This window comes from Pseudomonas sp. P4_C1 (assembly GCF_056402155.1).
This window is the reverse complement of the sequence record NZ_JBFUHY010000016.1, coordinates 1-92,037: the sequence shown is the minus strand read 5'-3', so window position 1 is coordinate 92,037 and position 92,037 is coordinate 1. Positions and strand designations below refer to the sequence as shown.

General features: G+C 60.4%; 89 protein-coding genes and 2 pseudogenes. 52 read left to right on the top strand and 39 right to left on the bottom strand.

Going from position 1 to position 92,037, the window contains the following annotated elements:
• Positions 1–379 precede the first annotated feature (379 nt).
• Genes AC1DU9_RS13115 through AC1DU9_RS13095 form a run of 5 tightly spaced genes read right to left on the bottom strand, consistent with a single transcriptional unit; the run spans position 380 to position 5,074 of the window.
• Positions 380–1,420 carry an ABC transporter substrate-binding protein gene (locus tag AC1DU9_RS13115; protein WP_116264687.1) on the bottom strand — a complete coding sequence of 347 codons (1,041 nt, stop codon included), beginning with the start codon at positions 1,418–1,420 and terminating at the stop codon, positions 380–382.
• Positions 1,421–1,455: 35 nt separating this feature from the next.
• Complete coding sequence (gene argE / locus AC1DU9_RS13110) at positions 1,456–2,625, bottom strand: acetylornithine deacetylase (protein ID WP_223457401.1); 1,170 nt, start codon at positions 2,623–2,625, stop codon at positions 1,456–1,458.
• The gene (locus AC1DU9_RS13105; protein ID WP_223457400.1) at positions 2,618–3,292 is read right to left on the bottom strand and encodes a DUF1028 domain-containing protein; all 675 of its coding nucleotides are present in this window, start codon (positions 3,290–3,292) and stop codon (positions 2,618–2,620) included. Before AC1DU9_RS13105 ends, argE begins: the two co-directional genes overlap by 8 nt.
• A 10-nt stretch (positions 3,293–3,302) precedes the next feature.
• Positions 3,303–3,713 carry a RidA family protein gene (locus tag AC1DU9_RS13100; RefSeq protein ID WP_045185416.1) on the bottom strand — a complete coding sequence of 137 codons (411 nt, stop codon included), beginning with the start codon at positions 3,711–3,713 and terminating at the stop codon, positions 3,303–3,305.
• Positions 3,713–5,074, bottom strand: a complete 1,362-nt coding sequence (locus tag AC1DU9_RS13095; protein ID WP_223457399.1) for a flavin-containing monooxygenase — start codon at positions 5,072–5,074, stop codon at positions 3,713–3,715. Before AC1DU9_RS13095 ends, AC1DU9_RS13100 begins: the two co-directional genes overlap by 1 nt.
• Before the next feature lie 274 nt (positions 5,075–5,348).
• Between AC1DU9_RS13095 and AC1DU9_RS13090 the strand changes: the two genes are divergently transcribed.
• The 6 genes from AC1DU9_RS13090 (at position 5,349) to phnE (ending at position 11,442) form a co-directional block, all read left to right on the top strand.
• A complete protein-coding gene (locus tag AC1DU9_RS13090; RefSeq protein ID WP_223457398.1) occupies positions 5,349–6,725 on the top strand; it encodes a pyridoxal-phosphate dependent enzyme in 1,377 nt (458 codons plus the stop codon).
• The gene (locus AC1DU9_RS13085) at positions 6,722–7,900 is read left to right on the top strand and encodes a trans-sulfuration enzyme family protein (RefSeq protein ID WP_223457397.1); all 1,179 of its coding nucleotides are present in this window, start codon (positions 6,722–6,724) and stop codon (positions 7,898–7,900) included. The genes AC1DU9_RS13090 and AC1DU9_RS13085 overlap by 4 nt, the downstream gene beginning before the upstream one ends.
• 311 nt (positions 7,901–8,211) lie before the next feature.
• The gene (locus AC1DU9_RS13080) at positions 8,212–9,063 is read left to right on the top strand and encodes a putative selenate ABC transporter substrate-binding protein (protein ID WP_223457396.1); all 852 of its coding nucleotides are present in this window, start codon (positions 8,212–8,214) and stop codon (positions 9,061–9,063) included.
• Complete coding sequence (locus AC1DU9_RS13075; RefSeq protein WP_223457395.1) at positions 9,060–9,857, top strand: phosphonate ABC transporter ATP-binding protein; 798 nt, start codon at positions 9,060–9,062, stop codon at positions 9,855–9,857. The genes AC1DU9_RS13080 and AC1DU9_RS13075 overlap by 4 nt, the downstream gene beginning before the upstream one ends.
• Positions 9,851–10,678 carry a PhnE/PtxC family ABC transporter permease gene (locus tag AC1DU9_RS13070; RefSeq protein ID WP_223457394.1) on the top strand — a complete coding sequence of 276 codons (828 nt, stop codon included), beginning with the start codon at positions 9,851–9,853 and terminating at the stop codon, positions 10,676–10,678. The genes AC1DU9_RS13075 and AC1DU9_RS13070 overlap by 7 nt, the downstream gene beginning before the upstream one ends.
• On the top strand, positions 10,675–11,442 hold the full coding sequence (phnE, locus tag AC1DU9_RS13065) for a phosphonate ABC transporter, permease protein PhnE (RefSeq protein WP_223457393.1): 768 nt from the start codon (positions 10,675–10,677) through the stop codon (positions 11,440–11,442). The genes AC1DU9_RS13070 and phnE overlap by 4 nt, the downstream gene beginning before the upstream one ends.
• A 396-nt stretch (positions 11,443–11,838) precedes the next feature.
• Here phnE and AC1DU9_RS13060 read toward each other — a convergent pair whose 3' ends face one another.
• The gene (locus AC1DU9_RS13060; protein ID WP_223457392.1) at positions 11,839–12,153 is read right to left on the bottom strand and encodes a hypothetical protein; all 315 of its coding nucleotides are present in this window, start codon (positions 12,151–12,153) and stop codon (positions 11,839–11,841) included.
• 148 nt (positions 12,154–12,301) lie between these two features.
• Positions 12,302–12,694, bottom strand: a complete 393-nt coding sequence (locus AC1DU9_RS13055; RefSeq protein ID WP_457266059.1) for an IS110 family transposase — start codon at positions 12,692–12,694, stop codon at positions 12,302–12,304.
• A gap of 146 nt (positions 12,695–12,840) precedes the next feature.
• Between AC1DU9_RS13055 and AC1DU9_RS13050 the strand changes: the two are divergent.
• Positions 12,841–12,996: pseudogene (locus AC1DU9_RS13050) on the top strand (phosphonate ABC transporter, permease protein PhnE); the annotation flags it as partial.
• A 109-nt stretch (positions 12,997–13,105) separates the two neighbouring features.
• On the opposite strand, the gene AC1DU9_RS13045 reads toward AC1DU9_RS13050, so the two are convergent.
• Together AC1DU9_RS13045 and AC1DU9_RS13040 are read right to left on the bottom strand one after the other, a co-directional pair.
• A complete protein-coding gene (locus AC1DU9_RS13045) occupies positions 13,106–16,165 on the bottom strand; it encodes an Ig-like domain-containing protein (RefSeq protein WP_477810265.1) in 3,060 nt (1,019 codons plus the stop codon).
• A gap of 557 nt (positions 16,166–16,722) precedes the next feature.
• Positions 16,723–17,181 (bottom strand): HvfA family oxazolone/thioamide-modified RiPP metallophore, encoded by a 459-nt coding sequence (locus tag AC1DU9_RS13040; RefSeq protein ID WP_223457390.1) that lies wholly within the window; start codon positions 17,179–17,181, stop codon positions 16,723–16,725.
• 263 nt (positions 17,182–17,444) lie between these two features.
• Between AC1DU9_RS13040 and AC1DU9_RS13035 the strand changes: the two genes are divergently transcribed.
• The 3 genes from AC1DU9_RS13035 to AC1DU9_RS13025 all read left to right on the top strand — a co-directional run bounded on the left by AC1DU9_RS13035 (position 17,445) and on the right by AC1DU9_RS13025 (position 20,120).
• Complete coding sequence (locus AC1DU9_RS13035) at positions 17,445–17,813, top strand: type 1 fimbrial protein (RefSeq protein ID WP_223457389.1); 369 nt, start codon at positions 17,445–17,447, stop codon at positions 17,811–17,813.
• A gap of 382 nt (positions 17,814–18,195) precedes the next feature.
• Positions 18,196–18,555 carry a DUF6124 family protein gene (locus AC1DU9_RS13030; RefSeq protein WP_477810263.1) on the top strand — a complete coding sequence of 120 codons (360 nt, stop codon included), beginning with the start codon at positions 18,196–18,198 and terminating at the stop codon, positions 18,553–18,555.
• Between the two features lie 299 nt (positions 18,556–18,854).
• Entirely contained in the window at positions 18,855–20,120 is a 1,266-nt protein-coding gene (locus AC1DU9_RS13025; protein WP_223457387.1) for an epoxide hydrolase family protein, read from the top strand.
• A gap of 12 nt (positions 20,121–20,132) precedes the next feature.
• On the opposite strand, the gene AC1DU9_RS13020 is transcribed toward AC1DU9_RS13025, so the two are convergent.
• Positions 20,133–21,149 carry a M14 family zinc carboxypeptidase gene (locus AC1DU9_RS13020; protein WP_477810262.1) on the bottom strand — a complete coding sequence of 339 codons (1,017 nt, stop codon included), beginning with the start codon at positions 21,147–21,149 and terminating at the stop codon, positions 20,133–20,135.
• Positions 21,150–21,266: 117 nt separating this feature from the next.
• On the opposite strand from AC1DU9_RS13020, the gene AC1DU9_RS13015 reads away from it, so the two are divergent.
• Entirely contained in the window at positions 21,267–21,902 is a 636-nt protein-coding gene (locus AC1DU9_RS13015; RefSeq protein WP_477810261.1) for a TetR/AcrR family transcriptional regulator, read from the top strand.
• A 63-nt stretch (positions 21,903–21,965) separates the two neighbouring features.
• Here the strand turns inward: AC1DU9_RS13015 and AC1DU9_RS13010 are convergent, their stop codons facing one another.
• The 5 genes from AC1DU9_RS13010 to AC1DU9_RS12990 form a co-directional block, all read right to left on the bottom strand.
• Complete coding sequence (locus AC1DU9_RS13010) at positions 21,966–22,664, bottom strand: ABC transporter permease (protein WP_477810260.1); 699 nt, start codon at positions 22,662–22,664, stop codon at positions 21,966–21,968.
• A 5-nt stretch (positions 22,665–22,669) separates the two neighbouring features.
• Positions 22,670–23,383 (bottom strand): ABC transporter permease, encoded by a 714-nt coding sequence (locus AC1DU9_RS13005; RefSeq protein ID WP_477810259.1) that lies wholly within the window; start codon positions 23,381–23,383, stop codon positions 22,670–22,672.
• A 150-nt stretch (positions 23,384–23,533) separates the two neighbouring features.
• On the bottom strand, positions 23,534–24,316 hold the full coding sequence (locus AC1DU9_RS13000; protein ID WP_223457382.1) for a transporter substrate-binding domain-containing protein: 783 nt from the start codon (positions 24,314–24,316) through the stop codon (positions 23,534–23,536).
• A 27-nt stretch (positions 24,317–24,343) separates the two neighbouring features.
• Complete coding sequence (locus AC1DU9_RS12995) at positions 24,344–26,347, bottom strand: aminotransferase class I/II-fold pyridoxal phosphate-dependent enzyme (RefSeq protein WP_457266064.1); 2,004 nt, start codon at positions 26,345–26,347, stop codon at positions 24,344–24,346.
• A gap of 157 nt (positions 26,348–26,504) precedes the next feature.
• Positions 26,505–27,905 (bottom strand): MFS transporter, encoded by a 1,401-nt coding sequence (locus AC1DU9_RS12990; protein WP_477810264.1) that lies wholly within the window; start codon positions 27,903–27,905, stop codon positions 26,505–26,507.
• 126 nt (positions 27,906–28,031) lie between these two features.
• Between AC1DU9_RS12990 and AC1DU9_RS12985 the strand changes: the two genes are divergently transcribed.
• A complete protein-coding gene (locus tag AC1DU9_RS12985) occupies positions 28,032–28,919 on the top strand; it encodes a LysR family transcriptional regulator (protein ID WP_477810258.1) in 888 nt (295 codons plus the stop codon).
• Positions 28,920–28,934: 15 nt separating this feature from the next.
• Here AC1DU9_RS12985 and AC1DU9_RS12980 read toward each other — a convergent pair whose 3' ends face one another.
• Positions 28,935–29,387, bottom strand: coding sequence for a cupin domain-containing protein (locus AC1DU9_RS12980; RefSeq protein ID WP_457266066.1), 453 nt, complete (start codon positions 29,385–29,387; stop codon positions 28,935–28,937).
• A 179-nt stretch (positions 29,388–29,566) separates the two neighbouring features.
• Here AC1DU9_RS12980 and AC1DU9_RS12975 point away from each other — a divergent pair, with 179 nt between their 5' ends.
• The 3 genes from AC1DU9_RS12975 (at position 29,567) to AC1DU9_RS12965 (ending at position 30,869) form a co-directional block, all read left to right on the top strand.
• On the top strand, positions 29,567–29,782 hold the full coding sequence (locus AC1DU9_RS12975) for a hypothetical protein (RefSeq protein WP_457266067.1): 216 nt from the start codon (positions 29,567–29,569) through the stop codon (positions 29,780–29,782).
• Positions 29,783–30,042: 260 nt separating this feature from the next.
• Complete coding sequence (locus AC1DU9_RS12970; RefSeq protein ID WP_457266068.1) at positions 30,043–30,480, top strand: glycine zipper domain-containing protein; 438 nt, start codon at positions 30,043–30,045, stop codon at positions 30,478–30,480.
• A 200-nt stretch (positions 30,481–30,680) separates the two neighbouring features.
• On the top strand, positions 30,681–30,869 hold the full coding sequence (locus AC1DU9_RS12965) for a hypothetical protein (RefSeq protein WP_477810257.1): 189 nt from the start codon (positions 30,681–30,683) through the stop codon (positions 30,867–30,869).
• Positions 30,870–31,200: 331 nt separating this feature from the next.
• Here the strand turns inward: AC1DU9_RS12965 and AC1DU9_RS12960 are convergent, their stop codons facing one another.
• The 4 genes from AC1DU9_RS12960 to AC1DU9_RS12945 all read right to left on the bottom strand — a co-directional run bounded on the left by AC1DU9_RS12960 (position 31,201) and on the right by AC1DU9_RS12945 (position 37,513).
• Positions 31,201–32,622, bottom strand: coding sequence for an efflux transporter outer membrane subunit (locus AC1DU9_RS12960; protein ID WP_477810256.1), 1,422 nt, complete (start codon positions 32,620–32,622; stop codon positions 31,201–31,203).
• Positions 32,622–35,813: an efflux RND transporter permease subunit gene (locus AC1DU9_RS12955; protein ID WP_477810255.1), complete on the bottom strand. Its 3,192-nt coding sequence runs from the start codon at positions 35,811–35,813 to the stop codon at positions 32,622–32,624. The genes AC1DU9_RS12960 and AC1DU9_RS12955 overlap by 1 nt, the downstream gene beginning before the upstream one ends.
• A 12-nt stretch (positions 35,814–35,825) precedes the next feature.
• Entirely contained in the window at positions 35,826–37,067 is a 1,242-nt protein-coding gene (gene mexE / locus AC1DU9_RS12950) for a multidrug efflux RND transporter periplasmic adaptor subunit MexE (RefSeq protein ID WP_457266070.1), read from the bottom strand.
• 146 nt (positions 37,068–37,213) lie between these two features.
• Positions 37,214–37,513, bottom strand: a complete 300-nt coding sequence (locus AC1DU9_RS12945) for a LysR family transcriptional regulator (protein ID WP_457266071.1) — start codon at positions 37,511–37,513, stop codon at positions 37,214–37,216.
• Positions 37,514–37,660: 147 nt separating this feature from the next.
• Here AC1DU9_RS12945 and AC1DU9_RS12940 point away from each other — a divergent pair, with 147 nt between their 5' ends.
• The 5 genes and pseudogenes from AC1DU9_RS12940 to AC1DU9_RS12920 all read left to right on the top strand — a co-directional run.
• On the top strand, positions 37,661–38,248 hold the full coding sequence (locus AC1DU9_RS12940; protein ID WP_477810254.1) for a TetR/AcrR family transcriptional regulator: 588 nt from the start codon (positions 37,661–37,663) through the stop codon (positions 38,246–38,248).
• 411 nt (positions 38,249–38,659) lie between these two features.
• Entirely contained in the window at positions 38,660–39,916 is a 1,257-nt protein-coding gene (locus tag AC1DU9_RS12935; RefSeq protein ID WP_223457367.1) for a hypothetical protein, read from the top strand.
• 40 nt (positions 39,917–39,956) lie between these two features.
• Positions 39,957–40,970, top strand: coding sequence for a glycosyltransferase family 2 protein (locus AC1DU9_RS12930; protein ID WP_457266073.1), 1,014 nt, complete (start codon positions 39,957–39,959; stop codon positions 40,968–40,970).
• Between the two features lie 8 nt (positions 40,971–40,978).
• Positions 40,979–41,374, top strand: coding sequence for a GtrA family protein (locus AC1DU9_RS12925; protein ID WP_223457363.1), 396 nt, complete (start codon positions 40,979–40,981; stop codon positions 41,372–41,374).
• Between the two features lie 112 nt (positions 41,375–41,486).
• Positions 41,487–41,729 (top strand): annotated as a pseudogene (locus AC1DU9_RS12920) (site-specific integrase); the annotation flags it as partial.
• On the opposite strand, the gene katG reads toward AC1DU9_RS12920, so the two are convergent.
• Positions 41,712–43,919, bottom strand: a complete 2,208-nt coding sequence (gene katG, locus AC1DU9_RS12915) for a catalase/peroxidase HPI (RefSeq protein ID WP_477810253.1) — start codon at positions 43,917–43,919, stop codon at positions 41,712–41,714. The pseudogene AC1DU9_RS12920 and the gene katG overlap by 18 nt on opposite strands.
• Positions 43,920–44,228: 309 nt before the next feature.
• On the opposite strand from katG, the gene AC1DU9_RS12910 reads away from it, so the two are divergent.
• The 5 genes from AC1DU9_RS12910 (at position 44,229) to AC1DU9_RS12890 (ending at position 47,891) form a co-directional block, all read left to right on the top strand.
• The gene (locus tag AC1DU9_RS12910; protein WP_223457359.1) at positions 44,229–44,435 is read left to right on the top strand and encodes a hypothetical protein; all 207 of its coding nucleotides are present in this window, start codon (positions 44,229–44,231) and stop codon (positions 44,433–44,435) included.
• A 373-nt stretch (positions 44,436–44,808) separates the two neighbouring features.
• Positions 44,809–45,306, top strand: a complete 498-nt coding sequence (locus tag AC1DU9_RS12905; RefSeq protein WP_223457357.1) for a hypothetical protein — start codon at positions 44,809–44,811, stop codon at positions 45,304–45,306.
• Positions 45,303–46,715 carry a PAAR domain-containing protein gene (locus AC1DU9_RS12900; protein WP_477810252.1) on the top strand — a complete coding sequence of 471 codons (1,413 nt, stop codon included), beginning with the start codon at positions 45,303–45,305 and terminating at the stop codon, positions 46,713–46,715. The genes AC1DU9_RS12905 and AC1DU9_RS12900 overlap by 4 nt, the downstream gene beginning before the upstream one ends.
• Entirely contained in the window at positions 46,712–47,101 is a 390-nt protein-coding gene (locus tag AC1DU9_RS12895) for a hypothetical protein (protein WP_477810251.1), read from the top strand. Before AC1DU9_RS12900 ends, AC1DU9_RS12895 begins: the two co-directional genes overlap by 4 nt.
• 409 nt (positions 47,102–47,510) lie before the next feature.
• Positions 47,511–47,891, top strand: coding sequence for a hypothetical protein (locus AC1DU9_RS12890; protein ID WP_223463119.1), 381 nt, complete (start codon positions 47,511–47,513; stop codon positions 47,889–47,891).
• Positions 47,892–48,143: 252 nt separating this feature from the next.
• On the opposite strand, the gene AC1DU9_RS12885 is transcribed toward AC1DU9_RS12890, so the two are convergent.
• Together AC1DU9_RS12885 and AC1DU9_RS12880 are read right to left on the bottom strand one after the other, a co-directional pair.
• Positions 48,144–48,341, bottom strand: coding sequence for a YbdD/YjiX family protein (locus tag AC1DU9_RS12885; protein ID WP_008051268.1), 198 nt, complete (start codon positions 48,339–48,341; stop codon positions 48,144–48,146).
• A 2-nt stretch (positions 48,342–48,343) separates the two neighbouring features.
• Positions 48,344–50,401 (bottom strand): carbon starvation CstA family protein, encoded by a 2,058-nt coding sequence (locus AC1DU9_RS12880; RefSeq protein WP_457266078.1) that lies wholly within the window; start codon positions 50,399–50,401, stop codon positions 48,344–48,346.
• Between the two features lie 412 nt (positions 50,402–50,813).
• Between AC1DU9_RS12880 and AC1DU9_RS12875 the strand changes: the two genes are divergently transcribed.
• The 11 genes from AC1DU9_RS12875 to AC1DU9_RS12825 all read left to right on the top strand — a co-directional run bounded on the left by AC1DU9_RS12875 (position 50,814) and on the right by AC1DU9_RS12825 (position 60,365).
• Positions 50,814–52,178 carry a cache domain-containing protein gene (locus AC1DU9_RS12875; protein ID WP_477810250.1) on the top strand — a complete coding sequence of 455 codons (1,365 nt, stop codon included), beginning with the start codon at positions 50,814–50,816 and terminating at the stop codon, positions 52,176–52,178.
• A 35-nt stretch (positions 52,179–52,213) separates the two neighbouring features.
• The gene (locus tag AC1DU9_RS12870) at positions 52,214–52,846 is read left to right on the top strand and encodes a response regulator (protein ID WP_057396633.1); all 633 of its coding nucleotides are present in this window, start codon (positions 52,214–52,216) and stop codon (positions 52,844–52,846) included.
• A 136-nt stretch (positions 52,847–52,982) separates the two neighbouring features.
• Positions 52,983–53,306, top strand: a complete 324-nt coding sequence (locus AC1DU9_RS12865) for a hypothetical protein (RefSeq protein ID WP_477810249.1) — start codon at positions 52,983–52,985, stop codon at positions 53,304–53,306.
• Between the two features lie 213 nt (positions 53,307–53,519).
• Positions 53,520–54,110: an amino acid synthesis family protein gene (locus AC1DU9_RS12860; protein WP_007978708.1), complete on the top strand. Its 591-nt coding sequence runs from the start codon at positions 53,520–53,522 to the stop codon at positions 54,108–54,110.
• A 44-nt stretch (positions 54,111–54,154) separates the two neighbouring features.
• On the top strand, positions 54,155–54,988 hold the full coding sequence (locus AC1DU9_RS12855; protein ID WP_477810248.1) for an alpha/beta fold hydrolase: 834 nt from the start codon (positions 54,155–54,157) through the stop codon (positions 54,986–54,988).
• Entirely contained in the window at positions 54,985–56,466 is a 1,482-nt protein-coding gene (locus AC1DU9_RS12850) for an aldehyde dehydrogenase (protein ID WP_223463124.1), read from the top strand. The genes AC1DU9_RS12855 and AC1DU9_RS12850 overlap by 4 nt, the downstream gene beginning before the upstream one ends.
• Before the next feature lie 12 nt (positions 56,467–56,478).
• The gene (locus tag AC1DU9_RS12845; protein ID WP_223463125.1) at positions 56,479–56,964 is read left to right on the top strand and encodes a flavin reductase family protein; all 486 of its coding nucleotides are present in this window, start codon (positions 56,479–56,481) and stop codon (positions 56,962–56,964) included.
• Positions 56,965–57,100: 136 nt separating this feature from the next.
• Complete coding sequence (locus AC1DU9_RS12840) at positions 57,101–58,552, top strand: NAD-dependent succinate-semialdehyde dehydrogenase (protein ID WP_223463126.1); 1,452 nt, start codon at positions 57,101–57,103, stop codon at positions 58,550–58,552.
• A 19-nt stretch (positions 58,553–58,571) separates the two neighbouring features.
• Positions 58,572–58,961, top strand: a complete 390-nt coding sequence (locus AC1DU9_RS12835; protein ID WP_007991919.1) for a carboxymuconolactone decarboxylase family protein — start codon at positions 58,572–58,574, stop codon at positions 58,959–58,961.
• A gap of 86 nt (positions 58,962–59,047) precedes the next feature.
• Positions 59,048–59,800: a GntR family transcriptional regulator gene (locus tag AC1DU9_RS12830; protein ID WP_223463127.1), complete on the top strand. Its 753-nt coding sequence runs from the start codon at positions 59,048–59,050 to the stop codon at positions 59,798–59,800.
• Between the two features lies 1 nt (position 59,801).
• Positions 59,802–60,365 (top strand): NUDIX hydrolase, encoded by a 564-nt coding sequence (locus tag AC1DU9_RS12825; protein ID WP_477810247.1) that lies wholly within the window; start codon positions 59,802–59,804, stop codon positions 60,363–60,365.
• Positions 60,366–60,499: 134 nt separating this feature from the next.
• Here the strand turns inward: AC1DU9_RS12825 and AC1DU9_RS12820 are convergent, their stop codons facing one another.
• Complete coding sequence (locus AC1DU9_RS12820; RefSeq protein WP_477810246.1) at positions 60,500–60,796, bottom strand: DUF1330 domain-containing protein; 297 nt, start codon at positions 60,794–60,796, stop codon at positions 60,500–60,502.
• Between the two features lie 70 nt (positions 60,797–60,866).
• Here AC1DU9_RS12820 and ribBA point away from each other — a divergent pair, with 70 nt between their 5' ends.
• The 6 genes from ribBA to AC1DU9_RS12790 all read left to right on the top strand — a co-directional run bounded on the left by ribBA (position 60,867) and on the right by AC1DU9_RS12790 (position 68,227).
• The gene (gene ribBA, locus AC1DU9_RS12815; RefSeq protein WP_477810245.1) at positions 60,867–61,976 is read left to right on the top strand and encodes a bifunctional 3,4-dihydroxy-2-butanone-4-phosphate synthase/GTP cyclohydrolase II; all 1,110 of its coding nucleotides are present in this window, start codon (positions 60,867–60,869) and stop codon (positions 61,974–61,976) included.
• Positions 61,977–62,305: 329 nt separating this feature from the next.
• Positions 62,306–63,331 (top strand): ABC transporter substrate-binding protein, encoded by a 1,026-nt coding sequence (locus tag AC1DU9_RS12810; RefSeq protein WP_223463130.1) that lies wholly within the window; start codon positions 62,306–62,308, stop codon positions 63,329–63,331.
• On the top strand, positions 63,328–64,260 hold the full coding sequence (locus AC1DU9_RS12805; protein WP_223463131.1) for an ABC transporter permease: 933 nt from the start codon (positions 63,328–63,330) through the stop codon (positions 64,258–64,260). Before AC1DU9_RS12810 ends, AC1DU9_RS12805 begins: the two co-directional genes overlap by 4 nt.
• Before the next feature lie 6 nt (positions 64,261–64,266).
• Positions 64,267–65,076 carry an ABC transporter permease gene (locus AC1DU9_RS12800; RefSeq protein ID WP_477810244.1) on the top strand — a complete coding sequence of 270 codons (810 nt, stop codon included), beginning with the start codon at positions 64,267–64,269 and terminating at the stop codon, positions 65,074–65,076.
• 16 nt (positions 65,077–65,092) lie between these two features.
• Positions 65,093–66,247 carry an ABC transporter ATP-binding protein gene (locus AC1DU9_RS12795; RefSeq protein ID WP_477810243.1) on the top strand — a complete coding sequence of 385 codons (1,155 nt, stop codon included), beginning with the start codon at positions 65,093–65,095 and terminating at the stop codon, positions 66,245–66,247.
• Between the two features lie 264 nt (positions 66,248–66,511).
• Entirely contained in the window at positions 66,512–68,227 is a 1,716-nt protein-coding gene (locus tag AC1DU9_RS12790; protein WP_477810242.1) for an amidase, read from the top strand.
• Between the two features lie 43 nt (positions 68,228–68,270).
• Here AC1DU9_RS12790 and AC1DU9_RS12785 read toward each other — a convergent pair whose 3' ends face one another.
• Complete coding sequence (locus tag AC1DU9_RS12785; protein ID WP_477810241.1) at positions 68,271–69,269, bottom strand: bile acid:sodium symporter family protein; 999 nt, start codon at positions 69,267–69,269, stop codon at positions 68,271–68,273.
• 86 nt (positions 69,270–69,355) lie between these two features.
• On the opposite strand from AC1DU9_RS12785, the gene AC1DU9_RS12780 reads away from it, so the two are divergent.
• Positions 69,356–70,144 (top strand): AraC family transcriptional regulator, encoded by a 789-nt coding sequence (locus AC1DU9_RS12780; RefSeq protein ID WP_223463135.1) that lies wholly within the window; start codon positions 69,356–69,358, stop codon positions 70,142–70,144.
• A gap of 219 nt (positions 70,145–70,363) precedes the next feature.
• On the opposite strand, the gene AC1DU9_RS12775 is transcribed toward AC1DU9_RS12780, so the two are convergent.
• Positions 70,364–71,464 carry a polyamine ABC transporter substrate-binding protein gene (locus tag AC1DU9_RS12775; RefSeq protein WP_223463136.1) on the bottom strand — a complete coding sequence of 367 codons (1,101 nt, stop codon included), beginning with the start codon at positions 71,462–71,464 and terminating at the stop codon, positions 70,364–70,366.
• Between the two features lie 536 nt (positions 71,465–72,000).
• On the opposite strand from AC1DU9_RS12775, the gene AC1DU9_RS12770 reads away from it, so the two are divergent.
• On the top strand, positions 72,001–72,621 hold the full coding sequence (locus AC1DU9_RS12770; protein WP_223463137.1) for a glutathione S-transferase family protein: 621 nt from the start codon (positions 72,001–72,003) through the stop codon (positions 72,619–72,621).
• Positions 72,622–72,763: 142 nt separating this feature from the next.
• On the opposite strand, the gene AC1DU9_RS12765 is transcribed toward AC1DU9_RS12770, so the two are convergent.
• On the bottom strand, positions 72,764–74,170 hold the full coding sequence (locus tag AC1DU9_RS12765; RefSeq protein WP_223463138.1) for a purine-cytosine permease family protein: 1,407 nt from the start codon (positions 74,168–74,170) through the stop codon (positions 72,764–72,766).
• A gap of 322 nt (positions 74,171–74,492) precedes the next feature.
• On the opposite strand from AC1DU9_RS12765, the gene AC1DU9_RS12760 reads away from it, so the two are divergent.
• The 5 genes from AC1DU9_RS12760 to AC1DU9_RS12740 all read left to right on the top strand — a co-directional run bounded on the left by AC1DU9_RS12760 (position 74,493) and on the right by AC1DU9_RS12740 (position 78,754).
• Positions 74,493–74,978, top strand: a complete 486-nt coding sequence (locus AC1DU9_RS12760) for a flavin reductase family protein (protein ID WP_008000480.1) — start codon at positions 74,493–74,495, stop codon at positions 74,976–74,978.
• A 147-nt stretch (positions 74,979–75,125) separates the two neighbouring features.
• The gene (locus AC1DU9_RS12755; protein WP_477810240.1) at positions 75,126–76,169 is read left to right on the top strand and encodes an LLM class flavin-dependent oxidoreductase; all 1,044 of its coding nucleotides are present in this window, start codon (positions 75,126–75,128) and stop codon (positions 76,167–76,169) included.
• Between the two features lie 297 nt (positions 76,170–76,466).
• Entirely contained in the window at positions 76,467–76,616 is a 150-nt protein-coding gene (locus AC1DU9_RS12750; RefSeq protein ID WP_223463169.1) for a hypothetical protein, read from the top strand.
• A 90-nt stretch (positions 76,617–76,706) separates the two neighbouring features.
• Positions 76,707–77,384 (top strand): cysteine hydrolase family protein, encoded by a 678-nt coding sequence (locus AC1DU9_RS12745; protein ID WP_477810239.1) that lies wholly within the window; start codon positions 76,707–76,709, stop codon positions 77,382–77,384.
• 5 nt (positions 77,385–77,389) lie between these two features.
• Positions 77,390–78,754, top strand: coding sequence for a purine-cytosine permease family protein (locus AC1DU9_RS12740; RefSeq protein WP_477810238.1), 1,365 nt, complete (start codon positions 77,390–77,392; stop codon positions 78,752–78,754).
• Positions 78,755–78,937: 183 nt separating this feature from the next.
• Here AC1DU9_RS12740 and AC1DU9_RS12735 read toward each other — a convergent pair whose 3' ends face one another.
• From AC1DU9_RS12735 to AC1DU9_RS12720, 4 genes are all read right to left on the bottom strand, one after another.
• Complete coding sequence (locus AC1DU9_RS12735) at positions 78,938–80,284, bottom strand: glutamine synthetase family protein (protein ID WP_477810237.1); 1,347 nt, start codon at positions 80,282–80,284, stop codon at positions 78,938–78,940.
• A gap of 20 nt (positions 80,285–80,304) precedes the next feature.
• The gene (locus AC1DU9_RS12730) at positions 80,305–80,859 is read right to left on the bottom strand and encodes a helix-turn-helix domain-containing protein (RefSeq protein WP_223463143.1); all 555 of its coding nucleotides are present in this window, start codon (positions 80,857–80,859) and stop codon (positions 80,305–80,307) included.
• Positions 80,860–80,884: 25 nt separating this feature from the next.
• Positions 80,885–82,174 carry an NAD(P)/FAD-dependent oxidoreductase gene (locus AC1DU9_RS12725; protein WP_477810236.1) on the bottom strand — a complete coding sequence of 430 codons (1,290 nt, stop codon included), beginning with the start codon at positions 82,172–82,174 and terminating at the stop codon, positions 80,885–80,887.
• Between the two features lie 138 nt (positions 82,175–82,312).
• Positions 82,313–83,515, bottom strand: a complete 1,203-nt coding sequence (locus AC1DU9_RS12720; protein ID WP_477810235.1) for an NAD(P)/FAD-dependent oxidoreductase — start codon at positions 83,513–83,515, stop codon at positions 82,313–82,315.
• 312 nt (positions 83,516–83,827) lie between these two features.
• Between AC1DU9_RS12720 and AC1DU9_RS12715 the strand changes: the two genes are divergently transcribed.
• Positions 83,828–84,388 carry an RrF2 family transcriptional regulator gene (locus AC1DU9_RS12715; RefSeq protein ID WP_477810234.1) on the top strand — a complete coding sequence of 187 codons (561 nt, stop codon included), beginning with the start codon at positions 83,828–83,830 and terminating at the stop codon, positions 84,386–84,388.
• 95 nt (positions 84,389–84,483) lie between these two features.
• On the opposite strand, the gene AC1DU9_RS12710 is transcribed toward AC1DU9_RS12715, so the two are convergent.
• Complete coding sequence (locus AC1DU9_RS12710; protein WP_223463147.1) at positions 84,484–84,819, bottom strand: hypothetical protein; 336 nt, start codon at positions 84,817–84,819, stop codon at positions 84,484–84,486.
• 268 nt (positions 84,820–85,087) lie between these two features.
• Here AC1DU9_RS12710 and AC1DU9_RS12705 point away from each other — a divergent pair, with 268 nt between their 5' ends.
• Together AC1DU9_RS12705 and osmE are read left to right on the top strand one after the other, a co-directional pair.
• Positions 85,088–85,327 carry a hypothetical protein gene (locus tag AC1DU9_RS12705; RefSeq protein WP_108218034.1) on the top strand — a complete coding sequence of 80 codons (240 nt, stop codon included), beginning with the start codon at positions 85,088–85,090 and terminating at the stop codon, positions 85,325–85,327.
• Between the two features lie 13 nt (positions 85,328–85,340).
• Positions 85,341–85,691 (top strand): osmotically-inducible lipoprotein OsmE, encoded by a 351-nt coding sequence (gene osmE, locus AC1DU9_RS12700; protein WP_223463148.1) that lies wholly within the window; start codon positions 85,341–85,343, stop codon positions 85,689–85,691.
• 50 nt (positions 85,692–85,741) lie between these two features.
• On the opposite strand, the gene AC1DU9_RS12695 is transcribed toward osmE, so the two are convergent.
• The 7 genes from AC1DU9_RS12695 to AC1DU9_RS12665 all read right to left on the bottom strand — a co-directional run bounded on the left by AC1DU9_RS12695 (position 85,742) and on the right by AC1DU9_RS12665 (position 91,887).
• Positions 85,742–85,942 carry a DUF2188 domain-containing protein gene (locus tag AC1DU9_RS12695; RefSeq protein ID WP_223463149.1) on the bottom strand — a complete coding sequence of 67 codons (201 nt, stop codon included), beginning with the start codon at positions 85,940–85,942 and terminating at the stop codon, positions 85,742–85,744.
• Between the two features lie 117 nt (positions 85,943–86,059).
• The gene (locus AC1DU9_RS12690) at positions 86,060–86,758 is read right to left on the bottom strand and encodes an alpha/beta hydrolase (protein WP_477810233.1); all 699 of its coding nucleotides are present in this window, start codon (positions 86,756–86,758) and stop codon (positions 86,060–86,062) included.
• A gap of 45 nt (positions 86,759–86,803) precedes the next feature.
• Complete coding sequence (locus tag AC1DU9_RS12685; RefSeq protein ID WP_477810232.1) at positions 86,804–87,577, bottom strand: 1,6-dihydroxycyclohexa-2,4-diene-1-carboxylate dehydrogenase; 774 nt, start codon at positions 87,575–87,577, stop codon at positions 86,804–86,806.
• A 205-nt stretch (positions 87,578–87,782) separates the two neighbouring features.
• On the bottom strand, positions 87,783–88,796 hold the full coding sequence (gene benC, locus AC1DU9_RS12680) for a benzoate 1,2-dioxygenase electron transfer component BenC (RefSeq protein ID WP_223463152.1): 1,014 nt from the start codon (positions 88,794–88,796) through the stop codon (positions 87,783–87,785).
• A gap of 10 nt (positions 88,797–88,806) precedes the next feature.
• On the bottom strand, positions 88,807–89,295 hold the full coding sequence (benB, locus tag AC1DU9_RS12675; RefSeq protein WP_108218028.1) for a benzoate 1,2-dioxygenase small subunit: 489 nt from the start codon (positions 89,293–89,295) through the stop codon (positions 88,807–88,809).
• Positions 89,292–90,656 carry a benzoate 1,2-dioxygenase large subunit gene (benA, locus tag AC1DU9_RS12670; protein WP_223463153.1) on the bottom strand — a complete coding sequence of 455 codons (1,365 nt, stop codon included), beginning with the start codon at positions 90,654–90,656 and terminating at the stop codon, positions 89,292–89,294. The genes benB and benA overlap by 4 nt, the downstream gene beginning before the upstream one ends.
• A 271-nt stretch (positions 90,657–90,927) precedes the next feature.
• Positions 90,928–91,887, bottom strand: a complete 960-nt coding sequence (locus AC1DU9_RS12665; RefSeq protein ID WP_477810231.1) for an AraC family transcriptional regulator — start codon at positions 91,885–91,887, stop codon at positions 90,928–90,930.
• Positions 91,888–92,037 lie beyond the last annotated feature (150 nt).

Genomic DNA, 92,037 nt, shown 5'->3' with positions numbered 1-92,037 from the left:
AGCTCGCTCCCACAGGGGGCCTGCGTTTTAACTGACTACCATCACCACTGCACGAGGGCGGCAAAGCTTGCACCCGAGGTAATGCACCATGCTTTTTTGTGGGAGCGAGCTTGCTCGCGATGGCGGTGTATCAGTCAACGAAGATGTTGRAKCTGATGGCCTCATCGCGGGCAAGCCCGCTCCCACAGGGGGCCTGCGTTTTAACTGACTACCATCACCACTGCACGAGGGCGGCAAAGCTTGCACCCGAGGTAATGCACCATGCTTTTTTGTGGGAGCGAGCTTGCTCGCGATGGCGGTGTATCAGTCAACGAAGATGTTGAAGCTGATGGCCTCATCGCGAGCAGGCTCGCTCCTACAGGGTTATGCGGTGCCTGTATCAGCGCGCAGCCCAGGCATTGAAGCGCTGTTCAAGCTCCTCGCCATGGTCGACCCAGAACTCCGCGTCCACGGCCCGCGCGCCGGCCAGGTTGGCCTCGGCTGTCGGCAGTTGCTCCTGCACGTCCTTGGGCAGCAATGGCAGGGTCTGGCGATGCACCGGCCCGTAAGGGATGGTTTCCGAGAACACCTTTTGCGTCTGCGGCTGGCTGGCGAACGCGATGAAGTTTTCCGCCAACGCCTTGTTCGGCGTGCCTTTGACCACCGCCCAGTATTCCGGGTCGTACAGGCTCTGCGGCCAGACGATGCTCAGCTTCATGCCTTCCTTTTGCGCCGAGGCAATCCGCCCGTTGTAGGCCGCGCTCATTACCACGTCCCCGGCCACCAGCCATTGCGCCGGTTGCGCGCCCGCCTCCCACCACTGGATGTTCGGCTTGATCTGGTCGAGCTTGGCAAATGCCCGCGTCACGCCTTGCGGGGTGTTCAAGACCTTGTACACATCGTCTGCCTTGACACCGTCGGCCAGCAGCGCGATTTCCAGGGTGTACTTGGCGCTCTTGCGCAGGCCGCGCTTGCCCGGGAAGTCGGCGACATTCCAGAAGTCGGCCCAGGACTGCGGCGCCTTGGCCTGCTTGCTCTGGTCATAGGCCATGACCATCGACCAGACGTAAGTGGCCACCCCGCACTCGGTCAGCGCACCGGGCACAAAGTTCGCCGAATCACCGAAGCGTCCCGCATCGAGTTTCTCGAACAGGCCTTCCTCGCAGCCACGCAACAACTCGGGGCTTTCGACTTCGACCACGTCCCAACTGGTGTGACCGGCCGATACCATGGCCTTGATCTTCGACAGCTCGCCGTTGTACTCACCGGCGATGATGTTGCCCGCGCCGCTGGCGTTAAAGGGCTGGAAATAGGCTTTATCCTGAGCCTGTTTGGTGGCACCACCGAAGGAAATCACGGTGAGGTCCTGGGGGGCCGCCCACACACTGGCACTCAGCAACGCCAGGGCAAACGGAACACTGCAACGCAAGGATCTGGACATGGATCGCTTCCTCGGGTCTTGTCGACCCATTGTTGTCATGGGTGTTCGGATTCACTCAAGTACGCCGCCAGGCGATCCATCAGGCGGTCGCAGGCCGCCATCTGTTCGACGCTGACAAATTCATCGGGCTTGTGCCCCTGGTCCATGCTGCCGGGACCGCAGACCACCGAAGGAATGCCGGCCTGATCGAACAGCCCGCCTTCGGTGCCAAAAGCCACGGTGCTGAAATCGTCACTGCCGCATAGCCGGGCAATCAGCCGGGCCGCCGCGCTGTCGGCGGGTGTCGCAAGGCCCGGATAGGCCGAGATTTTTTCAAAGCGGATACCGGTATCGGTGTCCACGGCCTGCATGGCCGGCAGCAACGTCTGCTCGGCGTAGTCCTGCAGTTCATCGACGACCACTTGCGGGGCGAAGTCCGGCAAGGCGCGGATCTCGAAATCGAAACGGCAATCCGCTGGCACGATGTTCAGCGCCGTCCCGCCCTGGATCACTCCGACCTGCACGGTCGAGAACGCCGGATCGAAGCGTTTGTCGTGCAATGGCGGCCGGGCCAGGGTGGCGCCGATGTCGCCCAACCGACCGATCAGGCGCGCGGCCTGCTCGATGGCATTGACCCCATAAGGTGCGTAGGCCGAATGACAGGCGGCGCCGCGCACGTGGCACCGCATCGCCAGTTTGCCTTTGTGGCCGAGCACCGGTTTGAGTTCGGTCGGCTCGCCGATCAGACACAACGCCGGTGCCGGGATGCGTTGCGGTAGCACCTCCAGCAAGCCGCGCACGCCGAGGCAACCGACCTCTTCGTCATAGGAAAACGCCAAATGCACCGGGCGCTTTAAAGGGCTGGCCAGAAACATCGGCACAGCGGCCAGCACCGAGGCCAGATAGCCTTTCATGTCCGCGGTGCCGCGACCGTAAAGCTTGCCGTCCGCCTCGCTCAGGCAGTACGGCTCGACCGTCCAGGCCTGGCCGTCCACCGGTACCACATCGGTGTGCCCGGACAGCACGATGCCGCCGGCCACACGCGGGCCGACCATAGCCAACAGATTGGCCTTGGTGCGCTCGGCGTTGTAGATCAATTCGCAATCCACGCCGAGTCCGTGCAAGTAATCACGCACGAACTCGATCAGCGCAAGGTTCGAATCGCGGCTGACCGTGGCGAACCCGATCAACCGCGCGAGCATGGCGCGGCTGCGCAACTCACTCATCGCCGGGCACTCCATACGTGGGGGCCAGGGTCGGATTGAGGGCGCGGGTCAGGTAGTCCTGCAATTGCGGCTCGTAGGCCGTCCACAGTTTGCCCAGCTCGCCGATCGGGTTTTCATCGGCCCAATCCACCCGCAGGTCGACAATCGGCCAGGTCAGGTCACCGACCACCGACAGCGCCGCCGAGTGCACCGCGCCGGCTTCACCACCGGCATTCTGCCCGGCCTGCAAGGCGTTCATCAGCCGGGTGGCGAGGCAGCCTTCGCTGTTTTCGAACGCCGCGACCATCGCCTCGATCACCCCGCTGTTGGCCAGCAGGTTGCCGGCCGCCACGCATTGGTCACCGGCCAGGGCATGGTTGATGCCCAGCGCATGGTTGCCGCTGAACACCGCCGTGCGCCCGTGGGCATCGACCACCGCCACCTGGCGGTATTGGCTGTAGCCATTGCGGGTCAATGAGTGGTCCAGCGCCTGGGGCGGCGCCGAGCCGCCCGCCAGTTCATCGAGGATCTGCGGGCCGAGGGCCGGCAGCGTGATGTTCTGGCTCGACACCGCGCCGACACCGGCACGCAGCCACGGGCAGCGCGCGCCGACGGCAATGCTCGAAGAGCTGATGGCAATACCCAGCTGGCCGGTCTCGGCGCAGCGACCCACGATGGAAAAAGTCATGGCGAATTCCTTATTCAGGGATGACAGCGATCACGTCGATTTCCATCAGCCACTGCGGCTGACCGAGGGCGCTGACCACAAGGCCGGTGGAAATCGGGAACACGCCCTTGAGCCACTTGCCGACTTCCTGGTAGACCGGCTCGCGGTAGCGCGGGTCGGTCAGGTAGGTGGTGGTCTTGACGATATGGCTCAGGTCGCTGCCCGCCTCTTCCAGCAGTTGCTTGACGTTGCGCATGGCCTGTTCGGCCTGGGCACGCGGATCGCCGAGGCCTACCAGTTGGCCGTTGAAATCGGTGCCGACCTGACCACGCACATACACCGTGTTGCCGGCGCGCACGGCCTGGCACAGGTCGTTGTCGAGCGTCTGGTTCGGGTAGGTGTCTTTGGTGTTGAACATACGGATGCGGGTATGAGTAGGCATCAACGAACTCCCATGAGGCTGGCTTTCTGAACGGGTGCACAGGCGGCGTCGGCTTGACGCTGGGTCGCATCCCGATAGTTGAGATAGGTGTGCTGTTTAACGATGTGATCGGCGATGTGCTTGGCGTCGTGCCAAACGCCCCAGATAAACGCGGAGCCACGACGGGACTGCCAAGGCAAACCGACGAAATACACCCCCGGTTCGGCCGACACGCCGCGCTGGTGCCGGGGTTTGCCGTTGTCCTTGAAGGCGTCGACCTTCAGCCAGCTGTAATCGGTGGAGTAACCGGTGGCCCAGATGATGGTGGTGACGCCGGCCTTGAGCAGGTCCAGTTCCAGGATTGGATTCGTCACGCAATCCGGGTCCGCCAGCATGGCCCGGGCTTCGGGCTCCAGCGGCAGGTCCAGGCCATTGCGTGCGATATAGGCGTCGGCCTTGTCGAGCAGCGCCAGGTAATTTTCATCGCCACGTTTAATGTTGTCGGCGAGGTTGTCTTCGAAACTCACCACAGCGCCGTTGAACGATTGAGTCAGGCCGACCAGCGTCATGCCCTGATGAGCCAGCCGGCGGAAGTCCACGGTGTGGCCGCCACGGGCACCACTCACGGCGATGGTCACGTGTTCCTTGCCCGGCTGCATGGCTTCGGCATCCCACTCGCCGAGCACCCCCAGCCACCAGCAGAAATCACGGTTGCGATAGGCACGGGGTGGACGGTCATGGGCGCCGACCGACAGGTAGACCTGTTTGCCGGAGCGTTGCAGCTCATCGGCGATCTGCACGCCCGAAGAACCGGCGCCCACCACCAGTACCGCGCCTTCGACCAGTTGCTGCGGGTTGTAGTATTGGGCGGAGTGAATCTGGGTGATGCCGGCGATTTCGGGAGCAATGGGCGGAATGGCCGGGCGCTGGAACGGGCCGGTGGCGACCACCACATGCCGGGCCTCGATCACGCCATCGGAGGTTTCAACGGTGAAACCGGGGCGGTCGGCGTTGCGCTCTACTTTCTTGACTTCAACGCCGGTGCGGATCGGCGCGTTGAACTTGCGGGCGTAGGCTTCGAAGTACTCGGCCACCTGCTCTTTTCCGGCGAAGGCATCCGGGTCCAGACCGTCGAATTCCAGACCCGGGAAGCGGTCGTGCCAGGCAGGCCCGTTGGCTACCAGCGAATCCCAGCGACCGGTGCGCCAGGCTTCGGCGATACGGTTGCGCTCCACAACAAGGTGAGGCACGCCGAGCTTGCTCAGGTGTTCACTCATGGCCACGCCGGCCTGGCCGGCGCCAACTACAAGCGTGTCAATTTCGGTCTTGTCAACTGTCATGGCTGTGCACTTCTGAAAGGTGGTTTGATTCAGGTCGGTCATGGCTGCCGCCTCGATACTGATCACTGTTGTTCTTCTGCTACGGCTATCGGGGTCAGGGTGTTGGCCGCATTCTGTTCGGAGCCGGGAAATAGCGAAATTATGTTTTTTGTGGTCGCTGGCGAGGAAAAAGCGTCGAGGCGACCGGTTGGCTGTGCAAGGTTGCGGTAGACCCGATCCCGGCCTATGGTCCAAGCGATGCATTGCCCGCGACCGACGCGAAGACCCGGCGCGGATTGCTGTCCATCCAGTGCGGATTTACGCAAGGAGTGATGACATGCCCGACAATTCCCGTCCTGCCGTGCTCGAACTGATTGGCAATACCCCGCTGGTGCGCGTCAGCCGTTTCGATACCGGCCCGTGCACGCTGTTTCTCAAACTCGAATCCCAGAACCCCGGCGGTTCGATCAAGGACCGCATCGGTCTGGCGATGATCGATGTCGCCGAACGCGATGGTCGTCTGCGCCCCGGCGGCACCATCGTCGAAGCCACCGCCGGCAACACCGGCCTCGGCCTGGCCCTGGTCGGCCGCGCCAAGGGTTACCGGGTGGTGCTGGTGGTGCCGGACAAGATGTCCACCGAGAAGGTCCTGCACCTCAAGGCCATGGGCGCCGAGGTGCACATCACCCGCTCCGATGTCGGCAAGGGCCATCCCGAGTATTACCAGGACGTCGCCGCGCGGCTGGCCGCGGACATTCCCGATGCGTTCTTCGCCGACCAGTTCAACAACCCGGCCAACCCGCTGGCCCACGAATGCAGCACCGCGCCGGAGATCTGGGCGCAGACCCAGCATGATGTGGACGCCATCGTCGTCGGTGTCGGCTCGGCCGGCACCCTCACCGGCCTGACCCGTTTCTTCAAACGGGTGCAGCCAGACCTGGAAATGGTTCTGGCCGACCCGGTCGGCTCGGTGATGGCCGAATACAGCCGCAATGGCACCCTCCCCACCCCCGGTTCGTGGGCGGTGGAAGGCATTGGCGAAGACTTCATTCCGTCGATTGCCGACCTGTCCAGCGTGCGCCACGCCTATTCGATCAGCGACGAAGAAAGCTTTGATCACGCCCGCCAGTTGCTGCGCGCCGAAGGCATTCTCGGCGGCTCATCGACCGGCACCTTGCTGGCGGCGGCGTTGCGTTACTGCCGCGAACAGACCCAGCCGAAACGGGTGGTGAGTTTCGTCTGCGACACCGGTACGCGTTATTTGTCGAAGGTCTACAACGACCAGTGGATGAACGATCAGGGCCTGCTGCAACGCAAGCACTACGGCAACTTGCGGGACTTGATCGCGCGGCGCTTCGAGGACGGCCGGGTGATCAGCGTCGGCCCCGATGACACCCTGCTCACCGCGTTCCAGCGCATGCGCCTGGCGGATGTGTCGCAACTGCCGGTGCTGGTGAACGGCAAACAACTGGTCGGCGTGATCGACGAGTCCGACATCCTGCTGGGCGTGCATGAAGACGTTGCGCACTTTCGCAAGACCGTATCCAGCGCCATGACCGACAAACTGCAAACCCTGTCCCCCGATGCCACGCTGGCTGAACTGGAGGCAGAGCTGGGCCGTGGGCTGGTGGCGATCATCCAGGATGCCTCGGGCTTCCACGGCCTGATTACCCGAACCGACATGCTCAATCACCTGCGGAGATCCCTGCCATGAGTCAACAGGATAAAAACGCCCCGCCACAGGGCTTCGCCACCCGCGTGATCCATGCCGGGCAAACGCCGGACCCTTCGACCGGGGCGCTGATGCCGCCGATCTACGCCAACTCCACCTACCTGCAACAGAGCCCCGGGGTGCACAAAGGCCTGGACTACGGGCGCTCGCACAACCCGACGCGCTGGGCGCTGGAGCGCTGCGTGGCCGACCTCGAAGGCGGCACCCGGGGTTTTGCCTTCGCCTCGGGGCTGGCGAGCATTTCCACGGTGCTGGAGCTGCTCGACGCCGGCTCGCACATCGTCTCGGGTAACGATCTGTACGGCGGCACCTTCCGCCTGTTCGACAAGGTGCGCCAGCGCAGCGCCGGGCACCGCTTCAGCTTCGTCGACCTGACCGACCTGGCGGCGTTCGAGGCCTCCCTGCAAGACGACACCCGGATGGTCATGGTCGAGACCCCGAGCAATCCGTTGCTGCGCCTCACGGACCTGGCCGCCATCGCCCGCACCTGCCGCGCGCGCGGCATCATCTGCGTGGCCGACAACACCTTCGCCAGCCCGTGGATCCAGCGCCCGCTGGAACTGGGTTTCGACATCGTGCTGCACTCGACCACCAAATACCTCAACGGCCACTCCGACGTGATCGGCGGCATCGCCGTGGTCGGGCAGAACGCCGAACTGGCCGAGCGCCTGGGCTTCCTGCAAAACGCCGTCGGCGCCATCGCCGGCCCGTTCGATGCCTTCCTCACCTTGCGCGGGGTGAAGACCCTGGCGCTGCGCATGGAGCGCCATTGCAGCAACGCACTGGAGCTGGCGCAGTGGCTGGAACGCCTACCGCAAGTCTCGCGGGTCTACTACCCGGGCCTGCCGTCGCACCCGCAACACGAACTGGCCCGACGGCAAATGCGCGGTTTCGGCGGGATGATTTCCCTCGACCTCAACAGCGACCTGGCTGGCACCAAACGCTTCCTCGAGAGCGTACAGATCTTCGCCCTGGCCGAGAGCCTGGGCGGCGTGGAAAGCCTGATCGAACACCCGGCGATCATGACCCACGCCACCATCCCGCCCGATACCCGCGCAGAACTGGGGATCGGCGACGGGTTGGTGCGGTTGTCGGTGGGGGTCGAGGATGTCGAGGATTTGCGGGCTGATCTGGCGCAGGCGTTGGCAAGGATGTAAGCAAGCTCGCTCCCACACTTTTGAATTTCTGTCATACACAAATTATGTGTTCACCAGAGATCCACTGTAGGAGCGAGCCTGCTCGCGATGGCGCCGGATCAGTCGATATTGATGCTGGCTGACACTCCGCAATCGCGAGCAGGCTCGCTCCTACAATTCCGTTTTGGCCCTCTCCCCTGCTGCTACGCTGGTCAAGCACGCAAGAGTCCCTATAATCGCGGCGTTTTCGTCTACCCTCACGAAGCGTCGTGCAGCAATCAGCTTGTGCGGGGCGCATCGACATTTTTCCGCTATTGAACCGGAGAACTTCCATGCTCAAACGTACCCTGGCAACGGCCATTGGCCTGACCTTGTCCCTTTCCACCCTGCTGGCACAGGCTGTCGAGACCCTCAAGGTCAGCGCCATTCCTGATGAAGCACCCACCGAACTGCTGCGCAAGTTCAAGCCCCTGGGCGAATACCTGGAGAAGCAACTGGGCATGAAAGTCGAGTTCGTGCCGGTCTCCGACTACCCGGCAGTGGTCGAGGCCCTGGCCACCGACCGTATCGACATGGCCTGGCTGGGTGGCTTCACCTTCGTGCAGGCGCGGCTGAAAACCGGCAATGCCATTCCATTGGTACAGCGTGAGCAGGATGCCCAGTTCACCAGCAAATTCATCAGCGCCGACCCGGCCGTCAAGTCGCTGGCCGACCTCAAGGGCAAGTCCTTTGCCTTCGGTTCGGTGTCTTCGACGTCCGGCAGTCTGATGCCGCGTTACTTCATGCTGAAAGACGGCATCAAGCCGGAAACTTATTTCAGCCGTGTCGGTTACTCCGGCGCCCATGACGCCACGGTCGCCTGGGTTCAGGCGGGCAAAGTGGACGCCGGCGTACTCAATGCCAGCGTCTGGGCAAAACTGGTCGCGGCCGGTAAGGTCGACACCGACAAGGTCAAGGTCTTCGCTACCACGCCGGCCTACTTCGACTACAACTGGACCGTGCGCGGCACCCTCGACCCGGCCCTTGCCAACAAAATCAAGGTGGCCTTCCTCGCGCTCGACCCGGCCAACCCGGAGCAAAAAGCGATTCTGGACCTGCAAGCCGCCAGCCGCTTCATCGAGACCCAACCTGAGAACTACAAGGGCATCGAGGAAGCCGCGCGCGCTGCCGACCTGCTGAAATGACACTGCATCTGAACCGGGTCAGCCTCACCCACGGCAATGGCGTGCGTGCGCTGCATGAAGTCGACCTGCACATCGCTGCCGGTGAGCAGGTCGCAATCATCGGTCCGTCCGGCGCCGGCAAGTCGAGCCTGCTCAACGTGCTGGCTACCGCCCTGCGCCCCGGCAGCGGCACGGTCGAGGTGCTCGGCGAGCAAGCCTGGCAGCTCGGCGCCCGACAGCGCCAGCGATTGCGCGCACGCATCGGCCTGGTGCATCAGGCGCCGCCACTGCCTGCGCGTCAGCGGGTGGTCACGGCGGTGCTGGCCGGAAAGCTGGGGCAATGGAGTTTTGCCAAAAGCCTGCTGAGCCTGTTGCATCCGGTGGATGTTCCGGGCGCGCGGGCGGCACTGCTCAAGCTGGACCTGGGTGACAAGCTGTTCGCCCAGTGCCAGCAACTGTCCGGCGGCCAGTTGCAGCGCGTGGGCATTGCCCGCGTGCTGTACCAGGCGCCCGAAGTGCTGCTGGCCGATGAGCCGGTGTCGGCGATGGACCCGGTACTGGCCGGGCACACCCTGTCGATCCTCTGCCGCCACGCCCGGGAACGCAACGTGACGCTGGTCGCCAGCCTGCATGCGGTAGAGCTGGCCCTGACGCACTTTTCACGCATCATCGGTTTGCGTGAAGGGCAAGTCCTGTTCGATCTTCCCGCCAGCGACGTCGACCACGATTTGCTCGACAAGCTCTACGCCAACGAGCAACTGCTATCGCCGCCCACGCCAGTGGCGCCCTTGATCCTGCAGATTCCCCGATGCTGACACGCGATACACGAGACCCGGCCACCCTGCCCCGCCTGCTGCTCAGTCTGTTGGCGCTGGCCCTGCTGTGGCCCGGCATCCATTTCAGCGAACTGGACCTGGGCGTGCTGCTCAAGGCCGACAGCCAGAGCGAGATGGGTCGTTTTGTTGCGGCCTTCTGGCCACCGGCCCATGGCGAAGAATTCTTGCAGCTGTTATGGCAAGCGACACTGCAAACCCTGGCCATCGCCACCGCCGGCATGGCTTTGGCCTTGCTGTTGGCCGTGCCCGCCAGCCTGCTCGCCAGTCGGGCGCTGTCGCTGTCGGCCGCCTCACGCAGCGGTCGCCCGAGCGCCTTGGGCCGGCTGTTGCGCTGGCCGGTGCGCGGGTTGCTGATCTTCCTGCGCAGCGTGCCGGAAATCGTCTGGGCCTTGCTGTTCGTACGCGCCGTCGGCCTTGGCCCGACGGCCGGGGTGCTGGCGATTGCCATCACCTACAGCGGCATGCTGGGCAAGGTCTACGCGGAGATCTTCGAGTCGGTTGACCAGCGTCCGGCCCATGCGCTGCTGCAAGCCGGCAGCAGCCGGTTGGCGGCATTCTGCTACGGCATCCTGCCCAATGTCGGGGCGGAGTTGCTGTCGTACACGGTGTATCGCTGGGAATGCGCGATCCGCGCGTCGGTGGTGATGGGCTTCGTCGGCGCCGGCGGGCTGGGCCAGCAGATCGACTTGTCATTGCGCATGTTCGCCGGCGGTGAAGTGGCGAGCATGTTACTGACCTTTTTCGTCCTGGTACTGTTCGCCGATCAGATCAGCCGTCTGTTGCGCTGGAGGTTCGCATGAATCGCCTGATCAACCTGCTGCTGATCCTGTGCATTGGCGCAGCGGTCGTGGCTTCGTTCAGCTATCTGGGGATCGATCTCGGCGAACTGACGGGCAGCGGTAACCTTGCGCAGATGGGCGCCTACGTGCTGCGCTTTCTCAGCCCGGACCTGAGCGCCGGCCATCTGCAAGCCATCGGCCGTGGCGCCGTGGAAACCATGGCCATGTCGGCCCTCGGCACCCTGCTCGCGGCGGTATTTGGCCTGGCGCTGGCATTGCCGGCGGCCGGGCGTTTCGGTTGGCCGTTGCAGAGCGTATCGCGCCTTGTGCTCAATGGCCTACGCGCCATTCCCGAACTGGTGTGGGCGGCGTTGATGGTGCTGGCAGCGGGTCTCGGCCCGAACGCCGGCACCCTCGCACTGGCCATGCACACCGCCGGGGTGCTGGGTCGACTCTTCGCCGAAGCACTGGAAAACACCCCGCCGCAACCGGCCGAAGCCATCCGCTTGCAGGGCGGCAACGTCGTCTGGGCCTTCTGCTACGGCACCCTGCCCAACCTGTTTCCACAGCTGTTGGCGTACATCCTGTACCGCTGGGAAAACAACATCCGCATGGCCAGCGTGCTCGGCTTTGTCGGTGCTGGTGGATTGGGGCAGATGCTCTATGTCAGCCTCAGCCTGTTCCAGGAGGCCCAGGCCAGCACGGTGATTTTGGCGATGTTGGTGCTGGTGTTTGCTGTTGATGGGTTGAGTAGTTGGAGTCGGCAGCGGTGGGTTAAGGCGTGATGGGGAATTGCATGGATTTGCTCAGCTGATTGCATTCGAGCTTAGCAAGCATTTGCATGGATTTGACTACCGCGTTTTATGGGTATGACCGGTAGAAAACGACCCATATAGACAGTCCGTCCCACCAAAGTAAGGTTGCAGCATGAGGCCTAACCCTTCGTTCAAGCGGACCGGAATCAACCGAACTGAATCTTGCATCCATTGATACGGGTGCGGCGGTCACTGGTGAGGGGATAACCCATGAGTAACCCCAACCCGAAACGCCAAGGGCCTGCGATCATGCAGGCCCAGTCAGGTTGGGTACGCCGCGATGGGTAACCGCAGTGGTAACCCAACAGCGGCATTCTGCTTGGAGCCAGTATCTACGCAGCCTGTAGGCATTCAGTGCGCGACCTATCAAGCGGCACTCGCCTCATTGGTAGGATTCAAATAGCAGGCCATCTCCCGTTCGACAACGTCGATCTCATTTAGCCCCCAATTTGTCAGGGGCGCGGAAGGTTTGCCGGTCGACGCAAAACTCGCCGCCAGCAGACGGGTCATCAGCGTCTTTGCCAAGTCCAGTTGCTTCTGAAGCTCCTGAGCCGCGCGATCAGCCTTATCCAGGCGCTGTTGCAGGGCATCGCGCCCGGCAGTGATCTGTCCGATACTGGCCACCGTTTCATGTGGGTCGACCATCGCTGCCGCTTTTTCTTCCAAAGATTTATCACTCATCAATGTGCTCGTTCGCTCAGGTTCAAGGTCAGGCGCGCGCAGGCCTTGCCTCACTGAGATCGGCACGAGAGTTTATTCCTACAGTTTTCTATCGCACTGACGCGCAAGGCGCCGACCAACGGCAGCGTAACCCATCAGCGAACCCAGCCTAGTTGTGGGTAATTGCACGGACTTGCCCACCCATTTGCATTCGACCTGACCAATCATTTGCATCGGATTTGACCATCACGCTGCGTGGCCATGACCGGCAGAAGCCATTCATAAAGTCCCCATTTTCACGTAAACCGTTGTAGCGTTGCATCGCCACCGGGTTGGCCAGTTTGACCTCGAAGCCGGCCGTCTTGAGGCCATCGACCAGCCAGTACCAGTTGTATGTCGACTCGACCACGACACCGAGCAGTTCGGCACGGTGCGGTTCGAGTAGCGGGAGAATCTGCGTCAGCTCATTGGGGCAGCGCCGACTGACCAGGACCCGGTCCGTTTCGTCGGTAACCACCACAACACTGTTGTTCGAATGCAGGTCTATGCCACAGAGTTTCATCACGGCCTCCTCACAGCAAAAGTCTAAGTTCGCACCTTGAATTTTGCGCCACCTCCGTGAGGTGGGGAGGCCGGCCAGATGATTCTCAGATTTATTTTTCAGAAAATAGATCCGTCCCCATTTTTGCTCGTCCCCATTTTTGCTGTTTTGTCGGTGCCGGCGGTTTGGGGCAGATGCTCTATGTCAGCCTCAGCCTGTTCCAGGAAGCCCAGGCCAGCACGGTGATCCTGGCCATGTTGCTGTTGGTGTTTGCCGTTGATGGGTTGAGCAGTTGGAGTCGTCAGCGGTGGGTCAAGGCGTGATTGCGAGTCTTCTGGAGATTTGACGACCAGGCAAGTTGTCAATTTGCTTGTAGCAAGAGGGCCTCAATGAGGCCCTCATCGCTAAAGCGTAGTTGTACTCGGTGCGCCACTACTGGCTCGCGGTGACCGTGACCGCTGCCGAGACCGCCACGGACACCGTCGCCGGTGCCGACTCCGCGCCCTTGGCATCGGCGGCTTTATAGATAAAGGTCGCAGTGAACGGCGCTACGACCGTGGCCGGTGGTGTGTAGGTCACGCGCGTACCATCGGTGCTGACCACGCCCTTGCCGGAGTCCGGTTGCTCCAGCCCCACCACTCTAAGTGGCACGTTACCGTCAGGGTCGGTGTCGTTGGCCAGGACGTTGATGGGCAGCGGTTGGCCGGTGCTGCTGATGGCACTGTCGGGGTTGGCGATCGGGTTTTGGTTATTGCCGTCGTTATTGGCACGGGTATCGCCGGTGCGGAAGGTTGGCAGCGCGGCGGAGTTGACGTAGGTGACGCCGTCCCAGCCGGGTATGGGGGCTGGCATCAACTGGAACTGGCCGGGGTGCTCGACATCCCAGCGCAGCAGCATGGACGTGTCCTCGTGCTGGGTGTTGTGGCAGTGCTCCATGTAGGTTCCGGCGAATTCCCGGAAGCGGATGGCCATTTTCACGTCCACCGAGCTGTCGATGCCATCGCCGACGCGATAGACGTCCTTTCGGGCCCATTTTTCCCATTCCGGCGGTGGGTTGCCATCACGGCTGAGGATGATCCCCTCTTCGAAGTGCACGTGCACCGGGTGGTTCCAGCCGTTGCCGCCGCTCATGATTCTCCACACTTCCAGGGTGCCGTCACCGGAGAACCCGGCAGGGGTTGGGCCGTTGGCCAGTTGCGGAGCGGCGCTGATGACTCGAGGGTCCATGGGGAAGCCGAATTCACCACCGTCGGTCTTGATCGTCCAGGGGGTTTCGTCGGTGCCGTCGGAGCGGCCGAAGCTGAACTCGCGATGCCGCGCCACCTTGAGCCTGGCCTGCACCGCCGGGTCGTCGCGGTTGAGGGTCAGCGGGATCATGGTCTTGCCGGCCGGTTTGCCCGGTTTGGCGGGCTCATAGTCGGCGGGGTTCATGCTCACGTCCTGGCCGGCATAAGGCTGGACCACCAGCTGCAGGAACTTGCCCACCCCCGGGTCGCCGCCGACCCATTCCGGCCCTTTGCTGCCCAGCCTGATCACCGCCTTGTACGTCCCGGACAGGACGTCGGCCAGGCTCAGCAGTGTAGCTGTCGGCTTCTTGCCGTTCTGGTGCTCCAACAGGTTGACGAAGTACAGCTTGTCGCCGGTGTTGATCCCGTTTTTCGCGAAATTGACGATGATGTCGTAACGTTCGGCGATGCCCTGGGTGGGCAGGATGGCGTTGTGGTCCTGGGGATCGCCGTTACCGTCCAGGTCCATGCTGCCGTCGAACGGCACGGCGTGTTCCATCAGGTTGCCGTCGTTGGCGATCAAGTGGAACGGCACGCGGCTATAAGACAGGCCGGAACCGGCCGGGCCAGGGAATTCGCCGCCGCTGCCGGCGACTTCACGCACCAGTGCAATCCTGAGGTAGCGCGACACCGAGCCGTTGAGGATACGGAAGCGATAGCTGCGCGCCCGCACGTTCAGGCTCGGCTGGTACTGCCAGTTGACCAGGACCTGATCGCCGAGAAAACCGTCGGTGTTGAACGGGTTGAACCAGAGCTGGCCGTTCTGATCCCAGGCCTTGTCGGCCACCATCAGGTTSACRTCRTAGTCGCGGTTRCCCCARGGCARYGCCGAACCGCTGGGCAGGCGCAGGTTGACGCCGTCTTCGAAGGCTTCRTTACCGCGATCCAGGGCGCTGTAGTAATTCATCATCACCGCGTTGCCCTTGTAGACGTTYTGCGCGGTGAAATCGACCATGTGGTCATGGAACCAGTGGGTGCTCATGGTTTCGYGCCAGTCGCCRCGGATCTTGATGCTGCCGTTGTTGCACGTCTTCAGGCCCGGCGYGGCATCGTTGACGAACAGGGTTTCGCCCGGGGCGCAGGGGAACGCYGCRCGCGGATCCTGRGCGSTGGTGTTGATGGTGTCGTAACCGGCCARCTGGATCGGCCAGCGATAGTCGTAGTACTGCCCCGGAAAGAARAACGCATTGGCAAAGCCGTCGCTTTCGGCCGGGGAGTGGCCGTTGTGTTCGTGGGTTGTAATGGTGTGCAGGCCAAAGCCCATGTTGGCCGACGGATCGATCGGCAGGGCGTTGTAGTGGCGCATCAGCGCGGCTTGACCGTAGCGCACCATCAACAGTTTTGGCGGAAAGGTGCCGTCGAAGGTCCAGAGCGCCTTGTGGTCCTGAATCGGCATGTTGGGGTGAAAACGGACATTGATGCCTTTGGTGGTGCCGGCAATGACCGGGTTGCTCGAAGTCTGGTTGTAGAGCCCGCCAGGCCCGAACTCACCGACGGCGTAGTTGTGCAACTGTCGGTGGTCGCGCATGCCGCTGTTGACCTGGGCGCCCGCTTGCACGGTTTTGAAGCCCACCTGCGGGAAGAACTCGTTCCAGCGCTGGTGCGACCAGCCTTTTCCTGGCGGCCGGCCTTCGGCCGGCGAGCCGACCGGATGGCGGTTGAGGAAGGCTTCGATCTGCGCTTGCCACGGGTTGCGGTCCAGCACGTTGGAAAATTGCGACGGAAACGGGAACAGCCCCGGCTGGCGCATGAAGGCTTCCAGCGCCGTAGGCGAAGGGCCGCTGCGAGCGATGTTGTTCGGGTCCTGCGTGGGAGCCGGGCCGACAAGCGGAACCGGGAAGGTCAGGGGTGGGGCCGGCAGTGCCGGATCGAGTTTTTCCGTGCCGAATTCTTCGAACAACAGCAGTTGCTGCGTGTACGGCTGGGCCCCGAACAATGGGCTGGGCTTGCCATTGGTGGGGATATTGAAGGATGTCTGCAGGGCTGGCGGCAGCACGTTGTCGGCCCGTGGCGTGTTCCGGTCACCGAATAGGCCATTGGGCAGCGCGATGGCGCCCTGGTTGGCGGGTGGCGAGGCCCGTAAGGCAGCCGCCGCCGCATCGAGGTCGGCCGGCGGGTTGCTGAACGCCGAGGGGTCCGTCGGAGGTGGCGGACCGAAATCATCCAGCGGCACGGCGCTTGCCATGGTGGTTAGGGTAAGGAGCATCGCACAGGGCAGGCTTGTCCTGTGCAGAAAGGCGATGGAGCTGCGTAGTGATGTCGTGCGTTTCATTTTTCACCCCTCGCGACATATCGAGTCTGGCGAAACCCACCGTCGCCAGGATGTCTGGGACACAGCTATTGCGGGTACACGGGGGGCGTGCAACTAATGAGCCATCACACCAGGGCGAAAAAGCCCAGGTAAATTAATAAACTATTTTTGAGTGTTTCAAACGAGAGAAAAGTGAGTGGGGAATATCCCTCTAATTTGGTGGCAAACACCCGTTCGTGGGTGTAATGCCCCATTTATGGAGAGAGTAGCGGCCCTATTTCACCGGCCGCTTTTGGTAGGGGTTGCTTGCCCAAAGGCGACATGGATTTAACTGTAGGGCCGCTTTTGGCTGTGGATTCAACCGGTCATGGTTACAAAGCCTGCTGGTTAAATCCGATGCATTCGGTGGTCAAGTGCAGTGCAATTTCACGCCTGACGACCAAACCAGTACTGCCCACGCAAAAAACCCTTCCTGCGCGTCAGTACAGGAAGGGTTTTTTCGTTGCGGCTGATCAGTCTTTAGCCTGGCTCAACTTGGTGAACAGCTCGGTCGGCACTTTCTTGCCGTTGGAGATGAACTGGTTGGTGCGGAACTTGTACACCTCACCTTCGGACAGGAAACCGTCACCGTTGGTGTCCATCGCCTTGAATTCCTCAGTGCCCTTGGGCGCTACCGCCAGCAGCTCCTTGAGCGACACACGGCCGTCATGATCGGCATCGGTGCGCGCGAAAGACGCATCGCCGCACTTGCCTTCACCGCACTTGCCCTCGGCCTGGGTCTTTTGCGCGCTGGCTTCGGCACCGCACTTGCCTTCGCCACACTTGCCTTCGCTGGTCTTTTCCGCGGAAGCCAATTGATAGCCCTGAGGCAAGGCTTCAGCGGAAAACGCCGAGGACGCGAAGTTGATACCGCCGACCAGTGCAACAGCGATCAGGCCAATACGGGTTTTGTTCGACTGGATACGAGACATGTTGATACTCCGGATCAATGGCGCGGCTGGACCTCTATTGGTCGTACCGCAAGGGTTGATAAACCTGGTTGCGAGGTGCGTTGTGCATCTCGCTTTGGCAGGTCTATTTGGCCCCAGTGGTGTATCCGGGCTGTATCCTGGAGGAGCTGGTTTTGTATGGCTGTACGAAGATGTCGTGCCTTGATACACGGCGATACAACAAAAGCCTCAAGCTTCTACCCTTCATTGACGACCTAGACCTTACCACTCAAGGAGCGTCAGACATGAACGGCAAACGTATAGCAGCGGGATTGGGTCTTTTGTTCGCACTCAGTGGTGCGTGCCAGGCGGCGCCGGGCACCATCAGATTTCAAGGCAGCATTGTGGAGCCGGGCTGTCAGTCACGCGTGGGTACGGACGGCACATTCGAACTTTACGAATGCTCTGCCCAGAGTCGCACGATGAGGGTTGAGGCAAACACCATCACGCCAACCGCCAGTGTGAGCGCTGTCGGTCAATCCAGTACCCACGTCAAGCTGCTCGCTGACAGTGGTCAGGACGGTCGCTATTTCGATCAGCAGTATGTGCTGGTGGATGATGCCGGCTCGCCGATCCGTTCCGGAAACTACCTGATTACCCTGAGCATGCCTTGAGAACGAGGTCCGCGCAGAACGCCTGCATCGCGTGAAAGCTTTTGTTTAAACAGGCTGTAGGTTATTTCCTGCGAACTACAAGACCTTGCGTCGTTGCCTACGGTTACGCCAGAATCCGCCGGCTTGTGCGCCCTGCCCCTGGTCTCTATCGTTTCCGCGCCACTGCCCATCAGTGGTCGGGTTTAGCAGCCCGGGGTTGTAAGCAAGGTGTACATGCTCCTGTCAGTCAGGTATTCCCATGCCTGTATTTGATGGTGGCTGTGCGCAGGGCGCCTTCGGGCGCGCCGGCTTTGCTAGCTTCCCCGGTCTGCTAACCTGCGCACAGCTGCCTCCTTCTCGTTTAGCAGCAAGAGGGTTGGCACCCAATCAGAGAAGCAAGCATATGTTCAAAGTCACCCCCAACCCGCCAGACACCGATCCGACATCCCCGTACGAACCCGACTCAAAAACGCTCAATGAGGCCGCCGAACGCGCGCTCGCCTTCCGCTTCCCCTCGACTGCCGACATCAAAGCCACACCGCGCAGACCCAGCCACCTGTTTACCGTTGACCCCGAAGCCACGACCGAAACCCTAGTGGTTTATCTGGTCGAAACACTGGCCTCGGTCGATGTGATGGTGCATCAACTGGTGGATCATCTGGACGGCGGATCGCGCAATGCCCTGCTGGGGATTTCCAACAGTGTGATGTTGGCGGAGATCACGGCGATTCGGGTGCTGGACCAAATTGATCCGCCTGAGTAGTAGTCGCCTGCTGCGACGAGTGATGTTGTTCGCGTTGGGCTGTGCGGCTAGCATTTTTTGGGACCGCTGCGCGGCCCATCGCGAGCAAGCTCGCTCCCACAGGGATTTGGGGCAGTCAGTTAAAAAGAGCTGAGCCAGTATCGACTCACCCTTTCCCGCCGGTGGTCGTCCCGGTGCAATCCTTCGCATAAACCTGCTTGCGTGCCCCGTCGAACGGGATCAGTCTCTGGAGCAGCATTGACCTTCACCCCTGCGCTCCGGGCAAGGACGAAGGCATACCTCCCAGCGAGGAAATGAAGATGAAATCCGCTTTCGTCGTCCTGCTAATGGCCCTCGCACTGTGCAACTCGCCCCTGGTGAGCGCCGCCCCCGCCGCCGACGCCATTGTGCCCTTCCACGTCGATATCCAGGATCAACAACTCACTGATCTGCGTAACCGCCTCGCGGCCACACGCTGGCCAGACAAGGAGACGGTGGGCGATCGATCACAAGGTGCACAGCTGGCGAAACTGCAGGAGCTGGTTCGCTACTGGGGCACGAACTATGACTGGCACAAGGCCCAGGCGCAGGTCAATGCCTTGCCCCAGTACACGACCACTATCGATGGGGTCTCTATCCACTTCATCTGGGTGCGCTCGCCGCAGCCGAATGCTTTACCGATGATCCTGACCCACGGTTGGCCAGGCTCGGTACTGGAGTTCATCAAGGTGGTCGGCCCGCTCACCGATCCGGCCGCTCACGGGGGCAATAGCGCGGATGCATTCGACGTGGTGATTCCGTCGATTCCTGGCTACGGCTTCTCCGGCAAACCGACAGAACCCGGATGGGACCCGGACCATGTGGCCCGGGTCTGGGGGCAATTGATGCAGCGACTCGGGTACAGCCGCTACGTCGCCCAGGGTGGTGATTGGGGCGGTCCCATCACCAGCGCCATGGCGCGCCAGTCCGTGCCTGGGTTGCTGGGCATTCACCTCAATCTGCCGGCGACGGTTCCGCCCGAGGCGACCGCCGCACTGGCTGCCGGCGGTCCCGCGCCTGCGGGGTTTTCCGAGCAGGAACGCGCGACCTACGACGCCCTGGCCGCATCCATTAAACAGGGCAACCTGGCCTACAGCGCGATGATGGCCGCGCGGCCGCAAATGATCGGCTACGGCGTAACGGACTCTCCGGCATTTCTCGCGGCGTTCATGCTCGGTCACCCGGGATTTGCCAAGTGGACGTATGGCGCCGACCCACAGCAATCTCCAGGCAAGGATGAAGTGCTGGACGACATCACCTTGTACTGGTTGACGAACAGCGGCGCCTCGGCGAGTCGGCTGTATTGGGAAAACAAAGGTCGCAGCCCGCTTTTTTCTGCGGCACAAAAGACCGGCGACATCACGCTGCCGGTAGCCGTCACGGTATTCCCTGATGATGTCTATTTCCCGCCGGAGAGCTGGGCCCGACGCGCCTATCGCAACCTGATCTACTTCCATCAGGCGGCCAAGGGCGGCCATTTCGCAGCCTGGGAACAGCCGGAGCTCTTTACCGAGGAACTGCGCACGGCGTTTCGGCCGCTGCGTTGAATCACCTTCGTATCAATTGGGGTCCAGCAACCCGCCACTCCAGTTTCGCGACACCCGGCTACCGGTGAATTTCGCCACACCCATGCCCTGGGGTATCAGGCGATCGCGATAGCGCGTCACCAGGCGCCCCGCCTGTTCGGCATGCAGCACCACTTCGGAAGACGGGTCCCCCGGCCGCCCGAGGATTCGTGCAAAGCGCTGGCCTTCCTCGACGAAATCCCCCAGCTCTTTTTCGAAAATCAGCACGCCGGGTTGCGGGGCGATGATGGTTTCCATGTGGCCCATTTCCACGGCTTCGACGGGCCAGTCCGACGGCGCCACTGACTCATCGATGACACCGCAACCGCACAGCCAGTTGTACAGCCCTTCGGCATCGGACTCGGCAAAGCGGTCGCAGACATCGCCCTGCCCGCGCAGCTCCAGGGTCGCGGCCATGCGCCCTTCAGTGACTCCGTCGCGTATCCACGGGGCAATGATGGTTTCCTCGAAGGAGCCATCGCCGCCGTCATCCCAGATGATCGCCACGTCCATCTTCATTGCCGCCGCCAGTTCGCGGCCACGGGGCCAGAAACTGCGGTGCACGTACAGATAGGGCAAGGCCTCGTCATCGGTGTGCAGGTCGAGCATCACATCGGCCGGGGCGGCCAGTTGCACCAGTTGCTTTTGCCATTGCTGAACGCAGGTCGAAGGTCGCGCCATGGCCGCCGACTGGTCGAACGCGCGATTGAAGTTATGCCCGGTCGCGTCGTGATAACGGCCGAGAATCCGCCCCTGGCGAAACTGCCCGATGCCCAGCGGATTGGCCTGCGGCACCACGGTCAGGTTGCCCTTGAGCCGGCCTTGAGTCTCGGCGGTTTGCAGTCGTTGCATCAACAGGTGCAGGACCAGCATCCCGGCGATTTCATCGGCATGTACGCCAGCCTGCAGGTGCACGTTTGGCCCGCTGCCGTCGCCTGCATAGCGCCAGGCACCGACCCGCACGGCCTCACCGTTGTTGTTGCGAACACTGAACGAAATATCCTGCGGCATTGGCTTTCCCTCCCGTCATGAACCTTGAAAAACGTTGCATCGCTGCTGCCGAGGCTGGTGATTGAACAGACGTTCAACTAAGCTCGGCATCGTGAAACCTCACCCAAGGACAGCCTTGTGACAACCGACGCCCCGAAAAACCGCCGCGCCGAACCCGAGGACCGTCGCGAAATGCTGGTGGCCGCTACCCTGCGCTGCCTGGGCCGCGACGGTCACGCCGGGATATCCGTGCGACGCATCGCCACCGAGGCCGGAGTCTCCGTGGGGTTGCTCAACCATCACTTCGGCAGCATCGAGGCACTGATCGCCGACACCTACCAGCGGCTAGCGAGCGAACTGACCACCGCCCTGCTCCAGGAAATCGAACAGGCCCAGACACCCGCGCAAAAGATCGATGCCTTCCTGGAAGGCTCGTTCTCGCCCAGGGTCATGGACCCGCAACTGCTCGGCGTGTGGGTGGTGTTCTGGAGCCTGATCCGTCACTCCGAACACGTCAGCCAGTCCCACGAAAAAAGCTACCGCGCCTACCTCGACCTGATCCGCCAGTTGCTCGACGGGCTGGCCGCCAGCGAAGGCTTCGTGATTCACGACACGCGCCTGGCGGCCATCGGCTTATCGGCGATGCTCGACGGTCTCTGGCTCGAGTGGTGCCTGAACCCCGAGACCTTCAGCGCCGCCAACGGACTGCATATCTGCCATTGCTGGATAAAGGGGCTGCGTCACGGAGCATTCAGCACCGACGACGCCCTGTGACGGATGCCGGCCGAAGATCATCGCCAGGGTGCCACTGACGGCGGTCAACCCTTGTCGAACTCATCAGGCCGACTTGCGCACCGGCGTTCCGCGCCGCTCGGCAAAGGCAAACAGCGCTTCGATCAGGAACGTCAGGCAGACATACACCCCGGCCACCAGCAACAAGGGTTCGTACACCTGCAGCGTCTGTGCGCGGACCACGTTGGCGGCGCCGAGCAGATCGATCACGGCGATGGTCGAGGCCAATGCCGTGGACTTGAGCAGCATCACGGTTTCCCCGGCCAGGGTCGGCAGCAACAGGCGCATCGCCCGGGGCAAACGCACCCGTAGCAAGGACTGGCGCGCGGTCATGCCAAACGCCGAAGCCGCTTCCATTTCACCCTTGGGCACCGCCAGCAGGCCACCGCGAATCACTTCGCCGACATAGGCCCCCACCGACACCACCAGGGCGAACACGATGTACCAGTAACCATCGCGCAGGTACGGCCAGAGGAAACTGCCGCGAATCAGCGGGAACTGGGCAAACAGGCTGCCCAATCCGTAGTAGTAGATGTAGATCTGGATCAGCAACGGCGTACCGCGCGTGACGCTGGTGTAGAACAGGCTGACCTTGGCAATCACCTTGTTTTTCGAGATCCGCGCCAGCGCCACCAGTACCGCCAGCAGATAACCGAACACACTCGATACCAACAGAATGATGAGGGTGGTTTGCAGCCCCCGGCCCAACAGTGCCGCGTATTCAACTATCCACGCTGGAATCATTTCAATCACTCAGCCAATGGCATCCAGCGACGAATACGTCGCTCAAGCCGACCCGACACATAGTTCGACGCCAACGTCACCGCGTAGTACAGCGCGGCAGCCGTGAGGTAGAACAACAGATAGTGGCGCGTCGACCCCGCGCCTTGCTTGGCGGTGTACAGCAGCTCGTTGGTGCCGACCACGCTGATCAGCGCACTGTCCTTGATCAGGTTGATCCACAGGTTGGCCATCCCGGCCATGGCGAAAGGCGCCATGATCGGCAGCGTGACCCGGCGGAACAGCCCGAAACCGTTGAGGCCGAACGCCTTGGCCGCTTCGATCTGGCCGAAGGGGATCGCCTGGATCGCCGCGCGGAAAATCTCCGAGGCGTAGGCGCCCTGCACCAGCCCCAGCACCACGATGGCCGCCAGCGGACCGCTGACATCGACCACGCCGTAGCCGAGTTGGGTCATCAGCGAGTTGAGGAGCATGGAGCCGACGTAGTACAGCAACAGAATCAGCAGCAATTCCGGAACCGCCCGGAACAGCGTGGTGTAGCCGCGCATCAGCGCTGCAATCGGCTTCGGCGCGCCCAGCTTGAGGCACGCCACCACCAGCCCGATGGCCAGCCCGAGCACAAAGGCCCCGGCGGAAATCTGCAGGGTCATCCAGAGCCCCTTCAACAGCGCACTGCCCCATCCTTGTTCGGTGAAATTGATCAGATCGAACATTGCCGGCATTTCAGTCTCCCCCGGATCCTGTGGGAGCGAGCTTGCTCGCGATAGCGGTGGTTCAGTCACCTTGGATGTTGACTGTCACGCCCTCATCGCGAGCAAGCTCGCTCCCACAGGGATCTGCGCCTTCTCAGGATTTGCGTTTCGGTCTGATGGTCAGAACGCAGGCTTCACACTGGTGCCGAAGTAGCTCCGGGACAGCTCGTCATAGTCCTTGCTCGCCAGCAATTCCTGGATGGCCTTGTCGAGCCTGGCCTTGAGTTCGGTGTCGTCCTTGCGCAGGCCGGCCCCCACGCCTTTGCCGAAGATCGGGTCATAGGGCACGGTGCCGAGGTAGGCCAGGTCCTTGGCATCCGGGGTTTTGACGAAGGCGGCCATGGCGGTGCCGTCGGCCATCATCAGGTCGATGCGGCCGGCAATCAGGTCGGCGTTGGCCGAGTCCTGGGTGTCGTAGTACTTAACGTCGGCGATTTTTTCGTAGTAGGTCTTCAGGTAACTGGCGCTCACGGTCGAGTTCTGCACGCCGATGATCTTGCCCTTGAGGTCATCCGGATACTTCTTCACCGACGCCTCTTTCGGGCCGACGACGGCAATCGCCGAGTCGTAATAGGCCTTGCTGAAGGCGATCTGCTTTTCCCGTTCTTCGGTCACCGACATCGAGGAAAAGATCACGTCGATCTTCTTCGCCAGCAGCGATGGAATGATGCCGTCCCACGCCACTTCCTTGATCTCGCAATCGGCTTTCATTTCGCTGCACAGCTTGTGGATCAGGTCGACTTCGAAGCCCTTCCACTCACCGTTGGCCTGCTTTTCGGTGTACGGCGGATAGGGTTCCGCTGCCACTGCGAACCTGATCGGTTGCGCTTGGGCGGCACTCATGCCGGCCAGCAATACGCAGGCCGCACCGGTCAACCAGTTTGCAAAACGTCGATTTCCCATGTTGTTTTCCCGTCTTTTTATGATGAGTTAGCGAGTCTGATGAGCGTTGACGAATTGCCGGCAACGCTCGCTGCGTGGGTGTACGAACACTTCGTCCGGCGAACCGGTTTCCTCGATCAGCCCTTGATGCAGGAAGGCGACCTTGGAAGAGACATCGCGTGCAAAGGCCATTTCATGGGTCACCAGGATCATGGTCCGGCCTTCTTCGGCGAGGGAGCGGATCACCCGCAGCACTTCCCCGACCAGTTCCGGGTCGAGTGCCGAGGTGGGTTCATCGAACAGCATGACCTTGGGCCGCATGGCCAGGGCCCGGGCGATGGCCACCCGTTGTTGCTGCCCCCCGGAGAGAAACGCCGGGTACTCGTTGCGCTTGGCCGCAAGCCCGACGCGCTCTAGCAGCGCTTCGGCCCGTTCAGTGGCCTCCGCACGGCTTTCACGCAGGACCTGGGTCGGCGCTTCGATGAGGTTTTCCAGCACCGTGCGATGGGGCCAGAGGTTGAAGTTCTGGAACACCATGCCCAGGCTGGAACGGATGCGCACCAGTTGTTTGGCGTCCGACACCAGCGGAGCGCCTGGGCGATTCTGGTTAAGGTGAATGCTTTCGCCATCGACCAGAATGCGTCCCTGGTCCGGTACTTCGAGCATGTTGATGCAGCGCAGCAAGGTGCTTTTGCCCGAGCCGCTGGCACCGATCAGGGAGATCACTTCGCCCTCACGGGCAGTCAGGGAAACGCCCTTGAGCACTTCGATATTGCCGAAGCGTTTGTGCAGGCCATCGACCTCGATCATGGTCTTGGCCGCAACCGCTTCGACCGTCGCGGTACTGGTCACCGTGCCGATCACCGGCCTCGGCGCTTCGCCCATGAGCACCCCGACGAAATCGCGAATACGCTGACAGGCCTGGGCCAGGCGCTCGTCACTCAGGGTGAACGACAGCCGTACAAAACCCTGGGCCGGCTCACCGAATGCCGCCGCATCCAGCACCGAGACACCGGCCTCGCGCAGCAGGCGCCAGGCGAATTCCAGCGAGGTCAGGCCGGTGCCGCGCACGTCCACCAGCACGAACATGCCGGCATCGGGGTTGAGCACACTGATGCCCGGGCAATCCGCCAGGCCGGACACCACCAGATCGCGGCGCCGACGATAGATCTCGCGCATGCCGTGGGTGACTTCAGCGTGGGACTGCACGGCCTTGAGCGCCGCTTCCATGACGAAACCGGGCAAGCCGTACAGCATGCTCAGCACCAAGGTTTCGACATGATTGACCAAGGCTTCATTGGCCACGACCCAGCCGATGCGCCAACCGGTCATGGCATGGGATTTGGACAGGCTGCCGATCACCACGCAGCGCTCGGCCATGCCCGGCAACGCCACCAGACTCAGGTGTTCACGCTCGTAGGCGAGGCTCTCGTAGACCTCGTCCACCACCACCCACAGGTCATGGGCGATGGCGAGGTCGGCGATGGCTTGCAGCTCTTCGCGGCCCAGCACCACGCCGGTGGGGTTGTTCGGATTGGAGAAGAAAATCGCCCGGGTGCGCGGGGTAATGGCCTTGGCCAACACGGCGGCATCGAGGCGGAAACCCGAGTCCGCGGCACAGGGCACCCGCACCAGCGTGGCGCCGGAGGCCTTGAGCGTGGCTTCGTAGGTCACGTACATCGGATCGAAGGCAATCACTTCGTCGCCGGCACCGAGCAGGCACATCGAGGTGGCGAACAAGGCGTTCTGCGCACCGGCCGTGAGAATGACGTTGGACGCCTGCAGTTCACGATCGATCAGTTGGCTGTAGCGGCCGGCAATGGCCTCGCGCAGGGCCTGGCGGCCGGCGATTTCGGTGTAGTGGGTATCCCCTTCACGCAAGGCGTGGATGGCGGCATCGGTAATGAAATCGGGGGTGGGGAAATCCGGGTCGCCGACGCTGAGGATGATCACGTCCTCGCCTTTGCGCTGCGCCGCGCTGGCCGCGTAGTGGATATCCCAGGCGGCAACGCCTTGGCCACTGATCCGTTCAACAAAGGGTGAAAACCGCATGCCAGTGCCTCGTTCGAATTGAAGAAACGCAAGCCCGCAACCAGCCGGGGGAAGGTGGTCCCCAACATAGTTCAGACTGAACACTCGTTCAATAGAAAACTCGCAAGGCTTCGCGTTCAGCGTAAACAGGTCGTTTTCACGACAGTCGCGCCGTTTTTCAGCACGGCGCAATTAAGCGACGTGAAACTATTCTGCTGACTGCTCCCAGCACCAGAGCCACGAGAATCAGCCCCGCAGCAACCGCAAACGTCAACCGCATCCCCTGAGCGATGGCCTCAGGTTGCGCCTGCAAAATATCGTGGCTGGCCGTGCCTAAGGCGAACACAGCGCCCATGACCGAGGCGCCGGTGATCAGCCCGAGATTGCGTGACAACCCGAGCAAACCGGAAACCACCCCACGCTGCTGCGCCTCTATTTCCAGCATGACGGCGGTATTGTTCGCCGCCTGGAACAGCGCATAACCGCCGGTAATGACAGCCAGCGGCAGGATGTAGCCGGGCACACCGAACGCCATCGGCAAGGCCGGCAGGATGCAAGCGCCGGTCAACATGGCGATCAATCCAATCGTACTGGCTCGATACGTGCCCAAACGATCGACCCATCGGCCCGCCGGTACGCCTGTCAGCGCAGCCACCAGCGGCCCCGTCGACATCGCCAGCCCAACGCTCGCAGCATTCAACGCCAGTGCGCCAGTGAGATAAAACGGCCCTACCACCATGCTCGCCATGACTACGCTGGTCACCAGCATGCTCATGACGAATCCTGCGCTCATCTGCCAGTTACGGAACATCGTCAATCGAACCAGAGGCGACTCGGTTGTGTGCTCGACGAATACAAACACGCACAGCCCAAAAACGGCCACCAGCAACAGCGTCATGTTCAGCGGCCCCAGGGTGCCACGCCCAATGGTCATCGCCAGTGAATAAGCCAGCAGCGTCAGAACCAGCACCAGCGTGCCGGGCACATCGAAGCCCGCTCGATCCGCCCTCTTCTCACTGCGATCGCTGGGCAAAAAGTAGAGCGCGAGCCCAATCGCCAAAACACCCAGCGGCACATTGATCAGAAAAATTGCCTGCCACCCCGGATTGGCAATCAAAAAACCTCCAAGGGTCGGGCCGAGCGAGGTGCCAATCGCCGACATCGTGCCGAGCACGCCCATCGCACTGCCCATTTTTTCCTTGGGAACGGTCCCGCCCACTAGCGCCATGGTCAGCGCCATCATGATGGCCGCACCGACGCCCTGCAGCGCCCGAGCGGCAATCAATAACCAGAGATGAGGGGCCAGCGCGCACAGGATCGAAGCGACGGTAAACACACAAATCCCGATCAACAACAAACGTCGGGGACCAATGATGTCGCCAAGTCTTCCGACACTGACGATCAGCGCCGTGATCGCCAGCAGATAAGCGAGGACCACCCATTGCACTTGCTGAAAGGAGGCCGAGAACGCCTCGGCCAGTGTCGGCAATCCAACGTTGGCAATGCTGGTGCCCAGGGACGACAGCAGCATGGATAACGACAGGCTGGCCAAGGCTCCCCGAATCGATATGGACTTCATTTTCTCGCGACTCCGCAAATAGGTTGTCCCGAGCCTAAGCCCAGCCATAACATGGCGGAAGACGCAGCATTTGCACTTTGTACGTGCACCGGACGCCACATATCTGCTCCCACAGGAATTGATTCGATGCCCGATCTGAATCTGTTGATCACCCTGAACGTGTTGCTGGAGGAAGGCAGCGTGGCCCGCGCCGCGCAGCGTTTGCGCCTGAGCCCGTCAGCCATGAGCCGGGCGCTGGCGCGATTGCGCGAAACCACGGGCGATCCGCTGCTGGTGCGGGCCGGGCGCGGACTGGTTCCCACGCCTCGGGCGCTGGAGTTGCGTGAACGCGTCGGCGTGCTCGTGCAGGACGCCGAAGCCGTCCTGCGCCCTGCCGAGGCACTCGACCTGAATCAACTGACCCGTACCTTCACCCTGCGCACCAGCGACGGCTTCGTGGAAAATTTCGGACCGCAACTCATCGCCCGCATCAACGAAGAAGCGCCCGGTGCCCGCTTGAATTTCGTGCAAAAGCTGAACAAGGACAGCACCCTGCTGCGCGACGGCTCGGTGGATCTGGAAACCGGCGTGATCGGCGAAACCACCAGCCCGGAAGTGCGGACCCGGATGCTGTTTCGCGATAGGTTCATTGGTATCGTGCGTGAGGGGCATCCACTGACTCAAGGTGAAATGACACCTGAGCGTTATGCCGCCGCCCGGCACATTCTGGTCTCACGTCGGGGCCACGATAAAGGCGTCATGGACGACGCCTTGAATGAGCTGGGGCTGACGCGGGACATCATCACCATCGTCGCCGGATTCTCTGCCGCGCTTGCATTGGCGCGGGCTTCAGACCTGGTGGCCAGTGTACCGGAGCGACACGTCGGCAACCTGTGCCAGGGGATGCACTGCTTTGCCCTGCCGTTCCTCACGCCGCCGATCACGGTTTCGATGCTGTGGCACCCGCGCATGGACGCCGACCCGGCGCATCGCTGGTTGCGCGGTTGTGTGTGGGAGATTTGCAGTCGGCAATGACTCGGCGGCCCTCGCCTACTCCCTCAGGATCAGCAGCGATTCGCCTTTCTTCACGATGTAGGTCGCCAGTTCCGAGGCCTTGCCCTGACCCACATTCTTCGCCACATGGGCGACACCTTCGGGGATGTACAACGAATCACCGGCCTTGAGCGTCACCGGTGCCCGCCCTTCCAGTTGATATTCAAAGGTGCCGCTGATCACGTGCGCCACCTCGACACCGGGGTGAGAGTGCTTGGGCGAAGTCACGCCCGGATCGAAGTCCACGAGCACTTGAAGGACTTCACGATCGGCGGCGCCCAGGTCTTCACGTACCAGGTCCGTGCGATGCAGGCCCTGCTGCCAGCTTTTCATCGCCGGGGCCGGTTGTGTTTCCTGGGCTTGAGCAAGGCTCGCTACAGTGGTGAGCCCTGCGGCGGCCAGGATGAGGCCAAGCTTGCCAATGGTGTGACGGGTGTGGGTACGCAACATTGTCTTTCCTCCAGTTGAACCACGCCAGGCCGCGCCGAAAGTGGCGCGATGCCGGTGGTTCCATTTGGAGGCCGCCGTGTATCGCCCGAGTGTCGGGAAACGCCGGTTTTGTATGCCCGGGTAACGGCGGGCGTTGCGGATACCTGCGGATACAAACCCGTATCGGCGGGTACGCCATCATGAGCACCGGCATAGTGGTCAATGGCGAAGATGAAGTGACCGCGACCCGATCCCACTCAGGTCGCGGCAAGTTCAGGCTTTTTGACTACGCCAGATCGAAGCGATCCTGGTTCATCATCTTGAAGGGCAACCCTGAGGGCCGCGCAGGCTGCGGTTTTCAGGCCCTCAAAAATTCCTCTTTGGGGTTTGTATGGCTCGGTTTGGCTGTGCAATGACAACGTTATGCCAGCCTGACATTCCCTCCCCGGCGATCTGTTGACCGCCAATCTCCCCGTTTTTTGATTGACCTTCTCTCCCCGTGCCAGACCCGCAACCTTGAACGGGGGGAGTGCCCACAGGTCATAATTGATCAACAAGCGGTTGTGCTAATCACAGATTGGTTGATCCTAATTCATGCACCGTCGAATATCTGTTGACCTGACTGATTCGTACCAACAAACTTTTCTTTTATTGTGTATTTCTAAAGGTTTGTCTGATGCGTAAATCATTCACAGTCGTTGCATTAAGCCTTCTTGTATCGCAGTACTCCCTCGCCGGCGAAGCCACCAACACCGCTATCGGTGGCGGTGTCGGTGGCGCCCTTGGAAGCGCGGTCGGTCAGGCTATGGGAGGTAGCACTGGCGCTGCGATCGGAGCCGGCGTAGGTGGCGCAGCTGGGGGCGCAATGGCCGCGAAGAGTGGCAACAAGACCGAATCAGCCATTGGCGGGGGGCTCGGTGCAGCGGGCGGCCAGGTGATCGGAAACAGTGTTGGTGGTTCCACCGGTGGCCTGATCGGGGCTGGACTGGGCGGCGCAGCAGGTGGTGCTATCGGCAACAATGTGGCCAACGACAACGACAACGACAACGGCCACTACGACCACAAGCATAAAAACAAGTACAAGAACAAACATAAACACAAGCATGACGACTGATCTCGGATTCCGAGATTGAGCAACTGGAAGCATTGTTTCAAAAGGGAGTGGACCCTCCTCACTGACACATTCATGACTTGCCCCGAACTGCTCCCCAGCTGCAGCTCGGGGTTTTTTCCTCCGGCGTTCTGCCGACTGAACACAATCCCCTCGTGCCCAATTTCTCGATGCTACGCTGAAATCTCCATGGAGAATTCGCGATGTCAAACGCCGACCTGCTCCCTTCCCTACTATTCAAGCTCAACGAAAACCAACTCGCCCTCGAAGCGGCCATCATGGAGCTCTCCAACTGGGTCGAGCAGCGCGGCTCGGCCGATGTCGCCGACAACGTACGCGGCGCCTTGGAGGCGATCAACCGCAACGAGGAGCTCATCAAGATGACACTCTGACACTCGCGGTGATGATGACGCGGGAATGACTGCTCTCTCGAAAGCCGCTGCAGAGTTGTCTTTTAGAAGCCAACTTGTGAATAGGAATTCGAACTCCACCAGCCCACTATCGAGCGCTTCCTGCGCCCGGTGGCCTACCAGGGTTTTACCGATGCCTTGCTGCCAGAGCCGCTGCGCGAGGGCAATCCGTTAGGGCTGCCGCGCTTTGTGGACGGTCATTAACTGTAGGAGCGAGCCTGCTCGCGATGGTCGTCAACGATAACGCGTGTGTCCTGACTAAACGCGGCGCTCTTGAGTCCATCGCGAGCAGGCTCGCTCCTACAACAACGGGTCATCCGTCGTTTTTCGCCAGCTTCGTTTCACCGCTGTCCCAACCACCACCCAAKGATTTGTAGATCGCAACAATGGCGCGGTACTGCTCAGTTTCACCCAGCGCCTGGGCATCTTCGGCGTTCAGCCGCTCACGCTGTGCGTCCAGCAACACCAGGTAGTCCACCACCCCTTCCTTGTATTGCGTCGCCGCAAGATCGGCCGCTGCGCGACTCGACTCGCTTTGCCTGATCAGCGACAGCAAGCGTTGCTGGCGTTTGCCATAGTCGCTGAAGGCGTTTTCCGACTCTTCCAGAGCCAGCAACACCTGTTGCTCATAAGTCGCCAATGCTCCCTCGGCGTCGGCATCTGCTCCACGAATACGCGCCCGCACGCTGCCCAGGTCAAACGCAGCCCAGGTGATGCTCGGACCCAGGCTCCAGGCGCGGGCGGCACTGGAACCGATTTGCGAACCACGCCCCGCTATGAACCCGAGGAACCCACTCAAGCTCACCCGTGGAAACAGGTCGGCGGTGGCCACGCCGACATCGGCGGTTGAAGCCGCCAACCGGCGCTCCGCCGCGAGCACGTCCGGGCGCCGGTGCAACAGCTCGCCAGGATCGCCAATCGGCAGCGCCTTGGCGATGGCCGGCAAGTCCTTTGGACTCAAGTCGACGCTCAGCCTGTCCGGGCGTTCGCCCAGCAGTGTGGCGATGCGGTTTTTGTCGCGTACTTGTTCTGCTTGCAGTTGCGGCACGGTTGCCTCGACCGCCGCCAACCGGGCATCGGCACGCACCACGTCGAGTTCGTTACCCACGCCAGCGTCACGCAGGCTCACCGTCACGGCGCGCGACTCGCTTTGGTTCTTGAGGTTGGCCAGGGCGATTTTTTCCCGCAGTTGCGCACCACGCAGTTGACCATAGGCATCCACCAACTCGGCGATCATGGTCACCCGCAGTTGGTACAGGTCCGCCGCCGTGGCATCTTCCCGGGCATCGCTGGATTCCAGTTCACGCTGGATGCGCCCGAACAGGTCGATCTCCCAGGCCATGTCCAGGCCCAGATCGTAGCGTTCGGTATTGACCCGATTCACGCTCTGTCCCGGCACCTGTGCCTTGCCCTGCTGGCTGCTGACCCGGCTGGTGACCACCGGCAGGTTGTCATTGCTGATGTCATCGCGGATGGCCCGGGCGGCTTTCCAGCGGGCGAAGGCCACACGCAGATCGCGGTTGCCGTTGAGCGCCTTGCCGACCAGCTGATTCAGCGTGGGGTCATCGAACTGCTGCCACCACACCGTTTCAAAGCGCGACCGATCGTAATTGGCCCCTTTCGCCGAGACGATATGGGCAGGCGCTGTGTCCGGGGTTTTGTAATCCGGCCCTACGGTGCAGGCGGCCAATGCCGCGACCAGAAGGCTGGGAAGGAAGAGTTTGAAAGCGTTCATCAGTGTGCCTCCGGATCAATAACGTTGAGCGAGTGAACCCGGGCCGCCTTGCGCGCGGTTTTACGTTCGATGTAGCGACGAATCAGGACGAAGAACACCGGCGTCAGCAGCAAGCCGAAGAAGGTCACCCCGAGCATTCCGGAGAACACCGCGACACCCATGGCCCGGCGCATTTCCGAACCGGCACCGCTGGAAGTCACCAGCGGAATCACGCCCATGATGAAAGCGATCGAGGTCATCAGGATCGGCCGCAGACGCATGCGGCAGGCGTCGAGCACAGCGTCCAGCGGCGACAGGCCCTGGTCCTGCCGGTCCTTGGCGAACTCGACGATCAGGATCGCGTTCTTGCAGGCCAGGCCCACCAGCACGATCAGGCCGATCTGGGTGAAGATGTTGTTGTCGCCTTTGGAAATGATCACCCCGACAATTGCCGACAACAGGGTCATCGGCACGATCAGGATCACCGCCAGCGGCAGGCTCCAGCTTTCATACAGTGCCGCCAACACCAGGAACGCCAGCAGGACGCAGAGCGGGAACACCAGCAAAGCGGTGTCGCCGGACAAAATCTGCTGGTAGGTCAGGTCGGTCCACTCGTAGGTCATGCCGTTGGGCAATTCTTCCTTGAGCAGTTTCTCGATGGCTTTCTGGGCCTGGCCGGAGCTGAAGCCGGGAGCCGCCGCGCCGTTGATTTCCGCACTGATGAAGCCGTTGTAGTGCATGACCCGATCAGGCCCCGACGTCGGGCTGACCTTGATGAACGTGGCGAGCGGGATCATTTCCCCATGGTCGTTGCGCACCTTCAACTGGCCGATCTGCTCCGGTTCCAGGCGAAATTGCTGGTCAGCCTGGACGTTGACCTGATAGGTGCGGCCGAAACGGTTGAAGTCGTTGGCATACAGCGAGCCCAGGTACACCTGCAACGTGTCGAAGATATCGCTGACGGCGACGCCGTGGGTCTTGGCTTTTTCCCGGTCGATCGCGGCATCGACCTGCGGCACGTTCACCGTGAAGCTGGTGAACAGATTGGCCAGTTCCGGAACGCTACGGCTCTTGGCAATGACGTTCATGGTTTCTTTGTACAGGGCTTCATAGCCCAGGTTGCCGCGGTCCTCGATCTGCAGTTTGAAACCACCGATGGTGCCCAGGCCTTGAACGGGCGGTGGCGGGAACACGGCGATGTAGGCGTCCTGAATGCTGCCGAACTTGGCGTTCAGTGAAGCGGAAATCGCCTTTGCCGACAGACTCGGGTCTTTGCGTTCATCGAAGGGCCGCAAGCCGATGAAGGCGATACCGGCGTTCGGACTGTTGGTGAAACCATTGATCGACAGACCGGGGAACGCCACCGCGCTGTCGAAGCCTGGCTCGTTCATGGCGATGCTGCTCATGCGGCGGATCACCGATTCCGAACGATCAAGGCTGGCGGCGTCCGGCAGTTGCGCGAAGGTCACCAGGTACTTTTTATCCTGGGTCGGCACGAAACCGGTCGGCGTGGTGCTGAAGCCCATGTAGGTCATGGCGATCAGCCCGGCATACACCAGCAAGGCCACGCTGCTGCCACGAATGACCTTGGCGACGGCAACCACATAGCCGTGGCTGGCCTTTTCGAATACGCGGTTGAAGGGTTTGAACAGCCAACCACCGAACAGGCGATCCAGCACTTTGGAGAAGCGGTCTTTCGGCGCACCGTGAGCCTTGAGCAGTACCGCGGCCAATGCCGGCGACAGGGTCAAGGAGTTGAACGCCGAGATCACCGTCGAGATGGCAATGGTCAGGGCGAATTGCTTGTAGAACTGGCCGGTCAAACCAGAGATAAATGCTGCCGGCACGAACACCGCGCACAACACCAACGCCGTGGCGATGATCGGGCCGGTCACCTCGCCCATGGCTTTCTTGGTTGCCTCGATCGGCTCGAGGCCCAACTCGATGTTGCGCTCGACGTTCTCCACCACCACGATTGCATCATCGACCACGATCCCGATCGCCAGCACCAGGCCAAACAGCGACAGGGCATTGAGCGAGAAACCGAACAGGTGCATCACGGCAAAGGTGCCGATCAACGACACCGGTACGGCGACCAGTGGAATGATCGAGGCGCGCCAGGTTTGCAGGAACAGGATCACCACCAGTACCACCAGAATCAGCGCTTCGAACAGCGTGTGAACCACCGCCTCGATCGAACTGCGCACGAAGATGGTCGGGTCGTAGACGATCTCGTAGTCCATGCCCTCCGGGAAGTTCTTCTTCAGCTCGGCCATCTTCGCCCGCACCTGATCGGAAACGTCGATCGCATTGGAACCCGGGCGCTGGAAGATCGGCATCGCCACCGCTTCCTGGTTATTGAGCAAGGCGCGCAGGGCATACTGGTTGGAACCGAGTTCAATCCGCGCAATGTCCTTGAGGCGAGTGATTTCGCCGTCCGGACCACTGCGGACAATCACGTTCTCGAACTCCTCCTCGGTGACCAGCCGCCCCTGGGAGTTGATCGACATCTGGAAGCTGGTGGCGTTGGGCGCAGGCGGTGCGCCCAGTTGACCGGCAGCGACCTGACGGTTCTGTTCACGGACCGCGTTGACCACGTCGGTCGCGGTCAGGTTGCGTGAAGCGGTCTTGTTCGGATCGAGCCAGATACGCAGCGAGTAGTCGCCGATACCGAACATCTTCACGTCACCGATACCGTTCAGGCGCGACAACTCATCCTTGACGTTGAGGATCGCGTAGTTGGACAGGTACAGCATGTCGTAGCGCTTGTCCGGCGAGGTCAGGTGCACCACCATCGTCAGCTCGGGCGACGCCTTGTCCACGGTGATACCGATACGCGTCACTTCTTCGGGAAGTTTTGGCTCGGTGCGCGTGACGCGGTTCTGTACCTGCACCTGGGCGTTGTCCAGGTCAGTGCCGAGGGCGAAGGTCACCGTGAGGGTGAGCCGGCCATCGGCGGTGGACTGCGAATACATGTACAGCATGTTCTCGACGCCGGTGATGGCTTGCTCGAGTGGCGCGGCCACGGTTTCGCCAATCACCTTGGGGTTGGCACCCGGGTAGTTGGCGTGGATGACGACGGTCGGTGGTACCACCTCGGGGTATTCACTGATCGGCAACTGGAACAGCGCGATGGCGCCGGCGATCAGGATCAGCAGCGACAACACCGCGGCGAAGATCGGCCGCGTGATAAAGAACCGGGAGAACTTCATGGCTGTGTTCCTTTATCCGCGAGGCGAAACGGCAGCATCCGTTTTCACCAGCGCCGGTGACGGAGCGGCGGGCTGATTACCCGCCTCGATGGCCTGGCGTTGACGGGCCAGGGTGGCGACGGTTTGCGCATCGGCCATCGGCGCGTCCTGCGGCGCGACCACCGCGCCGGGACGAACCCGCTGCAGGCCGTTGATGACGATGCGGTCTTCTTTCTGCAAACCGCTGCGCACGATGCGCAAGCCTTCGAGCTTCGGCCCCAGGTCGACGCTGCGGTACACGGCCTTGTTGTCCTGGTCGATCACCAGCACGAACCTCTTGCCCAGGTCGGTGCCCACCGCCTCGTCCTTGATCAGCAGGCCGGCGTAGGCTGCACTGCCCACCAGTTTCAATCGGGCATACAAGCCCGGGGTGTATTGACCGTCGGCGTTGTCGAACACCGCGCGGCCACGGATGGTGCCGGTCTTGGGATTGACCTGGTTGTCGACAAAGTTCATCTGCCCCAGGTGGCTATTGCCCTCCTCGTTCGACAAGCCCATGTACACCGGCGTGGATTGACTGCGCTGGCCTTGACGGGAGAGCTGACCGTACTTGAGGAACAGGCGTTCGTCGGCATCGAAATAGGCGTAGACCTTGTCGGTGGAGACCACGCTGGTCAGCGCCGAGGTGTCGGCGGTGACGATATTGCCGGCGGTGATTTCGGCACGGCTGACCCGGCCGCTGATCGGCGCGGTGACGCGGGTGAAGCTCAGGTTCAGGCGTGCCAGATCGAGTTGCGCCTGCACGGCATCGACGGCGGCGCGGGCTTCCTGGGCGGTGGTGGTGCGCGTGTCGGCCAGTTCTGCAGAAATCGCATTGCTGCTCAGCAGACGCTGGCCGCGTTGCGCTTCATTGCCAGTTCGAACCAGCGTGGCGCGAGCTTGTTGCAACTGCGCTTCGAGGCGATGCACTTCGTGTTCGAACGGCCGTGGATCGATCTGGAACAGCAAATCCCCTTTCTTCACCGACTCGCCATCCGTGAAGGCGACACGATCGATCTGCCCCGAGACCCGCGGGCGAACCACGACGGTTTCCGGCGCTTCCAGACGGGCGGTGACTTCATCCCATTCGGTGATGGGTTGCTCGAGCACTTTGGCAACCGTGACAGGCGGCGCACCAGGAGCCTTGGCGGCATCGGGTGCGTGACCGCAGGCCGTGATGGTCGCCAACGCCAATGCAGCAAGGGGATAACGCAAAGGTTTGAGTGACTGTTCCATGGGTAGCGTCCGCCTGACGGTTTAGGGGTTGGAGAATTCTCGGCCGCACAGGGGGCAGCGACGAATTGAACGGAGTGAACTTGGTTATCATCAATAATGATGACCATCATGTATAAGCACAAAAAAAATGAATACTCAGATCAAGCCTATGAATTAACCGGTTTTTTACTGCAAGCCGTCAGACTGACGACCGAGCAAATGGAGTCCAGTGCGGGCCCAAGCGTTTGCGCCACCTGCAAGGCTCGGGTGGTCGGTTCCATTTTGTGGCCAATGCGTTTAAACAGAGGGTCGTTGAACAGCGTACGCAATCGACTCAATGCGCCGCTGACCGCCGGCTGGCCCAAGGCAAGCCTTTCTGCAGCCCGAGTGACATTGCGCTCCTGAATTAGCGCCTCGAAAATCACCAGCAAATTGAGGTCGATATTGCGCAGATCATTACGTTTCATGGGTCGGCACCCTGGGAGGTATTTTGACTTGAGCCACGGTCTCGTGGCCTGCAAAACCATTGCCGCGAATTTATATTATGATCATCATAATTACCAGCCCCTCAGCAAAAATTTGCCAGGGCGCTCATCGGATCACAGGGCCCACTCATGAAAGTGACGAAAGACCAGGCAGCAGCCAACAAGGAAGCGATCCTCGGCGCGGCCTCGAAGATGTACCGGGAAAAAGGCATCGACGGCATCGGTATCGGCGAACTTTCCCGCTCGGTGGGCCTGACCCATGGCGGCTTTTACGGACAGTTCCCCGGCGGCAAGGAGCAGTTGGCGTCAGAGGCGGTCAGCCGCACGTTCGAAACCAACATCGAAGACTGGCGAGCGGCTAAATCCATCCCCGAACTGCTCAAGGGTTACTTGACCCAAAGCCACCTGAGCAACTGGACCGAAGGCTGTCCGATTCCCGCCCTGGGCGCCGATGTCGCGCGTAATGGCGGTGCTGTCAGCCACTCGTTCACCCAAGGCGTGCAGACGCTGATCGAAACGCTGCTGCCATTGGTCGACGGCGAAACCGATGATGAAAAGCACCAGGAAGCCTTGCGCATCCTGTCATCGATCACCGGGGCCATACTGATCGCCAGAGCCCTGGACAACCCTCGATTGTCGGAGCAGTTCCTGCAATCGGTGATCGCTGCCTGGTCTGTCAGCGCCGAAAAAACAGTAGAAGGGCTTGCCGCGACCTGATCCATACAAGTCGCGGCAAGTTCAGGCTTTTTGATCACGCCAGATCGAAGCGATCCAGGTTCATCATCTTGAAGGGTAACCCTGAAGGCCGCGCAGGCTGCGGTTTGCAGCCCCTCAAAAACCCCTCTTTGGGGTTTGTCTGGCTAAGTTTGGCTATGCAATGACAGCTTTATGTCAGCGTGACACTTCTCTCTGCGGCGTCCTGCCGAACGAACACGATCCGGCATCCAATAGCGGTGAGCTGTGAGCTGTGAGCCCGACCAAAATACTCACCATCGAGTCGCAAGCTCATGGAGTGTGGTGCCACCGAAAGGAGCAGCGCCAACGTCTAACGGGTATACTCGCTGCTTCCAATTAACTTTGCGCCTCACCATTCGTGCAAGAACAAAACACATAGAGGGAAGAACAAGGATGACATCACTTAAACCTGCTGAGCCCATCAGCGATGATAGAGGGGAGCACGTCACAAGCAAATTCGACACCATCTCCAATACAAAATCAAAACACCTGACCAACTTGATTGCCTATGTCGCACTGCTGGCAATTTGCATAGTTATATTTGAACCGTTGATAAGCACGCTATCAGCAAATGCATTTGACTACGTTACTCACTTGAGGTGGGCAAGCGAAATGGAAGAAGGCCAAAAGCTGATACTTCCACACCCGCTGTATCACCTACTGTCAATTCTCACAAAGAAAATATTTCTTATTACCTATGCGCAGTCGTCAACTATCGTAATAGTGTTGTCGATATTTTTTCTTTCAGTCTTAAACTATAAAATACTGGCAGAGAGCGTGCATGCAGTAATCGCCATACTGTTCTCAGTCTGCCTCCTTCTTGTTACTCCACTGCAACTATTCTTCCCTATCGACCAACACCTCTATTTCGGCTACATCGGAATCAGCATTTACCACAGCCCTACCATGCTGCTTCTAAAGCCCCTCTCCCTCCTTGCTTTCTGCTACGCGCTCAAATCCGCAAACAGCACATCGAACAACAACTTATCCAGTGGCATCGCACTTGCTCTATCTTTGTTTTTCTGCGGAATTTCAAAACCGAATTTCTTGATTATTGTGCTGCCTGCATTTGTGCTATTTCTCTTGGTTACCCACAGACTGAAGCCAGTACTGACGAACAAATACATATACCTCTCATTTTTTCTTCCGATCTTCACAGTGCTTGGCCTGCAATTTTTCCAAACATTTTTCTTCCAGGACCTTTCACAAGCTACCGGCAGCACGGAAAGCCACATCGTGGTTTTGCCTTTTGAGACAATGGCTCATTACTCAAACTTTCTGCTTCAGAAATTAATTTTATCGATAGCGTTCCCACTGCTGGTTTTTCTGTGCTACCCAAGAAGCTTCATACAAGACAAAGCTTTAATTTTTTCTTCCTGCTGCCTTTTCATGGGCTTGGTTCTTACGTACTTCTTTGCAGAAAGCGGATCCAGAATGTACGACGGGAATTTCTGGTGGAGCGGGCAAATGGGGCTTTACCTGGTATTCCTGTTTTCTGTCGCCTTCTTGTTTAAAAACACAAAAGCCCTTACCAAGAAGAAAGTGGATAAAGCAAAGTACTCTCTTTGCCTGGCACTATTTGTTTTGCACGCCGCATTCGGGGTGTTTTTTTACCGGCAGGAGCTTCTTTTTAATGCGAAATTTTGGTAAAAACCCGTCGAGACCACAATTAAATAAGACATAAAACACCATGACATCAAAAGCGGCTGGGCCACATATTTCAGTCATCGTTCCGGTTTACAAAGCCGAGAACTCACTTGACGAACTTTACTCACGATTAAGAAAGTCCCTTGAAGAGATTACAATCGATTTTGAGATTTTGTTGGTAGAAGACTGCGGAGGCGATCGCTCATGGCAAATAATAGAGCGCCTCGCCGAAGCTGACCCGCGAGTTCGTGGCATTCAGCTAAGTCGAAACTTCGGCCAGCACTATGGAATTACCGCCGGCCTGGACGCTTGCCGAGGGCAATGGGCTGTCGTAATGGATTGCGACCTTCAGGACCGTCCTGAAGAAATTCCACGCCTCTATGCCAAAGCCCAGGAAGGCTACGACATTGTTCTAGCCTTGCGAGGAAAACGAAGCGATCCCCCGCTCAAGCGAGCAACCTCCTGGCTGTTCTATAAGACGTTCAGCTACCTGGCAGACTTTGAATATAATGGCGACAGCGGCAACTTCCGCATCATTTCCCGAAAGGTTGTGGATAACGTCTGTCAAATGCGAGAGCAGCTCCGCTTTTTTGGCGCACTGGTTCACTGGACAGGCTTTGCCAGTACAGGAATTGAGATCGAGCATGCGGAACGCCTGGATGGGAAAAGCACTTATACATTTTCAAAGCTTTGGAATTTGGCTATGGAAACAATAATTGCATACTCAGACAAGCCACTTCGACTTGCGGTGAAGCTTGGGTTCACCATGGCGCTACTGTCATTCATTTACGGAGCCTACCTCATATTTACCACCCTGCTCCATGGCGCGGTAGTGCAAGGCTGGACCAGCCTCATGGTCTCGACATTCTTCATTGGCGGCATTGTGATATCCATACAAGGTATCGTTGGAATATATGTCGGAAAGACATTTGACCAAACCAAGAGGCGCCCCTTGTATATCATAGGGAAAAAAACATACGAATCGCGTGGGGAAATATCAGACATTACTGCACGCCGCTCACACTCAGCGTCGATTATCGAAGAAGACAGAGGGTAATAGACTGAATGAGCTTTTTCACCACTCCCGCTTTTGGTCAATTAATACGCTACGGCATCGTTGGCCTGGTTAACAACTCTTTGCTTTACCTCGGGTATCTGTTGATTGTGTATTCCGGGAGCGGTGAAAAACTGTCGATGACACTGATGTATCTAACAGGCGTCGCCATTGGCTATATCGCCAACTACAAGTGGACATTTTCTCAGAGAAAAAATCGAGGAGCATTAATCCGTTATGTGCAGATGCATATAACCGGATACTTGATCAATTTTATGCTCCTGTACATCCTTGTCGACACTCTGCATTACCCCCATCAGATCATTCAAATTCTTGCGATAATAGCGGTTGCATTTTTTGGATTCTTCACATGTAAGTACTTCGTTTTTCGCGAAAGCTCGACATGAAAACAAGGAGTATCAATCATCAAAACAAAACACGAGCTACCGAATAGCCAAGTCACACTGAATCAGGTCGCGATCTATTTGGCATTGCTATTGATCATAATCCTGACTGCTGTCAGGGGTTAGGTGGCAGCGACCCTATCAGAGCCGCCACACCTATGCCTCCATGATGCTATCCGTTGGCGAGAATCCAATGCAGGTAGCCAAGCAGCTCGGCCACAAAGACTGGACCATGATCGCCAAGGTTCATGGTCGCTGGATGCCCTCCGCTGATGCAGGAGCCGGAGGGCGAACCGAGGCACTTTTTGCCGGTCGTGCCAACGTCATGACAACATCTCCTCTAGACAGTGCCGTTTAAGTCGAAGCGATCCAGGTTCATCACTTTGGTCCACACAGCGACGAAGTCCTTGACGAACTTCTGCTGCGCATCGGCGCAGGCATAGAATTCGGCCAAAGCGCGCAACTGCGCATTGGAACCGAAGACCAGATCGACTCGAGTGCCCGTCCACTTCAGCGCGCCGGTCTTGCGATCGCGCCCTTCATACTCTTGCTGGGCATCCGATACCGGCTTCCACTCCACGCCCATATCCAGCAGGTTGGTGAAGAAGTCGTTGGTCAAGGCCTCCGGACGCGTGGTGAACACTCCGTGTCTGCTCTGGTCGACATTGGTGTTCAACACCCGCAAGCCGCCCAGCAACACCGTCATTTCCGGCGCGCTGAGCGTCAGCAGTTGCGCCTTGTCGATCAGCAGTTTTTCGGCCGGTACACGGTACTGTTGCTTCAGGTAATTACGGAAGCCGTCGGCAATCGGTTCAAGGTATCCGAAGGATTCGACATCGGTCTGTTCCTGGCTGGCGTCCATGCGCCCCGGCGTGAAAGGTACCGTCACGCTGTGGCCGGCATTTTTCGCAGCCTGTTCCACGCCCACGCCACCGGCGAGCACGATCAGGTCGGCCAGGGAGATTTTCTTGCCGCCACTGTTGAACTCCTTCTGAATGCTTTCGAGTTTTGCCAGCACCCTGGCCAGTTGTTCTGGCTGGTTGGCCTGCCAGGACTTCTGCGGCTCCAGACGCAAACGCCCACCGTTGGCACCACCGCGTTTATCGGAGCCACGGAAAGTCGACGCTGCCGCCCAGGCTGTAGATACCAGCTGCGAGACTGACAGCCCCGAGGCGGCAATTTTGCCCTTGAGCGCGGCCACATCGCTGTCATTGACCAGCGGATGATCGACGGCAGGGATCGGGTCTTGCCACAGCAGCTCTTCGTTCGGCATTTCCGGTCCGAGGTAGCGTGAAAGCGGCCCCATGTCACGGTGAATCAGCTTGTACCAGGCACGGGCGAAGGCGTCGGCCAACTGGTCTGGATTGGCCAGGAAGCGCCGCGAAATCGGCTCATAGATCGGGTCGAAACGTAGCGACAGGTCCGTGGTCAGCATGGTCGGATCACGCCGTTTTGAGGGATCATGGGCATCCGGAATGGTGCCGGCGCCAGCGCCGTTTTTCGGCTTCCACTGGTTCGCCCCCGCCGGGCTCTTGGTCAGTTCCCATTCGTAACCGAACAGGTTCTCCAGGTAGTTGTTGCTCCACCGGGTTGGCGTGGTCGTCCAGGTCACTTCCAGGCCGCTGGAGATGGTGTCGCCACCTTTACCGGTACCGAACGTGCTCTTCCAGCCCAAGCCCTGCAGCTCGAGGCCGGCGGCTTCGGGCTCAGGTCCGACATGGTCGACGGGACCTGCACCGTGGGTTTTGCCGAAGGCGTGACCGCCCGCGATCAGCGCGACGGTTTCCTCGTCGTTCATGGCCATGCGCGCAAAGGTTTCACGGATGTCCGTCCCGGCGGCGACCGGATCAGAGTTGCCTTCAGGGCCTTCGGGGTTTACGTAAATCAGGCCCATCTGCACGGCTGCGAGGGGGGCCTCCAGATTGCGCTCTGCGGGAGCTTGCCCGGCATCTTTGCCATAACGCACGTCGCCACCCAGCCACGTTTTTTCCGAGCCCCAGTAGACATCTTCGTCCGGTTCCCAGACATCCGGGCGGCCAGCGGAAAAACCAAAGGTCTTGAAGCCCATGGACTCCAGTGCAACGTTGCCGGCGAGGACGATCAGGTCGGCCCAGGAGATTTTATTGCCGTACTTTTGCTTGATTGGCCAGAGCAGCCGACGGGCCTTGTCGAGGCTGACGTTGTCCGGCCAGCTGTTGAGCGGTGCAAAGCGCTGCTGGCCGGAGCCGGCACCGCCCCGGCCGTCACCGGTGCGATAGGTGCCTGCGGCGTGCCAGGACATGCGGATAAAGAAAGGCCCATAATGACCGAAGTCCGCCGGCCACCAGTCCTGGGAGTCGGTCATCAGCGCAGTCAGGTCTTTTTTCAACGCCTGGAAGTCCAGGCTCTTGAAGGCTTCGGCGTAGTTGAAGTCGCCCCCCAACGGGTCAGATTTTGGCGAGTGTTGACTCAAGATCTTCAGGTTCAGTTGGTTCGGCCACCAGTCGCGGTTCGTCGTGCCACCGCCAGCAGCGGCGTGATTGAACGGGCATTTCGATTCAGTTGACATGGCATCTCCTCTTTATTTTGTTTTCAGCTAACCATCCTTAAGCGTGGATCCGGATCACCGATTGATGAAATAGCTTTTCGGTATGAGATCCATAGCCTTAAGGCTATGACGGCCCAGTGATCAGTCACTCCAGAACATCCATTAAAGTACCGGTCCGGGAAACTGTCGCTTCATCTTGGTAGATAGCTGATAAACAGTTCAAATCTGCAAGGAAATGCAAGATCATGAACACCTGCCACAATGGATAGGTAGCCTTTGCTGCAAGGACGCGGGCGTTCGTAAGAATTGTTTGCCGCGAGAGGTTTCGCCATGCTCCTCAAAGTCATTGTCATCTGGTCATTGCTGTCGATCATCGTCGCCGCCGTGTTCTGTCGCCTGATGCATAACGCCAAGGTCGCCGACCGGGCGCTCAAGATCGCCCGGCCGGATCATGAGACTCATGAACGAAACGTTGGCAATGCGTCCATGCCCCGGGACAAAAGTGGCAGCGACGATTCGGATTACCACGCGGCCTGAGCCATTCAGGGCGTTCCTGCACTCAAAAAAAAACCGGCTGTTCACAGACTGTGTGAAAACCTGCAATTTGCACGGTGCTCAAAGAAATTGCTCCGTATCGAAAGATACGGAGCAATTTTCTTTATGACTTACATCTAGGGAGATGTCCCGCAGATTGCTATGTTTTCACGCAGCCTGTGTAATTTCCCTGTAGGAAATGGGTTGTTTGTTATTGCGAAAATTCCTATTCGTTCATTTTGGCTATGCCGTTGGATTGCTTTCAGCACGCGTCCCACYGTCTTATTCGTCGTCGCCCAATATTCCCTCTGCTCAGCGCTTCTGCCGAGATGAGAAGGAAAGGCAACTCAAACCGATGACGATAAGGAAGTTGCAAATGAATGCACCTGTGCACCCCTTGTATACCAACGAAGTTTCTCCTGAGTTTCTCTGCAGTCTTGACGCCCCCCATTTCACAGAAGAACGACTTGCGCACTTTTGCGACGAAGCTCTGGCGGTTGTTCGCCAGCAGCAGGCTTACGTAGAAGCTCATCCCACTCGCGCCGTTTATCGATTTGCAACCGAAGGTAGCCAAACCCGCGATGGCGGGGTAGTCCAGCAAGCGACATCGCCGCTGACGTTCACATTGGACAGCGGTCAGAAAGTACGTGCGGCACAGAAAGGCGATTACGTCCTGTACGCCGATGGGCGTACGGCGCAGATCGTCACGGGCGCGGGTCAAGGGAATAGCCATTTAGCGCTGGTCGGCAGCCGTCTCTGCAATGGCGACGAGGTCATCAACACCTTACAAGACGGTTGTTTGTTGGTGGGGCGTGAAGGTGTGCCGATGGCCGAGGGCTTTCTGCCTTCCATCAAGGAGGAAGAACATCAATGAACGAAGGACATTTCATTGGCCTGCATGACAAGACCACCTGTGGCGGCAAGGTCCTGGATGGTGACACCCGGATTATGATGTACGGCATTGCCCATGCCCGCGAAGGTGATCGAGTCACCTGTGGCAAGGACGGCAAGACTTACAAAATTGTCGGTGGCATTTCGCACATGATCAGTCATGGCAAAGCCATGGCGGGCACGCTGGACAGCCACAGCGATTGCCCCTGCAAGGCCCGACTGATCCCCTCGGTGGTCACGGCGACCTATCGCAACGCTAACTCCGCACCGCGAACGGACAGGAGCGTTGTGCAACCCGTTTCCAGTGCGGCAACCAGTCAACCGGCCACGCCACGTCAGCCTGGTTTCGCCCCTTCGTACCCACCGGCGCCTGTCATATTCGCCCGCGTAGACCCTCAAGAACCGGGCTTCTATGTGGTGCCCAAAAGCATGACCCGCGAAGCCCTGGAGGCGACGCTTTTCCCTACGCCCGACCCGGGCGTGATGCGCAAGTTTCGAGCGCTCAATCCTGAGCAAGGCGATATCAAGGCCGGTTCGCTGATCGTGCTGAGCGATCCGAACAACACCTCCTGCACCTATCAGGAAGCGCAGCTGATGCAGGCCGCGCAGCAGGTCAAATCGGCACTCGATCCCCTGACGCCGGAAGAAGCCGAGTTCATGTTCCGCCACGCGGCTGAAATCGCCAGTTTTACCGGCGAGACTCCGACCTGGCTTGGCGTCAGCGCGGCGATGATGGAAAAACACCTGACCCGACTGCGCGACACCCTGCAAGCGATGGAACGCCTGCATCAGGACAGCTATCGCCAGCACGGCCACCTGCGATCGCCGCAGTTCTTCGCCGAACGCCAACGGCTGCTCGCGCAGCTGGACGCCCACTTGCTGAACTCCACTCGCCTGCGTGGCTACACGACATTGGGTGATCATCCCAAGTTGAAAACGGCGCTCGGTATTTCCAGTCGCAGTCTGGTGCACCACTGGGACAAGGCCGGAGCGCCGGGACAGATTCCGGGTTATGCCACTCATGTGAATGCGGTTAGTCGGGCGGCCAAGTACATGAGTGCAGGGGGGTATATCGGCATTGGCATTGGCGGGGTTTCGTCGTTGCTGGCTGTTCAGGAAGTGTGTGTTGGTGACTCTGGAGCGGCTTGTGAGAAGGTGAAATTTACTGAAGGAGGAAAATTTGTAGGGTCTACCATTGGTGGGATTGCGGGTGGGGCAGGAGCTCCTTTGATTAGTGGCTCTATTTGCCTTGCGCTTGGGGTTACCACGGCAATAGGTGGTGTTATCTGCGTTGGGGCCGTGGTAGGGATTAGCGCGTGGGTGGGGACAGAAGCGGGTGGTATGGGGGGCGAATTCGTAGGTGAGAAAATGTTTGAAGTAAGACAGCCATGACCAGCATCGACACTTGGTCCCCGTGGATTGCAGTTACTGTCGCTGGCGGTCCAATTCTGCTGGCGGCTATGAACATCGCTTACTGCCTGTACCTGAGCCGCCGTCATCTGGATGCCATGATGGAAGCCTTGAAAAACAGTCGCTACATTTTCATTTGGGGGCCAGGATGGCGGGGGCAAGGCTGGTTTGGGGGATTTGTACTGATCACTAAAATTGCCGGGATGGTAGTACGACCGAGGGCGTATATACGTCTCGGTGATGTGAACCCTATCGATATCGAAAACTTCCCGCCCCACCTGAAGCGTCTCCTGATGATTAACGTAGTAATGACGATCATTACCCTAAGTTGGATGGCGATTACCTACGCTCTACTGAAATTCAGATAACTCAACGGACGATTTTCCAAGTTGAAGTAGTCCTCGGCACTTCCAGCCGTAGCCCGGTGCACCGTTGCAACAAGGCGGTTGCATCGGGTTCCTCCGCCATTTGAATTTGACCAATTGTGGTGTCACCTACATAGCAGTCTGGAGGAGTATGGGCCGAAAATGGGACCGATTTATTTGTCATTTTTACGGAGGGAGGAAAATTTGTGTTGTCGACAATCGGTGGTCATAGAGGTGGAGAGTTGGCATATATAGCTAGCGGCCCTGTTTGCTTGGCGCTTGGGGTATCCACAGGGATTGGAGGAGTTATCTGCGTTGCGGCCATAGTAGGGGCTGGTGCATGGGTGGGCTCTGAAGCTGGAGGTGTTGCAGGAGAGTTCCTGGGCGAGAAACTGTATGAGGCCAAGCAACGGTGATCAACGCCTGGAGTCTCTGGGTTGTCATTTTGGTTGTGGGTGGGCCATTCCTGTTGAGTATTGGTACTTTTGCCTACAGCCTTTACTTGATGCGTCATCTGGATTCCATGTTGAAAGCTTTGGAAAATAGTCGACATATTGTTGTTTGGGGAGCGAGTTTGCGACAACAAGGATGGTTTGGGCGACTCATGTTGGTGGCAAAAATCACAGGAATGGTGATATGGCCAGGGCCGGGAATTCGCACTGGTGAAATGGATCCTGACGATGTAAAGAATTTCCCGCCTCACCTCAAACAACTTCTCAAAATCAAGATTTTGATATCGGGAATCATTGTTATCTGGGGGGCAGTTGCATTCGCGCTGGTGAAATTCAAGTAATTATGTGCATCGATTCCAGGTTGAAGACGGCCCTCGGCATTTCCAGTCGAAGCCTGGTGCACCACTGATAAAAGGCTGGTGCACCAGGAAAGATAAGAAGCAGGACTGCGAAATGCAAACGGCACCGGAACAGACCGTGTGAAAACGCGGTCTGCCAAGATCAAAAACAAATGCCCCGACTTGTCGGGGCATTTGTTGGGTTGGCCTTCAGTGGCTTTCACACAGTCTGTTCAGCCGGTTTCTTTATTTCACTCAACAGCACTTCGGTCCGGCTTTACTGCCGTAACGGGCCTCCTGGCGTTCGCGGAAGAACGCCTCGTAGTCCATCACCGGTTTATCCGGGTGCTTGCTCTGCATATGCTCGACGTAGTTGTCGTAGTCGGGCATGCCGACCATCAGGCGCGCGGCCTGACCGAGGTATTTGCCGAGGCGACTCAGGTCATTGAACATGATCAGGCATCCGGCAGCGCGTGGAATGGCGCTTCCTTATCCGTACGCTCCTTGGTGCCCCAGGCGGCAATACCGACCTTGAGCGCGAAGAACAGGATGCTGAACACCACGAACAGGAACAGCGCGGTCAGCGTTGCGTTGGTGTAGGCGTTGAAGATCACGTGCTGCATCTGGGTGATGTCCTTGGCCGGGGCCAGCACCTGACCGTTGGCCAGGGCATCGCTGTACTTCTTCGCCAGGGCGAGGAAGCCGATCGCCGGGTTGGCATCGAACAGCTTGATGAAGCCAGCGGTGGTAGTGCAGATCAGCAACCATACCGCCGGCAGCAAGGTGACCCAGACATAACGCTGGCGCTTCATCTTGATCAGCACCACGGTAGCGAGCATCAGCGCGATACCGGCCAGCATCTGGTTGGAGATGCCGAACAGCGGCCACAAGGTGTTGATGCCGCCCAATGGATCGATCACGCCCTGATACAGCAGATAACCCCACATGGCCACGCAACCGGCGGTGGCAATCAGGTTGGCGGTCCAGGATTCGGTGCGACGCAGGGCTGGCACGAACGAACCGAGCAGGTCCTGGAGCATGAAACGCCCGGCGCGGGTGCCGGCGTCCACGGCAGTGAGGATGAACAGCGCTTCAAACAGGATCGCGAAGTGGTACCAGAACGCCATGGTGTTCTCACCCGGCAGGACGTGGTGCAGGATCTGCGCGATCCCCACCGCCAGGGTCGGCGCACCACCGGCACGGGCCAGAATCGTGGTTTCACCGATGTCGTGGGCCACCGCTTGCAGGGCTTCCGGGGTAATCGCAAAGCCCCAACTGCTGACGGTTTGCGCAACGGCAACCGCATCGGCGCCAACCACGGCCGCCGGGCTGTTCATGGCGAAATACACGCCCGGATCGATGACCGACGCAGCGACCATGGCCATGATCGCCACGAACGATTCCATCAGCATGCCGCCGTAACCGATGTAACGGGCATGCCCCTCACTGGCGAGCAGTTTCGGCGTGGTGCCGGAGGCGATCAGCGCATGGAAACCCGACACCGCGCCACAGGCGATAGTGATGAACAGGAACGGGAACAACCCGCCCTTCCACACTGGGCCGGTGCCGTCGATGAACTGGGTCAGGGCCGGCATTTTCAGCTCGGGCATGGTCACCAGGATGCCGATGGCCAGGGCGACGATGGTGCCGATTTTCAGGAAGGTCGACAGGTAGTCACGGGGTGCCAGAATCAGCCACACCGGCAACACCGCCGCGACAAAACCGTAGCCGATCAGCATCCAGGTGATCTGCAGACCGGTAAAGGTAAAGGCCTTGGCCCACACCGGATCCGCGGCAATCTGCCCGCCGAGCCAGATCGAGCCGAGCAGCAACAGCACGCCGATCACCGAGATCTCACCGATGCGACCCGGGCGGATGTAGCGCATGTAGATGCCCATGAACATCGCGATCGGGATGGTCGCCATCACCGTGAAAATACCCCACGGGCTCTCGGCCAGGGCTTTCACCACGATCAGCGCCAGCACCGCGAGGATGATGATCATGATCAGGAAGCAGCCGAACAGCGCGATGGTGCCGGGGATGCGGCCCATTTCCTCGCGAACCATGTCGCCCAGGGAGCGGCCATTGCGGCGGGTGGACATGAACAGGACCATGAAGTCCTGCACGGCACCAGCCAGCACCACGCCGGCGATCAGCCACAGCGTGCCGGGCAGGTAGCCCATTTGCGCCGCCAGTACCGGGCCGACCAGCGGACCTGCACCGGCAATGGCCGCGAAGTGGTGACCGAAAAGTACGTGTTTGTTGGTCGGCACGTAGTCCAGACCATCGTTATTGAGCACAGCCGGAGTGGCCCGATTGGGATCGAGCTGCATCACTTTATTGGCGATGAACAGGCTGTAGTAGCGGTAGGCAACAAGGTAGATGGCGACGGCTGCGACTACGATCCACAGGGCGTTGATCGCTTCGCCGCGGCGCAGGGCCACGACACTCAGCGCAATCGCTCCCAGGACAGCCACGGCAAACCAGGCGAGGTGTTTAGCCAGACGGGGCATAGCGTGTCTCCTGCCGACAGCCGGTGACTGCGGCGGTAATTTTTATAATTGTGTCCGCGGTGCGGAGCTGGCCCAATATCTGCGCATGCCGTCCACAAATAAATCCGCGTTACTACGTACGTAAGGTCTACGTAGTTCTACGTAGAACACGCCGATCCCCTGTGGGAGCGAGGGTGTACACAGACTTCACATCCGACACATATCAACTGTGGGAGCGAGCTTGCYCGCGATAGCGGACTGTCTGTCACATCACTCCTGAATGTGCCGCCCTCATCGCGAGCAAGCTCGCTCCCACAGGTTCTGCATTTCAATTGAATGGTGTCCCGGCCGTCAGTCATTCCGTCCAGCAACGCTACAGGCCCAGGGTATCTTTGGCATATGATCCCGAGCCTTCGCGCGGGCAGGAGTCAACATGCAGCTCAAACACAAGATCGTCGCCCTCGGGATTCTGCCGCTGGTGCTGGCCATTGCCGTCATCTGTGCGCTGGTGATTTCCCTCAACCGCCAACTGGGCGATCAACAGGCGCAACTGATCGAAGACAGCATTCTGGCGAGCAAGCGCGCGGAGCTGAAAAACTACGTGGAAATGGCGAAAAGCCTGATCGAGCCGCTGTACGACGACGGCCACGGCGATGCCCATGCCCAGCAACAAGTGCTGGAAGAACTGCGCAAGCTCAGCTTCGGCATCAACGGCTACTTCTTCGTCTACGACCACGAAGGCCGCAGCCTGATGCATGCGCGCCAGTCGGAACTGGTGGGCCAATACCTGTGGGACATGAAAGATCCCCACGGCCTGCCGGTGATCCAGGCGCTGCTCAAAAGCGCACAATCGGGCGAAGGTTTTCAACGCTACGCCTGGAACAAACCCTCCTCCGGCCAGGTGACCGACAAGCTCGCCTACGTGGTGATGCTCGATCGCTGGGGCTGGATGCTCGGCACCGGCATCTACCTCGAAGACGTCGAGCGCGCCACCCAGCAAGCCCGTGCCGAAGTGGCCATGGGCATCCGCAAGACCATGATGGCGATTGCCGTGGTCGCCCTGGTCGCGGTGCTGTTCGTGTTCGCCACCGGCATGACCCTCAACGTCAGCGAACACCGGCTGGCGGACAAGAAACTGCAGCGCCTGACCCAGCGCATTGTCAGCCTGCAGGAGGAAGAACGATCCCGGGTGTCCCGTGAACTGCACGACGGCATCAGCCAGGTGCTGGTTTCGATCAAGTTTCAGTTCGAACTGGCCAGCCATCTGCTGGAACGCGGACAGGCCAACGACAAGGGCTTGAACACGTTAAAAGAAGCCACCGAGCGCCTGGGCGATGCCATCGGTGAAGTCCGCAGTCTCTCCCATGACCTGCGCTCATCCTTGCTCGACACCCTCGGCCTGCCGGCGGCCATCGGCCAATTGGCCGCCGAATTCGAGCAGCGCAGCGGGCTGAGCGTGACCTATGACGAAAATGAATTCGACTGCCAACTGGTCGACGGCGCGGCTGTTGCACTGTTCCGCATCGTCCAGGAAGGACTGACCAATATTGAACGCCACGCCCAGGCGAAGAGCGTGTCCATTACCCTGCGCGGCTGCGAACAATCGGTGCGGCTGACCGTGGTCGATGACGGCATCGGTTTCAACGTCGCCCAGGTCGAACGTCGTCAGGCCGGCATTGGTTTGCGTAACATCCGCGAACGCGTCGAACATTTTGGCGGACGCTTCGATTTGATCTCGATGCCGGGCAGAAGCGAGCTGGACGTGCTGCTGCCGATGAAACCTGGCGCAAAGCGCTGACCCGGCCCCAAAAACTACAAGAGTGAACAGCTGCGATGAACCTGCCCTCCCCGATCCGCGTCGCCCTGGTCGACGATCACTCCCTGGTCCGCGACGGCATCAAGGCGCTGCTGGCCGTGATGTCGCCCCTGGAAATGGTCGGCGAAGCGGAAAACGGCGCCGAAGCCATCGAGATGGTCGGACGTTGCCAGCCGGACCTGCTGCTGGTCGACATCAGCCTGCCGGACATGAACGGCCTGGAACTGACCCGCGTGCTACGCAGCCAATACCCGTCGCTCAAGGTGCTGGTGCTGAGCATGTACGACAATTACGAGTACGTCAGTGAATCGGTGCGCTCCGGCGCCAGCGGCTACGTGCTGAAAAACGCCCCGTCACGGGAAATCATCGCCGCCATCGAAGCCATCAGCAGCGGCGGAACCTTCTACAGCGCCGAAATCGCCCAGCGGCTGATCGCCGACAGGAACACCGACAACGAACTGACCCCGAGGGAAAGCCAGGTGCTGTCGAAGATGGCGCAAGGGTTGAACAACAAGGAAATGGCCCGGGAACTGGACATCAGCGTGCGCACGGTGGAGACACACCGCTTGAGCATTCGGCGCAAGCTCAACATCGACAAGCCGGCGGCGCTGGTCAAATACGCCATAGATCATGGGCTTATTTCTCGCTAACACCCCACCCTCCCACAGGGATCTGCGATCCATTGACTGCGTCGATAGTCACCATTGATTCAATGAAGTTCTCTTAAAAAATCCACGGCGTAACATCTGCTCCGTACCCACCCATAACAACCCGGAGCACACCATCATGAAACGCCAAACCTTCCTCAGCATCGCTTTCTCGGTTTTTGCAGTGAACGCTTTTGCCGCTACTTCTGCTCAGCCAGTTGTCGCCGAAGGCGGTTCGGATCGTCTGATTGAAAGCCGTGTGGCCGAGGGTGGCTCCGATCGTCTGATCGAGAATCGTGTAGCGGCTGATGGTTCTGATCACCTGAATGGCAATCGCGTTGCTGCTGACGGCTCCGATCACCTGAATGACAACCGTGTTGCTGCTGACGGCTCCGATCATCTGAATGGCAACCGTGTTGCCGAAGGTGGTTCCGACCGCCTGATCGAAAGCCGCAACGCCTGAATGCATGGCGGTACCGCAAGACTCGACGAAAGACCCGGCCTGAACAGCCGGGTTTTTTTTTGTGTTTTTTTTGAGCGGCCCGTACGACGCATTTCCCCCGCCCTGCCGCCTTTTCATCGCCATCCGACCAGAAACTCATTTCAGGGTCTTGTGCTTCCTATATTATGGTATACCATCAGACGCACAGACACCCAAACCTCTACGGAGCAGCTCATGAGTTTCGAAATCCGCAAGATCGTCAGCTATGTCGAAGAAACCTTTATCGAAGGCGGCAAAGCCACCGATAAGCCCGTGACCATGGTCGGTCTGGCCGTGGTGATGAAGAACCCCTGGCTGGGCAACGGTTTCGTCGAAGACCTCAAACCACAGATCCGCGCCAATTGCTCCGACCTCGGCGCACTGATGGTCGAGCGCCTGGTGGGCATCATCGGCGGTGCCGAGAAAATCGAGGCTTACGGCAAGGCTGCCGTGGTCGGTGCCGATGGCGAAATCGAGCACGCTTCGGCGGTGATCCACACCTTGCGCTTCGGCAACCATTACCGCGAAGCGGTCAAGGCCAAGAGCTACCTGAGCTTCACCAACAAGCGCGGCGGCCCGGGCACCTCGATTCAGATCCCGATGATGCACAAGGACGACGAAGGCCTGCGTTCGCACTACATCACTCTGGAAATGCAGATCGAAGACGCACCGCGTGCCGACGAAATCGTCGTGGTCCTGGGTTGCGCCGACGGCGGCCGCCTGCACCCGCGCATCGGCAACCGTTACATCGACCTGGAAGAACTGGCCGCCGAAAAAGCCCAGTAACCGGCCAGCAGAACGACAACAAGAAGGCATTGCAGGAGCGCTCCATGATTCGGCTCACCGCTGAACTCACCCCGGCTGGCACCAGTTACCTGGCGACCGGCCAAGGCCAGCCCGTGGTCTTGATCCACGGCGTGGGCCTGAACAAAGAAATGTGGGGTGGCCAGATCGTTGGCCTGGCCACGCAGTATCGCGTCATCGCCTACGACATGCTCGGCCATGGCGCCAGCCCGCGCCCGGAAAGCGGCACGCCGCTGCTCGGCTATGCCGACCAGTTGCTGGAGCTGCTCGACCACCTGCAATTGCCCAAGGCAACGGTGATCGGTTTTTCCATGGGCGGGCTGGTGGCGCGGGCGTTTGCCCTGCACTACCCGCAACGCCTGGAAGGCCTGGTGGTGCTCAACAGCGTGTTCAACCGCAGCGCCGAACAGCGCGCCGGGGTCATTGCCCGCACCAGCCAGGCTGCCGAACACGGACCGGACGCCAATGCCGAAGCGGCGCTGTCGCGCTGGTTCAGCCGTGAATACCAGGCGGCCAACCCGGCGCAGATCGCGGCGATTCGCCAGACCCTGGCCGGCAATGACCCCCAGGGTTACCTGACCACTTATGAGCTGTTCGCCACTCAGGACATGTACCGCGCCGACGACCTGGCCAGCATCCAGGTGCCGACGCTGATCGCCACCGGCGAACTGGACCCGGGCTCGACCCCGGAAATGGCCCGGCAACTGGCCGAACGCATTCCCGGCGCGACCGTTGCCGTCCTCGCCGAGCAACGGCATATGATGCCCGTAGAATCGCCGCGCCTGGTCAACCAGCTGTTGCTGGAGTTTCTGCAGGCCGCGCACTCCAAACAAAACCAGATCAAGGGGATCGTTGCATGACACTCGCACGCTTCCAGATGTGCATCGGCGGTGAATGGGTCGATGCCCTGTCCGGCAAGACCTTCGAAAGCCTCAACCCGGCGCTGGCCGAACCCTGGGCCGAACTGCCCGATGCCGACGAAGCCGACGTCGAGCGCGCCGTGCAGGCAGCGCAATCGGCTTTCGACAGCCCGGCCTGGCGCGGTTTGACCGCCACCGCTCGCGGTAAATTGCTGCGGCGCCTGGGCGACCTGATCGCCGAAAACAAAGAACAACTGGCGCAGCTGGAAAGCCGCGACAACGGCAAGCTGATCCGCGAAACCCGTGGCCAGGTCGGCTATCTGCCGGAGTTCTTCCACTACACCGCAGGCCTGGCGGACAAGCTCGAAGGCGGCACCCTGCCGCTGGACAAGCCGGACCTGTTTGCCTACACCGTGCACGAAGCCATGGGCGTGGTCGCCGCGATCATTCCGTGGAACAGCCCGCTGTACCTGACCGCGATCAAACTCGCCCCGGCCCTCGCCGCGGGCAACACCATCGTGATCAAGCCGTCGGAACACGCTTCGGCAACGATTCTTGAACTGGCGCGCCTGGCCCTGGAAGCCGGGATTCCGCCGGGGGTGGTCAACGTTGTCACCGGATATGGCCCGAGCACCGGCGCCGCCCTCACCCGCCATCCGCTGATCCGCAAGATCGCCTTCACCGGCGGCGCGGCCACGGCGCGGCATGTGGTGCGCAGCAGCGCGGAGAACTTCGCCAAGCTGTCGCTGGAACTGGGAGGCAAATCGCCGAACATCATCTTCGCCGACGCCGACCTCGACAGCGCGATCAACGGCGCCATCGCCGGGATCTACGCCGCCTCCGGGCAGAGCTGCGTCTCCGGTTCGCGCCTGCTGGTGCAGGACGAGATCTACGACGAATTCGTCGGCCGTCTGGTGGAACGCGCCCGGCGCATCCGCATTGGCAACCCCCAGGACGACAGCAGCGAAATGGGCCCGATGGCCACCGCCCAACAACTGGCCGTGGTCGAAGGCCTGGTGGCCGACGCCATTGCCGAAGGTGCGCGCCTGCGCCTGGGCGGCAAGCGTCCGGAGAATCTGGGCGACGGCTGGTTCTACGAACCGACGCTGTTCGAATGCGACCGCAACTCGATGAAGATCATGCAGGAAGAAGTCTTTGGTCCGGTGGCTTCGGTCATCCGTTTCAAGGACGAAGCCGAAGCCCTGGCGATTGCCAACGACTCGCAGTTCGGCCTCGCCGCCGGCATCTGGACCCGTGACCTGGGTCGTGCCCATCGACTGGCCCGGGACGTGCATTCGGGGATCATCTGGGTCAACACCTATCGCGCGGTCTCGGCCATGGCGCCGATCGGCGGCTTCAAGAACAGCGGCTATGGACGCGAAAGCGGCATCGATTCGGTGCTGGCCTACACCGAGCTGAAAACGGTGTGGATCAACCTGTCCCAGGCACCGATGCCTGATCCCTTCGTGATGCGCTAGGAGTCCTGGAAAATGATCGAACCCGGCATTTACAAAGACGTGATGAGCTCGTTCCCGTCCGGGGTCACGGTGGTCACCACCCTGGACCCGGCCGGCGGCATCGTCGGCATCACCGCCAGCGCCTTCAGTGCGCTGTCGATCGACCCGGCACTGGTGCTGTTCTGCCCCAACTACGGCTCCGACACCTACCCGGTGCTGCGCGACAGCAAGCAGTTCGCGATTCATCTGCTGTCCGCCGACCAGACCGCCGAAGCCTATGCCTTCGCCGGTAAAGGCAAGGACAAGGCCAAAGGCATCGAGTGGCACTTGAGCGAACTGGGCAATCCGATCCTCGCCAAGGCGACGGCGATCATCGAGTGCGAACTGTGGCGCGAATACGACGGCGGCGATCACGCGATCATCGTCGGCGCGGTGAAGAACCTGATCCTGCCCGCGCAACCGGTGACGCCGATGATCTACCACAAAGGCAAGCTGGGGCCRCTGCCCACCCTGGCCTGACGGATCTACACAATCCCCTGTGGGAGCGAGCTTGCTCGCGATGACGGTGTATCAGTCGACATAGATGTTGAATGTCAGTCCGCTATCGCGAGCAAGCTCGCTCCCACAGGGTCCATCACTTTTCTCAGGAGCCGGCATGAGCCCAGCAGCTTCGTTACTGTTCCGTCAGCAGGCCTACATCGATGGCCAGTGGCTGGACGCGCCGGATGGCGCCTGTCAGGACATCTTCAATCCAGCCACCGGCGAGTTGATCGGCCAGGTGCCGAACCTCGGTACCGAACACGCTCGTCTAGCCATCGATGCCGCCAACAAAGCCTGGCCGGCCTGGCGCGCGCTGACCGCCAAGGAGCGCAGTAACACGCTCAAGCGCTGGCATGCCTTGATGCTGGAAAACGCCGACGCCCTGGCTGAAATCCTCACCCTCGAACAAGGCAAGCCACTGGCTGAAGCCAAGGGCGAAATCCTCTACGCCGCGAGCTTCATCGAGTGGTTCGCCGAAGAGGCCAAGCGCATCTACGGCGACACCATTCCCAGTCACAAGGGTGATGCGCGCATCGTGGTCAGCAAGGAGCCGATTGGCGTGGTCGCGGCCATTACGCCGTGGAACTTCCCGGCGGCGATGATCACGCGCAAGGCCGGCCCGGCACTGGCCGCCGGTTGCCCGTGCATCGTCAAACCGGCCCCGGAAACGCCCTTCTCGGCGCTGGCCATGGCGGCTCTGGCGGAACAGGCCGGCATTCCAGCGGGTATTTTCAATGTGATCACCGGCGACGCCGTGGCCATCGGTGGTGAGCTGACCGGCAGCAGCCTGGTGCGCAAACTGTCGTTCACCGGCTCCACTGCCATCGGCAAATTGCTGATGGCCCAGTGCGCGCCGACGCTGAAAAAAGTCTCGCTGGAACTGGGCGGCAACGCGCCGTTCATTGTCTTCGACGATGCCGACCTGGAGCGTGCCGTTGACGGCGCGTTGATCGCCAAATTCCGCAACGCCGGGCAGACCTGCGTTTGCGTCAACCGTTTCCTGGTGCAGGACGGCATCCACGACGCCTTTGTCGCGCGCCTGGCCGAGCGGGTTTCGCAACTCAAGGTCGGCAGCGGTTTCGAGGATGGCGTCACCCAAGGGCCGCTGATCAATGAGCGTGCCGTGGCCAAGGTCGAAGACCACGTGCAGGACGCGCTGGCCCACGGCGCACAATTGCTGTGCGGCGGCGAACGCCATGCATTGGGCAACGGCTTCTTTCAGCCAACCGTTTTGGCGGGCGTTACCACGCAAATGAAAGTCGCCCAGGAAGAAACTTTCGGTCCACTGGCAGCGGTGTTCCGTTTCGACACCGAGGCCCAGGCCGTCGAGATGGCCAACGACACCGAATTCGGCCTGGCCGCCTACTGCTACACCCGCGACCTGGGCCGCGCCTGGCGCATGAGCGAGGCGCTGGAGTACGGCATGGTCGGGATCAACGAAGGGCTGATTTCCACCGAAGTCGCGCCGTTTGGCGGCATCAAGTCCTCGGGGCTGGGCCGTGAAGGGTCGAAGTACGGCATCGAGGATTACCTGGAACTCAAATACACCTTGATGGGCGGCCTCTGAGCCCACGGGAGCTACGCAAATGAACAACGAAAAATACGAAAAAGGCCTGAAGATCCGCACCCAGGTGCTGGGTGAGGCCTACGTCAATCGCTCCATCGAGAACGCCGACGACTTCACCCGACCGTTGCAGGAAATGGTCACCGAGTATTGTTGGGGTCATGTCTGGGGCCGTGAGGGTTTGTCGCTCAAGGAGCGCAGCATGATCAACCTGGCGATGATCTCGGCCCTCAACCGGCCCCACGAACTCAAACTGCATGTGCGCGGCGCCTTGCGTAACGGCCTGAGTCGTGAGCAAATACGCGAAATATTGCTTCAGGTCGGCATTTATTGCGGTGTCCCCGCTGCCGTAGACAGTTTCCGGCTCGCCCGTGAAGCCTTCGCCGAAGCCGATGCCGAGGCCTCCAGTTAACCCTTGGCTGTTTGATGACAGAGCACATGGATTCCCGTAATCGAAGTGCTCTTTTTGCATGGACAGCCACAATCAGAGCGGACCCCATGAAACGCCTGCCACTCGACGACAGCTTCAAGGTCAATCGCAACCCGGTCACCCTGCGCGAAATCGTGCTGGATAAACTGCGAAGCGCCATCATGAACTTCCAGCTCATGCCGGGAGACCGACTGGTCGAACGCGATCTGTGCGATCGCCTGGGCGTCAGCCGTACTTCCGTGCGCGAAGCCTTGCGTCACCTGGAATCCGAAGGTCTGGTGGAATTCGCCGACGCCAAGGGCCCGCGGGTCGCGATCATTACCCTGGCCGATGCCGTCGACATCTACGAGCTGCGCTGCGTACTCGAAGGGCTGATCGTGCAACTGTTCACCCTGCGCGCGAAGGCCAAGGACATCAAGGCCCTGGAAAAAGCCCTGGAAGAAAACCGCAAGGCGCTCAAAGACGGCGAACTGCAACAGGTCATCGACTCGGTGCAGGGTTTCTACGATGTGCTGCTTGAAGGTTCGGGCAACCATGTCGCGGCCACTCAACTGCGTCAATTGCAGGCACGCATCAGCTACCTGCGCGCGACCTCGGTGTCCCAGGAAAACCGTCGCAGCGCCAGTAACCAGGAAATGGAGCGCATGGTCGAGGCGATCAAGGGCGGTGACCCGCTGGCCGCCCACCAGGCGTGCGTCGACCACGTGCGAGCGGCCGCTGCCGTGGCCCTGGACTACCTCAAGCGCAAACAGGAAGAAACCGGCGCCACGCCGCAGATCACCCTACCCATCGCGCTGAAAGAACCGCGCATAGGTCGCTGAAATGTTCAGCCCGAGCTTTTGCCCCAAGTGCGGCAGCGCAGACCTTAGGTCACAGCTGCCGCCGGGCGATACGCACGAGCGCCTGATGTGTCGCGGCTGCGGCTACATCCATTACGTCAATCCGAAGATCATTGCCGGCTGCATCATCGAGCAGGACGGCAAGTACCTGTTGTGCCAGCGCGCGATTCCACCGCGCCCCGGCAGCTGGACGTTGCCGGCGGGCTTCATGGAAAGTGGCGAGACCACCGAGCAGGCCGCGCTGCGGGAAGTCTGGGAAGAAAGCGGCGTGCGTGCGGAAATCGTCTCGCCCTATTCGATCTTCAGCGTGCCGCAGATCAGCGAGGTGTACATCATCTTCCGCGCCATCGCGCTGGAGATTACCGGGCAGTACGGCCCGGAAACCCTCGACTACCAATTCTTCGCGCCCGAGGACATTCCCTGGGACAGTATTTACTACCCGGCGATTCGGCAGATCCTTGAGCGCTATATCGAAGAGCGTCAGGCTGGGGTGTATGGCATTTACATGGGTAATGACGACAGCGGCAAAATCCATTTCATCCGCTGAAAAATCCCCCACTCCCCTGTAGGAGCGAGCCTGCTCGCGATGGTCGTCAACGATGACGCGTGCTGACTGACCGAACGCGTTGCTCTGACGTTTTTCGCGAGCAGGCTCGCTCCTACAGGGTCAAGCGGTGTTGGTTAGAGCGGCGCCATGCCCTCGACAATAATCACCTCTGCCTTCGCCACACCCTCACGGTGCCCCCTTGCCTCCTGATACAACGCCGAGTGATAGCAAGCCACCGCCTGCTCATAGGAATCAAACTCGATCACCACACTGCGCTGCGGCGTAGACCTACCTTCCATCGCCTCGCTGCGCCCACCCCGCGCCAGAATCCGACCGCCATACAAGGCAAACGCCTGCGGCGCCCGCCGGGTGTATTGGCTGTATTGATCAGGGTCAGTGACATCCACATGAGCAATCCAGTACGCCTTCATAGTGACCTCTCGGTTTATTTTGTATTATGGTATACCACATTACCAATCCAACAAATACCGAGACTCCAGCATGGCCTTCAACAGCATCGAAGAAATCATCGAAGATTACCGCCTCGGCAAAATGGTCCTGCTGGTCGACGATGAAGACCGGGAAAACGAAGGCGACCTGTTGCTGGCCGCCGACTGCTGCACACCCGAGGCGATCAGCTTCATGGCCCGTGAAGCCCGGGGCCTGATCTGCCTGACCCTGACCGACGAGCACTGCAAGCGCCTGGGCCTGGAACAGATGGTGCCGAGCAACGGCAGCGTGTTCAGCACCGCCTTCACCGTGTCCATCGAGGCCGCCGTCGGTGTGACCACCGGTATCTCCGCAGCGGATCGGGCATGCACCGTGGCCGCTGCCGTCGCCGCCCATGCCGGCCCCGCCGACATCGTGCAACCCGGCCACATCTTCCCGTTGCGCGCCCGGGAAGGCGGCGTGCTGACCCGTGCCGGCCATACCGAAGCTGGCTGCGACCTGGCCCGCCTGGCCGGCCATACGCCCGCCTCGGTGATCGTCGAAGTGATGAACGACGACGGCACCATGGCCCGCCGCCCGGACCTGGAAGTGTTCGCGCGCAAGCACGGGATCAAGATCGGCACCATCGCCGACCTGATTCACTATCGCCTGAGCACCGAACACACCATCGTGCGCATTGGTGAACGTGACCTGCCGACCGTGCATGGCACCTTTCGTCTGATCACCTTTGAGGATCGCATCGAAGGAGGTGTCCACATGGCTATGGTCATGGGCGATTTGCGTCGCGATGAGCCGACGCTGGTGCGGGTGCATGTGATTGACCCGTTGCGCGACCTGGTCGGCGCCGAATACAGCGGGCCGAGCAACTGGACGTTGTGGGCCGCCTTGCAGCGAGTCGCCGCCGAAGGCCACGGCGTGGTGGTGGTGCTGGCCAATCACGAATCCTCCCAGGCGTTGCTCGAACGCGTGCCGCAATTGACCCAGCCGCCACGGCAGTTCAGCCGTTCGCAGTCGCGGATTTATTCGGAGGTGGGCACTGGAGCGCAGATCCTGCAGAACCTGGGTGTTGGCAAATTGCGCCACCTGGGGCCGCCACTGAAGTATGCGGGTTTGACCGGGTATGACCTGGAGGTGGTCGAGAGTATTCCATTCACCGAGTGACCCTCGATTTAGCGCAATTCATTGTAGGAGCGAGCCTGCTCGCGATGGCGGCATGACAGTCAACACTTATATCGACTGACACGCCCTCATCGCGAGCAGGCTCGCTCCTACAGGGGATTGCGTTGCCTGACCGGCTCCGGCCAATCCCCAGAACCCAAAAATCCACTTTCGGCTGATAGTCGGTACGGCAAAGTGCTTGCACAAAGTTTGGAATACCATAATATGATATTCCATAGACCGAACAGTCAGCACTGACTCGACGGACTGATGCTCCCGATAGGCGGGCACTCGAAAGCCCCGCTCATAAACACAACAATGAGGGCGTGAAAATGGTGTTGAACAAACGTGCGACCGCGGTTCTTTTTGCGGGACTGTTGAGCGTGACCAGCCAGGCATTGCTGGCGGCTGAAAGCGTCAACTTCGTGAGTTGGGGCGGCAGCACCCAGGATGCGCAGAAGCAGGCCTGGGCCGACCCGTTCAGCAAGGCCAGCGGCATCACCGTGGTGCAGGATGGCCCGACCGACTACGGCAAACTCAAGGCCATGGTCGAAAGCGGCAACGTGCAATGGGACGTGGTCGACGTCGAAGCCGACTTCGCCCTGCGCGCCGCCTCCGAAGGCTTGCTCGAACCCCTCGACTTCAAAGTCATACAGCGCGACAAGATCGACCCGCGCTTCGTCAGCGATCACGGCGTCGGTTCGTTCTTCTTCTCCTTCGTTCTCGGCTACAACGAAGGCAAGCTCGGCGCCAGCAAGCCTCAGGACTGGTCCGCGCTGTTCGACACCAAGACCTACCCCGGCAAGCGCGCCCTCTACAAATGGCCAAGCCCTGGCGTGCTCGAACTGGCGCTGCTGGCCGACGGCGTGCCTGCCGACAAACTCTACCCGCTGGACCTGGACCGCGCGTTCAAAAAACTCGACACCATCAAGAAAGACATCGTCTGGTGGGGCGGCGGCGCGCAGTCGCAGCAGTTGCTGGCCTCCGGTGAAGCGAGCATGGGCCAGTTCTGGAACGGCCGGATTCACGCCCTGCAAGAAGACGGCGCCCCGGTCGGCGTAAGCTGGAAGCAGAACCTGGTCATGGCCGACATCCTGGTCATTCCCAAGGGTTCGAAAAACAAGGACGCGGCGATGAAGTTCCTGGCCAACGCCAGCAGTGCCAAGGGCCAGGCCGACTTCTCCAACCTGACCGCCTACGCCCCGGTCAACGTCGACAGCGTGCAGCGCCTGGACTCGGTGCTCGCCCCGAATCTGCCGACCGCTTACGCCAAGGATCAGATCACTCTTGATTTCGCGTACTGGGCCAAGAACGGTCCTGCCATCGCGACACGGTGGAACGAATGGCTGGTCAAATGAAAATGACGGCAACCGCATCCCGTCCCTCCACGTCAGTCGGGAGCGCCCCTGGCGCTGCCGGCAAGGCGGCTGCAATGACGCAATCGCCAAGCCTGGCCCAACGCTGGCGCGGATCGAGCAACCTGATCCCCGCCCTGCTGTTCCTCGGCCTGTTCTTCCTCGCGCCGCTGATTGGCCTGCTGTTGCGCGGCGTGCTGGAACCGGTGCCGGGCCTGGGCAACTACGAGCAACTGTTCGCCAACTCGGCCTATGCGCGGGTGTTGCTCAACACCTTCTCGGTGGCGGGACTGGTGACGCTGTTCAGTCTGTTGCTGGGTTTCCCGCTGGCCTGGGCGATCACCCTGGTGCCCCGTGGCTGGGGTCGCTGGATCCTCAACATCGTGCTGCTGTCGATGTGGACCAGCCTGCTCGCCCGCACCTACTCCTGGCTGGTGCTGCTGCAAGCCTCCGGGGTGATCAACAAGGCGTTGATGGCCATGGGCATCATCGATCAACCGCTGGAGATGGTGCACAACCTCACCGGCGTGGTGATCGGCATGAGCTACATCATGATCCCGTTCATCGTGCTGCCATTGCAGGCGACCATGCAGGCCATCGACCCGATGATCCTGCAGGCTGGTTCCATCTGCGGCGCCAGCCCCTGGACCAACTTCTTCCGGGTGTTCCTGCCACTGTGCCGGCCGGGGCTGTTCTCCGGCGGCCTGATGGTGTTCGTGATGTCCCTCGGTTACTACGTGACCCCGGCGCTGCTGGGCGGTGCGCAGAACATGATGCTGCCCGAGTTCATCATTCAGCAGGTGCAGTCGTTCCTCAACTGGGGCCTGGCCAGCGCCGGCGCCGCGTTGCTGATCGTGATCACGCTGGTGCTGTTCTACTTCTACCTGAAGCTCCAGCCGGAATCCCCGGTTGGCGCCAGCAACGCGAGGTAAGCCGTCATGCTCCTGACCCCCAATGCCATGAGCCGGCGCATGCGCTTCGGCCTGTATGCCACCACCGGGCTGATCGGGCTGTTCCTGCTGCTGCCGATCGTGTTCATCGTGCTGCTGTCGTTCGGCTCGTCGCAATGGCTGGTGTTCCCGCCACCGGGCTGGACACTGAAATGGTACGGCCAGTTCTTCTCCAACGCCGACTGGATGAACGCGACGATGGCCAGCCTCAAGGTCGCGGTGCTGACTACGTTCTTCGCCGTCGCGCTGGGCCTTCCGACCGCGTTCGCCCTGGTGCGTGGCCGCTTCCCCGGCCGGGAAATGCTCTACGGCCTGTTCACCCTGCCGATGATCGTGCCGTTGGTGATCATCGCCGTGGCGGTCTACGCGCTGTTCCTGAAACTGGGTTACACCGGGACCATGTTCGCGTTCGTAGTCAGCCACGTCATCGTCGCGTTGCCGTTCACCATCATCTCGATCATCAACTCGCTGAAGCTGTTCGATCAGTCGATTGAAGATGCGGCGGTGATCTGCGGCGCCTCGCGCCTGCAAGCGGTGTTCAAGGTGACCTTCCCGGCGATCCGTCCGGGCATGGTGGCCGGCGCCCTCTTCGCCTTCCTCGTCTCGTGGGATGAAGTGGTGCTGAGCGTGATGATGGCCAGCCCGACCCTGCAAACCCTTCCCGTGAAAATGTGGACCACCCTGCGCCAGGACCTGACGCCCGTGATCGCCGTCGCCTCGACGCTGCTGATCGGCCTCTCGGTGTTGGTCATGGTCATCGCCGCTGCCCTGCGCCGGCGCAACGAAATCAGCGCTTGAGCGCCAGGAGTACGACATGAGTGCAGTGATCAAAGATTCCGCGCAGCAAAATGACAAACCCCTGGTCAGCCTGCGTAACCTGAACAAGCACTACGGCGACTTTGCCGCCGTGGACAACATCTCGCTGGATATCAAGGACGGTGAATTCCTCACCTTCCTCGGCTCCAGCGGCTCGGGCAAAAGCACCACGCTGTCGATGCTGGCCGGCTTCGAAACCCCGAGCAGCGGCGAGATCCTGGTCAACGGCCAGTCGCTGGTGAACGTGCCGCCGCACAAGCGCGACATCGGCATGGTGTTCCAGCGCTATTCGCTGTTCCCGCATCTGTCAGTGCGCGACAACATCGTCTTCCCGCTGGCCATTCGCAAACTGGCCGCCGCCGAACGCGAGCGCCGGGTCGATGCGATGCTCAAACTGGTGCAGCTCGAGCAATTTGCCCATCGCCGCCCTTCGCAACTCTCCGGTGGCCAGCAGCAACGAGTCGCTATCGCCCGGGCGCTGGTTTACGAACCACGCATCCTGCTGATGGACGAACCCCTCGGTGCACTGGACAAAAAACTGCGTGAAGACTTGCAGGATGAACTGCGTCAGCTGCATCGACGCCTGGGCATCACCATCGTCTATGTGACCCACGATCAGGAAGAGGCCATGCGCCTGTCCCAGCGCATCGCGATTTTCAGCCACGGCAAGATCGTCGGCCTGGGCAGCGGCTATGACCTGTACCAGAACCCGCCGAACGCCTTTGTCGCGTCGTTCCTCGGCAACTCGAACTTCCTCAAGCTCAAGGCCCAGGGTAATGCGGTGGCGAGCTTCGAAGGCCAGGCACTGTCGATCCGCCTCACCGCCGGCCTGCACACCGATCAGGACGTGCTGTTGATGGTGCGTCCGGAAAAAGCCCTGGCCCTGAGCAATGAACAAGCCCTTGCCGAACCGCTGGCCGCCGGCTGGAACGAAGTCTCGGCCAAGGTCGTGGAAGTCCTGTTTCTCGGCGAAAGCCAGACCTGCAGCGTGGTCACTGCTGGCGGCACCTCGATGACGGTCAAGGCACTGTCCGCCGCCGGCATGCCGCTCAAGGCCGGTGACCCGGTGCGAGTGCGCTGGGCCACCGCCGATGCCTGCGTCTACACCGAATGGGCCGAAAGCGACCTGAACAAGGCCGCCGGCGCTCACTGATCCATTGGCCTGCGCGCGCGAGCCACTATAATGAGTCACCCTCGGGCCACCACAACGTCGGGTTGTGGTGGCCTTTTTTCTGTCGCCTGTAAGATAAATTGGACAACGGATTCCTAAAATCCCGGTTTAATGCTAAATAGTGCTCAGTATTTTTAACACCCGACCCTGTCGTGCCACACAGTGCAACGAGAATAACGATATGAAAGTCCATTTCGAGAAAAGTGAAGTGTTTGGGACCCTCCACCTGCAAGCGGCGGCGGCAACATGATCGAAGTTACCGAAGTTTCCATTGCCGAGTTGCGCGCCGCGCTCGAATCCGGCCAGACCACGTCGGTTGAGTTGGTCCAGGCTTATCTCGCGCGGATCGACGCCTATGACGGCCCCGAAACGCCAACGGCCCTGAACGCGGTCGTGGTGCGCAACCCCGAAGCGCTCGCCGAGGCCCAGGCGTCCGACGCCCGTCGCGCCAAGGGCCAGACGCTGGGCCCGCTGGACGGCATCCCTTACACCGCCAAGGACAGCTATCTGGTCAAGGGCCTCACCGCCGCATCCGGCAGCCCGGCCTTCAAGGACCTGGTTGCCTATCGCGATGCGTTCACCATCGAGCGCCTGCGCGCTGCCGGGGCGATCTGCCTGGGCAAGACCAACATGCCGCCGATGGCCAACGGCGGGATGCAGCGCGGCGTCTACGGCCGCGCCGAGAGCCCGTACAACGCTGACTACCTCACCTCCCCTTTCGCCTCCGGTTCGTCGAACGGCGCGGGTACTGCCACTGCCGCAAGTTTCGCGGCCTTCGGCCTGGCGGAAGAAACCTGGTCGAGCGGCCGTGGACCGGCCTCGAACAATGGTTTGTGCGCCTACACGCCGTCACGCGGGGTGATCTCGGTGCGCGGCAACTGGCCGTTGACCCCGACCATGGACGTGGTCGTGCCGTTTGCCCGGAGCATGGCCGACCTGCTCGAAGTGCTCGACGTGGTAGTGGCCGATGACCCGGACACCCGTGGCGATCTGTGGCGCCTGCAACCCTGGGTGCCGATCCCGAGCTCGTCCTTGGTGCGCCCCAAATCCTACGCGGCGCTGGCCGCCAACAGCGAGGCGCTCAAAGGCAAGAAGTTCGGCATTCCACGCATGTACATCAACGCCGATCCAGAAGCCGGCACCTCTGAAGCGCCAGGCATCGGCGGCCCAACCGGCCAACGCATCAACACCCGTCCTTCGGTGATCGGGCTCTGGGAACAGGCACGCAAGGCCCTCGAAGACGCGGGTGCCGAAGTGATCGACGTGGATTTCCCGCTGGTCTCCAATTGCGAGGGCGATCGCCCTGGTGCGCCGACCGTGTTCAATCGCGGCATCGTTTCCAAAGAATTTTTACACCATGAACTGTGGGACCTGACCGCCTGGGCGTTCGATGATTTCCTGCAGGCCAACGGCGACCCGAAACTGAATCGCCTGGTCGATGTCGACGGCCCGCAGATCTTCCCTCACGACCCGGGCACCCTGCCCAACCGCGAAGGCGACCTGGTTGCCGGCATGGACGAATACGTGCGCATGGCCGAACGCGGCATCACCCCGTGGGACCAGATCAGCACGATGCCGGACGGCCTGCGCGGACTGGAGAAAACCCGCAAGATCGATCTGGAAGACTGGATGGATCGCCTGGGTCTCGACGCAGTGCTGTTCCCGACGGTCGCCGACGTGGGTCCGGCGAATGCCGATGTCGATCCGCAATCGGCGGATATCGCCTGGAGCAACGGCGTCTGGGTCGCCAACGGCAACCTCGCCATCCGTCACCTGGGCGTGCCGACAGTCACCGTGCCGATGGGCGTGATGCCGGACATCGGCATGCCGGTCGGCCTGACGTTTGCCGGGCGCGCCTATGACGACTCTTCGCTGCTGCACCTGGCATCGGCGTTCGAGTCGACCGGCAACAAACGCATGATCCCGCCGCGCACGCCGCCATTGACGGCTGACAAGCGGTAATCGACACCGGGACTGGAGCCTTTACCGCTCCAGTCCCGGATCATCAGGGGTCGACTTGAGCCATCAGCTCCGGAATCGATTCCGGCCGATTGGCATAACGCTGCGCCAGCACCGCACAGACCATCAGTTGAATCTGGTGGAACAGCATCAACGGCAGGATCAGCACGCCAATGGTGCTACCGGCAAACAACACCTGGGCCATCGGCACGCCGGTCGCCAGGCTTTTCTTCGACCCGCAGAAGAGAATGGTGATGCGGTCTTCCTGGTTGAAACCGAATGCCTTGCCCAGTACGGTCGAGGCCACCAACACCAGCGCCAGGACCACGCAGCACGCCACCACCAGCCCAGCCAGGTCCAGCAGCGGAATCTGGTGCCAGAGCCCCTCGATCACCGCCTCGCTGAACGCGCCGTAGACCACCAGCAGAATCGAACCCTGATCGACGAACTTCAACCAGCTCTTGTTGCGCGCCACCCAGTTGCCGATCCAGCGCCGCGCGATTTGCCCGGCAATGAACGGCAGCAGCAACTGCACGCTGATCTTGAGGATGGCGTCGAGGGTCGAGGCGCCTTCGCCGTGCACATTGAGCAGCAGGGTCACCAGCAATGGCGTGAGGAATATCCCGAACAGGCTGGACGCTGCCGCGCTGCAAATCGCCGCCGGGATATTGCCCCGTGCCAGCGAAGTAAAGGCAATCGCCGATTGCACCGTAGCGGGCAGCGCACACAGGTAAAGCATGCCCATGTACAGGTCGTTGCCGATCAGTGGCGACAACAGCGGTTTTAGCGCCAGGCCGAGCAACGGAAACAGCACGAAGGTCAGGCTGAACACCAGCAGATGCAAGCGCCAGTGCCCGGCACCGGCAATGATCGACTCGCGGGACAGCTTGGCGCCATGCAGGAAAAACAGCAGCGCGATGGCGATGTTGGTCAGCCAGCCAAAACCGACCGCGACCTGACCGCTGGCGGGCAGCAGGCTGGCGAGCGTCACCACGCCGATCAGGGTCAGGGTGAAGTTGTCGGGTAAMAAACGGGGGCGAGTCATGGGGTTGATCATCCGGGGGGTTGCCAGTACGTGAAAGCGACTCTAACGTGACTGGGAATTACCGACTAACGCCGATGAGCCAGCTGATGCCGCCCAAAGGACATGACAAGAGTGTTCGACGCAGTATTCCCGGGCTGTCCAGCCTGCCGCGACCGCTCTACGGCCGTACCGAATCGCTGCCCAATCGCGCACTGACCCGGCGCCACAGCCATCCGTGGGTACAGCTTTCCTATGCGATTGCGGGCGTGCTCGAAATACAGACCGGCGTCGGGCGCTTCGTCGCCCCGCCGGAGCGTGCGGTGTGGATTCCGGCGGGCATGCCGCACCGGGTGTTCAGTTCGCCGCGCACGGAAATGCGCAGCCTGTACATCGATTGCAGCGTCTCGGCGTGGGCGCAGCCGGGCTGTCATGTGTTGGAGGTCAGTGATCTGTTGCGCGAGTTGATCCGCGCCTTCAGCCAGATTCCAGTGGAATACGATCAGGACGGTCCCCACGGTCGGTTGGCCCAGGTGATTCTGGATCAGTTGGCGCAAGCGCCACAGATCGATTTGATGCTGCCCCTGCCCCAGGACAGCCGATTGCGGCAAATCGCCCAAAGCCTGGAGTCGCACCCGGAGCAACAGACCACCCTCAGCCACTGGAGCGACAAATTCGGCGTCACCGAGAAAACCCTCAGTCGCCTGTTCCTGCGTGACACCGGCCTGACGTTTCGCGCCTGGCGTCAGCGTTTGCGCCTGCTCGGCGCCTTGACGCCACTGGAACAGGGCGAGCGGGTGACCGATGTCGCATTGGCCTGCGGCTACGACTCGACGTCGGCGTTTATCGCAGCCTTCCGCCAGCAGTTTGGCGAAACGCCGGGGGAGTTTTTTCGCTGAGCCCTGCACCGTACATCTCTGTTGCCTGTCAGTCCGCCATCGCGAGCAAGCTCGCTCCCACAGTTTTTTGTGTCGAGCACAGGTTTTGTGTACACCCATACCCCTGTGGGAGCGAGCTTGCTCGCGATGGCGGTGGATCAGTCGACACCTGTACCGACTGACACTCCGCATTCGCGAGCAGGCTCGCTCCTACAGGGATTTCGCATAAATAGCCCCGTGTTACTGATCGGACTTGATGCTGGTCCAGACCCGCGTGCGCACCCGCTCGAGCTTTTGCGGCAATGGCTGCACGACGTACAGCGTCTTCAGCGCCTCGCTGGTCGGTGTCAGGTTCGGGTTGCCGGTGATGTCCTTGTCGATCAGCGCCAGCGAGTCCTTGTTGGCATTCGGGTAACCGAGGAAGTCGCTGATCGGCGCGATGACTTTCGGGTCCAGCAGGTTGTTGAGGAATTCGTGGGCCTCGGCGACGTTCTTCGCGCTTTTCGGGATGGCGAAGGTGTCGAACCAGATCGGCGCGCCTTCCTTCGGCAGGCGCCAGTCGACGACCACGCCGTTGCCCGCCTCCTTGGCGCGATTGCCGAATTGATAGAAGCTGCCGGAGTAACCGATGGCCACGCAGATATCGCCATTGGCGATGTCGGTCATGTACTTGGCGGAGTTGAAGTAGGTGACGTAAGGGCGGACTTTGAGCATCAGCGCCTTGGCTTTTTCGTAGTCATCGGGGTTCTGGCTATTCGGGTCCAGCCCCAGGTAATGCAGGGCCAGCGGCAGGATCTCCGACGGCGAGTCGAGCATGGCGACGCCACAGGCCTTGAGCTTCTCCATGTTCTCGGGCTTGAACACCAGGTCCCAGCTGTCCACCGGCGCATTCTCGCCCAGCGCCGCTTTGACCTTGGCCGGGTTGAAGCCGATCAGCACGGTGCCGTACATGTAGGGCACGCCGTACTGGTTGCCGGGGTCGTTCTTGTCCAGCAGCTTGAGCAGTGCCGGGTCCTGGTGCGACCAGTTCGGCAGTTTGGACTTGTCGAGTTTCTGGAACACGCCCGCCTTGATCTGGGTTTCGATGAACTGGTTCGATGGCACCACCAGATCGTAGCCCGAGTTGCCGGTGAGCAGCTTGGCTTCCAGGGACTCGTTGGTGTCGAAGGTGTCCCAGGTCACCTTGATCCCGGTGTCCTTGGCGAAGTCCTTGGGCACGGACGGCAGGATGTAGTCCGCCCAGTTGTACACCCGCAATTCGTGCTGTTCGGCGTGCACCGCGCCGGCCAGCAGCGACAGTCCGCAAACGCTGGCGCCCAGTATGCGTTTCATTGAGTCCATGGATCATTTCCCCAAGTGTGGCGTGAGTTCGATGGTTTTTATGTTCTGTACACGGCAGCAATCTTGAAAATAGCCAAGGGTAAGGAAGTGAAGCTTCTGGTTGTGATTTGACCTTGGGTTGCCGACTCGGCAACCCGCGTCTGATTCTTGCTGACGTCGGCGCCGGTTGACAGCGTGAGGCAGGCCAAAAGGAGATCGAAGCGGCCAAAATACCTGTCCGCTTTGATCGGTGCAGTGGGGCAATCAATCCTCGGTTAGTCCGAACTGACGATGCCTGCGTAGCCTGTCTGCTGCTTATTACGCATTACACCAATAACAAGATCACGAGGCTTCGATGAATGGCCTGTGAAACGCTTAATACATTCCGAGAGGCTATTATCAAACGCGATGAAAGTAGTTTTCGTGGAGGGATAAGGCTTGTCGCGCTGGGGTATGGACGATCACTGTTTTTGTAATTCGGTGCGGCGGATTTTCATCATACTGACATCATCGGCAGTGTTCGGTGTCTGCCTGTGTCCCGACAGGAGCAATGACCCATGAACGATCAAATCGAACTGTACGGCGCGAACACCGGCAACAGCCTGCGGGCCGCGATTGCCCTGGAAGAATCCGGCATCGCCTACACGGCACGCAGGCTCGACCTGTATGCGCAGGAACACCGTGGCCCGGCCTTCCTGGCGCTGAACCCGGCCGGGAAAGTCCCGACCCTGATCGATCACGGTACGACACCGGCGCTGGTGATCAACCAGTCAAACGCCATCATTCAGTACGCCGACTCCAAGGCACCGGGACGGCTGGCACCAGCGCAGCCCGGACCTGAGCGTATCCGGGTGATTGACCGCTATTTCTTTTTCGTGACCGATGTCATCGCCCCCAGCCAGGCCGCGTTTTTTCTGCACCAGGCAGGGCAGGACAAGGCGGCGGCGATCATCGATCTGCGGGTGATCGAGCAACTGACTTACGCGGAAAGTTTTTTGACTGCCGGGTTCATGGCCGGAGCGCAGTTCTCCATGGCCGACATTTCGGCGTTCACCATCGCCACAGCGTTCCGTGATCGACTGGAATGGAAAGAGCTTGCGCAACTTTCGCGCTGGTTCGATACCGTCGAAGCCAGGCCGGCGGTACAACGCGGCCTGAATGCGTTCAAACATTCCTGAGTGGTCGATGTGCTGACGCTTATGTAGGAGCGAGCCTGCTCGCGAAGGACTCAAGTGCGCCGCGTTTAACCGGTAAGCACGCGTTATCGTTGACGTCCATCGCGAGCAGGCTCGCTCCTACAAACTGCAGCATTCCATTAGTTCAATCGGTGTAGCCGAACTTCACCGAACGGCTTTCCTGCGCCTGGCTTCGCGTAGCGAGGCAGTAATACAACGGACACGTCACCACCAGTCCCACCAGCCACGACAGGTCCGCGCCCTCGACCAGATTGGCGTATGGCCCGACGTACAGCGAAGTATTGGCGAACGGTAGCTGCACGATGATGCCGATGAAGTAAGCGATGATCGCGTGCAGGTTGAAGCGACCGTAGATGCCGCCGTCAGCGCGGAAGATCGATGCGATGTCATAGCGACGACGCTTGATCAGGTAAAAGTCGATCAGGTTGATCGAGGCCCACGGCACCAAGACCAGCAACAGGGCAAGAATCAGGCCGATGAACTGCGAAATGAAGTTCGCCGAAGCGCCCAGCGCCACCACGCAGCAACCCGCCAGTACGATGCCCGACAACACCACGCGCACCTTGATGCTCGGCGTCCACTGGCTGGCGAAGGTCTGGATCGAAGTGATGATCGACAGCACCGCGCCATACAGATTCAAGGCGTTGTGGCTGATGATGTTGAGCAGGAACAACACCATCAGGATCGGCCCCAGCCAACCGGTGGACTGCTTGACTGCCGCCATCGCCTCGGTGCCTTCCGGGGTTGCCAGTACCGCTACGGCGCCGAAGGTGAACGACAGGATCGTGCCCAGGGTCGCCCCCAGGTAGGTGGCGAAGAACGGCCGGGTGATGCCGATATCCGCCGGCAGGTAGCGCGAGTAGTCCGACACGTACGGCGAGAAGCTGATTTGCCAGATGATGCCCAGCGAGACCGTGGCCAGCCAGCCGGACAGGTTGAAGCCGCCGCGAGTGAAGAAGTCCGCCGGCAAGTCATGGGCGAAGATGTAGAGGAAACCGGCGAGCAACGCGCTGCCCATCACCCAGGTGCCGATGCGGTTGAGGGTATGGATGAAGCGGTAGCCAATCACCCCGATCGCCGTGGCACTGAGGGCACCGATGAGAATGCTGGCCGGCACCGGAACCGACGGCGCAATGCCGACAATCGATTTACCTGCCAGCACGATGTTGGAAATGAAGAAACCGATGTAGATCAGCGCCGCGAAGAACACGATCAGCAGCGCGCCATAGCGGCCGAACTGACCACGGCTCTGCACCATCTGCGGAATGCCCATGCACGGCCCCTGGGCGGACGCGAGGGCAATCACCACACCGCCGACCATGTGCCCGAGGGCAATCGCCAGCAAGCCCCAGAACAGGTTGAGGTGGAACACCTGGACCACCATCGCGCCGGTGACGATGGGCAGTGGCGCGATGTTGGTGCTGAACCACAGGGTGAAAAGATCGCGGGCCTTCCCGTGGCGCTCTGCGAGTGGAACGTAGTCGACCGTGTGATTCTCGATCAACGGATCTTGCCGGGACATCTGGGACATGTGCATGAACTCGAGTTTGTCTGTTCTTATCTTTGTATGAAGCCAAACCGGGGGGACTCTCTGGCCGCCCCTCAGATGCGAACCATATTATGGTATTCCAAACTTTAAACAAGACTGATCCGGTCTTTGAACAAGCATCTGAGCCGGCATCCTGCCCGATTCACGCCAGCACTTGCTAGCTGAATACCCCGTAATCATTGGGTTTCAGACGAGTACCTTACGTTTATCGGTTCACCTAAAAAGACCTTGCAATAGATGTATTACGGTATACCATCAGACCTACAACACATAAAAACGCGTCACACCACCCGAGGACCGTCCAATGATCGATGCCGCCATCTACAAACAAGTCATGGGTTCGTTCCCGTCCGGAGTGACCGTGATCACCACCCTGGATGACGACGGGCAAATCGTCGGCCTGACCGCCAGCGCCTTCAGCTCGCTGTCGATGGACCCGGCCCTGGTGTTGTTCTGCCCCAACTACAGCTCCGATTCCTACCCGGTGTTGATCAAGAACAAGCGCTTCGCCATCCACGTGCTTTCCGGCGGCCAGCAAAACGAAGCCTATGCTTTCGCACGCAAAGGCAAGGACAAGGCCCAGGGGATCGAGTGGACGCTCAGCGAGTTGGGCAACCCGATTCTGGCCAACGCCACGGCGGTCATCGAATGTGAGCTGTGGCGCGAATATGAAGGCGGTGACCACGCCATCATGGTCGGCGCGGTGAAAAACCTGATCGTGCCCCGGCAGAGCAGCGGGCCGCTGGTGTATTGCCACGGCAAGATGGGTGCCCTGCCCGTTCTGGCCTGACGCCGAAGTCAATGGAATAAGCGCATACCCTGTGGGAGCGGGCTGCCGGCAGAGAAATGTTTTTGCAGAAATATCGTATTATGGTATACCAATTAACAACAGGCCCGCAGTCGACAGGCCAACAACAAAAGATTCGAGGTAAGCGTCATGAAGTTTTCCCTGTTCGTACACATGGAACGTTGGGACGAAAGCGTCAGCCACCGCCAGTTGTTCGAAGACCTGACCGAACTGACCCTGATGGCCGAAGCCGGTGGTTTCAGCACCGTGTGGATCGGCGAACACCACTCCATGGAGTACACCATCTCGCCAAGCCCGATGCCGTTGCTGGCTTATCTGGCGGGCAAGACCACCACCATTCACCTGGGCGCCGGCACCATCATCGCGCCGTTCTGGCATCCGCTGCGGGTGGCCGGTGAATGCGCGTTGCTCGACGTGATCAGCAACGGGCGCATGGAAGTGGGTCTGGCCCGTGGTGCCTACCAGATCGAGTTCGACCGCATGGCCGGCGGCATGCCAGCGTCCTCCGGCGGCCAGGCGCTGCGGGAAATGGTTCCGGTGGTGCGGGCACTGTGGAGCGGCGACTACGCCCATGACGGCGACATCTGGAAATTCCCGACCTCCACCAGCGTGCCCAAGCCGATTCAGCAGCCGAACCCACCGATGTGGATCGCCGCCCGCGATCCGGACTCGCACAACTTCGCCGTGGCCAACGGCTGTAACGTCATGGTCACGCCGCTGATGAAAGGCGACGAAGAAGTCCTCGACCTGAAGAACAAATTCCAGGCTGCCCTGGACAACAATCCTGGCGTGCCGCGCCCGCAATTGATGGTGCTGCGTCACACCCACGTGCACACCGCTGACGATCCAGAAGGCTGGCAAGTCGGGGCCAAGGCGATCTCCAAGTTCTACCGCACCTTCGATGCCTGGTTCGGCAACAAGACCACCCCGGTCAACGGCTTCCTCGCGCCGAGCCCGGAGGAGAAATTCGCCGGTCGCCCGGAATTCGAACTGGAAAGCCTGCACAAGACCGCCATGATCGGCACCCCGGAAGAAATCATTCCGCGCATCAAGTACTACCAGGAACTGGGGGTCGACGAATTCAGCTTCTGGTGCGATAACAGCCTGCCCCACGCGGAGAAGAAAAAATCCCTGGAGCTGTTCATCAAGCACGTGGTGCCAGCGTTCCGCTGATTGTGCCGCTCTGCTCCCCGGACGCGAAGCCGGGGCGCAGCACACCTCAACGGTGGGAGCCTGCTCGCGATAGCGGAGTGTCAGTCAACATCAATGCTGGATGTGCCGGCCTCATCGTCGGAACGCCGCCCGGACCAAGCTCGCTCCCACAATGTTCGAGGGTGTACACAGGCTTCGTATCCGGCACAGATCAACTGTGGGAGCGAGCTTGCTCGCGATTGCGGTGGGTCAGTCAACATCAATGCTGGATGTGCCGGCCTCAACGCAAGCTCGCTCCTACAAAGGTCGATTCCAATGATGACTGGTCGTCTCCCATCACTCGCCCTTCCCTCCAGCGCCGCGCGGGCTTACCTGCGCGGCGGATGGACCGCTTCGCACCTGCATTTCAAGCGCCTGCGCGCCAGCGTTTCGGCCAAGCAGAACGGCTTCTGGCAAATAGTTCACTGAGCCCACCCGAACAGCCAATCACGCACCCCGCGTCTCGCCATTGCATGGCGCGTACGGTGCATCGTGTTTCGCCTTGATCAGGTTTGCCCAATGAACAATAACAACGCGCTGTTGATCATCGACATGCAGCAGGAGGACGGCTTCGTCCTGGAAAACTTCGACAGGGTGGTCGCCCATACCGCCGCCCTGCTCGATACCGCCCGCCATCAGCGGATGCCTGTCATCTATACCCGCCACATCAATCAAGCCGACGGCAGTGACCTGCCCCACGGCGAACCCCTGGCCGCCGACGGTGGCCCCGGCAGTTACCGCGCCGGCACCCGGCAAGTGGAAATCATCGGGTCGCTGACGCCACAGCCCGGTGAATTGATCATCGACAAGGGCCGTTACAGTGCCTTTCACCTCACCGACCTCGATGCCCGACTCAAGGCAATGGAGGTCGACACGCTGATCGTCTGCGGCGTGCTGACCGACGTCTGCGTGCTGACCAGTGTGTTCGATGCCTTCGCCCTGGGTTATCGCGTGCGCCTGGTCAGCGATGCCTGCACCGCGACCACCGGGGCCGGGCATTACTCGGCCCTGCTGATCCTGGCCAACTGGGTCTACGCGCTGGAAATCCTCACCACGACCGAGTGCCAGCGCGCCCTGGAACACCGCGATTACATCAGCCTGGTCCCCGAGCAGCCGGACCTGTTTGCCCACCAGCCCCGTGAGCTGGAAAGCACCATCGCCCGTCTGCAATCCCGTCTCGTCCGGACTCAGGAGTGATCGTCATGCAAGTCGAAAAAAGAAGCATCGATTTCATCCCCGAGACCGAACGCCACGGCAAGCCGGGTTCGCTGTTCTATATCTGGTTCGGCGCCAACATGAACATCACCACCATCGCCTCCGGCGTGTTGCCGGTGGTGATGGGGCTCAACCTGTTCTGGAGTGCGCTGGCGATCATCATCGGCTCGTTGCTGGGGGCGATTTTCATGGCCTCCCATTCGGCCCAGGGACCGAAGCTGGGCATTCCGCAAATGATCCAGAGCCGGGCGCAATTCGGCGTGCTGGGGGCGGTGTTACCGCTGCTGTTCGTGATGCTGATCTACCTGGGCTTCTTCGTCAGCAACACCTTGCTCGCGGCCCAGGCGCTGGAGTCCGTCAGCCCGCTGCCGATGTCCGGCAATATCTACCTGATCGGCGCGTTGTGCTTCGTCGTCGCGCTCTATGGCTATCGGTTGATTCACCGCTTGCAGAAGCTACTGTCGATTCTGTCGCTGGTGGTGTTCGTCGCCGCCACGGTGCTCGCCTTGCAGTTGCCGATCCCGGCCGAACAATGGCTGCCAACCGGCTTCTCGTTGTCGAAGTTCCTGGTGGCGGTGAGCATTGCCGTGACCTGGCAACTGTCCTATGCGCCTTACGTCGCCGACTACTCGCGCTACCTGCCAAGCAACACGTCGACCGCCCAGGTGTTCTGGTACAGCTACGCCGGCACGGTCAGCGGTGGCGCGTGGATGATGATTCTCGGGGCGATCCTGAGCGTCGGCATCGGTGACTTCTCCAGCAATGTCGGCGGGCATGTCGCCGGTCTGTTCGGCACTGGCGCGGTGCTGTTGTTCGCCTTCATCGTCTACGGCCAGGTGTCGATCAACGTGTTCAACCTGTACGGCGCGTTCATGTCGACCATCACCGTGATCGAGCCTTTTGCCCGGCTCAAGGTGACGCCGCGGGTACGCGGTGTGTTCATGCTGCTGATCAGCCTGGTGGCCACGGCCCTGTGCACCATCAGTCAGGACGACTTCATCAACTTCTTCCTCAACTTCATCTTCTTCATGAGCTACTTCCTGATCCCGTGGACGGCGATCAATCTGGTGGACTACTACTGCCTGCGCAAAGGCCAGTACCGGATTGACGACATCTTCGACCTGAACGGGATCTACGGACGGGTCAACCGGATTGCCTGCGGCAGTTTCCTGCTGGCGATTGCCCTGGAAATTCCGTTCATGAACACCACGTTGTACGTCGGCCCGGTGGCCACGGCGCTGGACGGGGTGGACCTGGCGTGGATCGTCGGGTTGCTGGTGCCGGCGTTGAGTTATTACTGGCTGATGAAGCTCGGCAAGCGTGCGCCGATGATGGAGTCAGCGGCGGACTGAATTTCAGGCAAAAAAAATCCCAGGCAGCTGATGGACGCCTGGGATTTAAAAATGCATAAACCGTGGTGGTGAACGCGGCGCGGATATTACGGAATATTTCGGCCTGTAACAAGATATTTTTATTCACTATCCAGTTACTAATCCTTCTAACCCCTTCAATATCCACATGTTTTCTAAGGGCGACTACAGGAACCAGCGATACTCCCGCGCGCTGATGTCATGCAGAAATGCCAGATGATCCTGACGCTTGTTTTCGCAGTAGACGTCCACAAACTCCGCCCCCAAGCCTTCGCGCAGCGATGCATGACTTTGCATGGCCTGCACCGCTTCGAGCATTTCCAACGGAAAATCGATGCCACTGCTGCGGTCTTCGTTGAGCGGTGCAATCGGCTCGCGCTCCCCTTCCAGGCCTTGCTCCAACCCCACCAGAATCGCCGCCAACGCCAGATAGGGGTTGGCATCGGCGCCGGCCAGGCGATGTTCGATGCGCAGGTTCTTGATGTCCGACTCCGGAATACGCAAGCAGGCATCGCGATCCTCGAAACCCCAACTGGCGCGGGACGCGACGTTCACCGTGGCGCTCAAGCGGCGCATGGCGTTGTGGTTCGGGGCAAAGATCGGCATGCAGTGCGGCAACACATCCAGGCAACCTGCCACCGCATGGCGCAGCGCCCGCTGGCCGTTCGCCGCCAGCAGGTTATTGCCGGCCTGGTCATACAGGCTGACATGCACGTGCATGCCGCTGCCGGGGTGCTGCAAGTAAGGTTTGGCCATGAAGCTGGCGCGCAAGTTGTGCTTGAGCGCCACGCCCCGGGTGCTGCGGCAGAACAGGGCCGCCCAGTCGGCGGCGCGCAGGCCGTCATCGCAATGGCCAAAGTTGATTTCGAACTGGCCCGGGCCGAGCTCGGCGGTGATCACCGTGGCATCGACGCCCTGGGCTCGCGCGGTCTCGACCATTTCATCGAGCACCGGGGCGAAGCGCGACAAGCGTTCGATGTGCATGTTCGGCTGATCGTCGGCATCGCCGGTCAGTTCGTCACGGGGAAATTGCGGCAAGCCGTCCTTCAAGTGACTGTCGAACAGGTAAAACTCCAGCTCGAAGGCCACCACCGGGAAAATGCCTTTACGGTGCAGCCGGTCCAGCACTCGCGCCAGCACTTCACGGGGTTCGAATTCGATGGGTTTGTCCGTGCCGTCGGAGGTGATCAACATCTGGCCCAGAGGCTGCTTTTCCCAGGTCACCAGCTTCAAGGTGCCGGGCACCAAACGGCGCAGCGCGTCCGGGTCACCATCGTTGAAGCAGTAATCGCCGATCTTGAACAGCCCGCCCTGGGTGCCGAGCAACACGCAGTTCTGCGGCAGCTTCAGTGCACTGCCGGCAGCGACTTTTTCCAGCATCTCGATCGGGTAGCGCTTGCCGTAGAAATGCCCCGGAATGTCCAGGGAGATCAGATCGACATAACGCACTTCGGGGTTGCAGTGGCGGAAGTTGCGAACCTCGGCCAGCAGTTCAGAGCACACAGCATCCATCGATTTATTCCTTGTTGTTATCAGGTGTAAACCCAAAGCACACGGGTCAGTTGATCGGACCGGTTGCCGTAGCGGCAGTGCGCATGGCTGGCCAGTTGAAAGCTGTCGCCGGGATGCAGGGTCACCGGTTCGTTGTCGTCGAGCCACAGGGTCAGTTCCCCTTCCAGGACGTAACCGCCCTGCTCCGAGCTGTCCTTCATGTGCCGGTCGCCGCTGCTGGCACCGGGTTCGAGCTGGCTTTCGAGCATCGAAAAGGACGCACGCATTTTTGGCGAAACGAGGATGTCGGTGATGCCGTCGGCGTAGTACAGCGTGCGGCGCTCGTCCGGGCGGGTGACCCAGGGCAAGGCCATGGGTTTGGGCAGGCTGTAGAAATAGGTGGTCGGCACGCCGAGGGTTTCGCTGATGGCGGTCAAGTCCGCCACCGTCGGGCGCGACAGGCCGCGCTCGACCTGGGACAGAAAACCCACGGAGCGACCGATTTTGTCCGCCAGTTCCTTCAGGGTGTACTTTTTGTGTTTGCGCAGGTCCTGGATCAGGATCGCCAGCGCCGAGATTTCTTCTTGCATGTCCATCTTGAGGCTTCCAGAAAGTGTCGCTTCAAATGCTGTCGCGCAGTCGATACCAGGCCTTGCCGATGGCTTCCAGCGGCGCGGCCAGGTATTTGCCGCCGGGAAAACTGCCGTTGTTCAGGCCCTGGTACAGGGACAACTCGTCGGGCTGACCGAGGATCGCGTCGGACACCGCCCGCGCCGCGGCCAGTGTCGGCAACACGCCATGCCCGGAATACCCCTGCATCCAGTAAAGATCGCCGCGCCGTCCGATATCCGGTGTGCGCTTGAGGGTCAGGTCGATGTGTCCGCCCCAGGCAAACTCCAGTTCGACGCCCATGAGTTGTGGGAACACCCGCTCCAGGAACGGCCGGGTCGCCGCGGCGATGTCCTTGGGCATCCAACCCAGGTAGGTGCAACCACCTCCGAACAGCAGGCGGTTGTCCGGGGTACGGCGGAAATAATCGAGCACGAACTGGTTGTCGGTAACACACACGTTGCTCGGCAGCAGCGCGGTGGCTTGCTCCTTCGTCAGCGGCGCAGTCGCGACCTGATACGTCCCGACCGGCAACACGCAACTCGCCAGTTGCGGGTCGAGTCGGTCGAGGTAAGCGTTGCACGCCAGCACCAGCACGTCGGCGCGAATACGACCGCGCTCGGTGGTCACCACAAACCCGTCGCCCTCCTCGCCATAGCTCAGCGCCTTGCTTTGCTCGTGGATGCGGCCACCGGCCCGCTCGATCGCATCCGCAAGGCCCAGGGCCAGTTTCAGCGGGTTCAAATGCCCGCCCTCGGGATCGAACAGGCCGGCCTGATAACGCTCGCTGGCAACCCACTGGGGCAATTCACTGCGCTCGATAAATTGCAGTTTGTCGTGGCCCCACTTGTGGCTGGCCTCGTGTTGCCATTCGGTCAGCAGGCCTACCCGACGGGGCATTACCGAGGTCCACAGATGACCGGCGCGGTAGTCGCAATCGAACTCATGGCGGCCAGGCAAGTCACGCAGTTCCCGCGCAGCCCAGCGCATGCCGTCCCACAAGCGCCGCGCCCGTTCGTAACCCAGCGCCGCTTCCAGCGGTGGCATGTCGCACGACCAACCGAGAATCGCCTGCCCGCCATTGCGCCCCGAAGCGGCCCAGGCCACCCGGCTGGCTTCGAGCAGGGTCACGCGCTTGCCGGCCAGCGCCAGGCGCAAAGCCGTGTGCAACCCACTGAAACCAGCCCCGATGATCAGCACTTCGGTGTCTTGCTCACCTTCCAGTGCGGCTCGATCGACCAGACGATCGGCGCAGGTATGGGCGTAGTAACTGGCGACATGCCGGGTGGATTGCTGAAACATACGGCCTCGTGAAATTTTCTATTTTTAATTTCATGAAAAAATACACGGTAAATTTCACACAGGCAATCAACACGTAAAAAATCCCGCTCAGGCGAACCCGAACGGGATTTTTTTATTCAGGCGCGATGTTCGAATCAATCAGGCCACAGGAATCATCGGATCCGCCGAAGCCAATGCAGCGACACGATCAGCTGCTGGCGGATAGATCCACTGGGTGTTGATCTGAGTCTTCAATGCCTTGGCTTCATGCTTGACCAACTTGACCTGACGGTCCCAACCCTCGGTGTACACTGCGCCCCAGGCGCCCAGATCGAGGCAGGTCACGTACTTTGGCTGGCTGTAGGGCGTCGGGTCGACACCGAGAAGCTGCGCGGCGACGTTGTTGCCGGCATGGCGGCCCAGCGAAATAGCGTGCTGACAGGTCATCAAGGCGTAGTTGCCGATCTCGTCGCTGGCTGCATAAGCGACGTCGCCGGTGGCGAAGATATCGTCCTGGCCAATGACTTTCAGGTGCGCGTCGACATGCAGGCGGCCCAGGTGATCGCGCTCGGCCGGAATCTGCTCGGTCAGGGAGCTGGCGCGAACGCCGGTGGTCCAGACCACGGTGTTGGCGTCGATGCGAGCACCGTCGGACAGGGTCACGCCGTTGGCATCGACCGACACAACCGAGGCTTTCAAGTGCCATTGCACGCCGGTTGCCAGGCTGGCCTCGACGATCGATTCGGCGATTTCCTCACCCATCGAACCGCCAACTTTGTCACCGCGGTCAACGATGATCACATTGATGTCGGCACGGTCGCCGAGGATGGCCCGCAGGCGGCTCGGCATTTCAGTCGCCGTTTCGATCCCGGTGAAACCGCCACCGGCCACCACCACCGTGTTGCGCGCCTTGCTTTCGGGCTGATTGGCCAGCGCCTTGAGGTGGTTTTCCAGACGCACGGCCTGTTCGATCTGATCGACGTCGAAGGCATGTTCGGCCACGCCCGGCGTGTTCGGCGAAGCCAGGCGGCTGCCGGTGGCCAGAACGAGTTTGTCGTAGCTGCAGACTTGTCGGGCACCTGTGGCATCGACATAGCCGACCTGTTTTTGCCCGACGTCGATGGTCTGCGCCGCGCCCTTGATGAACTTGACCCCTACGGCATCGAACAGGTCGCCAATCGGCGCGGCCAGTTGGTGGGCGTTCGGCTCGTAGAAGCGCGGACGCACACGCAGCTCGGCCTGGGGAGCCAGCACGGTCACTTCAACGTCGTTGTGGCCGTGAATGTCGAACAGGCGGGTGGCACTCAAAGCGGTCCACATGCCACCGAAACCTGCGCCGATTACCAGAATGTGCTGCTTCATTTTTGACTCCTGGGGGGAATGACCATGTGTTGAAAATCGTTGAGCGGTTCAAGGATCGCCATCGGGTTGTACCCGGATAAGCGCCTGCCGCTGCGACCTAACAACTACGACTGTATTGATCCTAGTTAAAACCTGCAACAGGTTTTTACCGAGGGTCACCATCGAAAAACCTGATCCCTGAGCTGACCCCCATGTATTCAGCGCATCAGAAGATGCGTTAGCTGTCATGAAAAAAGATTGAACGAGGAGGGATTCGTTGCCTGACTTGCTTTCGGCTGCTAAAATTTGCGACTAATTCAGTCGGAGATCTGCATGTCTCTTTACAGCGCGGGTGTCGAATACGGCATCCACTGCCTGCTTTTTCTGGTGGGTAATGGCGGCGACTCGCGCGAGGCGAGCGTGCGCGACCTTGCCGATCTGCAAGGTGTCCCCCAGGACTATCTGGCGAAAATCTTCACCAAACTGGCCAAAGGCGAACTGGTGGTCGCCACTGAAGGCGTGCGCGGTGGCTTCAAGCTGGCCCGCCCCGCTGACGAAATCACCTTGCTGGATATCGTCAACGCCATCGACGGTCGCAAATCGATTTTCGATTGCCGGGAGATCCGTGGCCGTTGCGCAGTGTTTGACGGCGCACCGCCTGAATGGGCATTGGACGGAATGTGTGCGATCCATGGCGCGATGATGGTTGCGCAAAAACGCATGGAAGAGGCCCTCGCCCAACAAACCATCCTGGACATTGCCAGGAAATTCGGGCGCAAAGCCCCGCCGGAATTCGGCGTAAAAGTGGAAAGCTGGATGAACGAACGTCGGGAACGCAAAAGTGGCGCTCAGGCCAGCGAGCAGATCATCCCGACAACCAATCTTTCAGACTGATTCACACACAAAAAAAAACCGGATGCACACCAGGCATCCGGTTTTTTCTCGATTCGGCGAAAAGCAGTCGGCGACCGATTCTCACTCTCCCGCGTTTACAAGCAGTCGTGCACGATTTTGCGCAGATCGCCGGATTTGGCCCAAGGTGGCCCCTGATACAGCGAAATCCGGCTGCCGTCCTTGTACTTCACGATATCCAGCACTTCGTCGGCCGTGATCACACTGGGCGCGGTGATACGGAATCCGTTGGATATCGAAACCTGGGTGGTATTCGCTACTTCCTTTTGCCAGGCCGGTAAAACGCACGCCGCATACTCTTTTGGCGTCTTCGCGCTGTGCTTGCTGACATTCGGCTCGCCCGGTACCAGTGACGCTGGCAACGAACATCCGGCCAGCAACGCCAGCACGACTCCCCCCATCAACATCCGCATGTGGATTCCTTAAATTCGAAAAGAGAAAATGTAGCTCGCCGTCGTCCGTACATCCATCCTCAACGATTCAGCGACCGTCATTGATATCGGCTCCCCCGGTTAGTTCCTTGAGTTCAGATACGCCAACCATCTTTCTTGAGCAGGACAGCGTATTTTCTCGTTCACTTTTAATTCCCGACCAAAGGAAACCCCGCCGATTCAGACAAACACAACATCCAGCCCGGCAAACAGGTCTAAAATTTCGGTGTGCAGAGTTCAGGAGGTCATCATGTGGCTTAACGAATCGGAACAGGAACTTCGGCGTGATCTGCAAGGGCTGGCGTCAGATTTGCGCTGGTCGGCAGTGGAACTGTTGCGCATCGAGGAGCAATTGCGCCTGCTCGGGAGCGAAGCCGACGCGCAAGCCGTGCAAAGACTGTGTTCTTTATTTCAGGGTGATGAAGAAAAACTGTCCGGCTATGCCGAGGAAGTGAAAGCCAAGGTCATTAGCCGCAACAAGGCTCAATAGCGGGAGCGCTGCCATGAACAGGCCTCTATTCACGCTGGTTGTCGCACTGACCGCGTTGGCAGGCTGCAGCACCAACTCGATCTACCAGGACCAGCCGCTGGTCGCAAAAGTCGACACCGGCATGACACAGGAGCAAGTCCGGCAAATCGGCGGCCAGCCCTTGGCGGTCACCGGTCGTACCGTCGAACCCGGTACGTGCTTCGACTACAAACTGACTCAGTCCGGTCATCAACAAGCGTTCAATGTCAGCTTTGACGGCCGGGGCATGGTCGACCACAAAAGCTTTATGACGTGCGCGGAATGGAGCCACATGCAGCAAAAGGCTCGAGAACCCTCCCGCCCCAGCGGAGGCGGTGGTTACTAGCGCCGTTGCATCATGAAGAAGCCCCGGAGAACCGGGGCTTCGGGCTGGATTCACTTTGCTTGATGGCTGCGCGCAGGCCTGCCGGCACGAGCCCTGTAGCCGGGTAGCGACGCGGCAAACGCCAGCGCTTCTTCCCGACTGTCAAATGAACCCAGTCGGTCTCCCTGGGTACATACCCGCCAGGGCCCGTTGCTCACTCTGAGTACGTCATAGCCGTTCATGTGCATTTTGTTCAGCATCGGAACGCTCATAGTCACCTCCTCCTGGACAGTGAAATCAGGTTGACTTGCTTACCTTACACCCGCCCTTCTCCAAAATACCGACCAGACATCGCCATGGAAATTCCCGAATCCGGTTGCACTTGGACCCTAACCCTTGGCCAACGCCGTCGCTGCCCTGTCGATCAATGCCGCCACTTCGGCGGGCATCGACGCCAGGGACGCATGGCTGGCAGTCAAGGTCAGAATCTCCCGGGCGTTCAGCCGCTCAGCCATCCATTGCTGGTTTTGTGGAGCGATCATCCGGTCCCCGGTCGAAATCTGATACCACGATGGTTTTTTCTTCCAGGCCACCGTGCCGATGGTGTCACCGAAGGTACTGGCCAGCGGCGCTTTCTGGGTGAGGCCCATGACCAATCCTTCGGTCGCCGGCAGGTCCTGACAAAAGCTTTCGTGATAGAGCTCTGGCTTGACCCACAGATAACCGTCGCTGTCGGGAGCCAGGTTGGCCGCCGCCGCTGGCAGATGCCGTTGCGTGATGCCACCGGGGCTTTCACCGGCGTCCGGCGCGAACGCGGCGATATACACCAGGCCCACCACATTCGGCTGGTCGCCCGCCTCAGTGATCACCGCACCGCCATAGGAGTGCCCGACCAGCAGCACCGGCCCCGGCACCTGGGCGACCATCTTGCGCGTACGCTCGGCATCATCGGCCAGCGAAGTCAGCGGTAACTCGACGGCACGAATGTTCGTGTCACCCCGGCCGAGCAATTTGACGATGACCTTGTTCCAGTGGGCAGCGCCGCCCCAAAAACCATGGACCAGCACGATCGTGGGTTTGTCACTCATCACCATGACTCCGTTGTTTGCGGATGGGGTTGTCTGTCGCTCGCCTCAGCCCTGATCGCCGCCGCCCACGGGCATGACCATGCCGGTGATATAGGACGCTTCGTCGCTGGCCAGAAACAGAATAGCCCCCGCCTGCTCATCCAGGGTGCCGTAGCGTTTCATCAAACTGCTGTCGAGGGTCTGGTCGACGATCTGCTGGTACCAGAGCTTTTCCTGCTCACTCTGCTCGGCACCGTTGCGGGGTATGCGTCGCGGCGGTGCTTCGGTGCCGCCAGGTGCAGTGGCGTTGACCCGCACGCCACGACCGGCGGTTTCGAATGCCAGACAAGCGGTCAACGCATTGACCCCACCCTTTGCCGCACCGTAGGGCACGCGATTGAGGCTGCGGGTGGCGATGGAGGATACGTTGACGATCGCCCCGCTGCCCTGCTCCAGCATGAACGGCAGCGCCGCATGGCAACACCACAAGGTCGGGAACAGCGAACGGCGAACCTCGGCCTCGATCTGCGACGCTTCATAGTGCTCGAACGGCTTGGCCCAGATCGTCCCGCCGACGTTATTGACCAACACGTCGAGGCGATCGAAGCGCTCGACGGCGGTTTGCATCACCCGGCTGCATTCCCCGTATTGCTCCAGGTCGGCGGTCAGGGCCAGTACCTGGGTGGTTGGCGCCAACTGCTGCTGGACTTCGAACACCAGGTCGGAGCGATCCACCAGGATCAGCTTCGCCCCTTCGGCGGCCATGCGCTCGGCCACCCGCCGCCCGATGCCTTGGGCAGCGCCGGTGATCAGTGCGACTTTGTCTTGAAATCTGTTCATGTGTACCTCATGACGAAAATTGGCATCCCGGACGACACAGATCCAGTGTGGGAGCGAGCTTGCTCGCGATGAGGCCGGAACATTCAGCATTGATGTTGCCTGGCAGGACGCCATCATCGGAACGCCGCCCGGAGCAAGCTCGCTCCCACACTGGATCTGTGTCGTGCACAAAATGTGCGGTCGCCCGCTCCCACATTGGGGCGACTCAAGCCGCGCTGGCGGCAAATTTTTCGTAGTAAAAGTTGGCAGGCGCGATGCCCTGTTCGCGGATGAACTGGCTGACGGCCTCGACCATCGGCGGCGGGCCGCACAGGTAGACGTCGACGTCGCCATCGTTCAAATGCTTTGGCTCGATGTGCTGGGTCACGTAGCCCTTGAGCGGGTGCCGGCTCTCGGGGCTGGCGACGCAAGCGCTGAAGGTGAAGTTGGGGATGCGCGCGGCAAAGGCTTCGAGGCGGTCGATTTCCACCAGATCGAAATCGTGGGTCACGCCGTAGATCAGATGCAGCGGATGATCGCTGCCCTGCTCGGCGATCCTCTCCAGCATCGCGGTGAACGGCGCCAGCCCGGTGCCACCGGCCAGCAGCAAGAGCGGCCGACGGATGTCCCGCAGGTAGAAGCTGCCCAAGGGGCCAGCCAGGCTCATGCTGTCGCCGGCCTTGGCCATGCCGGTCAGGAAGCTGCTCATCAGGCCGCCGGGTACGTTGCGGATCAGGAAACTGACCTCACCGTCGCGCTGCAACGAACTGAAGGAATAGGCGCGGGTCTGCTCGCTGCCGGGAATCCCCAGGTTCACGTACTGCCCCGGCAGGAACGCCAGTTTGCTCAAGGCCTCGCCCTTGATCGACAGCGCGATGGTGCTGTCGGACAACTGGCGCACGGCGCTGATGGTCGCCTCAAAACTGGCCTGACGGGTGCGGCAGACCTCCGAGGAGGTCGGCACCCGCACCACGCAATCGCTTTGGGCGCGCATCTGGCAGGTCAGGACAAAACCCTGCTCGGCCTCTTCAGGGCTGAGGGCGTCTTCGATGTATTCCTCACCAAGATCGTAAGTGCCGGCTTCAGCAAAACATTTGCAGGTACCGCAGGCACCGTCGCGGCAGTCCAGCGGAATATTGATGCCCTGGCGGTACGCGGCATCGGCCACGGTTTCGCCGGCATTTGCGTCGATGAATCGGGTGACGCCGTCTTCAAAGTTGAATGCAATGGAATGGGTCATGACGGCCGCCTCACAGGTGGTAAACATCGATGACCTGACGAACGTAGTCGTTCTTCAGGATCACTTTCTTGGCCTTGATCAACGGGTTTTCACCGCGCACGTCGAGGGTGTAGAAACTGCTGCCGAAATAGCTGTCGACGGTTTTGTAGCGAAAGCTCAGGGTGTGCCAGTTGAAGCGCACCTTGCACAATCCGTCAGCCTGTTCAAGCAGCTCGATGTTGCTGATGTTGTGGGAGGTGCGGGTGTCCGGCACGCTGGCGCTGGAGCGCTCGGTCTTGATGCGGAAGATGCGGTCTTCCAGGCCCGTGCGGTTGCCGTACCAGATCAGCGAGATTTCCCGCTGTGGGTCCTCGGTCAATTCGTCATTGTCGTCCCAGGACGGCATCCAGTACGTCGCGTCCGGGGCATACAGTTCCAGCCATTCGTCCCACTGCCGATCGTCGAGGTAGCGCGCTTCGCGGTAGAGAAAATCACGCACGCTGTCGTAGGTGATGGTCATTGCACGTCCTCCACGGCGATCAGTTCCGATTGCTCATCAGCCAGGGCCTTGAGCATGGTCTGCTGCCAGTACTTGTGTTGCAGCACGAACAGACCTTCGTCTTCGGTGCGTACGCCACTGAGCAACGGGTGCAGGTCAATCTCTTTGGCGGCCTCGTCAGCGCCTTCGATCCAGTGCTCGGCACCACGGGACATGTCGTTCCAGGTGGTGACGCTGCCCTGATAGCTGGTCTGGCAGGAGCGGAATTCTTCCAGGTCGTCCGGAGTGGCCATGCCGCTGACGTTGAAGAAGTCCTCGTACTGACGAATCCGGCTGGAACGGGCGTGGTCGCTCTCGCCCTTGGGGGCGATGCAGTAAATGGTGATTTCCGTGCGGTTGACCGAGATCGGCCGGGCGATGCGGATCTGCGAGCTGAACTGGTCCATCAGGTACACGTTGGGGTAAAGGCACAAATTGCGCGAGTTCTCGATCATCCAGTCGGCGCGGGCCTTGCCGAAGTCTTGCGCCAGTTCGTCGCGACGCTCGTACAGCGGACGGTCCTCGGGGTTGGCCCAGCGGGTCCAGAGCAGCATGTGGCCCTTGTCGAAGGAATAGAAACCACCACCCTGCTTGGCCCAGCTGCCGGCGCTCATGGTCGGATTGCTGTCGCCGGCCTCGCGCTGCTTGCGCTGATTCTGGGTAGCCGCGTAGTTCCAGTGCACGGAGCTGACGTGGTAGCCGTCGGCGCCGTTTTCGGCGGTGAGTTTCCAGTTGCCTTCGTAGATGTAGCTCGAAGAACCACGCAGCACTTCCAGGCCATCAGGCGACTGATCGACGATCATGTCGATGATCTTCGCCGACTCGCCCAGGTGCTCGACCAGTGGCAGCACATCGGCCTTGAGGCTGCCGAACAGGAAGCCGCGATAGGACTCGAAACGCGCGACGCGGGTCAGGTCGTGGGAGCCTTCGCAGTTGAAGCTCGCCGGGTAGCCGGCGTTGGCCGGATCCTTGACCTTTAGCAGCTTGCCGGAGTTGTTGAAGGTCCAGCCGTGGAACGGGCAGGTGTAGGAGCTCTTGTTGCCGGACTTGTGCCGGCACAGGGTCGCGCCGCGGTGGCTGCAGGCATTGATGAAGGCGTTGAGTACACCGTCCTTGTTGCGTGCGATGAAGATCGACTGGCGCCCCATGGTGGTGGTGTAGAAATCGTTGATATTGGGAATCTGGCTTTCGTGTGCCAGGTAGAGCCAGTTGCCCTCGAAGATGTGCTGCATCTCCAGATCGAACAACCGGGGGTCGGTGAACATCTCGCGCTTGCAGCGATAGAGGCCCTGCTCGGGATCGTCTTCAAGCAGGGAATGCAAATATTCGGGTCGCAGGGACATGGCCGCCGCCTCCATTGTTATTGTTCAGGCAGGGCCATGCTAGGACGGGGGGTCAGGCTGGAGTATCCGCGGGGTGCAGACCTTTATCCGTTTTGTGCAGTCACTGGTGGTGTGTCAGGCGCCATCAATGGTGAATGTACCGGCCCCATCGCGAGCAAGCTCGCTCCCACAGTGATTTCGGTTGAACGCAAATTTTGCATCCAGCCAATAACACTGTGGGAGCGAGCTTGCTCGCGATGGGGCCAGACCAGACAACATCAAACTTGAAAGCTCAATGCCGGCGCTTGAGGGTATCCGACGGCAACTCGCCGAACTGCTTGCGGTAGCTGTCGGAGAACCGTCCCAGGTGCAGGAAGCCGTAGTCCATCGCCACTTCGGTGATGTTGCGCACGTTGCAGGTCGGGTCGTTCAGGCAGGCGTTGATGCGTTCCAGGCGTTTCTGGCGCTGGTAGTTTTTCGGCGTGACGCCGGCATTGCGCTCGAACAGTCCGTACAAGGAACGCAGGCTCATGTGCGCCTGGCGCGCCAGTGCTTCGCTGTCGATGTCCTGCTTGAGGTTATTGGCGATGTAATCGGCAATCGCCTCGAACGTGGCCGTCTGCGAGCCCAGTTCGAGGCGGCAGACATTGGTTTTCATCAGGCTGAGCATCTTGCTGACGATGATCTGCGTGTAATGCTCCTGCACCCTGGGGATCTGCTCGGTGGATTCGGCCTCCTGGCAGATCATCGCCAACAGGTTAACGAAACCTTCCAGTTCATTGAGCTGATAACGGTTTTCCAGAAACCGCACGCCCTGCCCCGGATAGCGCCAGCGCTGCTCATCGCAGACCGATTCAAACAAGCGGGTCGGGACTTTGAGGATGAATTTTTCGCAATCGGCGGAGTACGTCAGGTCCACCGGATCATCGGGATTGATCAACAGCAGCTCGCCGGGGGCGAAGTAATGTTCCTGGCCGTGGCCACGCCACAGGCAATTGCCGCGCAGCAGCACTTGCAGGTGATAAATGCTGTCCAGCGCACCGGACGTCACGCGCACACTGGCACCGTAACTGATRCGGCACAGGTCGAGGCTGGCGAACTTGCGATGATCGAGGCTGGCCAGCGGACTGCCGGCGCGGGGCATGAGAATGCAGTGGTTGCCGACGTGCTGATTGACGTAGCCTGACACCGCATAAGGGTCGGCATGGTCGAACACTCTGCTGCGCTGGCTCAACAGTTGAGCTTGCATCATCGGGTCACTCTCATTGTTGTTATAGGTTGCGTCGGGCCATTCTAGAACAGTGCGTCTGTGGCTTGAGACATTCCAGACCGTTAACCAAAACCCCTTGTGGGAGCGAGCTTGCTCGCGATTGCGGCCTACCATTCAACATCTATGTTATGT

Excerpts from the sequence above, each read along its gene's own strand:
- AC1DU9_RS13115 (WP_116264687.1), bottom strand. The coding sequence starts at position 1,420 with ATGTCCAGATCCTTGCGTTGCAGTGTTCCGTTTGCCCTGGCGTTGCTG.
- argE (WP_223457401.1), bottom strand. The coding sequence starts at position 2,625 with ATGAGTGAGTTGCGCAGCCGCGCCATGCTCGCGCGGTTGATCGGGTTC.
- AC1DU9_RS13105 (WP_223457400.1), bottom strand. The coding sequence starts at position 3,292 with ATGACTTTTTCCATCGTGGGTCGCTGCGCCGAGACCGGCCAGCTGGGT.
- AC1DU9_RS13100 (WP_045185416.1), bottom strand. The coding sequence starts at position 3,713 with ATGCCTACTCATACCCGCATCCGTATGTTCAACACCAAAGACACCTAC.
- AC1DU9_RS13095 (WP_223457399.1), bottom strand. The coding sequence starts at position 5,074 with ATGACCGACCTGAATCAAACCACCTTTCAGAAGTGCACAGCCATGACA.
- AC1DU9_RS13090 (WP_223457398.1), top strand. The coding sequence starts at position 5,349 with ATGCCCGACAATTCCCGTCCTGCCGTGCTCGAACTGATTGGCAATACC.
- AC1DU9_RS13085 (WP_223457397.1), top strand. The coding sequence starts at position 6,722 with ATGAGTCAACAGGATAAAAACGCCCCGCCACAGGGCTTCGCCACCCGC.
- AC1DU9_RS13080 (WP_223457396.1), top strand. The coding sequence starts at position 8,212 with ATGCTCAAACGTACCCTGGCAACGGCCATTGGCCTGACCTTGTCCCTT.
- AC1DU9_RS13075 (WP_223457395.1), top strand. The coding sequence starts at position 9,060 with ATGACACTGCATCTGAACCGGGTCAGCCTCACCCACGGCAATGGCGTG.
- AC1DU9_RS13070 (WP_223457394.1), top strand. The coding sequence starts at position 9,851 with ATGCTGACACGCGATACACGAGACCCGGCCACCCTGCCCCGCCTGCTG.
- phnE (WP_223457393.1), top strand. The coding sequence starts at position 10,675 with ATGAATCGCCTGATCAACCTGCTGCTGATCCTGTGCATTGGCGCAGCG.
- AC1DU9_RS13060 (WP_223457392.1), bottom strand. The coding sequence starts at position 12,153 with ATGAGTGATAAATCTTTGGAAGAAAAAGCGGCAGCGATGGTCGACCCA.
- AC1DU9_RS13055 (WP_457266059.1), bottom strand. The coding sequence starts at position 12,694 with ATGAAACTCTGTGGCATAGACCTGCATTCGAACAACAGTGTTGTGGTG.
- AC1DU9_RS13040 (WP_223457390.1), bottom strand. The coding sequence starts at position 17,181 with ATGTCTCGTATCCAGTCGAACAAAACCCGTATTGGCCTGATCGCTGTT.
- AC1DU9_RS13035 (WP_223457389.1), top strand. The coding sequence starts at position 17,445 with ATGAACGGCAAACGTATAGCAGCGGGATTGGGTCTTTTGTTCGCACTC.
- AC1DU9_RS13030 (WP_477810263.1), top strand. The coding sequence starts at position 18,196 with ATGTTCAAAGTCACCCCCAACCCGCCAGACACCGATCCGACATCCCCG.
- AC1DU9_RS13025 (WP_223457387.1), top strand. The coding sequence starts at position 18,855 with ATGAAATCCGCTTTCGTCGTCCTGCTAATGGCCCTCGCACTGTGCAAC.
- AC1DU9_RS13020 (WP_477810262.1), bottom strand. The coding sequence starts at position 21,149 with ATGCCGCAGGATATTTCGTTCAGTGTTCGCAACAACAACGGTGAGGCC.
- AC1DU9_RS13010 (WP_477810260.1), bottom strand. The coding sequence starts at position 22,664 with ATGATTCCAGCGTGGATAGTTGAATACGCGGCACTGTTGGGCCGGGGG.
- AC1DU9_RS13005 (WP_477810259.1), bottom strand. The coding sequence starts at position 23,383 with ATGCCGGCAATGTTCGATCTGATCAATTTCACCGAACAAGGATGGGGC.
- AC1DU9_RS13000 (WP_223457382.1), bottom strand. The coding sequence starts at position 24,316 with ATGGGAAATCGACGTTTTGCAAACTGGTTGACCGGTGCGGCCTGCGTA.
- AC1DU9_RS12995 (WP_457266064.1), bottom strand. The coding sequence starts at position 26,347 with ATGCGGTTTTCACCCTTTGTTGAACGGATCAGTGGCCAAGGCGTTGCC.
- AC1DU9_RS12990 (WP_477810264.1), bottom strand. The coding sequence starts at position 27,905 with ATGAAGTCCATATCGATTCGGGGAGCCTTGGCCAGCCTGTCGTTATCC.
- AC1DU9_RS12985 (WP_477810258.1), top strand. The coding sequence starts at position 28,032 with ATGCCCGATCTGAATCTGTTGATCACCCTGAACGTGTTGCTGGAGGAA.
- AC1DU9_RS12980 (WP_457266066.1), bottom strand. The coding sequence starts at position 29,387 with ATGTTGCGTACCCACACCCGTCACACCATTGGCAAGCTTGGCCTCATC.
- AC1DU9_RS12975 (WP_457266067.1), top strand. The coding sequence starts at position 29,567 with ATGAGCACCGGCATAGTGGTCAATGGCGAAGATGAAGTGACCGCGACC.
- AC1DU9_RS12970 (WP_457266068.1), top strand. The coding sequence starts at position 30,043 with ATGCGTAAATCATTCACAGTCGTTGCATTAAGCCTTCTTGTATCGCAG.
- AC1DU9_RS12965 (WP_477810257.1), top strand. The coding sequence starts at position 30,681 with ATGTCAAACGCCGACCTGCTCCCTTCCCTACTATTCAAGCTCAACGAA.
- AC1DU9_RS12955 (WP_477810255.1), bottom strand. The coding sequence starts at position 35,813 with ATGAAGTTCTCCCGGTTCTTTATCACGCGGCCGATCTTCGCCGCGGTG.
- mexE (WP_457266070.1), bottom strand. The coding sequence starts at position 37,067 with ATGGAACAGTCACTCAAACCTTTGCGTTATCCCCTTGCTGCATTGGCG.
- AC1DU9_RS12945 (WP_457266071.1), bottom strand. The coding sequence starts at position 37,513 with ATGAAACGTAATGATCTGCGCAATATCGACCTCAATTTGCTGGTGATT.
- AC1DU9_RS12940 (WP_477810254.1), top strand. The coding sequence starts at position 37,661 with ATGAAAGTGACGAAAGACCAGGCAGCAGCCAACAAGGAAGCGATCCTC.
- AC1DU9_RS12935 (WP_223457367.1), top strand. The coding sequence starts at position 38,660 with ATGACATCACTTAAACCTGCTGAGCCCATCAGCGATGATAGAGGGGAG.
- AC1DU9_RS12930 (WP_457266073.1), top strand. The coding sequence starts at position 39,957 with ATGACATCAAAAGCGGCTGGGCCACATATTTCAGTCATCGTTCCGGTT.
- AC1DU9_RS12925 (WP_223457363.1), top strand. The coding sequence starts at position 40,979 with ATGAGCTTTTTCACCACTCCCGCTTTTGGTCAATTAATACGCTACGGC.
- katG (WP_477810253.1), bottom strand. The coding sequence starts at position 43,919 with ATGTCAACTGAATCGAAATGCCCGTTCAATCACGCCGCTGCTGGCGGT.
- AC1DU9_RS12910 (WP_223457359.1), top strand. The coding sequence starts at position 44,229 with ATGCTCCTCAAAGTCATTGTCATCTGGTCATTGCTGTCGATCATCGTC.
- AC1DU9_RS12905 (WP_223457357.1), top strand. The coding sequence starts at position 44,809 with ATGAATGCACCTGTGCACCCCTTGTATACCAACGAAGTTTCTCCTGAG.
- AC1DU9_RS12900 (WP_477810252.1), top strand. The coding sequence starts at position 45,303 with ATGAACGAAGGACATTTCATTGGCCTGCATGACAAGACCACCTGTGGC.
- AC1DU9_RS12895 (WP_477810251.1), top strand. The coding sequence starts at position 46,712 with ATGACCAGCATCGACACTTGGTCCCCGTGGATTGCAGTTACTGTCGCT.
- AC1DU9_RS12885 (WP_008051268.1), bottom strand. The coding sequence starts at position 48,341 with ATGTTCAATGACCTGAGTCGCCTCGGCAAATACCTCGGTCAGGCCGCG.
- AC1DU9_RS12880 (WP_457266078.1), bottom strand. The coding sequence starts at position 50,401 with ATGCCCCGTCTGGCTAAACACCTCGCCTGGTTTGCCGTGGCTGTCCTG.
- AC1DU9_RS12875 (WP_477810250.1), top strand. The coding sequence starts at position 50,814 with ATGCAGCTCAAACACAAGATCGTCGCCCTCGGGATTCTGCCGCTGGTG.
- AC1DU9_RS12870 (WP_057396633.1), top strand. The coding sequence starts at position 52,214 with ATGAACCTGCCCTCCCCGATCCGCGTCGCCCTGGTCGACGATCACTCC.
- AC1DU9_RS12865 (WP_477810249.1), top strand. The coding sequence starts at position 52,983 with ATGAAACGCCAAACCTTCCTCAGCATCGCTTTCTCGGTTTTTGCAGTG.
- AC1DU9_RS12860 (WP_007978708.1), top strand. The coding sequence starts at position 53,520 with ATGAGTTTCGAAATCCGCAAGATCGTCAGCTATGTCGAAGAAACCTTT.
- AC1DU9_RS12855 (WP_477810248.1), top strand. The coding sequence starts at position 54,155 with ATGATTCGGCTCACCGCTGAACTCACCCCGGCTGGCACCAGTTACCTG.
- AC1DU9_RS12850 (WP_223463124.1), top strand. The coding sequence starts at position 54,985 with ATGACACTCGCACGCTTCCAGATGTGCATCGGCGGTGAATGGGTCGAT.
- AC1DU9_RS12840 (WP_223463126.1), top strand. The coding sequence starts at position 57,101 with ATGAGCCCAGCAGCTTCGTTACTGTTCCGTCAGCAGGCCTACATCGAT.
- AC1DU9_RS12835 (WP_007991919.1), top strand. The coding sequence starts at position 58,572 with ATGAACAACGAAAAATACGAAAAAGGCCTGAAGATCCGCACCCAGGTG.
- AC1DU9_RS12830 (WP_223463127.1), top strand. The coding sequence starts at position 59,048 with ATGAAACGCCTGCCACTCGACGACAGCTTCAAGGTCAATCGCAACCCG.
- AC1DU9_RS12825 (WP_477810247.1), top strand. The coding sequence starts at position 59,802 with ATGTTCAGCCCGAGCTTTTGCCCCAAGTGCGGCAGCGCAGACCTTAGG.
- AC1DU9_RS12820 (WP_477810246.1), bottom strand. The coding sequence starts at position 60,796 with ATGAAGGCGTACTGGATTGCTCATGTGGATGTCACTGACCCTGATCAA.
- ribBA (WP_477810245.1), top strand. The coding sequence starts at position 60,867 with ATGGCCTTCAACAGCATCGAAGAAATCATCGAAGATTACCGCCTCGGC.
- AC1DU9_RS12810 (WP_223463130.1), top strand. The coding sequence starts at position 62,306 with ATGGTGTTGAACAAACGTGCGACCGCGGTTCTTTTTGCGGGACTGTTG.
- AC1DU9_RS12805 (WP_223463131.1), top strand. The coding sequence starts at position 63,328 with ATGAAAATGACGGCAACCGCATCCCGTCCCTCCACGTCAGTCGGGAGC.
- AC1DU9_RS12800 (WP_477810244.1), top strand. The coding sequence starts at position 64,267 with ATGCTCCTGACCCCCAATGCCATGAGCCGGCGCATGCGCTTCGGCCTG.
- AC1DU9_RS12795 (WP_477810243.1), top strand. The coding sequence starts at position 65,093 with ATGAGTGCAGTGATCAAAGATTCCGCGCAGCAAAATGACAAACCCCTG.
- AC1DU9_RS12790 (WP_477810242.1), top strand. The coding sequence starts at position 66,512 with ATGATCGAAGTTACCGAAGTTTCCATTGCCGAGTTGCGCGCCGCGCTC.
- AC1DU9_RS12780 (WP_223463135.1), top strand. The coding sequence starts at position 69,356 with ATGCCGCCCAAAGGACATGACAAGAGTGTTCGACGCAGTATTCCCGGG.
- AC1DU9_RS12775 (WP_223463136.1), bottom strand. The coding sequence starts at position 71,464 with ATGGACTCAATGAAACGCATACTGGGCGCCAGCGTTTGCGGACTGTCG.
- AC1DU9_RS12770 (WP_223463137.1), top strand. The coding sequence starts at position 72,001 with ATGAACGATCAAATCGAACTGTACGGCGCGAACACCGGCAACAGCCTG.
- AC1DU9_RS12765 (WP_223463138.1), bottom strand. The coding sequence starts at position 74,170 with ATGTCCCAGATGTCCCGGCAAGATCCGTTGATCGAGAATCACACGGTC.
- AC1DU9_RS12760 (WP_008000480.1), top strand. The coding sequence starts at position 74,493 with ATGATCGATGCCGCCATCTACAAACAAGTCATGGGTTCGTTCCCGTCC.
- AC1DU9_RS12755 (WP_477810240.1), top strand. The coding sequence starts at position 75,126 with ATGAAGTTTTCCCTGTTCGTACACATGGAACGTTGGGACGAAAGCGTC.
- AC1DU9_RS12750 (WP_223463169.1), top strand. The coding sequence starts at position 76,467 with ATGACTGGTCGTCTCCCATCACTCGCCCTTCCCTCCAGCGCCGCGCGG.
- AC1DU9_RS12745 (WP_477810239.1), top strand. The coding sequence starts at position 76,707 with ATGAACAATAACAACGCGCTGTTGATCATCGACATGCAGCAGGAGGAC.
- AC1DU9_RS12740 (WP_477810238.1), top strand. The coding sequence starts at position 77,390 with ATGCAAGTCGAAAAAAGAAGCATCGATTTCATCCCCGAGACCGAACGC.
- AC1DU9_RS12735 (WP_477810237.1), bottom strand. The coding sequence starts at position 80,284 with ATGGATGCTGTGTGCTCTGAACTGCTGGCCGAGGTTCGCAACTTCCGC.
- AC1DU9_RS12730 (WP_223463143.1), bottom strand. The coding sequence starts at position 80,859 with ATGGACATGCAAGAAGAAATCTCGGCGCTGGCGATCCTGATCCAGGAC.
- AC1DU9_RS12725 (WP_477810236.1), bottom strand. The coding sequence starts at position 82,174 with ATGTTTCAGCAATCCACCCGGCATGTCGCCAGTTACTACGCCCATACC.
- AC1DU9_RS12720 (WP_477810235.1), bottom strand. The coding sequence starts at position 83,515 with ATGAAGCAGCACATTCTGGTAATCGGCGCAGGTTTCGGTGGCATGTGG.
- AC1DU9_RS12715 (WP_477810234.1), top strand. The coding sequence starts at position 83,828 with ATGTCTCTTTACAGCGCGGGTGTCGAATACGGCATCCACTGCCTGCTT.
- AC1DU9_RS12710 (WP_223463147.1), bottom strand. The coding sequence starts at position 84,819 with ATGCGGATGTTGATGGGGGGAGTCGTGCTGGCGTTGCTGGCCGGATGT.
- AC1DU9_RS12705 (WP_108218034.1), top strand. The coding sequence starts at position 85,088 with ATGTGGCTTAACGAATCGGAACAGGAACTTCGGCGTGATCTGCAAGGG.
- osmE (WP_223463148.1), top strand. The coding sequence starts at position 85,341 with ATGAACAGGCCTCTATTCACGCTGGTTGTCGCACTGACCGCGTTGGCA.
- AC1DU9_RS12695 (WP_223463149.1), bottom strand. The coding sequence starts at position 85,942 with ATGAGCGTTCCGATGCTGAACAAAATGCACATGAACGGCTATGACGTA.
- AC1DU9_RS12690 (WP_477810233.1), bottom strand. The coding sequence starts at position 86,758 with ATGAGTGACAAACCCACGATCGTGCTGGTCCATGGTTTTTGGGGCGGC.
- AC1DU9_RS12685 (WP_477810232.1), bottom strand. The coding sequence starts at position 87,577 with ATGAACAGATTTCAAGACAAAGTCGCACTGATCACCGGCGCTGCCCAA.
- benC (WP_223463152.1), bottom strand. The coding sequence starts at position 88,796 with ATGACCCATTCCATTGCATTCAACTTTGAAGACGGCGTCACCCGATTC.
- benB (WP_108218028.1), bottom strand. The coding sequence starts at position 89,295 with ATGACCATCACCTACGACAGCGTGCGTGATTTTCTCTACCGCGAAGCG.
- benA (WP_223463153.1), bottom strand. The coding sequence starts at position 90,656 with ATGTCCCTGCGACCCGAATATTTGCATTCCCTGCTTGAAGACGATCCC.